At 69.8% G+C, this 88,668-nt stretch carries 65 protein-coding genes and 1 pseudogene; 39 read left to right on the forward strand and 27 right to left on the reverse strand.

The features are described from left to right. The 4 genes and pseudogenes from ACWEPL_RS35395 to ACWEPL_RS35410 form a co-directional block, all read left to right on the forward strand. Positions 1-1,571: pseudogene (locus tag ACWEPL_RS35395) on the forward strand (hypothetical protein); the annotation flags it as partial. Next, positions 1,568-3,211 (forward strand): ABC transporter transmembrane domain-containing protein, encoded by a 1,644-nt coding sequence (locus ACWEPL_RS35400; protein ID WP_452438778.1) that lies wholly within the window; start codon positions 1,568-1,570, stop codon positions 3,209-3,211. The pseudogene ACWEPL_RS35395 and the gene ACWEPL_RS35400, both read left to right, overlap by 4 nt. Beyond that, a complete protein-coding gene (locus ACWEPL_RS35405; protein ID WP_452438779.1) occupies positions 3,204-4,973 on the forward strand; it encodes an ABC transporter ATP-binding protein in 1,770 nt (589 codons plus the stop codon). The genes ACWEPL_RS35400 and ACWEPL_RS35405 overlap by 8 nt, the downstream gene beginning before the upstream one ends. Next, positions 4,966-7,674: a thiopeptide-type bacteriocin biosynthesis protein gene (locus tag ACWEPL_RS35410; RefSeq protein WP_452438780.1), complete on the forward strand. Its 2,709-nt coding sequence runs from the start codon at positions 4,966-4,968 to the stop codon at positions 7,672-7,674. The genes ACWEPL_RS35405 and ACWEPL_RS35410 overlap by 8 nt, the downstream gene beginning before the upstream one ends. 338 nt (positions 7,675-8,012) lie before the next feature. Here ACWEPL_RS35410 and ACWEPL_RS35415 read toward each other — a convergent pair whose 3' ends face one another. The 3 genes from ACWEPL_RS35415 to ACWEPL_RS35425 form a co-directional block, all read right to left on the reverse strand. Continuing rightward, positions 8,013-8,198: a hypothetical protein gene (locus ACWEPL_RS35415; RefSeq protein WP_449892279.1), complete on the reverse strand. Its 186-nt coding sequence runs from the start codon at positions 8,196-8,198 to the stop codon at positions 8,013-8,015. A gap of 228 nt (positions 8,199-8,426) precedes the next feature. Next, a complete protein-coding gene (locus tag ACWEPL_RS35420; RefSeq protein WP_452438781.1) occupies positions 8,427-9,419 on the reverse strand; it encodes an AraC family transcriptional regulator in 993 nt (330 codons plus the stop codon). Positions 9,420-9,870: 451 nt separating this feature from the next. Beyond that, complete coding sequence (locus ACWEPL_RS35425) at positions 9,871-12,159, reverse strand: hypothetical protein (RefSeq protein WP_452438782.1); 2,289 nt, start codon at positions 12,157-12,159, stop codon at positions 9,871-9,873. A 172-nt stretch (positions 12,160-12,331) separates the two neighbouring features. Between ACWEPL_RS35425 and ACWEPL_RS35430 the strand changes: the two genes are divergently transcribed. From ACWEPL_RS35430 to ACWEPL_RS35460, 7 genes are read left to right on the forward strand one after another with little or no spacing between them, the layout of a single operon-like run. Beyond that, positions 12,332-13,696 carry an ABC transporter substrate-binding protein gene (locus ACWEPL_RS35430; RefSeq protein ID WP_452438783.1) on the forward strand — a complete coding sequence of 455 codons (1,365 nt, stop codon included), beginning with the start codon at positions 12,332-12,334 and terminating at the stop codon, positions 13,694-13,696. Further along, on the forward strand, positions 13,693-14,559 hold the full coding sequence (locus ACWEPL_RS35435) for a carbohydrate ABC transporter permease (protein ID WP_452438784.1): 867 nt from the start codon (positions 13,693-13,695) through the stop codon (positions 14,557-14,559). Before ACWEPL_RS35430 ends, ACWEPL_RS35435 begins: the two co-directional genes overlap by 4 nt. 38 nt (positions 14,560-14,597) lie before the next feature. After that, positions 14,598-15,410, forward strand: coding sequence for a carbohydrate ABC transporter permease (locus ACWEPL_RS35440; RefSeq protein WP_452438785.1), 813 nt, complete (start codon positions 14,598-14,600; stop codon positions 15,408-15,410). Further along, entirely contained in the window at positions 15,407-16,255 is an 849-nt protein-coding gene (locus ACWEPL_RS35445; protein ID WP_452438786.1) for an NAD-dependent epimerase/dehydratase family protein, read from the forward strand. Before ACWEPL_RS35440 ends, ACWEPL_RS35445 begins: the two co-directional genes overlap by 4 nt. Continuing rightward, positions 16,252-17,508 (forward strand): enolase C-terminal domain-like protein, encoded by a 1,257-nt coding sequence (locus ACWEPL_RS35450; RefSeq protein ID WP_452438787.1) that lies wholly within the window; start codon positions 16,252-16,254, stop codon positions 17,506-17,508. The genes ACWEPL_RS35445 and ACWEPL_RS35450 overlap by 4 nt, the downstream gene beginning before the upstream one ends. A 25-nt stretch (positions 17,509-17,533) precedes the next feature. Then, positions 17,534-18,559, forward strand: a complete 1,026-nt coding sequence (locus tag ACWEPL_RS35455) for a LacI family DNA-binding transcriptional regulator (RefSeq protein ID WP_350734880.1) — start codon at positions 17,534-17,536, stop codon at positions 18,557-18,559. 21 nt (positions 18,560-18,580) lie between these two features. Beyond that, positions 18,581-20,182 carry an FAD-dependent oxidoreductase gene (locus tag ACWEPL_RS35460; RefSeq protein WP_452438788.1) on the forward strand — a complete coding sequence of 534 codons (1,602 nt, stop codon included), beginning with the start codon at positions 18,581-18,583 and terminating at the stop codon, positions 20,180-20,182. Here ACWEPL_RS35460 and ACWEPL_RS35465 read toward each other — a convergent pair. Then, positions 20,176-20,307, reverse strand: a complete 132-nt coding sequence (locus tag ACWEPL_RS35465; protein ID WP_452438789.1) for a hypothetical protein — start codon at positions 20,305-20,307, stop codon at positions 20,176-20,178. The genes ACWEPL_RS35460 and ACWEPL_RS35465 overlap by 7 nt on opposite strands. Before the next feature lie 466 nt (positions 20,308-20,773). Between ACWEPL_RS35465 and ACWEPL_RS35470 the strand changes: the two genes are divergently transcribed. After that, entirely contained in the window at positions 20,774-22,846 is a 2,073-nt protein-coding gene (locus ACWEPL_RS35470) for a CHAP domain-containing protein (protein ID WP_452438790.1), read from the forward strand. Between the two features lie 169 nt (positions 22,847-23,015). On the opposite strand, the gene ACWEPL_RS35475 is transcribed toward ACWEPL_RS35470, so the two are convergent. Genes ACWEPL_RS35475 through ACWEPL_RS35485 form a run of 3 tightly spaced genes read right to left on the reverse strand, consistent with a single transcriptional unit; the run spans position 23,016 to position 25,771 of the window. After that, positions 23,016-23,783: a phytanoyl-CoA dioxygenase family protein gene (locus ACWEPL_RS35475; protein ID WP_355192541.1), complete on the reverse strand. Its 768-nt coding sequence runs from the start codon at positions 23,781-23,783 to the stop codon at positions 23,016-23,018. Positions 23,784-23,813: 30 nt separating this feature from the next. After that, positions 23,814-24,803: a Gfo/Idh/MocA family protein gene (locus ACWEPL_RS35480; protein WP_452438791.1), complete on the reverse strand. Its 990-nt coding sequence runs from the start codon at positions 24,801-24,803 to the stop codon at positions 23,814-23,816. Then, positions 24,800-25,771 (reverse strand): Gfo/Idh/MocA family protein, encoded by a 972-nt coding sequence (locus tag ACWEPL_RS35485; RefSeq protein WP_452438792.1) that lies wholly within the window; start codon positions 25,769-25,771, stop codon positions 24,800-24,802. The genes ACWEPL_RS35480 and ACWEPL_RS35485 overlap by 4 nt, the downstream gene beginning before the upstream one ends. A gap of 254 nt (positions 25,772-26,025) precedes the next feature. Here ACWEPL_RS35485 and ACWEPL_RS35490 point away from each other — a divergent pair, with 254 nt between their 5' ends. The 6 genes from ACWEPL_RS35490 to ACWEPL_RS35515 all read left to right on the forward strand — a co-directional run bounded on the left by ACWEPL_RS35490 (position 26,026) and on the right by ACWEPL_RS35515 (position 34,520). Next, positions 26,026-28,008: an MGH1-like glycoside hydrolase domain-containing protein gene (locus ACWEPL_RS35490; protein WP_452438793.1), complete on the forward strand. Its 1,983-nt coding sequence runs from the start codon at positions 26,026-26,028 to the stop codon at positions 28,006-28,008. Positions 28,009-28,269: 261 nt separating this feature from the next. Then, positions 28,270-29,292, forward strand: coding sequence for a LacI family DNA-binding transcriptional regulator (locus ACWEPL_RS35495; protein WP_452438794.1), 1,023 nt, complete (start codon positions 28,270-28,272; stop codon positions 29,290-29,292). Between the two features lie 111 nt (positions 29,293-29,403). Next, positions 29,404-31,215, forward strand: a complete 1,812-nt coding sequence (locus ACWEPL_RS35500) for an endo-1,4-beta-xylanase (RefSeq protein WP_363964510.1) — start codon at positions 29,404-29,406, stop codon at positions 31,213-31,215. A 38-nt stretch (positions 31,216-31,253) separates the two neighbouring features. Continuing rightward, entirely contained in the window at positions 31,254-32,714 is a 1,461-nt protein-coding gene (locus ACWEPL_RS35505) for an extracellular solute-binding protein (RefSeq protein ID WP_363964508.1), read from the forward strand. 4 nt (positions 32,715-32,718) lie between these two features. After that, positions 32,719-33,699 carry a carbohydrate ABC transporter permease gene (locus tag ACWEPL_RS35510; protein ID WP_350734863.1) on the forward strand — a complete coding sequence of 327 codons (981 nt, stop codon included), beginning with the start codon at positions 32,719-32,721 and terminating at the stop codon, positions 33,697-33,699. Next, positions 33,696-34,520: a carbohydrate ABC transporter permease gene (locus ACWEPL_RS35515; RefSeq protein WP_452438795.1), complete on the forward strand. Its 825-nt coding sequence runs from the start codon at positions 33,696-33,698 to the stop codon at positions 34,518-34,520. Before ACWEPL_RS35510 ends, ACWEPL_RS35515 begins: the two co-directional genes overlap by 4 nt. A gap of 36 nt (positions 34,521-34,556) precedes the next feature. On the opposite strand, the gene ACWEPL_RS35520 is transcribed toward ACWEPL_RS35515, so the two are convergent. Continuing rightward, positions 34,557-35,375: a phytanoyl-CoA dioxygenase family protein gene (locus tag ACWEPL_RS35520; RefSeq protein WP_363964504.1), complete on the reverse strand. Its 819-nt coding sequence runs from the start codon at positions 35,373-35,375 to the stop codon at positions 34,557-34,559. A gap of 80 nt (positions 35,376-35,455) precedes the next feature. Here ACWEPL_RS35520 and ACWEPL_RS35525 point away from each other — a divergent pair, with 80 nt between their 5' ends. From ACWEPL_RS35525 to ACWEPL_RS35540, 4 genes are all read left to right on the forward strand, one after another. Beyond that, positions 35,456-36,289: an AraC family transcriptional regulator gene (locus ACWEPL_RS35525; RefSeq protein ID WP_363964502.1), complete on the forward strand. Its 834-nt coding sequence runs from the start codon at positions 35,456-35,458 to the stop codon at positions 36,287-36,289. 119 nt (positions 36,290-36,408) lie between these two features. After that, entirely contained in the window at positions 36,409-39,156 is a 2,748-nt protein-coding gene (locus ACWEPL_RS35530) for a helix-turn-helix transcriptional regulator (protein ID WP_452438796.1), read from the forward strand. Positions 39,157-39,218: 62 nt separating this feature from the next. Further along, positions 39,219-39,983, forward strand: coding sequence for an alpha/beta fold hydrolase (locus ACWEPL_RS35535; RefSeq protein ID WP_452438797.1), 765 nt, complete (start codon positions 39,219-39,221; stop codon positions 39,981-39,983). Positions 39,984-40,008: 25 nt separating this feature from the next. After that, the gene (locus ACWEPL_RS35540; protein WP_363964497.1) at positions 40,009-40,809 is read left to right on the forward strand and encodes an alpha/beta hydrolase; all 801 of its coding nucleotides are present in this window, start codon (positions 40,009-40,011) and stop codon (positions 40,807-40,809) included. A 186-nt stretch (positions 40,810-40,995) separates the two neighbouring features. On the opposite strand, the gene ACWEPL_RS35545 is transcribed toward ACWEPL_RS35540, so the two are convergent. After that, positions 40,996-42,168: a hypothetical protein gene (locus ACWEPL_RS35545; RefSeq protein WP_452438798.1), complete on the reverse strand. Its 1,173-nt coding sequence runs from the start codon at positions 42,166-42,168 to the stop codon at positions 40,996-40,998. Between the two features lie 266 nt (positions 42,169-42,434). On the opposite strand from ACWEPL_RS35545, the gene ACWEPL_RS35550 reads away from it, so the two are divergent. Beyond that, positions 42,435-43,460 carry a hypothetical protein gene (locus ACWEPL_RS35550; protein WP_452438799.1) on the forward strand — a complete coding sequence of 342 codons (1,026 nt, stop codon included), beginning with the start codon at positions 42,435-42,437 and terminating at the stop codon, positions 43,458-43,460. 608 nt (positions 43,461-44,068) lie between these two features. Here the strand turns inward: ACWEPL_RS35550 and ACWEPL_RS35555 are convergent. Further along, positions 44,069-44,878, reverse strand: coding sequence for a class I SAM-dependent methyltransferase (locus tag ACWEPL_RS35555; protein ID WP_452438800.1), 810 nt, complete (start codon positions 44,876-44,878; stop codon positions 44,069-44,071). 374 nt (positions 44,879-45,252) lie between these two features. Here ACWEPL_RS35555 and ACWEPL_RS35560 point away from each other — a divergent pair, with 374 nt between their 5' ends. The 5 genes from ACWEPL_RS35560 to ACWEPL_RS35580 are packed head-to-tail and all read left to right on the forward strand — an operon-like array spanning position 45,253 to position 55,856. Continuing rightward, complete coding sequence (locus ACWEPL_RS35560) at positions 45,253-46,698, forward strand: acyltransferase domain-containing protein (protein ID WP_452438801.1); 1,446 nt, start codon at positions 45,253-45,255, stop codon at positions 46,696-46,698. Beyond that, positions 46,695-49,691: an SDR family oxidoreductase gene (locus ACWEPL_RS35565; RefSeq protein WP_452438802.1), complete on the forward strand. Its 2,997-nt coding sequence runs from the start codon at positions 46,695-46,697 to the stop codon at positions 49,689-49,691. Before ACWEPL_RS35560 ends, ACWEPL_RS35565 begins: the two co-directional genes overlap by 4 nt. Further along, positions 49,688-52,219: a KR domain-containing protein gene (locus tag ACWEPL_RS35570; RefSeq protein ID WP_452438803.1), complete on the forward strand. Its 2,532-nt coding sequence runs from the start codon at positions 49,688-49,690 to the stop codon at positions 52,217-52,219. The genes ACWEPL_RS35565 and ACWEPL_RS35570 overlap by 4 nt, the downstream gene beginning before the upstream one ends. Beyond that, on the forward strand, positions 52,216-53,550 hold the full coding sequence (locus ACWEPL_RS35575; RefSeq protein ID WP_452438804.1) for a cytochrome P450: 1,335 nt from the start codon (positions 52,216-52,218) through the stop codon (positions 53,548-53,550). The genes ACWEPL_RS35570 and ACWEPL_RS35575 overlap by 4 nt, the downstream gene beginning before the upstream one ends. Next, a complete protein-coding gene (locus ACWEPL_RS35580; RefSeq protein WP_452438805.1) occupies positions 53,547-55,856 on the forward strand; it encodes an SDR family NAD(P)-dependent oxidoreductase in 2,310 nt (769 codons plus the stop codon). The genes ACWEPL_RS35575 and ACWEPL_RS35580 overlap by 4 nt, the downstream gene beginning before the upstream one ends. Positions 55,857-55,886: 30 nt before the next feature. Here ACWEPL_RS35580 and ACWEPL_RS35585 read toward each other — a convergent pair whose 3' ends face one another. Next, positions 55,887-57,203: a S41 family peptidase gene (locus ACWEPL_RS35585; protein ID WP_452438806.1), complete on the reverse strand. Its 1,317-nt coding sequence runs from the start codon at positions 57,201-57,203 to the stop codon at positions 55,887-55,889. A gap of 87 nt (positions 57,204-57,290) precedes the next feature. Here ACWEPL_RS35585 and ACWEPL_RS35590 point away from each other — a divergent pair, with 87 nt between their 5' ends. Then, entirely contained in the window at positions 57,291-57,944 is a 654-nt protein-coding gene (locus ACWEPL_RS35590; protein ID WP_363964479.1) for a response regulator transcription factor, read from the forward strand. Beyond that, the gene (locus tag ACWEPL_RS35595) at positions 57,941-59,083 is read left to right on the forward strand and encodes a HAMP domain-containing sensor histidine kinase (protein ID WP_452438807.1); all 1,143 of its coding nucleotides are present in this window, start codon (positions 57,941-57,943) and stop codon (positions 59,081-59,083) included. Before ACWEPL_RS35590 ends, ACWEPL_RS35595 begins: the two co-directional genes overlap by 4 nt. 2 nt (positions 59,084-59,085) lie before the next feature. On the opposite strand, the gene ACWEPL_RS35600 is transcribed toward ACWEPL_RS35595, so the two are convergent. The 7 genes from ACWEPL_RS35600 to ACWEPL_RS35630 form a co-directional block, all read right to left on the reverse strand. Continuing rightward, positions 59,086-59,673, reverse strand: a complete 588-nt coding sequence (locus ACWEPL_RS35600) for an isochorismatase family protein (RefSeq protein ID WP_452438808.1) — start codon at positions 59,671-59,673, stop codon at positions 59,086-59,088. A 161-nt stretch (positions 59,674-59,834) separates the two neighbouring features. Further along, positions 59,835-60,842, reverse strand: coding sequence for a 1-aminocyclopropane-1-carboxylate deaminase (locus ACWEPL_RS35605; protein ID WP_452438809.1), 1,008 nt, complete (start codon positions 60,840-60,842; stop codon positions 59,835-59,837). A gap of 10 nt (positions 60,843-60,852) precedes the next feature. Further along, positions 60,853-61,515, reverse strand: a complete 663-nt coding sequence (locus tag ACWEPL_RS35610) for a GntR family transcriptional regulator (protein WP_363964472.1) — start codon at positions 61,513-61,515, stop codon at positions 60,853-60,855. A gap of 69 nt (positions 61,516-61,584) precedes the next feature. Beyond that, the gene (locus tag ACWEPL_RS35615; RefSeq protein WP_363964471.1) at positions 61,585-62,751 is read right to left on the reverse strand and encodes a pyridoxal phosphate-dependent aminotransferase; all 1,167 of its coding nucleotides are present in this window, start codon (positions 62,749-62,751) and stop codon (positions 61,585-61,587) included. A gap of 34 nt (positions 62,752-62,785) precedes the next feature. Then, positions 62,786-63,553, reverse strand: a complete 768-nt coding sequence (locus ACWEPL_RS35620) for an amino acid ABC transporter ATP-binding protein (protein ID WP_452438810.1) — start codon at positions 63,551-63,553, stop codon at positions 62,786-62,788. A gap of 67 nt (positions 63,554-63,620) precedes the next feature. Then, entirely contained in the window at positions 63,621-64,541 is a 921-nt protein-coding gene (locus ACWEPL_RS35625; protein WP_452438811.1) for an amino acid ABC transporter permease, read from the reverse strand. Positions 64,542-64,545: 4 nt separating this feature from the next. Further along, complete coding sequence (locus tag ACWEPL_RS35630; protein WP_452438827.1) at positions 64,546-65,217, reverse strand: ABC transporter substrate-binding protein; 672 nt, start codon at positions 65,215-65,217, stop codon at positions 64,546-64,548. Here ACWEPL_RS35630 and ACWEPL_RS35635 point away from each other — a divergent pair. Further along, positions 65,099-65,416: a DAK2 domain-containing protein gene (locus ACWEPL_RS35635; protein ID WP_452438812.1), complete on the forward strand. Its 318-nt coding sequence runs from the start codon at positions 65,099-65,101 to the stop codon at positions 65,414-65,416. The genes ACWEPL_RS35630 and ACWEPL_RS35635 overlap by 119 nt on opposite strands. 22 nt (positions 65,417-65,438) lie before the next feature. Beyond that, positions 65,439-66,641, forward strand: coding sequence for a cysteine desulfurase-like protein (locus tag ACWEPL_RS35640; RefSeq protein ID WP_452438813.1), 1,203 nt, complete (start codon positions 65,439-65,441; stop codon positions 66,639-66,641). Positions 66,642-66,829: 188 nt separating this feature from the next. On the opposite strand, the gene ACWEPL_RS35645 is transcribed toward ACWEPL_RS35640, so the two are convergent. Next, positions 66,830-67,582, reverse strand: coding sequence for an SDR family oxidoreductase (locus tag ACWEPL_RS35645; RefSeq protein WP_452438814.1), 753 nt, complete (start codon positions 67,580-67,582; stop codon positions 66,830-66,832). Between the two features lie 15 nt (positions 67,583-67,597). After that, entirely contained in the window at positions 67,598-68,209 is a 612-nt protein-coding gene (locus ACWEPL_RS35650) for a carboxymuconolactone decarboxylase family protein (protein ID WP_452438815.1), read from the reverse strand. Positions 68,210-68,303: 94 nt separating this feature from the next. Between ACWEPL_RS35650 and ACWEPL_RS35655 the strand changes: the two genes are divergently transcribed. After that, positions 68,304-69,251: an RNA polymerase sigma-70 factor gene (locus tag ACWEPL_RS35655; RefSeq protein WP_452438816.1), complete on the forward strand. Its 948-nt coding sequence runs from the start codon at positions 68,304-68,306 to the stop codon at positions 69,249-69,251. A gap of 306 nt (positions 69,252-69,557) precedes the next feature. Here the strand turns inward: ACWEPL_RS35655 and ACWEPL_RS35660 are convergent, their stop codons facing one another. After that, positions 69,558-69,968, reverse strand: a complete 411-nt coding sequence (locus ACWEPL_RS35660) for a DUF1801 domain-containing protein (RefSeq protein ID WP_452438817.1) — start codon at positions 69,966-69,968, stop codon at positions 69,558-69,560. Between the two features lie 118 nt (positions 69,969-70,086). Here ACWEPL_RS35660 and ACWEPL_RS35665 point away from each other — a divergent pair, with 118 nt between their 5' ends. The 4 genes from ACWEPL_RS35665 to ACWEPL_RS35680 all read left to right on the forward strand — a co-directional run bounded on the left by ACWEPL_RS35665 (position 70,087) and on the right by ACWEPL_RS35680 (position 75,912). Then, positions 70,087-70,677 carry an NADPH-dependent FMN reductase gene (locus ACWEPL_RS35665; RefSeq protein WP_363964445.1) on the forward strand — a complete coding sequence of 197 codons (591 nt, stop codon included), beginning with the start codon at positions 70,087-70,089 and terminating at the stop codon, positions 70,675-70,677. Between the two features lie 32 nt (positions 70,678-70,709). Beyond that, positions 70,710-71,276: a dihydrofolate reductase family protein gene (locus ACWEPL_RS35670; protein ID WP_363964443.1), complete on the forward strand. Its 567-nt coding sequence runs from the start codon at positions 70,710-70,712 to the stop codon at positions 71,274-71,276. Between the two features lie 109 nt (positions 71,277-71,385). After that, a complete protein-coding gene (locus tag ACWEPL_RS35675) occupies positions 71,386-72,525 on the forward strand; it encodes a serine hydrolase domain-containing protein (RefSeq protein WP_452438818.1) in 1,140 nt (379 codons plus the stop codon). Positions 72,526-72,612: 87 nt separating this feature from the next. Next, a complete protein-coding gene (locus ACWEPL_RS35680; protein WP_452438819.1) occupies positions 72,613-75,912 on the forward strand; it encodes a BTAD domain-containing putative transcriptional regulator in 3,300 nt (1,099 codons plus the stop codon). Here the strand turns inward: ACWEPL_RS35680 and ACWEPL_RS35685 are convergent. The 6 genes from ACWEPL_RS35685 to ACWEPL_RS35710 all read right to left on the reverse strand — a co-directional run bounded on the left by ACWEPL_RS35685 (position 75,873) and on the right by ACWEPL_RS35710 (position 82,751). Beyond that, positions 75,873-76,676: a carbohydrate ABC transporter permease gene (locus tag ACWEPL_RS35685; protein ID WP_452438820.1), complete on the reverse strand. Its 804-nt coding sequence runs from the start codon at positions 76,674-76,676 to the stop codon at positions 75,873-75,875. The two genes, ACWEPL_RS35680 and ACWEPL_RS35685, sit on opposite strands and share 40 nt — an antisense overlap. After that, entirely contained in the window at positions 76,673-77,623 is a 951-nt protein-coding gene (locus tag ACWEPL_RS35690) for a carbohydrate ABC transporter permease (RefSeq protein WP_363964436.1), read from the reverse strand. Before ACWEPL_RS35690 ends, ACWEPL_RS35685 begins: the two co-directional genes overlap by 4 nt. Continuing rightward, positions 77,620-78,987, reverse strand: a complete 1,368-nt coding sequence (locus tag ACWEPL_RS35695) for an ABC transporter substrate-binding protein (protein ID WP_452438821.1) — start codon at positions 78,985-78,987, stop codon at positions 77,620-77,622. The genes ACWEPL_RS35690 and ACWEPL_RS35695 overlap by 4 nt, the downstream gene beginning before the upstream one ends. A 21-nt stretch (positions 78,988-79,008) precedes the next feature. Continuing rightward, entirely contained in the window at positions 79,009-80,034 is a 1,026-nt protein-coding gene (locus tag ACWEPL_RS35700) for a glycoside hydrolase family 99 protein (protein WP_452438822.1), read from the reverse strand. 97 nt (positions 80,035-80,131) lie between these two features. Further along, positions 80,132-81,796, reverse strand: coding sequence for a substrate-binding domain-containing protein (locus ACWEPL_RS35705; RefSeq protein WP_452438823.1), 1,665 nt, complete (start codon positions 81,794-81,796; stop codon positions 80,132-80,134). Positions 81,797-81,899: 103 nt separating this feature from the next. Next, positions 81,900-82,751 carry an NAD-dependent epimerase/dehydratase family protein gene (locus ACWEPL_RS35710; RefSeq protein WP_452438824.1) on the reverse strand — a complete coding sequence of 284 codons (852 nt, stop codon included), beginning with the start codon at positions 82,749-82,751 and terminating at the stop codon, positions 81,900-81,902. Between the two features lie 505 nt (positions 82,752-83,256). Here ACWEPL_RS35710 and ACWEPL_RS35715 point away from each other — a divergent pair. Both ACWEPL_RS35715 and ACWEPL_RS35720 read left to right on the forward strand, forming a co-directional pair. Further along, positions 83,257-86,037 carry a carbohydrate-binding protein gene (locus tag ACWEPL_RS35715; RefSeq protein ID WP_452438825.1) on the forward strand — a complete coding sequence of 927 codons (2,781 nt, stop codon included), beginning with the start codon at positions 83,257-83,259 and terminating at the stop codon, positions 86,035-86,037. A 6-nt stretch (positions 86,038-86,043) separates the two neighbouring features. Further along, complete coding sequence (locus ACWEPL_RS35720) at positions 86,044-88,641, forward strand: ThuA domain-containing protein (RefSeq protein WP_452438826.1); 2,598 nt, start codon at positions 86,044-86,046, stop codon at positions 88,639-88,641. Positions 88,642-88,668 lie beyond the last annotated feature (27 nt).

Below are 88,668 nucleotides of genomic sequence, written 5' to 3' on the forward strand. Positions count from 1 at the left end.
CGGAAGGTGAGCAGAATCAAAATCGCTACGTGCCGAAATCGATGGTTAACTCTTCGCATATAGCACAACATCGAGCAGGATTGATGGATGATTTCTTGGTGGTTGAGCAGAACCTGCTCGCCGAGCTTGTCCGGGAGATAATGGAGCTGCCTTACGAGGATCTGCCGGACTGGCGGTCGCTTCACCACCGGCTCGCGGGCGTCGACGTCACTCGGGGCCTCTTGGCCGAGCACGAGCTCGACCGAGCCGCGGAGACACTCAGGTCGCTATTGCTGAGACGCGCTCACGCGATGAGCGAGCAGAGATTCCGCTCGCCCGACACGATGCTCCGGACGGTACTGCCCAGCGGGTGCGAGCTCGACCACAGCTATGAACGGAACATGACGGCTTCTCACCTGGAGGCACGGCTGGCTGCTGCCGTGGCGGAGCATGTTCCCACCGGATGGGCGCTGGAGAGCGTGGCTTTCTCCAGCGGAATGGCCGCACTCACCCATGTGCTGCAATCGCTCATTCATATGATGCATCCGACCGAGGCACACCCGTTGAAAATCGCATACTGGGGTGACTACTTCGAAACCGATCTCCTCCTGGAGTATCTTGCGTCTTCCGCCGTCTCTCACGAGAAGATCCCGCCGTCGGCGTTGACGGACCCGGCATCGTTTTCCGGCGCCGACGTCCTCCTTGTCGAGCCGGTTCGTTACAGCCGCACTCTGGATGTTCTGCCGCTGCGGCGGTGGCTGCGCGCCTGGGCGGAAGATCCGGCTCGCCCCCGGGTGGTGATCGCGGATACCACGCTGATCTCCCCGGCCTGGCCGATGCGGCAGGTGCTGGAAGCGATGGCGGGTCGTGACGCTGTCACGTTCATCGAGGTGCGCTCGGCGCTCAAACTCGACCAGCAGGGGCTGGAACTGGCCAATCTCGGCGTCGCCAATGTCCTCCATCACCAAGGGATGGTCGGTGGGGTGCCGCGGGCGGGCGAACTGGCGAAGGTGCTGCGGCTGGTACGTGGGGTGACCGGCGCCGGGCCGAGCGCCGCCGATATCGCGGCGCTGGACGCTCCCTTCCTGTTCCGCCCGGCCTGGCATCGACGGCACGCGGGCCAGGTGTACGCCAACAATCGGTATGTCGCCGAGAGGCTGGCAACGGTCAGCGGCGTGTTCAGCTCGGTGGTTCATCCCTCGCTCGCCTCGGAGAACGACATCATCCGCGACGCCCCGTTCGTCATCATCGAATTGGCCGAGGACAGCGCCGAGGACAGCGTCGCCAACCATGGGTTCGTCCTGGGTGTGCTGCGCCACGCGGCCGCCACCCGAGGAATCCGGCTCGTCCACGGCGCGAGCTTCGGTTTCCGATCGCACCGGTTCGACGCGGTCATCCCGCGTGTCAGCCGGCCGCGCGGTCTGCTCAAATTCGCCGCGGGATCACGAAGGGGACCGTTCCTCGACGCCGCAGCCGACATCCTCGCCGAGATCGGCCGCGTCGCTGGAATGGATGCCCTGCGAGCGCTTTATCCGGACGTGAAGGAGATCCCCCTCCTACCCCCTGAGGCGGATGCCGAGGAGCAGCCGTGAACCACCTTGCGCTGTCGGACCCCATTCGGGAGAACAAGAGGACAGTCGGCCTTCTCGTCGGGCTGGCCATGGTGCAGTGGGGCGCGGAAGCGTTGATCCCATGGTCGCTGGGCAGAATTCTCGCGATTCTGATCGACCCGACCTCCGGCCTTGTGGGCTCGATTGCGCTCCTGGCGACGCTGGCGGCGGTCACCATCGCGGCATCGATCACCCGTTATGTCGTGGCGGCCAAGTTGAAGATCCGGGTGTCATTCGACTTGAAGGCCCGTCTGGGCGATCGGGTCACCAGAGGCGTGCAGGGCTCCACGGGCGAGCTGGGCACCTCGGTCAACTCCGACACCGACGCGATCGGAGGCTTCCCGAATGCCATCGCACGGCTGCTCGGTTCGATCGCCGCGATGGCGGTGATCGCCACGTACCTGCTCGCGGAGTCCCCGGCGCTCGGCGGGGCCGTCCTGCTGGGCGTCGTGCTCGTCTCCCTCCTCACCACAAGGATCGCGGTGCCGCTGGAGGGCCGGCAGCGGGCCCACAGGAAACTCCTCGGCACGCTGAACGAGCTGGGGGTCGACCTCGCGGGAGGGCTGCGGGTGCTCCGTGGTCTCGGGGCGCAGGCCACCTTCGAGGAGCACTACCGAGTCGTGTCGAAGCAGACACTCCGAGCGGGCGTCGCGGTGGGAGGCACCCAAGCGCTGTTGTCGGCCTCCGCTGTCTTCCTGCCGAACCTGCTGCTCATCCTGGTCACCTGGGCCGGCGGACGACTGGCGCTGAGCGGCGAGATCGAACCAGGCGCACTGGTCGCGTTCTGTGCCGCGGCGGTGTTCCTGGTCGAGCCCGTTGGATCGGTCGCAGACTTCGTGAGGACCCGGGCCGGGGCATTGGTCGCGACAGAGAATTACAACGCCTGCCTGGGAGGCCCCGACCGGGAGCAGCTTCCCGTAGACGAACCGGGCGTGCTCACGGGTGAACTGACCACACCTCGCACGGGGATCGTGGTCCGACCGGGAGAGCTGGTCGTCGTCGTTCCCGAATCGCCGGCCGACGAGACGCGGATCGCGGAACACCTGGCGGGGCTGCGAGCCGATGATCCCGCCTGGCGAGCCTCGATCGGCGGCACCGCACTGGCCGAAGCCCCTCGCTCCGACGTACGCAAGACGGTGCTCTATCACGGCGCGCAGCCGTTCCTCTTCTCCGGAACCATCCGTGAGGCCGTCGAATCGACCGGCGGTCTCAGTGATGACGAAGTGCTGGAGGCCCTGCGCACAGCCGTCTGCGACGACCTGCTGACCATGAGCTCCGAAGGCCTGGACCTGACGGTGGGACCGCGTGCACGCAATCTGTCGGGCGGTCAGCGCCAACGGCTGGCCCTCGCCTCCGCTCTCGCACGTCAGAGCCCCTATCTGGTCATGGTACGGCCGACAGAGGCGCTGGACAGCGCCACCGAGCAGGAGGTCGCGTCGCGCCTGCGCTCCTTCCGGCAGAAGTCGGGCACCGTGGTGCTGACCCGGAGCCCGGCGTTCCTGGAGCTCGCCGATCGGGTGCTCTACCTGGAACGCGACCTCGTCAGCGGGACCCACCGTCAGCTGCTGACGACCTGCAAGACCTACCGAGCCGTAGTCGCACGGGAGATCCAGGATGTCTGACGCCACCCTGCCGACAGCCGACAACGCGAGGATCCGCGCCGAAGTCCTGCGGCTGCTGAGGTCCAACCCCGGCACCCTGGGCGCCGTCGTCTGCCTCTATCTTGTGGCGGTGGCCGTCGGGCTGGTACCGCCGATGCTCCTTGGCGATGTCGTCGGCAGCATCGCGCACAGGTCGCCAGGATTTCCCCTTGACCTCGCCGTCGCGGGAATCGCGGCGTGTGTCCTGCTCCAGGGCGTCCTGGTGTTCCTCGCCAGGAAGTCGGCCTTCAGGCTGGGCGAGAGAGTGTTCGCCGACCTGCGCGAGACGTTCGTCAGCCGCGTACTGCGGATGCCGTTGCAGCGGGTCGAGAGCGTGGGAACGGGTGAGATCCTCTCCCGGTCCACCAACGACATGGAGGTCATCCATGAGGTCGTGAGATCCGGGTTGCCGGAGACGGTGGCCGCGCTGCTCACGCTGGTGCTCACGGTCACTGCTTCCTTCGTGGCCAACCCTCTCCTGGGCTGGACGGTGCTGGTCGGTGTTCCGATCATCGTGGTGGCGACCCGCAGGTACGCCAAGCGGCTCCGGAAGGCCTACCAGGACGAACTCGCCGCCCAGTCACGGCTGTCGACCCTGGTGCTGGAGACCGCGCAGGGCGCACAGGTGGTAGAGGCGTTCGACCTTGGCGGCCGGCGTGGTCGACTGATCGCTTCCGGCGTGGCCGAGGCCAGGGAAGCTTCTGTCACCCCTGTTGATCTGTCGGCCCGGTGGTTTCCCCTCGTACAGATCGGCTATTTCCTGCCCTTGGTCGTCACCGCCGGCGTCGGGGCGTGGATGGTCGGCATCGGGCTGGCGGACGTCGGTGAGGTGACAACCGTTGTCCTCTACACGCAAGCCCTGATCGGGCCGCTCGACGACCTCGCCGACTGGTTCGACGAGTTTCAGAGCGGCTCAGCCGGGCTGGCCAGAATCGTCGGAGTGCCCGAGACGCCGTGGGAGATCGAGAAGTCCGGCCCCGAACCGGTCGACCGATCGGTAGTGGTGGAAGGCGTGACCTTCGCGTACAAGCCGGGCCATCCCGTGGTCGAAGACGCCCACCTGCACATCGAACACGGCACGAGAACGGCCATCGTGGGCCCGTCGGGGGCAGGCAAAACCACCCTGGCTCTGCTCATGGCCGGAGTCCAGCCCGCGTCACAGGGACGCATACTTGTCGGCGGCACCGACATCGCCAGTTTTCCGCCAAACGTTCTGCGCCGTCACGTCGCGCTGGTCACTCAGGAGGACCACGTCTTCAAACGGAGCGCCGCGGCCAACCTACGCCTGTTCATGCCTGCAGCCACCGACGAGCAGGTGACCGCCGCTTTGGAGGCCACCGGCGCGATGTCCTGGATCTCGCAGTTGGACGGAGGCATCGACGCCGAGCTGGGAGAAGAGGCGTATGTCCCGACTCCAGCGGAGTCGCAGCAACTCGCCTTGGCTCGAATCCTGCTGAATCCCCCGGCGATCCTCATTCTCGACGAGGCCACCTCCGCGCTCCCCAGAACGACGCAGCGGCGGCTGGACGACGTGCTCCGCCGCTCACTTCATGGCCACACGGTCATCCAGATCGCTCACAAGCTGGACACGGCCGCCCAGGCGGACCTGATCATCGCCATGTCGGGCGGCCGTATCGCTGAAGTGGGCTCCCATGACGAGCTGCTCCGCCGCGACGACATTTACGCAAGGCTGTGGCGTGTCTGGGACACCGGCAGCAGCCTGGAGCACACGCCGAATGCCTGAGCGGGAAGCGTGGTCGGCGCTGCCGCTCGTGATGGTCCGCATGCCCGTCCTGCCGTACGACCTGCCGGACCACAGTCACGAGGGGGATCCCATCATCCGGCTGTGGTCGAACGCCGTCCTGGCCGAGGCTGTCTGGGTGGCCAACCCGCGCTTCGCGAGCCGCCTGGATCTCTATGCGTCGGGAGCCTGGCAGCCTGATCCCGAGGCCCGGCAGCGCATGCAGCGGACCTTCCTCAAGTACGTCAACCGTATGAGCCATCGTCCCACGCCCTTCGGTCTGTTCGCCGCCACGGGCTTCACCACCTGGGGCGCGGACCAGGGGGAGATCCGCCCACGCGCCTTCACCAAGAGGGTCAGGTTGGACGCCACCGTGGCGTGCCGTCTCGCTGACAGCACCGCTGCCACGGTCGAGGTGAACCCGAGCCGGCGGGTGACCGCTCGGCGGATCCTGTTCGCACCGCCCGGTAACAACGTGACCATGCGTTCGGTACGACGGCTGCCCGTCGTCGACACGATCTGCGACTTCTGCACCGAGCCACGTGACATCGACTCTGTTGCCGAACTGGTTCACATCACGGACCCGGGGATCCTCGATCCTCGCGCTTTTGTCGGCCGGCTGCGGGAGGCCGGGTTGCTGGTGAGCTCTGCACGTCGACCTGCGCCACATGAGTTGGGCTATCGGGTTCCCCTGCTGCGTCAGCTCGAGCAATATCCTCTCGGGGAGGGGATCGACGCGGTCAAGAAGGCGACTGAGGTCTTTGAGTGGCGGGATGCCCGCGCGTGCCTGGCCATCGATCTGGCCATGTCCGTGGACGGCCGAGCGCCGAACGCCCTGAAGCACGCCCTGCTCGCGGCCATGCCGATCCTCCTGCGATTGGCCATGGCGCAAGAGCCGGACCGGTGGATCGCCGACTTCGCAGAGAGGTTCGAACGACGTTCCGGGCATGAGGAGGTCCCCCTTGAGCGAGTGCTGGACGAGGAACGGCCACCGGCACCAGGCGTGGCCGATTCCCCGCGGCTGACAGCGCTCCGGGCTGCCCTGATCCGGCGTGCGGCAGCGAACAGGGTCTCGATCGTTCCGGAGGACGTCGCCACCCTGCCTGTGCTGAGCCGGGCTGCCGTGTCGTACGACGTCTTCGTCCAACGAACCAAGACTGGCGATCCACGGGACCCGGGCTGGGTGCTGGGGCCACGAGGATTGGCCGGCCCCGGCGGCCGGGCCTTTTCACGCTTCGCCGGACTGGACCCGCGGGTAGAGGAACATGTCGCGGCGGCGGTGCGTCGTGAGGGCTCGGAGGCGCTTTTCCTGGCCATCGACTATTGGCAGGACGCTTTGCGCAACCTCGCCACCGGCTGTTCTCCCTACGAAGGGCTGCTCGCCTGGTCGTCGGCTCCCTCAACCGCGGAACGGCCCGTGACACGACCCGCCGACCTGGCGGTCGGTGTCTCGGATGGCGTGCCGTACCTGCGGTCGCGGACTGACGGGCGCAAGGTCGTCGCACGTACCCACCACCTGGCCAATACCGGCGATGCGCCCCCACTACTGGATTTCGCCCATCGGGTGTCCACCTTCGGCACTGCCGTACCCGGCTGGGACTGGGGCGCCCTGCCCGCGACGAACAGTGCACTGCCGCGGGTGGAGATCGGCGATCTGATCATCTCCCCGGCCAGGTGGCGGATCGACGCAGCGCTCGGCGGTCCGGCGATGCCCAGGTACGTGCATGTCGGGGAAGGCGATACCCGGCTTCTGCTCGACCTTGAAAACCCCCTGCACCGGGACCTCCTCGCGGACGAAAGGCGCCGTGGACGCGAATGGGTCGAGGAGTCCTTTGTCAGCGAGATGGCTGACCGCCCCGTCGAATTCGTCGCCACCATGGTCAACACGGAACATCCCCGCATACCGGCGGACGTCTCCCAGGTGACCGAGCCGGTCGTGCACCTTCCTGGCGACCGGTGGTGGGCCTTCCACATCGTCGCTGATCCCGATGATGAGGACGAGGTGATCCGTGTCCTCGGTAACCATCTTGAGCGCCGGAAGGCGCAGTGGTTCTTCGTCCGGTACGACGATCCCGTCCGGCATCTCCGAATCAGGATCCGGAGCGAAGACACGAATGTCATCGAAATGAGTCAGGTGCTTCGGGTACTGGCCGGAAAGGACCTCGTGACCACCTTCTCCATTGAGCCCTACCGCCCGGAGACCCGCCGATATGGGGGTGCTGAAGGCCTGGCCGCCTGCGAACGCTCCTTCTGCGAAGACAGCAGATCCGCACTCGCCTGCCTCCGGCCGCTCCGGCAGTCACAACAGGACAGGGCCCTGCTGGCGGCCGCCTTGACCCATCTCTATCTCGGCTCTTTGCGCGCTCCTGCTGATGTCGTCACTGAGGTGCTGACCCGTATGAGCGCGGGGCTGCCGGCTCGGAAGGTGTCACGACGACGTGCGCATGAGGCCCGCAAGGCGCTCATGAACTTGCTGACGGAGGGGCAAGCGCCCTGGCTCACGCACATTCGAGGGTTGTACGAAACCCGCACGGCGGACAGCCTCTCAGATTTGGCCGACAATATCGGCGTGGTCCGCAGCCTGACCCATATGCATCTGAACAGACGCGGCATAATGCCGGCCGATGAGCAAGTGGGAGCGCTGTGGCTGCTGGAGACCCAGCGACGGTTTTCGGGCCGCCGATTGCGTTGGGGTCGTCGGTGATGTGCTGGAGGTTCCTCCAGCGGCCCGGACGGCGGCCCCGACGGCGCAAGGCGTGCCAGGCGGCTGAGGTTCCGCAGGCCACCTGGCACCGCAAGAGCCGCCAAAGCCCAGCTCAGGTCCGCCCGGTCAGGGCGCCGAACCGGACCTGTCGTACGCCGCCTTCAACCGTGCCTACTGTGAGCGAGCCCGCAGCGGACGGCTGCGGCACGGCGTGCCGGTACCGCTGACCGAGGCCGGAATCTGGCGGGCTGACCAACTCGAGCTGCGTGAGCGCGGCGAGCCGTGGGGTTCGCCGGCCGTCATCCCTGGTCGGCGACCGGAGCTTCGCTGTTGCCTATTCAGAAATCCCGGTTCCCGACCGAGAAATCGCGGTTCCCGGCTGAGAAGTCGCGGTTCCCGACCGAGAAATCGCGGTTGCCGACTGAGAAGTCGCGGTTCTCGGCGCTCGCCGGAGCGGCAGCGAACGCGAGTCCAGCCCCGGTGAACGCCAAAGTCGCGGCCAGGGCGAGAACGCTCTTGCGCACTTTTCCTCCTGATGCTCGTGTCTCTCGGTCTCCTGCAGTGGATCGTACGGAGAGGTGGAATGCCGGACTATCCGGTAAGCGAACGGCCTGCGGCGCGATCCGGATACCGGACGATCGTCATCGCGCGGAGCCCGCGCGAACAGTGGCGAGCACCAGGACCTCATGGCGGACGACGCCCTCACCCTTCAACCGGTCGGACGCGTCTCGCAGCCTCAAGCGTCGCCTTCACTATCGTCCTCGACGTGTGACGGAGGGCGCGTGACCGTAGGTCTGGCGGTAGAGGGAGGCGAACCGGCTCAGATGCACGAAACCCCAGCGGAGCGCCACCTCTGTAACAGTGGTCTGGCTGCCTGTCGCTGCGATGTGGACAAGATCGGCGTGCGCCCGGGCCAGCCGTACATTGCGCAGATAGGCCATGGGTGTTGTCTGCAGGTGTTCGCGGAAGCCCGCCTGAAGGGTACGGACGCTCACCCTGGCCGCAGTGGCGATGTCTCCTAGAGTGATCGGCTCAGCGGCGTGTTCTTCGCAGAAGTGGCGTGCGCGTCGAAGCGCTGCGGAGGTCGACGGGGCACTGGGCCCGTCGAGGTCGGCAGAGTAGGTATGGGGCTGTGAGCCGAGCATGGTGTGCAGCAAAAACTGCTCGAAATGGTGTTCGGCGAGAGATGAGGCTGCAAAGGGGAACGGCATTCCTGCCGTAGCGGGAAGGGAAAGTGCGGTGAGTGCTCGACCCAGAGGGCTCTCATCGACGACTTGCGGCTCGAAGTGCATATCTTTTTTCGGGGCGTCACCGAGCCGATCCTCAAGGAGGCGATCGACAAGCACCTCAGGAATCTGGATGATCATGACATCGTGATCGACGCTCCAGTTCATGTCGATGCGCTGCCGAGGGCCGATGATGGTAAGTGGTGCGGCAACGTCCTGGCGCCCGACCGTCAATCTTCCACCACCGGTCAACGGCACGTGAATGTTGTAGAAGTCGGGCAGCGCTGGTACTTCGACCCGGATTTCGGCCCCGTACGCCAGTGTGTGCAGGACGATGTTCCCGCGGTGCAGAAGCCTGTACCGGCCACCGTTCGAATGGCTTTTGATGACCTTGAGACCGTGCGGCGAGAAGTTCTGCGAGACCTGCGCTCGCATTTCCTCCACGTCGCCTTTGAATATCAAGGCCGGTGCCGATGGACTCGGGAGGCTTCCCAAGCTCTGTGATCTCAATTCATTCATGGTCTTGATCCCCCAGCTCCCGTGGCTGGACCTACCCAATTGGCCGGACAGAGGTGTGTCAAGCGATCTCGCCCGCAGGAGAGGAGCGACTCGGTCTCAGAGGAACCGCCCGTGTCGCCTCGCTCGGAAGGGCGGGTCCGCCGCGCGGTGGAGACAGCGTGTCCGGCCCTGATCGCGGACGTCGTGCACATCCTGCGTCGATTTCCGCCTCACGGTATGAGGCGCGGATGAGCCTAGCGACGCGCAGCGGCAGGCAATATCCACGTTACGACTGATCCACTGCGCGTTCGGGATGGATTCCGTCCAGTTTCTCGCAGGAGTTCAAGGAAGAAGCCGTCCGCATGGGGCTGGACGGTCGCGTCGGTGGCGCGGGAGTTCGGGATCAACGGCACAGGCGCAGGTCGCGGATGGCCGGCGCTCTCTGCACCCCAGGGCAGGGGAGAGTTCGGCCTCAGGGCAGTTGGTCAGGGGTCGCCGTCAGACCGAAGTAGATACGCGGGGCGCCGTCCAGCCGGACCTTGACCTTGCCTTCGCGGGCGGTGAGCCGTCGTTCCCTGCCGATGCAGTCGAGCTCCCTCACCGAGCTCCCGGCGGCGGCCACCTTCAGGTCCGTCTTGGTCGGCCAGCCGTCCACCCACGGTTCCGGTGCGGCGAACCAGGTGGAGCCCGGCGCGTGGTCGGTGTTGAGCAGGTATCCGTCCTTCCTGCTCCACAGGATCGAGACGGGTCCGTCCGGCGTGCTGAACAGCAGTCCCTTCAGGTCGGGGTCGGCCAGCTCCAACCAGCGTACGAACGTCGCCCTGTCCAGCACCTGCGCGGCCGTGGCGTAGGCGAGCATGGACGGCTTGGCGCTGGTGTCGCGGTTCATGAGCCCGTAGTGGTACTCGGGGTTGGCCGGGTCGGCCATCTGCGGCTTGCCGAGGACGCTGTCGTGCAGCTGGTACCAGTTCACGCAGCGCACCCCCTCGGCCTTGGCCAGCGCCAGGGTGAGCAGGACGTTCTCCGCGGCCTGCCGGTAGGTGTCGTGCCACCAGCTGTTCGGCTTCGTGCAGGCGTAGGCCTCGGTCAGCCACAACTCCTTGTGCCCGTACTCCGCGATCATCTCGCGGGCCTTGCGCAGGCCGCCGAGGAAGTTCCAGTAGGAGCCGTTGCTGCCCTGCGTCCATTCCTCAGGAGGCGGCGCGTAGTCCGGCGTGAAGTTGCCCCTGCCCGGGTGGAAGGCGAACCCGTCGATGAGGTCCCAGCCGCCGGCGTCGTGGAAGTTCTTGGTCCAGACGTGATCCATGCCGGCCAGGCCGGCGTTGAGCACCTTGGTGGGCGCTCCCGCGGCGGTCAGCCGGTCGCGTACCGGGCGCAGTCCGTCCCGCACGTAGGCGGCGGCGGTCTCGCCGCTCATCCAAGGCTTGTTCACCTCGTTGGCGACCTCGAAGTAGCCGGCACCCGACCCGATCGCCTTCTGCGTGTTCGCGTCGGCCCAGGCGGCGACCTCGGCGGCCGTTCCGCCCAGGGGGATCCCGGCGAGCTCGATGTTGTGACTGATCCCCGCCGCGTCGAGGGTGGCGGGCGGGAGACCCGGCCCGCCGTCGTAGGAGATGCGGACACGCTGGATGCCCAGGCGTTGCATCAGTCCCACGACGGCGGCGGTGTCGGGCTTGAGCAGCCAGGGGTAGTTGGCGATGCCGAACATGCTGTCGGCGCCCGCCTGGTAGGTGTGCGGCGGCAGGACGGCGAGGTTGGTGCGGGCGAACGCGCTGTCGGTGCCCGCGGTGGCGCTCACCTCGGTGAACACGATCCCGCGGGGTGGCGAGGTGACGGTGAAGGTCTGTTTCCACGCGGCTCCCGCCGCGACCGTGCCGGTCACGCTGCCGCTGGCCAGCGTCTTGCCGTCGAAGTCGCGCGCCCACCACGACAGCTTGACGTTGCGGGCGGCCTTCCCCCCGTTGGCGACCTCCGCGTGCAGGGCCATCGGCCGGCCGCCGGCGTCCCAGAGGGAGAAGGGCTGGTCCGTCCAGACCTCCACGCCGAGGGGAAGGCCCGCGCCCATGGTGCCGCCAGCCGCGGGCCGCATCGAGCCGAGCACCAGGTCGGCCTCCGTCACGGCCGCGCTCGCGGTCCCGGTGCCCGGCGCGTGGATCCAGGTGGCGTTGGTCCAGGCAGGGGTGGTGGTGGCCAGCCGGAAGTAGGCGCGGGTGTCGGCCCAGGTCTCCTGGTAGACGACCCCGGCATTGCTTTCGTACGGCACTCCTCCCCCGGCGTCGCGGTTCCACGTCGTCAGCGCGGCGAAGGACTCGGGCGCCGAGGGAGAGACGACGGTGCGGCCGAGCATGAAACCGGCAGGGATCAGCGTGGTCGAGCCGCCGACCTCCCAGCGGAGCTTCGCGCGGTGCGGCGCGACGCTGAAGACGCCGCGGACGGTGATTCCGGCGGCCGTGCCGGGGAGCGTGTAGTCGACCTGGATGGCCTGCGTGCCGTCCTGGAGCGTGATGAGCGACGGCGTTCCGCCGGTGGTGCGCTGGATGCCGGTGACGGAGTCCTTGGCCATGAACCCGGTGAGCCTGACCCGCTCGACGCCACCGCCGTCGCGGACGGTGATGCCGCCGTCGGTGGCCGCGGTCAGCGTGATGCCGTCGGCGGAGATCGAAGGGGTGTCGGCCTGGGCTTGTGCCGCGGGAACCAGCGCCCCTGCGAGTCCGGCCGCTACGGCTCCGCCGAGGAAACGGCGTCGGGGAATGTCGGACATGAAGATCTCTTCCCTGTCGACCTAATGCGGATTAGGAAGAGGTGTACTCCGGCCGGAACGAGAGTGTCAAGGGTGATTTGTGTGCATCACGTAATCTGCCGGTAACGCCTTGACACACCCTCCTAATGCGGATTAGATGCCACCTAATCCGCATTAACCCAGAGGAGTAGCCATGGATGTGCCAGCCCCCAGAAGGTGGATGGCGGGGGCGCTCGTGCTCGCCGCCGCGACGGCGGGCTGCTCGTCCGGCTCGTCGGGTGAGGACTCGGGCAAGACCACGATCACCGTGGCGGGCATGCCTCCCACGACCGCCGCGAAGACCCGCACGCAGTTCCTCGACGCGGTCGCCGCGTTCGAGAAGGCCAACCCCACCATCAAGATCAAGCCGACCGACACGCAGTGGGACGCCAGGACGTTCGCGACCAGGCTGGCCGGCGGAAACGCGGAGACGGTGCTGACCGTGCCGCTCACCGAGCCGCCGGGGCTCATCGCCCGGCGCCAGGTCGCCGACCTCAGCGCCGAGATCAAGAGCCTGCCGCACGCGGGAGACTTCGACCCCCGCGCGCTGGCTCCCGCGACCGGCGCGGACGGCAAGGTCTACGGCCTGCCCGTCACCGAGTACGCGCTGGGCCTGGTCTACAACCGCGCCCTGTTCACGAAGGCGGGGCTCGACCCGGACCGGCCACCCGCCACGTGGGACGAGGTCAGGGCGGCGGCCAAGAAGATCGCCGGGACGGGAGCCGCGGGATACACGCAGATGACGGTCAAGAACACCGGCGGCTGGATCCTGACCGCGATGACCTACTCCTTCGGCGGGCGGATGGAGAAGCAGGAGGGCGACAGGTACGTGCCCGCGCTCCTGGACGGCCCGGCGGAGCAGGCGCTCCGGCACCTGTCCACGATGCGGTGGCAGGACGACTCCATGGGCGCCAACCAACTGCGCACCCAGCAGGACGCGGAGCGCGACTTCGCCGCCGGCAAGATCGGCATGATGATCGGCACCGTCAACAGCTACAGCCGCTACACCACCCTCTACTCCGGCAAGCCGGACGACTTCGGCATCGCGGCGCTGCCGCAGCAGGGCGGCGGCAAGGCGACACTGCTGGGCGGGCTGGTCGCGGCCGTCAACGCCAAAGCCACGGCCGCGCAGCGAGCCGCCGCGGTGAAGTGGATCGACTTCTACTACCTCAAACCCAACTACGACCCGGCGGCCGCCGAGCAGCTGGCCGTGGCCAACGCCGCGGACAAACTGGCCGTCGGCCTGCCCACGCTCCCGTTCTACGGCACGTCGGTGTCAGGCCCGGTGAACGCCGCGATCGCCAAGCACGGCAACATCCCGGTGTCGAACTTCGCGCCCTACGTCAAGGACACCGACAAGCTGGAGTACGTCGTCGAACCCCCCGTCGCCGCCCAGGACCTGTACGGCGCACTCGACACCGCCGTGCAGGCCGTTCTGACCCGCGAGGACGCCGACCCGCGCGACGAGCTGACCAAGGCGGCGGCACGGGTCGCGCCGCTGCTTGAGAAAGCCCAGTGACCCGGGGCAAAGGCGTCGCGGCCGCGCTGTTCCTCATCCCGACGGTGCTGGTCTTCGGCCTGTTCTCGTGGTGGCCGATCATCCGCAGCGTGGTGCTCGGATTCCAGCAGACCAACCTGGTCGAGGCGGCGACCTTCGCGGGCCTGGACAATTTCCGCACCCTGCTCGCCGACCCCCTGCTGGGCACGGCGGTGCGCAACACCCTGCTGTTCACCGGCCTGGCCCTGCTGATCGGCTTTCCGCTGCCGATCCTCCTGGCGGTGCTGATGTCGGAGCTGCGGCGCGGCTCCGGGCTGATGCGGGTGCTGGTCTACCTGCCGGTGGTGGTGCCGCCGGTGGTGGCCGTGCTGATGTGGAAGTGGTTCTACGACCCGGACTCCGGCCTGTTCAACCAACTGCTCGGGCTGGTCGGGCTGGGACCGTACCCCTGGTTGCAGTCCACGGGCATGGCGATGCCGAGCCTGATCCTGGAGGCCACCTGGGCGGGCGCCGGCGGCGTCGTGCTCATCTACCTGGCCGCGCTGTCCAGCGTGCCGACCGAGCTGTACGAGGCGGCCGAGCTGGACGGGGCGTCGGTGTGGCGCAGGTTGTGGCATGTGACGCTGCCGCAACTCCGGCCCATCCTGCTGATCATGCTCCTGCTCCAGGTGATCAACACCTTCCAGGTGTTCACCGAGCCGTTCGTGCTGACCGACGGCGGGCCGGAGGACTCGACGGTCACGGTGCTGCTACTGATCTACAGGTACGCGTTCGTCAACGGCGACTACGGCACGGCGGCGGCGTTGAGCGTGAGCCTGGCCGTGGTGCTGGCGGTGCTGTCCGCCGTGTACCTGCGGCTCACCAGAGCTTGGGGGACGAAGTGAGGGGAGTGATCTCCGACACCGAACGGCGTGGGCGCGGGATGCGCCTCGGACTGGGCACCACCCAGGTGCTGCTCATCGTGGCCCTGCTCCTGGAGGGCGCCGGGCCGATCTACTGGATCTTCAAGGGCGCGATCTCCTCCACCCAGGAGTCGCTACGCCGTCCGCTGGCCCTGTGGCCGGCGGACGTGCGATGGTCGAACCTGGCGGAGGCGTGGACGACCCTGGAGGTCGGCCACTACCTGACGAACACCGTCGTACTCGTCGGCGGCTCCTGGTTCACGCAGCTGTTCGTCGCGACGACAGGCGCCTACGCGCTGTCGGTCCTGCGACCCTCCTACGGCAGGTACGTCTACGGCGCGGTCCTGGCGACGCTGTTCCTGCCCGGCACCGTCTCGATGGTCTCGCTGTACCTGACCGTCCTGGACCTGTCCATCGCCAACACCCCGCTGTCGGTGTGGTTGCCCGCCGGGGCGCACGCCTTCAACGTCCTGCTGGTCAAGCAGTTCTTCGACGGCATACCCAAGGAGTTGTTCGAGGCGGCGCGCCTCGACGGCGCGGGACCATGGCGGATCTTCACCCGGGTGGTGCTGCCGATGTCGCGTCCGATCCTGGCCGTGGTATCACTGCTGGCTGTCATGAACGCGTGGAAGGACTTCCTCTGGCCCATGATCGCCATCACCGACACCGAGAGCCAGCCGCTGGCGGTGGCCCTGCCCCGGCTGGCGGACACCTCGGACCAGGCCCTGCTCATCGCCGGGATGCTGATCGCGATCATCCCGCCCGTCCTGGTGTTCCTGCTGTTCCAGCGGCAGATCATCCGGGGCATCGCCTTCACGGGGCTGAAGGGATGAGGGTCCTGGTCACCGGTGCGGCCGGCCGCCTCGGCTCCGCCGTACTGGCAGAGCTCGCGTCGCGGGACATCGCCGTGACCGCGCTCGTCGCGCAGGACCCCGGCCCGCTGGCGGCGGAGCGGGTCGTCGTGGGCGACGCCCGCGACCCGGCCGCCGTCCGCGCGGCACTCGAAGGGGCCGACGCCGTCATTCACACGGCGGCGCTGGCCTCGCCCGAGGTGGCGGCGCCCGAGGTGGTGTTCTCGGCCAACACGCAGGCGACGTTCGTGGTGCTGAACGAGGCGGGAGAGCAGGGGGTACGGCGGGCCGTGATCGCCGGCAGCCTGTCGGTCACCGGCCTGCCGTTCGCCAGGTCGCGGCCGAGCCCGCCGTACCTGCCGCTGGACGAGCGGGTGCCGTTGCAGATCGAGGACCCGTACGCGCTGTCCAAGCAGGTGGACGAGGCGACGGCGGCGATGATGCACCGGCGGCACGGCATGACCGTGGCCGCGCTGCGCTTCCCCTTCCTCGGCGACCAGGCCAGGCTCGCCGCGCGCGCGGAGCGGCTGGCCGGGGATCCCGCGGCCGGGGCCGCGGAGGTGTGGAGCTACCTCGACCTGCGCGACGCCGCGCGTGCCTGCCTGCTCGGGCTGACGGCCCCGCTGCACGGCGCGCCGGTCATCTTCGTCGCCGCGGACGAGACGCTCGTGGAGAGCCCGACCGAGGAGTTGCTCGCGGCGCACCACCCCGGCGTGCCGTGCCGTACGGCATTGCCCGGCAGGACCGTGGCCATCGATCTCGGGCCGGCCAGGCGACTGCTGGGATTCACTGCTCGGCATCCGTTCCCAGAGGAGCGACAATCATGATCATGCCGGAGACGCAGGCGCCGTGGCAGGCCAGGGACGGGCTGCGCATCACCGGTGTGCGCGCGATCGTCACCGCTCCAGGCGGGGTTCCGCTCGTCGTCGTGCGGATCGACACCTCGGAACCCGGGTTGTACGGCCTGGGCTGCGCCACCTTCACCCAGCGCTTCCACGCCGTGGTCGCCGCGATCGAGCGGCACCTCGCTCCCATGGTCATCGGCCGGCACCCGGCCGACATCGAGGACATCGGCCGGATGCTGCACTACTCGTCGTACTGGCGGGGCGGGCCTGTGCACAACAACGCGCTGTCCGGCATCGACCAGGCGTTGTGGGACATCGCGGGCAAACGTTTCGGCGTGCCGGTGTACGAGCTGCTGGGCGGGCGGGTCAGGGCGGCCGCCGCCGTCTACACCGGGGCTCGCGGTGGCGAGGTCGAGGAGTCGATCGAGCGGGCCGCCGCGCTCGCCGAGCAGGGCTACCGTTACGTGCGGCTGCAGGCGGGCGGGCCGGGGCTCGGCACGTACGGCGGCGTCGGCACGCCCGGCGGGTATCCGGGCAGCCCTCATCCCGACGGCTGGGACGTCGGCCACTACCTGCGGAGCACGCCGAAGTTGTTCGAGCGTGCCCGCGAGGTCCTCGGCGAGGAGCTCGGCCTGCTGCACGACGCGCACAACCGGCTCACGCCGAAGGAGGCCGTGGCGCTCGCGCGGTCGCTGGAGCCGTACCGGCTGTTCTTCCTGGAGGACCCGCTCGCACCCGAGCACTTCGACCGGCTGCCCGAGGTGCGGGCGGCCGCGCCGATGCCGATCGCCTCCGGCGAGCTGGTCTCCTCGGTGACCGACGCGGCGCGCCTCATCACCTCCGGCGGCGTCGACTACCTGCGCCTGCACGTCTCGGCCGTCGGCGGGCTGACGCCCGTGCGCAAGCTCGCCGCGCTGTGCGAGCTGACCGGGGTGCGGACGGCCTGGCACGGGCCGCCCGACGTGTCACCGGTGGGCGCGGCGGCCAACGTCACGCTCGACGTCACCAGCCCCGCGTTCGGGATCCAGGAGGCGCATGTCTACCCGGAGACCGTGCACGAGGTGTTCCCGGGAACATTGAGGACGGTGAACGGCTACATCGCCCCCTCTGATCGACCCGGCTGGGGCGTCGACCTCGACGAGAACGCCGCCAGGCGATACCCACCGGAAACGCACCTGCACGAGCGGTGGGCCGCGCGGGTGCGCAGGCCCGACGGCGGGATCGAGGCTCCGTGATCTACTACTTCTTGGGGGATATGCCATGAGACCCAGCGGTCGCCCTCGTCAGGCGGACATCGCTCGACTGGCCGGCGTCTCACAGCCGACCGTGTCCCTGATCCTCGGCGGCGGCGCCGCTGCCATGGGCATCGCCCAGGAGACCCAGCGCAAGGTCATGGAGGCCGCCGAGCAACTCGGGTACGTGCCCGACCCGATCGCCACCCGCCTGGCGGCCGGGCAGAACAACCTGCTCGGCCTCTACACCTTCACCTCGACCTTCCCCAATGAGATATCCCACGCCTACTACCCGTTCCTGGTGGGTATCGAGGAGGAGTCGGCGGCGCAGGGCTACGACCTGCTGATGTTCATCGCCTCCAGCACCACGGGCGAGCGCCCGCACGCCCAGGTGCTCAACCGGGTTCGACTGGCCGACGGCTGCCTGTTCCTGGGCAGGCACCTGCCCGTTCGGGAGATGGACCGCCTGCTGGCCACCGATCTGCCTGTCGTCTACATAGGGCGGCACGACGAATTCGGCGACCGCCTGGCCTACATCGGCGCCGACTACGTGTCCGCCGGCGCCGCCGTGGTGCGGCATCTGGCGGGGCTGGGCCACGAGCGCATCCTGTACGTGCGCGAAGCCGACGAGGCGATCACCTCCGTCGACAGGGAGGCGGGCTTCCGGAGCGGCATGGAAGAGTGCGGGCTGGCAGCCGAGGTGGTGCGCACCGACGGCGCCGACCTGACCCCCGACCGGCTGCGCGCCTGGCGCGACCAGGGCATCACCGCGGTGGTCACCGAGGCCACCGACACCGACGCCGCCCACCGCGCCCTCCTGGCGGCCGCCGAGCGCGCGGGGCTCCGCTTCCCCGACGACCTCTCCCTGGCCACGTTCGGCGACCCCCGCGACCGCGCGGCAGGGCTCACCGGCTTCGCCGTACCCCGTCGCGAGATGGGGGCCGCCGCCGTCCGGTTGCTCACGAAACTCATCGCGGGAGACCGTACGGTCCCCAGGCACCAGCTCCTGACCTGCGAGCTCGAGCCAGGCGAGACCGCGGCGCCTCCCCGCTAGCCCTCTCGAAAGGCATCACCCATGACCGACATCCTCATCGTCGGCGGTGGGCTGGGCGGCGTCGCCGCAGCCCTGGCCGCCTGCCGTGCGGGCCACGACGTCGTCCTCACCGAGGAGACGGACTGGATCGGTGGCCAGCTCACCGCGCAGGCCGTACCCCCCGACGAGCACCCGTGGATCGAGAGCTACGGCTCCACCGCTGCCTATCGTGACGTGCGCGGCTCCATCCGCGACTACTACCGGCGCTGGTACCCCATGACCGGCGGCGCGCAGCGCTGGCGCGAGCTGAACCCCGGCGCCGGATATGTCAGCAAGTTGTGCCACGAACCACGCGTCTCCCTGGCGATCCTGCAGGCCATGCTGGCTCCCCACGTGGCCGCCGGGCGCCTGCGCGTCCTCCTTGAACACCGCCCCGTCGATGTCGAGGTGGACCGTGACCGCGTCAGAGCCGTCACGCTGCTGGACCTCCGCTCCGGCGGCTCACACACCATCGCCGCCGCCTATGTCCTCGACGCGACGGAGACCGGCGATCTGCTGCCGCTGGCGAAGGCGGAGTACGTCACGGGCGCGGAGGCCCGCGGCGAGCACGACGAGCCGCACGCGCCGGACGAGTACCAGCCGCTGAACATGCAGGGCATCACCTACTGCTTCGCCGTCTCCCACCACGACGGTGAGAACCACGTCATCGACCGGCCTTCGGACTACGGATTCTGGCGCGATTACCGGCCCGGCTTCTGGCCCGGGCCGCTGCTCGGCTTCAGCGCACCGGACCCACGCACCCTGGAGCCCGAAGCCCGCTGGTTCGACCCCAACCCGCCCGGTGATCCCCGCGGGGTGCTGGCCGACCAGAGCGCCCAATCGGGGGACAAGGACCTGTGGATGTTCCGCAGGATCCTCGCCCGCGACCTGTTCGAGCCCGGCTTCGCCGCTTCTGACATCACTCTGGTCAACTGGCCGCTGAACGACTACTGGCTGCGCCCGATCATCGAGGTGGACGCCGACACGGCGGCACTGGCGCACAGGGAGGCCAGGCAACTGTCGCTGTCGCTGCTGTACTGGCTCCAGACCGAAGCGCCCCGCCCTGACGGCGGCACCGGCTTTCCCGGGCTCCGGCTCCGCCACGACGTGGTCGGCACCGCGGACGGATTGGCGAAGTCCGCCTACGTCAGGGAGTCGAGGCGCATCCGCGCGGTCACCACCGTCACCGAGCACCATGTCTCCAGGGCCGTCCGCGGCGATCGCGGCACGCTGCGGCACCATGACTCCGTCGGAGTCGGCGCGTACCGCATCGACCTGCACCCGTCGACCGGTGGGGACAACTACATCGACATCGCCAGCGTGCCCTTCGAGATCCCGCTCGGCGCGTTGCTGCCTGTCAGGATGCGCAACCTGCTGCCCGCGGGGAAGAACATCGGCACCACGCACATCTCCAACGGGTGTTTTCGCCTGCATCCTGTGGAATGGAATGTAGGCGAGGTCGCGGGCCAGCTGGCCTCGTACTGCCTGCGCCGGGAGGTGGAACCGCAGGAGGTCAGGGAGAAGGAGACCTTGCTGGAGGAGTTCACCGGGGAACTGGACACGATCGGGATCGAACGCCACTGGCCGGCACCGGCGGGCTACTGACCCTCGGCCCGCGGCATCGGAGGCGCCGAGCTCATGACCAGCCCCTGCCTGGCCGCCATCGCCGAGATCGGCTGATCACCCGCCTCGACCTTGGTGGCCAGGGGGCCCGCTGGGACATCTGACACGCGTGTCGCCAAGCCCTCGGGAGCCGGCGTCGCAGCCCAGCGCGTCGAAGCGCTCACCGACGACGGCGCGGCCGACCCTCAGGCGGGGCCTGTGCCGCCGGAGCCCGCGAAAGGCCCGTTCACGACCGGTACGGGCATGGCGCCTCGCGCCTGTCGCGAAGCCACTCGGCACACGTGAGTCCAACACCACGGGTGAGACCCGCTGACAGGTGCTTGTTAGCGAATTTAGGTAGATCTTTCCATATATCTCCCATCAGGCGACACATCGGACACCGCCTTCTACCTGGGACTTTACCTTCGCCGGAAGCGTTGAACCCTCCTTGGGGCGCACTTGACCTGCGGAAACATCAGGCTACCCTCGCCCTATCGCAGACTTCCGGTTTATTCACATTGGTCACAAGATTACCAATTTTGTCAGGATCAATGTGCATATATCCGGTCTTGTTCAGGAGGTTCCCTCACTTCCATGACGCCAGAGACGCAGAGGTTCATCGAACTGCTCCAGCGCCAGCTCGGCTATGCCGACAAGGGCGCGAGCACCAAGTTCGGCGAATGGTACGGCAGCAACATCGAGTTCGACGCCGACTACAGCTCGGCCCCGTGGTGCGACATGTACATCTCGTGGGCGGCGCACAAGCTCGGCTACCAGGCATGGGTCGGCCAGTTCGCGTGGACGGTTGCACACGCGAAGTGGTTCAAGGAACAGCACGCGTGGGGGAAGGTTCCGACGCCCGGCGCGTTGGTCTTCTTCGACTGGAGCGGCTCCGGCAAGATCGACGACATCGACCACGTCGGCGTCGTGACGAAGGTGCGAGGCGACACGATCTTCACGATCGAGGGCAACACCGACGGCGGCGTCGTGGAGAGCAAAGAGCGCAGCACGAGCAGTGTCGTCGGGTACGGCTATCCGGAACGGGTCAAGGCCAACCTGGACGCGACCAAGTCCGAGCTCCAGCTGGTTCAGGCGCGGCCCGGACCCGAGGCGCCGCAGCAGGCAGCCGGCGACTGGTCCGCCGAAGCACGACCCGGATCCCAGACGCGGCAAGATCAATACGCCGACCAGACGTCTGAGGCATCACGCGACATCCACAAGAACCAGGAACAACCCGGTCACCGGCCCACTGACTCGCGGCCCGACGCGGACACGACCAACGACCAACCCTCCGACCGGGCACCCCGCCAGCCCTCCGGCGATCACACGGGGCAAGAGCAGCCATCCAGCGATCTCACGGGACAAGAGCAGCCGTCCGGCGACAAGACACTCCAAAGCCCCCACGACCAGAACCCTCAGGCCACCGACGACCACGCGGCTCCGTCAGGCGCCCGGCCCGGGGCTGACGACCCGGGCCGGAACACCGCCGACGGACCGGGCACCCACGCCACGGTTGCTCCGGCCCCGAGTTCCTCCGACAACTCGAGCGCCAGTCCGACATCGGACACACCGTCCACCACCCCCACCCCGACATCCGACACCCCGACCGGCACCCCCACTCCGACTTCCGACACTCCGACCGCCACAGTCACCCCGACATCCGACACGCCCTCGGCCACGGCCACCGCCATCCCAACGCCATCCGTCTCCGAGACACCCCCGACAGCCAGCGCGACCCCGACCTCCGACGCGCCCTCTGCCACACCGTCGACCACGCCCTCGACGACGACCTCGGCCACATCCACGGCCACGGCCAGCGCATCGGTGCCGCAGACGGCTTCGGAAACCCCTTCGCCGACCGCCACCACCGCCGAGCCGACCGCTTCTCCCGAACCCGAGCCGACCGCTTCCCCGACGGAGGCGGCGGCCACGTCCCAGTCCGAGCCGACTGCCACCCCCACGCCGACCACCGCCCCCTTCTCGGCCGAGCCGGTCCCCGAGGAGAGCACCCCCGCCGCGCCGAAAGCGGCTGACACCGCGGTCGCGACGGCGTTCCCCACGCACCTCCAGGCCTCGGTCAGCGGCCCGCTGCCCAGCCTGTCCACTCCGGCGTTGGTCACCTCGGCCGTGGTCACCGTCGTGGTTCTGCTCGCGGTGTTCGTGGTGCTCAAGACCCGCGCCGGCGCCCGCTCGGCCGCCACCGCCGCCGCCACCGCCGGGTACGCTCCCCCGAGCCCGCCCGTCCCGGTCGGCCCGCGGCACGGCGTCGCCGAGCCGGACGAGAGCACGGTGTGGAGATGGGAGCTCCTGGAAGCCATCGAGGCTGCCGTAGCCCTCGACACCACCCCACCCGGCGAGCAGGACAGCACCCCCTCCCGGCAGGAGAACCGGCGACCCGACCCCGCTCTCGGCCCTCAGGAGGATGACGCCTTGACCGAGCCGCTGGAGTCGATCGTCAACCCTGGGCCATTGGAGTCGACCGTCGACACCGGGCCCATCGAGCACATCGTCATCCCCGCGGCGACGAGCCCGTTCAACGCCTTCACCCCGGCCGGGTCCACGGACGAGAACGTCCCCGACCCCGCCCGCGATGGGCGCAGCGACCAGCACGCCGGCGACGAGGATGTCACCGGCGGGAAGAAACCCCCGGCCCCCGACGCGCTCTAGCTTGAGCGCCCGCTCCTGACCGTCGGCACACTGCCGCCCGCCGTGCGGGAGATCGTCCGTGCCGCCTACGCCGGGTCGGACAGCGCATCCCGGTCTCGTGCCGTACGGCGGGACCTACGTACCGGCCTGCGGCCGTCGTTGCCGCACGCCGGTACGATCCCGTCTGCTTCTACCGCCGCGTGACCTCCGCCCCCGCGAAACGGTAGTGCCGTGCCGGATCGAAGTCGGGCCATGGCTGATAGGCGTTCACGCCGGGTTCGCCACGCAGGTGGAACGCGCTCGGGTAAGGCTGCTCGTCCGCCGTGATGCGGGTCGAGGTCGGGATGTAGCGGATGGTCAGCCCGCATCGCCGCTCTGGCGAGGTGTTCGCGTTGCTGCCGTGCACGATGTTCGGGTGGTGCACCTCGACGTCGCCCGGCGCCAGCACCATGTCCACGGCCGCCGACTCCTCCACCTCGGCCGCGATCTCTTCGCCGAGCACATTGTCCACCGTCGTGTTGGGGCGCATCGCCTGGATGTCACCGCGGTGGCTGCCGGGGATCAGCCGTACGCAGCCGTTCCCCGGCGTCGAGTGGTCGATGGCCAGCCAGAGCGTGACCACCCGCATCGGCTCCAGCGGCCAGAACGCCGCGTCCTGGTGCCAGAGCACCGGCTGCCCGGAGTACGGCGGCTTGCTGATGTAGTGCGAGGCGAACAGCGCGATGTCCGGGCCGATGAAGGTCTGCGCGATGTCCAGCAGCCGGTCGTCCGAGATCAACCGCAGCCAGAACGGGTCGTCGCGCAGCAGCGTGTGGCCCAGATGTTCGGGCCGCAGGTCCGGGTGGCGGCGCTGCAGCCAGTCGACGTGGCCGGCCGCCTCCCGCACCAGCTCCCGGTCGATGACATCGCGGAAGACGGCGTAGCCGTCGCGGTCGAATCGCTCGAGGACGTCACTCATAAGGCTCTCCCGGAATGCGCAACGGGCCCGTCACAGGGTGATCTCTCGTTTCTCCTGCGCGGACCGGTAGGCCGCGAGAATGACCTTGAGCACGTCCGTGCCCTCTTCGTGGGTGTGCACCGGCCGCGATCCATCACGTATCCGGCGGACGAAGTCGGCGCAGACGGCCGGAATGGAGTCGACGGCCGGAAATTCGAGCGTGGTGGCGGCCCCGCCGCGTGGCTTGTGGCACAGCGTCATGCCGTCGCTCCACAGGCTGCCGAGCTCGCCGACCGCCGAGAACTTCTCGGTGAACGGCGCCGCCTCGTACGCCCAGCTGGTCACCACCTCCCCCACCGCGCCGTCGGCGAAGCGCACCAGCACACGGGCGGAATCCTCGCCCTCCATGAACGCCAGCCGGTGGGTGCTGAGCATCGCCGTCACCGCGGCGGGGCGGGCGGACGCCAGGTACAGCAGCAGGTAGGTGGGGTGGTAGCCGGTGTCGATGAGCTCGCCGCCGCCGCTGGTGGCCGCATGGGCGCGCCAGCCCATCGTCGACGGGTCGAAGTCGTTGAAGAAGCTGTCGGTGGTGCGCAGTTCGTACACCCGGCCCAGCGCGCCGGAGTCGATGAGCTCGCGGGCGTGGGCGACCGCGGGCAAGGTGAGCTGGTTGTGCGCGCACATCAGGGTGACCCCGGCTGTGCCCACCGCGTCGGCGATCCGCTCGGCCTCGGCGATCGTCAGGCACAGCGGCTTCTCGCACAGGATGTGCTTGCCGGCCTTGGCGGCGGCGATGACGGCGTCGGCATGCAGATGGTGGGGCAGACAGATGTCGACGGCGTCGACGGGGGCCTCCTCCAGCATGCGCTCGTAGGAGCGGTACGCCTGGGCGCCACCCGCCTGCTGGGCGCGCTCGGTGGCGGTGTCGAGGTCCACGTCGGCGACGGCGGTGACGACCGCCTCGTCCGGGACGGCGAGATAGCCGCGCAGATGGGAGCGGGAGATGTTCCCGCAGCCGATGAGGCCGATGGAGAGGGTCATATGCGGCTTCCTTCCTCGCGGCTGTCGCGGGTGGCGGCGACCATCAAGCGGGTCAGGTCGAGGCCGAGGGCGAGGTTCTCCTCGTCACGGGTGCCGTCGGCGACATGGCGTACGAACAGCTCGAACGGCGTGCCGGTACGCGGCGGCACGGGCAGTTCGCGCCAGGCGCCGCCGCTGCTGAGCAGCATCCGCGGCTCGGGCGTCCCGTACACCAGGGAGCCTTCGGTGCCGTGCAGCTCGATGGTGAACGGGGAGGCCGGTGCGACGAAGGACGCCTCCACCACGCCAAGCGTGCCGTCCGCGCAGCGCAGCACCGCGACGGCGTTGTCCTCGACGGCGCGCTCCGTCACATGGCCGAAGGACCCGGTCACAGACTCGGGCATGCGGCCGAGGAACAGCCGGGCCAGGTACATGGGGTGGCAGCCGAGGTCGATGAGGGCGCCGCCCGCGGTGGCGGCCGGGTCGTAGAAGTGCTCGGGGAGCCAGCCCTCGCCGACCGAGCCGCCGTGGGCCAGGCGGATCCGGACAAGGGTGAGGCGGCCGAGTTCGCCGTCGGCCAGCACCTTGCGGATGGCCGTCGTGTAGCCGTCGTACAGCCTGGGGAGCGCGAGCATCAGCGCGACGCCGGACTTCTCCGCGGCGGCGGTGATCTCCGCGCACTCGGCCGTGGTCGGGGCCAGGACCTTCTCGGTGAAGATGTGCTTGCCGGCCGCCGCGGCGGCCGTGATGACCTCGCGGTGCGCGGTGGTCGGGCAGGTGACGACCACGGCGTCGACGTCACCGCGCGCGAGTAGTCCGCCGAGGTCGGGATGGAAGTCGGCGCCGAGGTCGTCGGCCCAGGCCCGCCCGCGGGCGGCGTCCTCGTCCCAGACGGCGGTGATCTCGGTGCCGGGGTGCTCGGATGCCTGGCGAGCGTAGTCGGGAGCGTGCACGTGCCAGAAGCTGAGGATGGCGAGGCGCAGGGGCACGAATGATCCTTGCGTTATGGGTGGATTCAGCCTTCGGAGGTGGCCGTACCTTTGTCGAACCGGTCCAAAACCCTACCCGGGACGGTAGCCCTGGACCGGTTCGATGGCAATACTTGAACGAAAAACGGCTGTAATACTGCGGCAACTCTTGCGATGAATAAGGGCCGATGTCAGCATCGGTCACGAGCGCCGGTCGTCCGCGCCCTTCGGAGAGATCTCCCCACCCAGCCACCCGTCAGGCAAGGGATTGACGCATGCCTTACGCAGTTGACGAGTTCGCCTTCGACCTGCGCCAGAGCGTGGCGCCCGGCCACACCTGGGTCACCAGCGGCTGGACCACCGTCCACGCCCCACCGGGCTCGGTGTGCGGGGTCGGCGGGTGGTTCGCGCCACCGTACGCGGCCCCCGACGCCGCGCTGGCCGTCGAACTGGACGTGGACGGGCACCGGATCGCCGACGGCGCGGCGCCCGGCGTGGCCGGAGTGGGCCTGCTCCACGCGGGCGGCACCTGGTGGCCTGGCCGGATCGAGAGGCAGGGCACATACCACCGCCGCCACCACGGCGAACTCGTGTCGTTCGGGGTGCGGAGCACCCTCACCCCGCTGTACGGCCAGGCCGGGTTCGTCCTGGAGGTGGAGATCACCAACCGGTCCGGGCGCGACGTCGCCGTGACCCTGCACCCGCGCGCCGATCCCGGCGGCCCCCGCCGTGTCTCGCTCGGCGAATGGGGCTGGGTCCCGCCCGAACCCGGTCCGGAGGCCACGCGCACGGGACCGTGTACCTGGCAGGCCGGGGACGTCACCGTCGAGCTCTCCCACGAGGGACTCCAGCAGGACGTCCCGGCGGGCGGGAGCGCGGTGTTCACGCTGGCCGTTCGCGCCGGCGCGGGAACGCCGCCCGGGCGGCTGCGGGAGCTGGCCGCCGAGTCCCGCGGCCAGTCGGAGCGCCGGCTGGCCGCGGCGCTGGCGCGGGTGCCGCGGCTGTCCAGCGACATCCCGGGGCTGGAGGCGTACTGGCGCGGCTCTCTGTCCAGCGGGCTGGCCTGTCTCTGGGACAACCCCGGCTTCATCACCTCGCCCTTCGTGGCCACCTCCGGGCTGGACGGCGGGGCGCTGTGCTCCTACGCGTGGGACACCGGCGGGTACGCCCCCCACCTGCTCTCCCTCATGCTCGGCGACGCCACCACCACTGTTCTGGAATCCCTCATGAAGGTGGACCTCACCAGCCACTACGCGATCGCTCCCGACGGCACGGGCCAGGGCGTCCCGTACGCCTACAGCGGCTGGTCCCTGGTCACCCTCGCCACCGCCGTCGCCGCCCACCAGGGCATCTCCCCCGCCCTGGTCACCCAGCTCCACGAGCTGGTCGAGGGGCTGGACGCCCGCTTCACCCCGGCCGGGGCGCTACGCGACTACGGCACCCAGCACAACCTGCTGGAGATGCGCGGCACCGGCTGGGAGCACGTGGTCGCCAGCCCCAACGCCGAACGCGCCTGGTGTCTCGACCGGCTCGCCGAGCTGGCCGAGGTGTCCGGCGCGCGGCTGCCCGTCGATGAGTTGCGCTCCCGCGCCCGTGACATCAGGCACGCGATCGCCCGCGAGCTGTGGGACGAGCGTGAGGGCTGGTTCCGCTGCCGTTACCCCGACGGGCACACCGAGCTCGTCCAGCACGTCCAGGCGTTCGACGCGATGCGGAACGGCGCCTGCACGCCGGAGATGGCCTCGGCCATGCTGAGGCGGCTGCGTGACGGCTCGTTCCTCGCACCGTACGGCGTCAGCGCCGTGGCCGCGGACGACCGGCTGCACTACGAGCTCGGCGACACCGACTGGTCGGGCGGCGGGGCGTACACGGGGGAGGGCCCGCAGCTCGCCCTGACGCTCTGGGAGCACGGCGAGCCGTCCCTCGCCTGGAGTGTCATGCGACGGCTGCTCTGGATGGGGCAGCACTTCCCGTACTACCCCCAGGAGCACTACTGCGACCGCCCAGCGGCACCGCCCGCAGGCCGCCGGGTCAACATCGTCGCCGGGCTGGCCGGCGCGGAGGCGATCCTGACCGGCGCGGCGGGCGTGCGCTTCCGGCTCGACGGCAGCCTGGTCGTCATCCCGGCGGCGCTCCCCGACGGGGACGTGGAGCTGACCGGGCTGGTCCACCGGGGGCGCATCATCGACGTCTCGACCGCCTCAGGCGTCGTCACCGTCGACGGCCGTCCGCGCAAGGCCGGCGAGGTGATCGAGTAACGGCACCACCGGGTTGCACCGGCCAGAGCCGCGGGCGCACGGCGGGGGGCTACGGGTCAGCGCCCAGGTGGCCGGGCCGCTCATGCCGGGCGGCACGACCGCCGAGCCGGCACGCCATCGCCCGTATTCGTCGCAAGAGTTACGGGCGAGTTACTCCTGTTTTTCGTCGAAGTATTGCCATCGAACCGGTCCAGCGCTACCGTCCCAGGAAATGGTGTTGGACCGGTTTGACAAAAGACCGGACGCAGTTGGGGAACGGGCATGGAGAAAATCACGATCCGCGATATAGCACGGCTGGCCGGCGTATCGAAATCCACGGTGTCGCTGGTGATCAACAACAGCCCGCGGGTCGACCCGGCCACCCGGCGGCGCGTGCTGGCGGTCATCACCCGCCACAACTACGTGCCCAGCGCCACCGCGAGCGCGCTGGCGAAGGGGCGGCCGCCGTTCATCGGCATGATCGTGCCCGGGCTGACGTGGCGGATGGTGGCCCCGCTGAACTTCGGGGTCGCCTCCGTCATCGAGCGCACGCCGTACGAGATCATCCTCTACACGAGCACCAACGACCGCGACTACGGGCCGGTCATCGACCGCATGCTCGCCTCGGGGTTGTCGGCCGGGGTCCTGGTGATCAACCAGGACCAGCCCATGAAGCCCCTGCTCGACCTGCACGGGCAGGGCGTGCCCGTGGTCCTCATCAACACCCTCGGCTCCCACTTCGACCTGCCGTCGGTCGAGGCCGACAACTACGAGGGCGCCCGCGGCGCGGTCCGCCACCTGCTGGACCTCGGTCACCGGCGGATCGCGTCGCTGGCCGGGCCGATGACGTACCCGTGCTGCCAGGACCGGCAGCGCGGCTACGAGGACGCGCTGACCGAGGCCGGAGTCCCGATCGACGCCTCGCTCACCGCGCAGAGCGCGTTCGAGCCGCCGCGGGCCCGCGAGCTGGTGCGCGAGCTGCTGGATCGTGCCGACCGGCCGACGGCGGTGTTCGCGCACAACGACGTCACCGCCTACGCCGCCATGGAGGCCGCCGCCGACCGCGGTCTGCGGGTGCCCGAGGACCTGTCAGTGGTCGGATTCGACGACATACCGTCGTCGGCGCACGTCAAGCCCGCCCTCACCACGGTCGGCCAGCCGTTCGAGGCGATGGGCCAGCAGGCGGCCCGGATGCTGCTCGCCATCGTCTCCCCTGGGTCCGGGGAAGACCCGCCACCGCCCACCCGCATCCAACTGCCGACCACTCTCGTCATCCGGGACAGCACGGGCCCCGCTCCCGCCTGAAACGCATCTCACCTCGACTTTCACCTCCACTTTCACATCGACGAAGCGAAGACCGGCGCCCTGGCGGCACCGGTCATGATCCCCCCTGCCCGTCGAAAGAAAGGCCCCCTCATGGGTCGCTTCACCAAGGCGCTGGCGTACGTGATCCCCGGAGCGCTGCTCGCGGCGCTGATGGGACCGGCGGCGCCCGCGACCGCCGCCGCACCGACCGAGGTCATGCCGGCCGACGTCCTCGAATCGTTCACCCAGTTCACGGGTAATCCCGCACCCCAGACGAAGTTAGTCACCGTTCAAGGACAGCCGGACTTCGACCAGGCGCTGCAGGTCACGGTGACCGGGCAGCCGAGCTCGTCCGGCCTGGACGGCGAGTACTCCTTCGGCGTGGGCGTCCCGTCCGCGCAGCCCACGGTCAAGGGCGAGGCGATGCTGGCCACCTTCTGGGCGCGGTCGGTCACGCCGACCCCGTCCGGATCCGGCCTGGCCCACTTCGTGTTCGAGCAGAACGGCGGGAGCTACAGCAAGTCCACCCAGGCGGCGATGAAGTTCGGGGCCGTGTGGCAGCGCTTCCAGCTGCCGTTCCGGATGGCCGCCGACTACGCGGCCGGGCAGGTCCGCGTCAACTTCTGGCTCGGGTACGGGCCGCAGGTGCTGCAGATCGCGGGCGTGTCGGTGCTGCGGTACGGACCGGGGACCCCGGCCGGGTGGCCGCAGGCCACCTACGCCGGTCGCGACGCGGCCGCGTCCTGGCGGGCCGCCGCCGCCGACCGGATCGAACGCGACCGCAAGGGCAACATCTACGTCAAGGTCGTCGACTCCCAGGGCCACCTCGTCCCAGGCGCCACCGTTCAGGCGGAGATGACCAGGCACGCCTTCAAGTTCGGCTCGGCCGCGGACGGTGTGCGGCTGATGACCCAGAACACCGCGGGGCAGAAGTACCGCGACACGCTGCTGGCCAACTTCAACCAGTTCACGCTCGGCAACAACCTCAAGTGGAACCACTGGGAGAACGTGACCGAGCGGAACACGTACACGCTGCCCGCGCTCCAGTGGGGACGCGACAACGGCCTGTTCGTCCGCGGGCACACCCTGATCTGGCCCTCGTGCGGCAACATGCCCGCCGACGTCTGCGGCCTGCGCAACGACCCCGCCGCGCTGCGGAACAGGATCGACACCCACATCACCGACGAGGCGAGCACGCTCGCCGGCAAGATCGACGAGTGGGACGTGGTCAACGAGCCGTACGCCAACCACGACGTGCAGAACGTGCTCGGCGACGGCGAGATCGACCGCTGGTTCCGGCTGACCCGGCAGGCCGACGCGGGCCCCAGGCTCTACCTCAATGACTACGACATCATCGAGGACAACGGCTGGGAGGTCCGCCACCAGGACCAGTTCGCCGCCCTGGCCCGCTCGCTGAAGGACGGCGGGGCACCCATCGGCGGGATCGGCATCCAGGGGCACTTCGCCGGTGAGCAGCTCACCTCGCCGCAGGACCTGGTCACGCTGATCAACAAGTTCGGCGGGATCGGCCTGCCCGTCGCGATCACCGAGTTCGACGTGGGCACCACCGACGAGCAGCTCCAGGCCGACTACACGCGTGACTTCCTCACCGTGATGTTCAGCATGCCGCAGGTCACCGGGGTCAGCACGTTCGGGTTCTGGGAGGGCGACACCTGGGATCCCAAGCGGGCCCTGTTCCGGACCGACTACACGCCCAAGCCGAACGCCGTGGCCTGGCGCGACCTCATCTACGGCAAGTGGTGGACCAGGGCGACGGCCACGACCGGGGCGACCGGATCGACCACGGTGCGCGGCTTCCTCGGCGACTACACCGTCAAGGTCACGGCCGGCGGCGTCACCAAGGAGGTCGCCGTCTCGATGCCGACCATCGCCGGCAAGGCGATCACAGTGGTCGTCGGCTGACGTCAGCACATCGAGTCGGCTCATCGAAAGGAAAGTCCATGTCAGCCATTCAGCTCAGCCGCCGGCAACTCCTGGGGGCCGCCGTCGCCACCGGCGGCGCCGCGTTCCTCGCCGGCTGCGGCGACTCCCGGCAGAACGCCGCCCCGGCGCAGGGCACCACGCTGGCGTACTGGGACTGGTACGTCAGCCAGGCGCCGTGGGTGGACAACGAGATCAAGCTCTTCCAGCAGGCCAACGGCAAGACCACGATCAAGAAGACCACCCAGGTCACCGACAAGTACCTCGACCTCGTGGCGCTGGCCTTCCGCAGCGGCACCGCCCCCGACGTCCTCCTGCTGCCCACCAAGCCGAAACTGGAGACGCACGTCGGCGAGGGCTGGCTGATGCCCCTGGACAAGTGGGCCACCCCCGAGTGGCGGTCGAGGTTCCCCGCCAACAGTTTCGTCGAGGGCGTCAACATCTTCGGTGGCAAGGTCTACTCCGCCCCCTTCAGCGGCCTGGCGCCGGCGCTGCAGCTCTACATCCACAACGGGGTCTTCAAGGAGGCCGGCCTGACCAACCCCGACGGGTCGGTGCTCATCCCGAAGACGTGGGACGACATCACCCGCGCCGCCGAGGCGATCACGAGCAAGAGTGGCGGCAAGGTCTTCGGGCTCGGCTTCGGCAACGCGCAGAAGGGGGCCCTGCCGTGGCTGATCGAGCTGTTCTGCCGCGGCGCCGGGTCGCCCGGGGGCACCCAGTCGGTCGACTACCGCACCGGGAAATGGACGTACGGGACCGACCGCAACTACGCCGACTTCCTCGCTCTCCTCCTCGACTGGAAGAGCCGCGGCTTCATCTACCCGAACTCGATGAGCATCTCGGACGAGCAGGCCAGGGCGTTCTTCTCGAAGGGCCGGTTCGGCATGATCGTCGGCGGCGTGTGGAACCAGGCGCCCTGGGAGGAGGCCGGTTTCAAGGACTACAGCCTCATGACGCTCCCGTCGCCGACCGGCACCCCGCAGGGCTTCTTCTACGGGGCCCCGGGCAGCTACCTGATGGGCATCTCGGCCAAGGCGAGGAACCCCGACCAGGCGTGGGCCTGGCTCGACTGGTTCTACAGCCCCGCCGCCGGCAAGCGCTGGGTGCAGGGCGGCTACGGCCTGTCGGTCTACCCCGAGAACAACGACCCGGCGGGGGTGACCTCGCCGACCTTCAAGCAGTACGTGGCCATGGCGAACACGGCCCTCGTCGGCCCGGTGCCCGCCATCCGCAACCCGGAGATCGCCAAGGTGGAGGTGGCGCCGGTCCAGCCGGACCTCCCGGACGTCGCGGCCGGCATCTACACCGGCCAGCTCAAGGACACGCCCAAGGCGCTCAAGGAACTCGAGGACCGCCTCAACGGCGCCCTGGGCGAGGCCGTGTCGAAGGCCCGCGGGCAGGGGCTCAAGGTCAGCATGGACGACTACGTGTTCGCCGACTGGGACATCGCCAAGCCGTACACCACCAAGCGCGGATGAGCTGATGACGGACATCCAACTGGTCGGCCGGCCCCGCGCGCTGATCGCGGGCAGGGCCTCCCGCCTGCGACGGCGGATCGCCGCGGCGCGCTGGTCCTACCTGTACGTCCTGCCGATGCTGGTGCTGCTGCTGGCGTTCGTGATCTACCCGATCATCGCGTCGCTCGGCTACACCTTCTACCGGTGGGACGGGATCGGCGAGCCCGGCGACTTCGTCGGGCTCGCCAACTTCGCCCGGGTGATGACGGACTCCATCTTCTGGGGAGCCCTGCGCAACACGTTCTTCTACGTGCTGCTCGTGGTGCCCGTCCAGCTCGTTCTCGCGCTCGCGCTCGCCCTCGTGCTGAACAACCGCCGGCTGCGCGGGAGGACTCTGTACCGGACGCTCTTCTTCCTTCCGGTGGTGACGTCGGCCGCGGTCGTCGGCGTGGTCGTCCAGCTGCTCTTCTCCAATTTCGGCGACGTGGTCAACGACGTGCTGATGTCGATCGGCCTCACGGACGAATACGTGGACTGGCTCGGCGACCCGAGTTTCGCGATGATCATCATCATCGGGGTCGGGATCTGGCACACGCTGGGCTACAACCTCGTCTATTTCCTGGCCGGTCTGCAAACGATCCCCGACGAGCTGTACGAGGCGGCGCGGCTCGACGGCGCGGGCGCCCTCGCGAGCTTCCGCTACATCACCGTCCCCATGCTCAGGTCGGTGGGGGTCGTCATCGTCCTGCTGTCGGTCATCGGCTCGTTCCAGGTCTTCGACCTCGTGCAGGTGCTCACCAACGGCGGGCCGTACTTCGCCACCGAGGTCGTGAACACCTACGTCTACCACCTGGCGTTCGGCGGGTTCGGCGGCACCGGCGTCGAGCGGGACGTCGGCCTGGCCTCGGCGGCGTCGTTCTTCTACGGGATGCTGCTCATCGTCTTCGCCGTGGCCCAGGCGCTCTTCCTGCGGGTGCTGGTCAAGCGCAGGGGAGGTCGCGCATGACCCGGCGCGCGCCGTGGCTGACACACGCGTTCCTGCTCCTCGGCGGGATCGCCTGGCTGTACCCGTTCCTGTGGACGCTGGGCAGCTCGCTGAAGAGCACCGACGAGTTCTTCGGCCGCGGCCTGAACCCGCTGCCCGGCACGCCGCTGTGGGCCAACTACGGGCAGGCCTGGCAGGGAGCGTCCTTCGGCCAGTACTTCCTCAACACCCTCACCATCACCGTCACCACGGTGGTCATCACCCTGCTCGTCACCGCCATGGCCGGCTACACGCTGGCCCGCACCGAGTTCCCCGGCAAGGGGCTCGTCCTGGTCGTGGTCGCGGGGACGGTCTTCCTCCCCCACGGCTACACCATCATCCCGATCTTCGACATCATGGACGCGCTCGGCCTGCTCAACAGCCTCTGGTCGATCATCATCGTGCAGTCCGCGGGCGGGATCGTCTTCGGCACCTTCCTGTTCATGGGCTACTTCCGGGCCATCGACCACTCGCTGGAGGACGCCGCCCGGGTGGACGGGGCCGGCTTCCACCAGGTCTTCTGGCGGATCATGCTCCCGTTGTCGGGTCCGATGCTGGCCACGGTCGGCCTGTTCACCGCCATCTCGGCGTGGAACAGCTTCTTCATCCCGCTCGTGTTCACCCTCGCCCGTCCCGAGCTGCGCACCCTGGGTGTCGGGATGTACGCCTTCATCGGCGAGAACTCCACCGACTGGACGCTGCTGTGCGCCGGGTCCGTCATCACGCTCGCCCCCATCATCGCGATCTTCCTGGTGCTGCAGCGGTTCTTCGTGAACGGACTCGCCGGCGCCGTCAAGCAGTGACAGAAGGGTTTCCGTGTCCCATCCCCGGGGAGCCGGTCACCCTCTCCGGTGCAGAACAGGATTGAGCGGGGTGTCCGGGACGGCTCCCACCTCGGCTCCGGGCAGCCACGCACGCAGGTCGTGCCGCTGGTTGTCGTTGACCGGCCGGGAGACCGTGATGTCGGCGTCCATGTAGATCACGGTCATGACCCGGCGCGGGAGGTCCGAGCGGTTCGGCGCGGCGTGGTGGAACGTCCACCCGAGGTGGTAGCTCACCTCGCCGAGCCGGTACGGCGTCCCGACCGACGGGAAGTCCCGCTCGGCCAGCGCCCGCTGCAGCTCCCGCTCGGACTCGTCACTGATGGGCAGGTCACGGCCGTACTCGAAGCGGTGGCTGCCGGCGGCGAAGGCCAGCGGCCCCATCTCGGCCGGCGTCTCCTGCAGGGGGATCCAGACCGTCACGGTCCGGTCGCCGGCCAGCGGCCAGTAGTACTGGTCGGCGTGCCACGGGGTGAACCCGCCGCCCGGCTCCTTGTACAGCGCCTGGTCGTGATAGAGCCGGACGCCGTCCACGCCGAGCAGCTCGGCCGCGATGCGGGCCAGGCGCGGGGAGAAGACGAACTCGCGGACGAGGTCGCTGTGCCGCCACAGGTTGGTGACCTGGAGGAACGCCTTGCCGTACGTGTCGCGTTCGGCGAGGGGGAGGTGCTGGGTGTTCAGGTCGATGACCTTCGCGGTGATCTCGGGTTCGTACGCCGCGATCGTCCCCGCGTCCAGCACGCCGGGCAGTTTCACGAAGCCGTTGTCGTCGAAATGCCGCAGCGCGGCGGCGTCGAGGTCGTACCGGGACTCGAGATCGTGGGGTGTGATCGTCATGCGACCAGCCTCGCCGCACCCTGGTGTTCGAGCCACGCGACGGATGACCGATTCCGATACTTTCATGACGACGGAGCACTATGCGCGCGTTCTACGAGCACATCGAGGCCAGCTCCCAGCTCTCTTGGACGCTGTACGTCCGCCAGGCGACGCACTTCCGCTTCGCCTGGCACTTCCACCGCGAATACGAACTGACCCTGATCACCCAAGGCACCGGCACCCGGTTCGTGGGCGACTGCGTCGAGGAGTACGGTCCCGGCGACCTGACCCTGATCGGCCCTCAGCTGCCGCACACGTACCAGTCGGTGCCCGGTCACGGCAGGCACGAGGCGATCGTCGCCCAGTTCCGCCGGGACTTCCTGGGACGGGACTTCTTCGACCGCCCCGAGTTCGCCGACGTGGCCGCGCTGCTTGAACGCTCGGCTCGGGGGCTGAGCTTTCCCCCGTACGCCGTGGACCTCGGCGACCTCGACGCGATGCCGCCGCCCGAGCGGACCCTTGCGCTGATCGACGCGCTCGTCCGGCTGTCGCGTCGCGCCGACACGCGCCCGCTGGCCGGCGACCGGTACGTCCCCTCCCTCAACGGGGCCACTCGCGACCGCATCGACGCGATCGTCCGGCTGCTCAACGAGGAGTACGCCGGGCCGGTCACGCTCGAAGCCGTCGCCCGCGCCGCCCACCTGGCCCCGGCCTCGGCCAGCCGGTTCTTCCGCCGCACCACCGGCGCCACGATCACCGGCTACCTCACCATGCTGCGGGTCAACGCCGCCTGCCGGTTGCTGAGGGAGACCGACCGCACCGTCTCCGGCATCTCCGCCGACTGCGGCTTCTCCAACCTGTCCAACTTCAACCGCCGTTTCCGGGAGCTGAGAGGCATGTCGCCACGCGAGTACCGGGCGCTCTGGCGGACCTGACAACGGGACCACGGCTGCCGGCTCCGTCGGCGATGCCTTGACCCCGGCTCACCGGTCCGGTCCTACCCGGAGGCCACGTTGCTGGACGGGAGCCCGAGCGCACGCGACCATGGCTTCATATGCCAGCAAACCAGCTAGGAATAGCACTCTTCGGACGGCAGTCCGAACAGCGGCGTCTCGGCGATTTCGTGGACGGCGTCCGCAAGAGCGGCGGGGCGATGCTGGTGCGCGGCGAGGCCGGGATCGGGAAGTCGGCCCTGCTGCTGGACACGGCGGGGGTCGCGGCCGCGCGTGGCATGCGCATCTTGCGGACGGCCGGTGTGGAATCAGAGACGCACATGCCCTTCGCCGGTCTGCATCAGCTGTTGCTCCCGCTGCGTACCGAGATCGGGGAACTGCCCGCCCCGCAGCGCGACGCGCTGGGAGCGGCGTTCGGGTTGACCGACGCCCGGGTGCCGGACCCGTTCCTCATCGCCCTGGCGGCGCTGAACCTCCTGGGCGAGGCCGCCGCCCGCTCGCCCGTCCTGCTCCTCGTCGAGGACGCTCACCGGCTGGACCGCGCGAGCGCCGACGTGCTCGCGTTCGTCGCGCGGCGGCTGGACTCCGAACCGATCGTGCTGCTGGCCGCGATACGCGACGGTTTCCAGAGTCCCCTTGACGGGGCAGGGCTGCCGGAGTTGCTCCTCGATCGGCTCGATGACACCGCCGCGACCGCCTTGCTGGACTCCTGCAGCCCCACCCTGACGCCGGCGGTGCGCACACGGGTGCTGCGGGAGGCTGCGGGAAACCCCTTGGCCCTCGTCGAGCTGCCGATCGCCGCGCGGGACAGGAAAGGGCCCCTGCCGCCGGGGTGGCTCCCGCTGACCACCCGGCTGGAACAGACCTTCACCGCCCGCATGTCGGGGTTGCCGTCGACCCTTCGGACCGTGCTGCTGGTGGCCGCGCTCAACGACAGCACCGCCCTTTCCGAGACCCTCGACGCCACCGCGCTGATCACCGGTGTACCGATCACGGCAGAAGATCTGGCTCCCGCCGTCACCGCACGGCTGGTCGACGTGCACGAAGCCGCGGTGTCGTTCCGGCACCCGCTCATGCGCTCGGCGATCTACCAGGGAGCGAGCATCTCCCAGAGGCACGCGGCGCACGCCGCCTTGGCCGACGTCCTCACCGGCCGGCCGGACCGTCGCCTCTGGCACCGCGCGGCATCCACCCCCAGGCCGGATGAGAGCATCGCCGTCGAGCTGGAGACCACGGCCAAGAGCGTGCGACGTCGGGGCGACCTGTTGTCGGCCGTCGCGGCCCTGGAGCACGCGGTCAGGCTCAGCGAGAATCCCGCTCACCGGTGTGAACGGCTGGTGCGAGCTGCCGAGTACGCGGCCGAGATGGGACGGCGCGACATCGTCATGCGACTGCTGGGAGAAGACGAGCAGCTACAGCTGTCGGCCCAGCAGCAGGCCCGTATCGTGTGGATCCGCGAGAGCTTCCAGGACGGCATCCGGGACGACAGCGCGGCAGCGCACTCTCTGGCCGATCTCGCCGAGACGATGGCGGCGCAGGGGGACGTCGATCTCGCGCTGAAACTCCTGTCCAGTGCGTCCCTGCGATGTTTCTGGGCTCATGCTGACGAGCGGTCGCGGCAACGCGTCGTCACCGTGGCCGAGGGCCTGCCCGTCGACGATCTGGACGGACGACTGCTGACGGTCCTGGCGTTCGCGGCTCCGATCGAGCGTGGCAAGGTCGTGATCGAGCGGTTACGCCATCTGGCCACCCACCCGACCGGCGGGCGACCGGCGGCCCGCCTGCTCGGCAGTTCGGCGTTGATGGTGGGGGCGTTCGACCTGTCGGAGGAGTTCTGCGCCGCGTCGCTGCCGGCCCTGCGCGCGCAGGGCCGGCTCAGCCTTCTGACACGAGACCTCGGGGCACAGGCGTGGAGCGCGGCCCGGCTGGCCGACCTGAGCGTGGCCATCCCCGCGGCCGAGGAGGCCGCCCGTCTGGCGCACGAGACGTCCCAGCCGCTGATGCACGCCATCGCTCAGGCCTCGGGCGCGGTGCTCGCCGCGCTGCGCGGCGAGCAGGATCGCGTGGAGAGCCTCGCGGTGGCGGCCGAGCAGGTGGCCCTGCCCATCGGAGCCCGCCCCGTGCTGGCCACGGTGCAGCTCGCGCGTGGGCTCGCCGCGCTGGGCGAGGGACGTTACGCCGACGCCTTCGACCATCTGCGGCGGATGCACGACCCCGCCGATCCGGCCTTCCACCTGGCGCTGCGCTGCTTTTCCCTGGCCGAACTCGCAGATGCGGCCGTGCACAGCGGTCAAGGTCGCGCGGTGGCCGGCATCATCGAGGAACTGGAGGCGGTGGCGCTCACCACGCCGTCGCCGTCCTTGCACGCCGACCTGCGCTACGCCCGGGCCGTTCTGGCCGATGAGGCGGCAGCAGAGCCCTTCTTCGATGCCGCGCTCGGGGCCGACCTGCGGCGATGGCCCTTCGTACGGGCTCGGGTGCAGCTGGCGTACGGTGAATGGCTGCGGCGCCAGCGGCGTACGGCCGAGTCGCGCGCGCCCTTGCGTACGGCTCGCGAGACGTTCGACGCCTTGGGGGTGATCCCCTGGAGCGAGCGAGCGCGCCAGGAGTTGCGGGCCTCCGGCGAGAGCAGCCGCGGGCGCAGCAGCGAAGCGCGCGACGTGCTGACCGCGCAGGAACTCCAGATCGCCCAGATGGCGGCCGACGGCCTGACGAACCGGGAGATCGGCGAGAAGCTCTATCTGTCTCATCGAACCGTCAGCTCCCACCTCTACAGGATCTTCCCCAAGCTGGGGGTCACCTCGCGATCGGCGTTGAGCTCGGCGTTGAGCACGGCCCTGCGCGTGTGACGCTCGGTGACGCAGTCATGTGACGCTCGCGAGGCGCGCAAGGGGCTTCCTACGGTGAGGCCATGACCACAGGGAGATCCTTCAGAAACGGCAGCACGCCGACCGTCGTACTGGTTCACGGCGCCTTCACGGACGCGTCGAGCTGGGCGGGCGTGATCGCCGAGCTCCAGGCTTCCGGGATCCCCGTGACCGCGGTGGCCAACCCGCTGCGCGGACCGGCCACCGACGCCGCCTACCTCGCCGGCGTCGTCGCCGCGATCGACGGTCCGGTCCTGCTGGTGGGTCACTCCTACGGCGGTGTGGTCATCACCCGGGCAGGAGCCCAGCCGGGCAACGTGATCGGGCTGGTCTACGTGACCGCTTTCGCCCTGGAGGAAGGGGAGAGCGTGCTGGACGTCACGGGCCGCTTCCCCGACAGCCTGCTGGGCCCGGCGCTGCGGCCGGCCGTCTTCCGCACGGGCGATGGAGAGGAGGCCGTGGAGCTGTATCTCAAGGACGACCAGTTTCCCGCGGTGTTCGCCGCCGACCTGCCCCGGCGCCTCACCTCGGTGGCGGCCGCCGCGCAGCGCCCCATCGCGGCCGTGGCGTTCGAGGAGAGCTCTCCCGCCGCGAGCTGGAAGACCCTGCCGTCCTGGTACGTCGTGGCGACCGCCGACCAGGCGATCCATCCCGCCGCACAGCGTTTCATGGCCCAACGCGCCGGGGCCGACACCATCGAGGTCGACGCGTCACACGCGATCGCGCTGTCGCAACCGGCAGCCGTGGCCGGCCACATCCGCGCCGCCGCCACCGCAACCCAGGCCGTCCAGCACATCCATCCGGCATGACAGCCGTGTTCCTGAGGAGCCACCGATGACCGCACCGACCATTCCCGTCATCTTCATCCACGGCCTGTGGCTACACGCCACCTCCTGGTCCTCCTGGACCGAGCTGTTCACGACCGCCGGCTACGACGCGACGGCCCCCGGCTGGCCGGGGGACAGCGAAACCGTCGAACTGTCCAGAAAGGACCCCGACAGCATCGCCGACCACGGCATCGACGACGTCGTCGCCCACTACACGGAGATCATCAACGCTCTGGACGTCAAGCCGATCCTGATCGGCCACTCCTTCGGCGGCATGATCGCCGAGAAGCTGCTCGGGCAGGACCTGGCCAGGGCCGCGATCGCGATCGACGCCGCACAGATCAAGGGAGTGCTGCCGCTGCCGCTGTCGGCGCTGCGCTCGACCCTGCCGGTGTTCAAGAACCCGGCCAACAAGCACCGGGCCGTCTCCCTCACCCTCGACCAGTTCACCTACGCGTTCGGCAACGCCATCCCGGCTGAGGAGGCCGCCGAACTGTACGAACGCTGGACCATCCCCGCGCCGGGCAAGCCGCTGTTCGAGGCCGCCGCCGCCAACTTCTCCCCCCACTCGCCCGCCAAGGTCGACACCGGCAACAACGCCCGGGGGCCGCTGCTCCTGATCGCCGGCGGCAAGGACCACACTGTCCCCGAGACCGTCACCAAGGCGACCCTCAAGCAGTACCGGGACTCCACCGCGATCACCGACTTCCAGGAGTTCCCCGACCGCGGCCACTCCCTGACCATCGACCACGGCTGGCGTGAGGTCGCCGACGCCTGCCTGACCTGGCTCACCAGGAACGACCTTTAGACGAAAGCGTTGATCGCCGTCACCGGTCAACGCCGCGGATCGTGCCTCGGCAGGGCAGGATCGCGGTGGTGACCGGTGACGGCAAGGGAATGCCTGCTGCACCGGTCGGGTACGTCCTGGCATTCGTCCGGCCGAAACGGAGCCGACTCCCCGAGGAGCCGGCTCCCTCTTCCATGGGGCCTTTGATCACTGTTGACCGTCTGGATCGAGCCACGTCGCCTCAGAGCACAGGACGCGTGCGGCCTCGTGCGGCTCCGCGTCTCGCACGACGTACCAGTTCGCCCGGCCGTTGTACCGTTCGGGGCGGAGAATCGTGACGATGCCCGACGCGTAGATCTGCCGGGTGTAGGGGTCGCGGGCATGAACCTGCCGGCCGACCACGAGGCTCTCGTCGAACGGCAGGCCGTCGATGATCTCGTCTTCCCATCGCCAGAGGCGCCGGGTGCTCCCGGGTTGGAGGCTCTCGACTCCGCGCTGGTGGTAGGGCATGGAGAACTCGCGGGCGCGTCGGGGGTTCAGGTCCTTGGCGATGCGTTCGTCGTCGGCGAGTTCGCGCAGGCGCTCCTCCTGGACGTGCGGTTCCCAGCCGTCGAAGCCGTGCGGCAGCCCGAACATCTGCCCAGTCCGGTCGAAGTAGCGATCGACGTAGGGATCGCGGAAGCGTCCCGGCCGGTCCTTGAGGCCGTCGAAGACGTCCTCGGTGATGGGCGTGTCGTCGGAGACGTCGGCGCCCTGCTCCCGAAGCCAGTCGTGGACCGTGACGCCCGTCTCGGCGAGCCGTTCCTCCAACCGCCGAAGCCGGTCACCGAACTCCCCGGGCTGCATGGCGGCCCACTCCTGCGCCGTGGAAACGGGGACGAGTGCTTGGCGGGGCTCCAGCGGCGGAGGCAGCATCTCGGGCGGGAGTGGCAACGGCACGTACTCCTTGGGCATCCGGATGAAGCGCTCCATCGCCCGCATATGAATGAGAGGGTCGAAAACATCGCGGATGGGCCAGAACCGCAACAGCCATCGCAGGTCGGGGGCGTCCTCACCCCGCGCGTCGACCGCTCGCACGTGCGCGGTCAGTCCGTACTGGAAGTACGGCGGGCCGATGAGGAAGTCGTGGCCTCGCCCGTCCATCATGGAAACCAGGTGGGTCACTCCGCTGTCAGCCACGAATGTCGGCTGATCGACTTGCGTCCATGAGTCATCGACGCCTGGTGGCTCGGCGTCCCATGCCTCCATGCGGACGGCGGCGATGTAGTGGTAATCCTCCGGGTCTGGGCTGCTGATCGCGGGAAGATCGATGTCCGCGAGACCGAGTTCTCCGTACTCCACGTATAACTCGTCCTCGATGCTACGGAGCAGTCGCGCCATGGTGCCCTTCCATCGTCCAAGCGGCAGTTGATGATCAAGGACAGCATGCCGTACAGGTATGACAAGCTCGGCCGCCGGCTCCTCGCTGATGCGCGGATAACCCCACGAGGGGTTTCCCGGGCCAGGCGCCGATGACATTAGCGGCGGGAGCAGACCCACGAGCCCTGCAGGAAGGAGGGTGCAAATAAGGGTCATGACCGGAAGTCAAGGAGAGGCTATTCTCTGCCTCAAGAGAGCATTTCGGACTTGGCCGAAATCTGGAGCCCATGATGCGATTCCTTGCCGTCGTCCTGCTGCTGTTACCGCTGCTCCCGGCCCCTGCCTACGCCACCGACCTCCCCGGCGGCAAGGCCAACTACGTCGTCACCCTGGGCCGGCTGCGCGCCGACGTCCGGGACAACTGGGTGCGTCTGGGCACGTACCAGTTCGCGACCGACGGCACCGTCACGGCGCGCACGTACCTGTGGCGGCAGACCGCCCCCGCCGCCCGCGAGGGTACCGGCACCACACCCGACCTCGACAGTTGCTCGACCGTCAGCGGCGCGGTCGGCCACACCCGCGCCCGCCACTGCGAGGTTCTGACGGCGGGCGGGTTCATGAGCTCCCCGCCCGAGTCGCGCACCGGGACCTTCGGCGTCGCCGGCGATGTCCTGAACATCACGTGGAACTTCGCCCAGGACTGGTCCGAACAGTGGTACCTGCGGCCCAACAGCGACGGCACGCTCGTCCGGCTGGAAAACAAGTACAACACCTTCGCCACCCACGCCTACGGCTACGGCAGCAACGCGGCGCTGTCCACGCGCCGGGCGATGAGCACCGTGCAAGCCTTCCCCGGGACGCTCAAGCAGGATCTCGCGTCCTGGACGAAGGAGAACGTGACCACCTCGACCGGGCAGGTGTTCACCAACACGGCCTATCGCACGTGCGCGACGACGACCTGGTGCCTGACCTACGCCCAGCCGTCGTCGGCGAGCGCGTGCCAGGCGAGCGGCGGCTGCCCCAACTACGGCGGCGGCACGGCCACCAATGACAGCTCGATCCAGTACTACCTGGTCAAGGTCTCCAGCGACGACCGGCGCGACACGCTCTGGCACTGGTGTACGTGCCTGGCCAGGGAGCGCGGCGAGTTCTGCTACACCGGCAACTCCCACGTCAAGCCGCTGCTGCAGATCCTCGACGACGACGGCGGCTTCCACGGCTGGGTGGGCGCCGAGGCGTCCTTCTACCCTTCGGGCAGCGATCCGCGCTACTCCGACATGCTCGGCGTCTTGCGCCTCACCGACACCCGGTAGCCGCGGAAGACGCCGAACAGCAGGATCATGGCGCCGTTGCCTGATCCCCGAAGAAGGGGACTCCGTGCCCCTCGCAAGGAGGGGAACATCCAGCGCCGCTGGATGGTTACATCTGTCGTGGCCGGTGTGCCCAGTGTCCCCGGGCCTCACCTATTGCCTTCGCGGACTACCGTTCGGCTGGAGCCGCGTTGCGCCTTTCGCCGAGAGGCGACACGCACACCGGTACGCATACATTCACCGTGGGCTCGCCGGCATCAGCCGGCGGGCCCATGGTGTGTTCTCGGGCAGGCCGCCTCGCGAGGCCCTGAACGGTGCGAGGGCCGGTCGAGGAAACGAGGGGCCGGCCGTCTTCGACGACGTTGCCGCCCGTACCGGCGACGTCGCAGCCTTCGCTCGTCGTGCGCCGTCCCCGGTCGCGCGGATTCCGTGCCGCAGACGCGAAGCCCTCCGGCGACGTTTCCTCCCTGGCGATCGGCCCGAGGGCGGTCCTCCGCCCGCTCGGGGACGCCGACGGCAAGTTCCTCGGGGCGTCGCCCTCACCCCGAACGGGGCCACCGCGTACGTCATCAACAGCGACTCGGACACGCTCACTCTTTCGGCGCGGTCAGCTAGCCGTCCGAGCCGGCATCCGACGGCGGTGCCTCGACGACGAAGACCAGGAAGGCAAGCTTGTCCGCGAAGTCCTGGAAGTCGTCCGGGAACAGCTCACGGGCGGCCGGGTCGGGCTGCGGCTCGCTGATGACGGCAAGGCGGAAGCCGGCGGCGGTGAAGGCGTCGGTCATCGCGTGCAACGGCCTGCGCCAGAAGGTCATCGGGAAGGACTTCCCGTCGAACGTCCACTCGTCGGTATGGCTGGTGGTCGCGAAATAGCTGCGCCGAGGAGGAGTCTGGCTCACGTGCTCCACGAAAGGGTGGTTCACCGACGCGATCAGCCGGCCGCCGGGCCTGAGCACTCGCCGTATCTCGGCCAGTGCCGGCCCCCAGTCCTCCAGGTAGTGCAGCACCAGCGACGCGACCACGTCGTCGAACGCGCCGTCGGCGAACGGCAGGGGATCGCTCAGGTCGGCCACCTGCAGGTTCGCGTCGTCACCGAGCCGCTGCCGAGCCAACGCCAGCATCCCGGCGCTGGAGTCGATGGCGGTGACGACGGCACCGCGGTCGCGCAGCGCGGCGGACAGGGGTCCTGAGCCGCAGCCGGCGTCCAGGATCCGGCGACCGGCCACGTCTCCGACGAGGGCCAGGATCGAGTACCGCGCCCAGTACTCGTTCAGGATGTTGTTCTCGGTTTCCGCCGAGTACGCCTCGGCGAAACCGTCGTAGTCGTTCACCTGGTCGGGATCCGCAGGCTGGGTTGCGGGCGAAACCCAGGAAGGATGCCCTATGGCGCCATTCTCGGGCACGTCGGTTACTCGTTCCATCGTCGCAGCCTAGCGATGATCGCCTGACGCGTGATCCTTGGCAATTCCTCAAGGATCACCAACAACCCCTCCCCCACCGCCCTGCTCCGTGACAGATCCTCAGGCCGGGCAAGGCCGACATCAAGATCCGCCCCATCGGCCAGGAGACGGCCACCGCAGTCGTGCGGGCCGCCCCAAACCCGCAGGTTGGCTCTTCGTGGGCCCGAGGTCCATTTCTCGGCTTTGCGATCACCCCTGACTTCACACTTGCTTTAGGGGTGTCCGCGATGCATGTGACGCGGTTACCTTGGCTTCATCGAGCTCGCACGCGGAATATTCAACGCGAATCCCAGGAATGGGAATTTTGCCGACACCGTGCTCTGAGGGGGACCGGAATGCTGAGCTCCGTCGAAATTGTTGTGGGTCTTTTCCCGGGTCAGGGAGCCTATCTGCCGGGCGCTCTGCCACGGCTACGCGCACATGATCCCGGCACCGCCAAGGTGATCGAAACCATTGACACGGTGGCCGACGGCATTCTCGGAAAAGGCCTGAGCCGGGCCTTTTCCGATGATTCCGTCGATCAATTGGTCGAAGCGGCGCCGGACGTGCTCCAGCTGGCTGTTTTCGCCACTTCGGTCGCCGCCTTTCGTGCGCTCTCCGATCAGGGAGCGCGGTTCAGCGTGCTCGTCGGGCACAGTCTCGGCGAAATCGCGGCGCTGGTCGCCGGTGGCGCGCTGGACGTCGCCGAGGGCGCGGAGATCCTCTGCCACCGGATCACCGTGCTGCGCGAGCACGACACCAGCGGCGGCGGGCTGCTGGCGCTGGGCTGCGAGCCCGACCGGGCCCAGCAGATCCTCGACCTGCTGCCGACCTCCGGCGCCGTGATCGCGGTGGACAACGGGCCGGCGCAGACGGTGGTCTCGGGGCGGGCGGACGCGCTGCGCCGCACGGCGACGATCGCCACCGCGATCGGGCTGCCGTCGACCACACTGCACTCGCCGCATCCGTTCCACAGCCCGCTGCTCGCCCAGGCGCGGCAGGAGCTCGCCCGCCGGCTCAGCGGATACGGCCGGAGGGGCCTGCGCATTCCCGTCTTCTCCCCTGTTCTCGGCCGCTACTACCGTGATTCCGACGACCTCGGCGAACTGCTCGCCTCCCACCTCGTCACGCCGGTGCGGTTCGGACCCGCCGTGGAGCGGCTGCATCGCTCGGGCGCCGGCGTGTGGGTGGAGGTGGGCGCGGGACGCGCGCTGACGTCCCGGGTCCGCTCGATCGAGTCGTCCGCCTCCGTGCACACGCCGCTGCTGCCGGACCTGGACACGCTCCGCGAGACCGGCCAGTTCCTGGCTCCCGCCGCCGAGCCACGAACGGTCCGGCACACCGGCACGACCATGGCGTACCCGCCCGCGCCCGCCGCCGTGGCACCGGAGCCGAGCATGCCTCCCGCAGTGGCACCGGAGCCGAGCATGCCTCCCGCAGTGACACCGGAGCCGGGCACGTCTCCCGCCCCGGTCCCGCCGCAGGACACGAGCGCGCCCTCTGCGCCGATGCCGCCGGCGGAGACACCCGCAGGGCCCACGTCGAGGGAGACGGTCGCCGTACGGGTGCGTGACCTCTACGCCACCACGCTGGAGTACCCGGAGGAGGTCTTCGAGGACGGCGCCGAGTTGGAGGCCGACCTCGGCGTCGACTCGGTCAAGCGGGTGGAGCTGATGGGCAGGCTCGGCGTGCTGTTCGAGCTGGGCCCGCCGCCTGACGACATGCGGATGGCCGATTACCGGACGTTCGGCCAGGTGGTGGACTTCGTCCTCGACTCGCTGGCCAGGGCGGGCACGACATGACGGGCTTCCAGGGCCGCGTCGCCCTCGTCACCGGCGGCGCGGGCAGCGTGGGCGCGCGCATCGTACGCTCGCTCGCCGAGTCCGGCGCCAGGGTGATCATCAACTGCTTCCACTCCTACGACGAGGCCAGGACCCTCGCGGCCGAGCTGGGCGACGGCGTCGAGGTGATCAGGGCGTCAGTGGCCAAGCCGGATCAGGTACGGCGCATGTTCGACCAGGTCGGCGCCACCCACGGACGGCTGGACCTGCTGGTGAACAACGCCGCGGGCGGGACGTTCACCGCCTGGGACGAGCTCGCGGAGGAGCACCTGGACCAGGCGTTCGAGGTCAACGTCAAGGGCGCGCTCTGGTGCGCAAGGGCGGCCCGCCCGCTGCTGGCCCGATCCGGCGCGGGCTGCATCGTCAACGTCTCCTCGCTCGGCGCGTCTTACGCCCCGGCCAACTACCTGCCGATCGGGCTGTCCAAGGCGGCTCTGGAGGCGCTGACCCGCTACCTGGCGGCGGAGTTCGCCCCGGACGGCATCCGGGTGAACACCGCCTCCGTCGCGCTCATGGACAATCCGGTCGGCCGCATGTTCCCGGGGTTCGAGTCGGTGAGCGCCAACCTGGTGGCGGCCACCCCGCTGGGGCGGCTGGCCACCCCGGACGACCTGGCCGACCTGGTCCTGCTGCTGGCCTCTCCCGGCGCGGGATGGATCACCGGGCAGACCGTGGTGGCGGACGGCGGCATGTCGTTGCAGCGCCGCGCCACGTCCCCAGACCCGGAGCAGAAACCAGAGCCGGCGCCGCAACCAGTACCGGCGCCACAACCAGAACCGGCGCCGCAACCAGAACCGGAGCCACAACCAGAACCGGCGCCGCAACCAGAACCGGAGCCTGAGCCAGAGCTGGAGACGTATTCCGATCATGACGTGGATCCTGTCGCGGTGGTCGGCATGGGGCTGGCCGTTCCGGGGGCCAGCGATCCGGACGGCTTCTGGTCGCTGCTCATGGAGGGCGCGGAGCTGTTCGTCGACGTCCCGGCGGATCGCTGGTCGATGGCGGGCTTCCACGACGACGACCCGAGCGCCGCCGACAAGACCTACCAGCGCCGCTCGGGCTTCATGACCGGCTTCACGCCGCACCCCAAGCTGGCCGCCGAGCGGCCGGACGACGGGCTCGACTTCACCACGGTGTGGCTGCGGCACAGCGTGCACCAGGCGCTGGAGGGCGTGGCCAGGCGGGACGGGGACACGTACACCGCCTGTTTCGGCTTCACCCCCGACGGCAGCCAGCACCTGCAGGAAGCGCTCATCCGCGAGGAGCTGGGCGAGGTCCCCGACTCCGTGCTGTGGCACGGTGACGCCACCCGATCGCAGCCGTTCCCGCACCGGATCGGCGCCAGCGCCATCGAGGGCCTGTTGCCGGCGGACACCCGGCTGCTCATGGTGGACACCGCGTGCTCGTCCTCGTTGTACGCGATCGACCTGGGACTGCGTGACCTGTTGTCCGGCCGGGCCGACGTCGCCGTGTGCGGCGGGGCGTTCGCGCTGGTCCCCAGCGGGTCGGTGCTGTTCTCCAAGCTGTACGGGTTGTCCAGGAGCGGAGAGGTGCGCGCGCTCGACAGGACCGCCGACGGCGTGCTGTTCTCCGACGGAGCCGGCGCCGTGGTGCTGAAGCGGCTGTCCAGGGCGCTCGCCGACGGTGACACCGTGTACGGCCTGGTCGCCGGGGTCGGCCTGTCCGCGGACGGCAAGGGCAAGGCCATCTACGCGCCGTCCAGCGCGGGCCAGGAGCTGGCCGTCGCCCGCGCGCTGGACAAGTCGCGCGTGGAAGCCGGCGAGGTCGACTGGGTGATCGCGCACGCCACCGGAACCCCGGCGGGCGACGAGGCCGAGTTCCTGAGCCTGCGCGCGGCCTACGCCGGGACGCATCCGGTCCAGGTGACCTCGAACAAGTCCCTGATCGGCCACACGGGCTGGGCGGCCGGGGTGGTGTCGGTCATCCACGCTCTGCTGGGGCTGCGGCACGAGGTCATTCCCGCTCAGCACCGCTTCTCGGCGGCCCCGGACAGCTTCGGCCTGGAGTCGTGCAATCTGGAGATCCCCGAGCGACCCGTGCCCTGGCCGGCGCGGCCGGACCGGCCGCGCACCGTGGCCGTGTCCGGCTTCGGTTTCGGCGGCACCAACGCGCACCTGCTGATCCAGGAGTTCCGGCCGGGCCGCCGCGGCAAGGCCGGCTACGGAGCCAGGACAGGCGAGCCCATGGTGATCGTCGGCTGGTCGGCGCACGTGCCCGGCGCCGAGAGCAACGCGCAGGTCGCGGAGTGGGCGCAGGGCAGGCACATCCTGCCGAACTCCTTCGGCGACGGCTACCCGAGCCCGCCGTTCGCCCGGCTGCGCCTGCCGGCCTCCACGATCCGGGCGACCGACCGCACCCAGCTCATGATCATCGAGTGCATGCACCGGATGGACCCCCGGATCCGCGAATTCTGCCAACGGCACAGCCGTACCACCGGAGTGGTGGTGGGCCACACCGGGCCCACCAGGAACGCGGTCCTGTACGCGATCCGCGCCCACCTCGACGAGCTCGACCGCCAGGCCGTCCCCAAGGCGCAGGAGCTGCGCGAGCGCGTGACCGGACTGATCGCCGCGCCGGACGAGGACTCCTTCCCCGGCGAGATGCCCAACGTCATCCCCGCCCGGCTGTGCAGCTACTTCGACCTGCGTGGGCTCAACATCGCCGTGGACGGCGGCGGAGCCTCGCTCGCCGACGCCTTCGAGGTGGCCGAGTGCTACCTGGACTTCGGCGACGTGGACGCGGTCCTGGTCGCCGCGAGCAACGGCAACAGTCTCACGTCCTGGGGCCGCCTGCTGGGCTGCGGGGAGATCGGCGAGGGGACGTTCCTGTTCGCGATCACCAGGAAGTCGCTGGCGCTGGCCGAGGGCCTGCCGGTGCTCGCCGAGGTGTCCGTGGAGTCCACCGTGGAAGAGATGCTGGAGGCCATCGCATGACCCGCGCGAACTTCCTGGGCGCGCAGGGCGGGCGCGAGCTGATCGCCTTCCTGAGCGGCGCGCAGAGCCGGACGGCGGTCGAGCTCAGGGCCGACCGGCAGGCGAGCCCGCGGGTGATCCGGCTGAGCAGGCAGCCGAAGGCGGCCAATCTGCTGGACCGCCACGTGATCGAGCTGGCGCCCGCGCCACGCCGGCCCATCCGCTCCGCCCCGCCCGCGATCCCGGCGGACTCCGTCGTGCTCACCAACTCCGCCGCGTTCCGCACCGCGCTGGCCCACCAGGACCGCCAGGCACCCCGGCACGTACGGGTGCTGGTGGACGCCACCGATCCCGGCCTGCGCGAGGCCCGCTGGTCGGACCCGGTCCGCGACCTGCTCGCGCTGCACGAGCGCACGTTCATGACGGCCAAAGAGTGCGCGCCACGCCTGGCGGGCGGCTCGTTCGTGGTGAGCGTGGTGGGCGGCGTCACCGAGGCGGGGGTGCCGCTGCCCGTCACCGGGTTGTTCACGGGCCTGGTCAAGAGCCTGGCGCTGGAGCTGCCCGACACGAACGTGCTCGCCACCGTGCATGCGGCGGCGCCGCTGGAGGAGGTGCTGGCCACGGTGAGCGCCGAGCTGGGCGCCGGCCAGCTCCTCCCGGTCACCTATCACGTCGGCGGGCGCCGGCTCACCCCGCGAGCGGTGCCCGCCGAGGCGGTGCAGGCCGGGATGCCGGCGCTGGGCCAGGACTCCTTGGTGGTGGCCGCGGGCGGGGCGCGCGGCATCGGCGCGCCGATCCTCACGGCGCTGGCCGGACGCTACCGCCCGCGCATCGTGATCCTGGGCAGCTCCCGGTTGCCCGACGACTCCGGGGAACTGCCCGAGCGCAGCACGTTCATCAGGGCCCAGCTCAACGGGCCGGACCGGGTCAGCGTGGCCGAGGCGAACGCCAGGTTCGACCGGCTGCGCGAGCAGCGGCAGGTCCGGGACACGCTCACCGAGCTGGAGCGGCTGTCCGGGCCCGGGCGGGTCCGGTACCTGCGCTGCGACCTCCGGGACCCGGACGCGGTCAGGCTCGCCGTCGACTCCGTGGACGGCCCCATCGACCTCCTGCTCAACATCGCCGGCACCAACCGGGCCTCCGACGTCACCGCGAAGTCCGTCGGCGACTTCCGCACGGTGCGTGACCTCAAGGTGCACACGTACCTGAACCTCAAGGAGGCGCTGCGCGGGCGGGAGCCGCGCCGCTGGTGCAACTTCGGCTCGTTCATCGGGCTGACCGGCCAGCGCGGCGAGACCGACTACGCCGCGGCCAACGACTTCCTCAACATGGCCGCGATGAGCGCGGAGAACGAGTTCACCATCGGCTGGACGCTCTGGCGCGACGTCGGGCTCGGCGCCACCCCGCTGATGCGCGCCTTCCTCGCCGAGATCGACGCGTACACCCCGATGCCGACCGAGGAAGGCGTCGACCATTTCCTCACCGAGCTGACCGCCGTGCGGGACGCGCCGGCCACGGTGTTCCTGGGCGACAAGGAACGGGAGCTCGTCAGGGGCATCCGGCCGGAGTTCCTGGACTTCTGCATGGGCGAGGCGCGCGCGCTGCCGTACATCGACACGGTGCTGCGCCGCAACGCCACGGAGCTGGTCGCGGAGCGCACGTTCACCCTGGACAGGGACGGTTATCTGGAGTTTCACCAGGTACGCGGCTATCCGACCCTGCCCGGCACGTTCGTGCCCGAGCTGGCCGCGCAAGCCGCGGTCTCGCTGGTGCCGAACCGGGTCCCGGTCGTCTTCGAGGACCTGCGGCTGGAGTCGTTCCTGCGGATCTACCGGAAGGACCGGCCCGAGGTCAAACGGCTCACCGCCACGCTGCTGCGCACCGACGAGCGCGAGTCGGTGGTCGCCGTCCGCGTGCTGGGCGACGTGGTGGCGCCGAACGGCGTGACCATCGCCCGCGACAAGCTGCACTTCTCGGTCACCGTACGGCTGCGCGACGCTCCCGTGCCCGGCCCGAGGTGGACGCACTGGGACGAGCACGGCAGCAGGCCCCTCCGTGACCCCTACCACGCGCCCGGGTCGGACGTGCTCCTGCGCGAGGTGTTCCGGTCGACCACCGGCACCCGGGAGCATCCGCTGGGACGGCGAGGCCGGCTCGCGCTCGACGCGCCAGCGCTGCGACGCTGGTTCCCCGACCTGCTGGTCCCCTCCGTCACGCTCGACGGTCTGGTGCGCGTGGCCGTCCTCCACACCGTCGCGGACCGCTGGACGCCCGTCGCGATCCCGCGCACGGTCCGCCGGATCGACCTGTACGGCGGCCACACCGACCTGACGCTCGCCGCGCTGACCGAACCGGTCGAGCTCTACGTCACCCCCGTCGACCTCGACCTGGAGGATCCCGAGCCGGAGAACCGGGCGATCGCGGTGGCCGCCGACGGCGAAGTGCTGCTCCAGGTGAAGGACATCACGGGCGCCATCGTCGGCTACGTGGACCAGGAGACCGGCCAATACCTCGACAGGGAACGATTCGACCGCCAGGAGCGCTCATGACCCGCCAAGGAACCTGCCCTGTCGCCCACGGCCCGGCCGGGCTGCCGGTGATCGGTGACGCCATCCCCTACTTCAAGGACCCGCTGGCCTACACCCTGCGCATGCAGGAACGCGACTCGCTGGTGTCGGTCAAGCTGCCCATCCCGTTCGTGCAGGTCACCGAGCCGGAGGCGATCGAGCGGGTGCTGCGTACCAACCCGGACAACTACGTACGGGGCAAGCTCTACCGCGGATTCTCCGGCGTCATGGGCTCCGGCCTGCTGACGCTCGACACCGACCAGTGGCGCGCGCCGCGCAAGGCCGTCCAGCCCGCGTTCAGCCTGCAGCTCGTGCGGAGCAACGCGCGCGAGGCCGTCGGCGCCACCGAGGAGGTCGTCCGCCGTTGGACGGCGCACGCGAAGTCCGGCGACGTCGTGGACGTGGCACCCGACCTGATGGACATCGCCGCCAGGGTCCTGGGCATGGCGCTGATCAGCCAGGACCTGTCGGGCACCGACTACGCGCGAGCCGCCGCGATCGCCAACAAGGTCATCTTCACCCGCACGATCATGGGCCTGCCCGCCATGATCCCCTCCTTCGTGCCGACCCGGTATCACCGCGACCGGAAGTGGGCGGACCGGGTGCTCGACGGCATCATCCACCGGGTGATCAGCTCGCGCCGCGCCAGCGGCGAGTACGGCTCCGACGCCGCCGGGCAGCTGCTCGGCGCCGGCCTTTCCGAGGCGGAGGTGTCGGACAACCTCCGCACCCTGCTGCTGGCCGGCTCCGACACCACCGGCCAGGCGCTCGCCTGGACCATGTACGAACTGGCCAGGCACCCGCAGGCCCGCCGCGCCGTCGAGCGCGAGGTCGACGAGGTGCTCGCGGGCCAGGCGCCCGCACCCGACCAGCTGGGCGAACTGGTGCAGACCACGGCCGCGATCAACGAGGCACTCCGGCTGCACCCGCCGGTCTGGCAGTTCCCGCGCGACGCCGTCGAGCCGGACTGCCTGGCCGGCCGCACGGTGCCGGCGGGGACGACGGTCCTGCTCAGCGTGTACGGCACGCACCGCTCACCGGAGCACTGGTCCGACCCGGAGGCCTACGATCCCCGGCGTTTCCTCGACGACACCCAGGGCAAGCGGCACAAGTACGCCTTCCTGCCGTTCGGCGGCGGGCGGCGCATGTGCATCGGCAAGGGGCTGGCGATGGCCACGCTGGTGACCGCGGTGGCCATCCTGTCGCAGCGCTACCGGCTGCGGCTGTCGGGTGCGCACACGGTGCGCAGCGGGCACTACGTGACTCTGTTCCCCAGCGGCGGGATCCCCGCGGTCGTGCAGGAGCGGACATGACGGCCGCCGCGCCGGTCCGCCCGCACCTGGTGTCCTTCGACACCACCTCCTTCGTCCGGCCGGTCCGTCGCATGATCTGGGAGCCCGTACCGCACCCGCTTCCGCCTCCCTCCCCTGTGGCGCGGCGGCTGCTGGTCATCGGCTCCGACGCGGAGCTGGCCGCGGAGGTGGCGCGCGCGCTCGGCGCGGACCTCTGCGTGCCCGGCCGCGAACCCGAGCGGGACGACTGGGACGGGATCATCGACCTGAACGTCGTGGGCGTCCCCTACCGGTTCGACGGCGGGGAATGGCGGGACGCACTGGCCAGGACGACCCGGATGGTGCAGCGCAGATACGGTGCCTGGGGAGCCGACCCCCGCGCCGACCGGTACTGCTACGTCGCCGTCACCGCCATGGGCGGGCTGATGGGTTACCACGACGGGGCGATCGACTCCCCGCTGGGCGGAATCTGGGCCGGCTTCGCCAAGTGCCTGCCCCGCGAGCTGCCCAACCTCGCGGTGAAAGTCCTGGACGTCGACGCCGTAGACCCGGCCCGCCTGGCCGAGCTGCTGACGGCCGAGCTGGCGGCCTGGGACCTGTTCGAGATCGGCTACCGGCAGGGAGTCCGCCACGCCTTGAACGCGCGGCCGAGCCCGGAATCGCCGCCCCGCGTCGAGCTCGGGTCCGACGACGTGGTGCTGATCTCGGGGGGCGCCCGTGGCGTCGGCTTCGCCCTGGCCCGCGGGCTCGCCAAGGAGGCCGGCTGCCAGGTCGTGGTGACCGGCCGCGACGAGCTTCCGGCCGACGCCGGCTGGCTGACCATGGACGACGCGGACTACTCCGAGCACTGCCGGGCCAGAGTGCGGTCCGCCCGCACCGCCAGGGAACTCCGGAATGTACGCGCCGCGCTCAAACGCGAGGCCGAGCTGCGGCAGGTCGGCGCGAACCTGGCAGCGGCCCGGCGGGACGGCCTGCGCATCACGTACGAGCCGTGCGACTGCGTGCGGCCGGAACAGGTCGACGCGCTGTTCGCCCGCATCCCCGATCCCAGCGTGATCGTCCACAACGCGGGCATCGACGTGCCGACCAGGCTCGACAACAAGACCCCGGAAGACGTGGTGCGAACGGTCGACGTGAAGGTGACGGGCTTCGCCAACCTCACCCGCGCGGTGCTCCACACTCCCGGGAGGCGGGACACGCTCAAGGTGTTCTGCAACGTCGGCTCGCTGGCCGGACGCATGGGCGGCATGATCGGGCAGATCGACTACGCGGCGGGCAACGAGGCTCTGTCCAGACTCGGGTTCTGGGCGCGCAACACGCTCGGGCTGCCCGCGCAGACGTTGTGCTGGCCGACCTGGGAGCGGCTCGGGGTCATCGCCAACTACGACGCGGCGGTCCGCTACGTGTCCACCATCGATCCGGCCGAGGGAGTCCGGCGATGGATCCGCGAGCTGCGCTCCGGCCACACCGGGGAGGTCATGTTCATCGGCCAGGTGGGCAGCATGCTGGTGCCCACTCAGCTACGCGGCTTCCGGCTCTTCACCGGGCATCCGGATCTGCCCAGGTTGCACGGGCTCGCGCATTTCCTGGGCTCCGTCGAGCTGTTCGAACCGTCTCGCCGGCTACGCAGCAGCGTGATCCACACGCCGGGCTCTCATCCGTGCCTGAACGAGTTCACCGTGGACGGGCGTGCCGCGTTGCCGATCTCGGTGCTGATCGAGCAGGCGTGCTCGGTCGCCGACTGGGTCGTGCCGCCGGACCGGCCGCCGCAGCACCTGGTCGAGGTGCGGGACGTGCAGGTCCGGCTGTCCGCGCTGGTCCTGGCCCCGGACGGGAGCCGGTTCACCACCCGGGCGCTGGGCGAGACCCTGGAGGAAGGCTGGAGCGTCCAGGTCACGATCACGGCCGAGACCGGGGAGACGGCCGGGTCGATGCGACTGCTCTACCGGTCGTCGCCGCCGGCGCCTCCGCCGTCCGTGCCGCCATCGGTCACGCGCGGCGTGGCTGCTTCTGGCGGGCGGCTGGCCTGGTCGGGGCTGGTGCTCGGCGCGGGAGACCGGCTGCCCGCCGTGACCGCCGCCGATCTGTGGACGTCGCCGTTCCCGCCGCAGCACGGGATCGCCCCCGCCGCGCTCGACGCCGTGGTGCGCCGAGCGGGGCCGGTGGCGGGCGATGTCGTCGAGATCGCCCGTGTCGTTCCGTATCCAGGGGCGCAGCAGGTCGACGAGCTCCGGCCGGTCGCCGGCGGCTGGGCCGGGCTGAGATCAGGCCGCCAGGTCCTGTCCATCGAGGGGGTGTCAGCCGGGCCCGCCCTGCCCGCTCCCTGAGCCCGCCCGAGGGCCGTTGCGGCGGGCGCGTCAAAGAAGCGTCAGTGCCTTGGCCACGCCCGGGTCGCGCCCGGTGGCCAGGTCCAGGGCGGTCATGGGGGCGTAGTGGTCGACCGGGACGCCGATCGTGTCGATGATCTCGCGGGCGGGCCCGAGGTGCCGGACCTTGGGCAGGAGCAGGATGCTGCCGTCGTCGAGAAGGTATCCGTCGCTGGGGCCGGAGACGGCCCCGGCGGTGCGGGTCCCGATGAGAGTACCCAGGTCGTTGTCCTTGACGGCCCCGCTGAAGTCCTCGCAGGCCGAGGCGCATCCGCGGTCGGTGAGGACGACCAGGCGCGAGCCGAGCAGCGGGATGCTGTCGTCGGTCCGGTTGGGCACGCAGTCGCCCTTGAGCGGGCAGAAGTAGCTGGTGACCTTGCCGTGCGCGAACGCGCCGAGCAGCCGCGTCACCTCGCGAGGCGACCCGCCGCCGTTGCCGCGCAGATCGAGGACCACCGCCTTCGGCTTGTCCTTCAGCTTGGCGATGACCTGGTCGGCGGCGCCTTCGTAGAATCCGGGCAGTTGGACGTACGTGACGCCGTCGGCGAGCTTCTTCGACGTCACCGCCGGAGGCTGCTGCGTGACGGGGCCCTCTCTGAGCTCGACGGTGCGGGTCCGTCCCGTCGTGGGGCGCTTGAGCGTGAGCGTCACCGTGCCGGCGGCGAAGGCTTGGACGATGCTCTGGTTCACGGTGTCCCCGATGAACGGCGGTATGCCGTTGGCCTTGACGATGATGTCGCCGGGCCTGATGTCGGCCTTGGCGGCGGGGCTGCCGGGCAGGACGCGGGTGATGAACAACGGCGGCTTGGCCGCCGGGTCGAGTTGCGGGCCCTGCTGGGCCGACACACCCACGATGCCCGTCCCGACCGGCCCGCCTTCCGGCGGAGGAGTCGGCCTGACCGCGCGGGCGTGGTTGTCGTGCAGTCCGGCGACCATGCCGGTGATCGCGGCGCGCAGGGCGGCGGGGTCGCCGTCGCCGAGGGCTTTCGCGAAGGCGGCCCAGTCGGTGTCGCGGTTCCCGGTCAGTTCGGGCAGCTGGAGGTCGGGCCGATCGGCGCCGCGCCGCATCAGGTCCTGGGTGTAGGCGGCGAAGGCGCTCTTCAGCAGCGCCTTCGCATCCATGGCCGGACCGCTGTAATAGTTGTCCAGCACGCAGAAGTACGCCTGCCGGAGCGTGTTCACCGAGGTCGGCGGCGCCGACTCCGGCGGTGGCCCGGTGAGGGCGGTGCAGCCCTCGGCAGGCGCGGAGGCGGGTGCGGACAGGGAGCAGGCCGCCATCAGGATGGCGGCGCAGAGGGATTTGATCATGCCGCCAGCGTGGCCGGAAGCGGGTTGCTCGGCTGTGAACGGATCCGTTAACGCCGCTGTTACCCCGATTCGGGTACGAACATCGCTATGCGGGTTCTGGTGGCCGAAGACGAACGAGACCTGGCCGATCTCGTGGCGGTGGGGTTGCGCCGCCACGCCATGGCCGTCGACGTGGTGTACGACGGGCTCGCCGCGTCGGAGCGGCTGGCGGTGAGCGACTACGACGTTCTCGTACTGGACCGGGACCTGCCCGAGATGCACGGCGACCTCGTGTGCCGTGAGCTGGTGGCGCGCGGGAGCCGTACGCGGATCCTGATGATGACGGCGGCCGCGGCGGTGCCGGAGCGGGTGGCCGGCCTCGGGATGGGGGCCGACGACTACCTGCCCAAGCCGTTCGACTACGCCGAGCTGGTCGCACGGGTGCAGGCGCTGGGGCGGCGCAGCCAGGCGCAGGTGCCGCCGGTGCTGACGCGGCACGGGATCGTGCTCGACACCCACCGGCTGCAGGCGTCGCGGGACGGGCGGCACCTGCATCTGTCGCTCAAGGAGTTCGCCGTCCTTGAGGTGCTGATGAGGGCGGACGGCGCGGTCGTAAGCTCCGAACGGCTGCTCGAAGAGGCATGGGACGAGAACGTCGACCCGTTCACGACGGTGGTGCGGGTCGTGGTCAGCCGCTTACGCGCGAAGCTGGGAGATCCGCCCTGCATCCAGACGGTTCCCGGCGCGGGATACGTGCTGTGACGACGGTCCGGGTACGGCTCACCCTGATCTACTCCGGATTGTTCCTGCTGACCTCGACCGTGCTGCTGGTCACGGTCAACCTGCTGCTGCGCCACGCGCTGGACAGGAGGATCGGGCGGATCGGGCCGGTCCCGGTGGCGCCGGCGGCGCCGGACCTCGCGGACCATCAGCTGCCGACGCTGCCCGATCTGGTGGACGAGGTGATCGACTACCAGTGGGGGGTGACCGTGGCGACGGTCGGAATCCTGACACTGGTATCAGTGATCGTCGGCTGGCTGGTCGCCGGGCGGATCCTGCGGCCCGTCCACCGGATCACCGCCACGGCGCAGCGGCTGTCCATGTCGACCCTGCACGAACGCATCGCGCTCAGCGGGCCCAAGGACGAACTGAAGGAACTGGCCGATACGTTCGACGCGATGCTCGACCGCCTCCAACGCTCCGTCGAGGGGCAGCGGCGGTTCATCGCGAACGCGTCCCACGAGCTGCGGACCCCCTTGGCCGTCCAGCGAGCGGCGATCGAGATCGGCCTTCCTGAAGACGTCGGTGAGATCCGCGACAAGCTCCTGTTCCACAACCACCGCACCGAGAGCCTCATCGACGCCCTGCTGGTCCTGGCCCAGGCGGAGCACGGCCTTGAGAAGAGGACACCGGTGGCCCTGGACGAGGTGGTGCTGCTCGTCCTGGCCGAAGGCGGCTCGGACGAGGTCACCGTGACGACGCGGATCGAACCGTTGGTCGTCGACGGGGATCCGATCCTGCTGAGCCGGCTCGTCACGAACCTCGTCGACAACGCGGTTCGCTACAACCATCCCGGCGGAACCGTCGAGGTGACGCTCTCCCGTGGAGTCTTGACGGTCCGGAACACCGGCCCGCACGTGCCCCAGGAACGCTTCGGCGATCTCTTCGAGCCCTTCCGGCGGCTGCAGACGACCCGTGGACAGGGCGCCGGGCTCGGGTTGTCGATCGTCGCGTCGATCGCGAAGGCTCACGGAGCCGACGTGCGAGCGAACCCCAACCCGGGGGGCGGGTTGGAGCTCGTCGTGATCTTCGCGGAATCCGAGGATGCGGTGCCTGCCGCGGACGACCGCAGCCAGTGCCGGCCCCCGAACGTGGAGCCTGATGGTGGGCGTGGCGCCTGAGTTCAGGCGACGACAGGTTCGCCGGTCAGGGCGACACCGGCCCGGCGCATTTCGTCCAGTGCGGTACGCGTGGTGTCGGCGGCGACGCCGGCCGTGTAGTCGAGCAGGACCCGCACCGTGAAGCCCGCGCGCGCTCCGTCGAGTGCCGTGGCCTTCACGCAGTGATCGGTCGCGATGCCGACGACGTCGAGTTCGGCGATGTCACGGGCCTTCAGCCAGGCGGACAGTGTCGTACCGTCCTGGGCCGAGCCCTCGAAACCGCTCTTGGAGGCGGAGTGAGCGCCCTTGTAGAAGACCTCGTCGACGTGCCCGGAGTCGACGGCGGGCGCGAAATTCGGATGGAACTCGCCTCCCTCACTACCGACGACGCAATGCACGGGGAATGAGTGCTGGAAGTCGGGGTTGTCGGAGAAGTGGGCGCCCGGATCGATGTGGTGGTCACGGGTGGCGAGGACGAAGGCATACTGCCCATCGGCGCTCCGGACCAGCTCGGCGATGGCGGCGGCTCGATCCGCGCCGCCCTTCACCGGAATGCTGCCGCCCTCGCAGAAGTCCTTCTGCACATCGACGATGATCAGTGCACGACTCACGGAAATCCCCTTTCCTCCAATTGTGACATTGAGTGCAACCAATCTCACTATACGTGTTCATGTTCGGGGGCAGAAGGGAGCGCGCCGCTCGTTCGCCCGTCTCCCGCGCGGGCCGCAACCTGCCGTTCGAGCAGCCGATGACGTTCGGCTCGGCCCAACGCTCAGCGGAAGACGCCGCTGTAGGCGTTGAGGGCGGGCTGGCCGCCGAGGTGGGCGTACAGGACGTTGGAGTCCTGGGGAATCTCGCCGCTGCGGACCAGGTCGATGAGCCCGGCCATCGACTTGCCCTCGTAGACAGGGTCGATGATCATGCCTTCCAGCCGTCCGGTTAGCCTGATGGCGTCGAGGGTGGACTGCACGGGGATGCCGTACCTGTCGCCGGCCCAGCCTTCCAGCACCGTGATCTCCTCCTCGTGCAGGTCCCGGCCCAGGCCGATGAGCTCGGCCGTGGCGCGGGCGATCTTCGCCACCTGGGCACGCGTCTCGGCGAGCTTGGCCGAGCCGTCGATGCCCAGCACGCGCCGGGGACGATCCTGGCCCGCGAAGCCGGCGATCATGCCTGCCTGGGTGCTCCCGGTGACGCTGCACACCACGACGGTGTCGAAGAAGACGCCGAGCTCGCGTTCCTGCCGCTGCACTTCGTACGCCCAGTTGACGAAGCCGAGACCGCCCAGCGGATGGTCGGACGCTCCGGCGGGGATCGCGTACGGGCGGCCACCGGCGGCCGTGACCCCCTCCATGGCTTCGTGCCAGCTGTCCTTGAGCCCGATCCCGAAATCGGCCTGGACCAGGCGGACGTCCGCGCCCATGATGCGCGACAGCAGGATGTTGCCGACCTTGTCGTTGACCGCGTCCGGCCAGTCCACCCAGCTCTCCTGCACGAGTACGGCCTTCAGCCCGACCTTGGCGGCGACCGCGGCCACCTGCCGGGTGTGGTTGGACTGCACTCCCCCGATGCTGACCAGGGTGTCCGCGCCCTGGGCGAGGGCGTCGGGGATCAGGTACTCCAGCTTGCGGGTCTTGTTCCCGCCGAACGCCAGCCCGCTGTTGCAGTCCTCCCGCTTGGCCCAGACGCGGGCTCCGCCGAGGTGGTCGCTGAGCCGGTCGAGGCGGTGGACGGGGCTGGGACCGAAGAGCAGCGGATAGCGCTCGAAATCGTCGATGGACATGTACGGCTCCTCAGATTGAAGGCTCGTTCTCGGAAGCGGCGGGCATGGCATCGAGGAGCGGGACCAGGGTCCCCCAGTTGGCACGCACGGCGAGCGCCGCCCCCTCCACGTCTCCGGCCGCGCACAACGCGATGATCCGTTCGTGTTGCGCGACCGACCCCCGGCCGCTCAGGGAGGAGAACCGCATCCGCTCCACGCGCCGCAGCACCGGCGTGAACTGGTCGAGAACAGCACGTATCGCATGATTCGCGGACGCGATCACCGGGATGCCGTGGAAGGCGTCATCGGCGGCGAGCGCCGCGTCCGCGTCGTCGCGGCGCAAGGCATCGGCGAAACGCGCGTTGGCCTCGCGCATGGCGTCGAGTTCGCCGGCGGACAGATTCGGCAGCGCCTCCCGTACGGCGAGCTCGTGCATGGCGGCCGTCACCGACTGGGCGGCGCGCACGGACCGGACGTCCACCGTGCTGACGATGGTGTAACGGCCGGGCTTGGTCCGCACCAGCCCGGCCTGCTCCAGACGCGTCAGCGCCTCCCGGACGGGAGTGCGGCTCACGCCCAGCCACTGTGCCAGATCGCCGTCGTTGAGACGTTCGCCCGGGGCGAGCGTGCCGTCGACGATGGCGTCTCGGATGGCGCGATAGGCGTTCTCCCGGAGAAGCGACCTGGCGACCACTCCTCGGCTCTGTGGAACCGGCATGCAATATATTGCATGACGCATGTCGCGAGGAGTCAAGCCCCCGTCTCAGGAACGCCCGGCGGGGTGAAGGAGGCCGCTGGCGCAGATGCGGCGGATGCCTTCACGCAGGTCGTCGGCGGAGGCCGCGAGCGACAGGCGGATGTACTCGCCCGAGCGTTCGCCGAAGGCCGGGCCGGGGCCGACCGCGACGCCGTGCTCGGTGATCAGTCTCTTGGCGATCTCCATGCCGTCGAGATCCCGGTTGCCGGTGCGCATCCACAGGTAGAAGGCGCCCTGCGGCCGGTAGACGTCGAAGCCGTGGGCGGCGAACTCCCCGACGGCGAGGTCGCGGTTGGCCCGATAGGTCTCGACCATCGCGCGCTGCTCGTCTTGCGGCCCGGTGAGCGCGGCCAGTGCCGCGTACTGACCCGGTGTGCTGATGCAGGAGACCATCGGCTCCTGCAACCGCGTGATGATCTCCGCGAGCGACGGCGGCGCCGCCAGGTAGCCGATGCGCCAGCCGGTCATCGCGTACGTCTTGGAGAAGGTGAACACCGAGATCGTCCGCTCCGCGCCGCCGACGGCCGCCGTGGAGGCGAAGGTGTCGTCGAACACGACCTGGTCGTAGCACTCGTCGGAGACGATCCACAGGTCGTTCCGCTCGGCGAAGGCGATCAGCTCCGCGAGGGTCCCGGCCGGGAACACCGACCCCACGGGGTTGGACGGCGAGTTCAGCATCAGCACCTTGGTGCGCGGCGTCACGAGCCGTTCCAGCTCGGCGAGGTCGGGGAGGAACCCGGTCTCGGGCGCCAGGGAGTAGGCCGTGGTGGAGGCGCCGAGGATCTTCCCGAACGCGATGTAGTTGGGCCAGGCCGGGTCCGGGATCAGGATGTCGTCGCCCGGCTCGACCAGCGCGGTGAGCGTGGCGAACAGCGCCTGCACCCCGCCGGCCGTGACCACGATGTCCTCGGGGCGGGCGTCGAACCCGTTGACCCGCTTGATCTTGTCGCTGAGCGCCGCCCGCAGTTCGGGGATCCCGGCGTTGGCCGTGTACTTGGTCCGCCCCGCCGCCGCGGCCTCGTCGGCCGCGCGCACCACGTGCGCGGGCGTCGGGAAGCCGGGCTCGCCGATCTCCAGCCGGATCAGGTCCGGGCGGGTGCCGGACATCGCCAGATCCATGATCGTACGGATGCCGTTGTGCTTCATGCCTGCGACGGCGGGGGCAGCGCGCATGCTTGGCTCTTTCCTGGAGGACCGCGTCCGGCGGTCAGTGAATGCTGCGGAGGAACTGCTTGGTGCGCTCATGCCGGGGGTGGTCGAAGAACTCCTCCGGCGAGGCCGACTCGACGATGCACCCCTGGTGCATGAACACGACCCTGTCGGCGGCCTGGCGGGCGAACCCCATCTCGTGCGTCACGACGACCATGGTCATGCCGCCCCTGGCGAGGTCGGTCATCACCTTGAGCACCTCGCCGACCAGCTCGGGGTCGAGCGCCGACGTGGGCTCGTCGAACAGCATCACCTTGGGGTCCATGGCCAGCGCGCGGGCGATCGCCACGCGCTGCTGCTGCCCGCCGGAGAGCTGCGCCGGATAGTGGCCCGCCTTGTCGGACAGGCCGACGCTGTCCAGCAACTCGGCGGCACGCCGCTTCGCCTCGGCCTTGGGGCGGCCGAGCACGCCGCGCGGCGCCTCGATGATGTTCTGCAGCACGGTCAGGTGAGCGAACAGGTTGAACCGCTGGAACACCATGCCGATCGGCACCCGCTGCCTGGCGACCTGCTTGGGGGTCATCTCCCGGTAGTGGTCGCCGCGCGGCTCGTACCCGATGAGCTGCTCCCCCACCCAGATCTGACCGCCGTCGATGGTCTCCAGCCGGTTGATCGCGCGCAGGAACGTGCTCTTGCCGGCGCCGGAGGCGCCGAGCAGGCACACCACCTCGCCGCGGTTCACCTCCAGGTCGATGCCGGACAGGACCTCGAGCGGGCCGAACGACTTGCGCACGCCGACGGCCTTGATGATCGGATCGTCACTCATGCGCCCTCCTGCGTCGGTCGCATGAGCGACAGACGGCCGTGTTCATTTGGTCGCTCGCTTCGCTCGCTCATGCCTTGGACCTCCTCATCGGGGGCCGCAGGATCGTACGCAGGATCGAGGCGCTCGCCGACCTCGCGCCCGGTGCCGACACGTCGTAGGCCCGCTCCAGGTAGTACTGGCCGACGCTGGTGACGCTGACCACGACCATGTACCAGAAGCCCGCGGCGAACAGCGTCTCCATGACCTGGAGGTTGCGGCTGGAGATGTTCTGCGCGGCGCGCAGCAGCTCCTCGTACGTGATGACCGAGGCGAGCGACGTGGTCTTCAGCATGTTGATGAAGTCGTTGCCGGTCGGCGGGATGATGACCCGCATCGCCTGGGGCAGCACGATCTTCCACATGGTGCGGGCCGGCGACATGCCGAGCGCGCCGGCCGCCTCGACCTGGCCGTGGTCCACGCTCTTGATGCCGCCGCGGATGATCTCCGCCATGTAGGCGGACTCGTTCAGGGCCAGGCCGAGCAGCGCCGCCATGAACGGCGTCATCAGATCGTTGGTGGTGGTGCTGTAGAGCGCGCCACCGAACGGGCTGGGAATCGTGATCCGGTCCACGACCATCGACAGGTTGTACCAGATGAGGATCTGCAGCAGCACCGGCACGCCGCGGAACAGCCAGATGTAGACCCAGGCCGCCTTGTTCGCCACCGGGTTGGCCGAGATGCGCAACACGGCCACGATCACGCCCAGCACGACCGCGATGACCTGGGAGATCACCGCGAGCAGCACCGTCTTCCAGACCGCCTGGAGCATGTTCGGCGAGACGATGTAGTTCGCGACGTCCGGCCAGATGATCTTCGCCTGGGCCATGGCGTAGACGATCCCGGCGACCAGGGCGACGATCAGGACTCCCGCCACCCAGCGCAGCGGGTGGCTGCGTTTGCGCATCACCGGGCCGGCGAGGTCGGGGCGGGCGGTGGTTGGTGTGGACATGGGGTTACTTCCCGCCGTTGACGACCGTCTTCGCGATCGCCCCGTTCGAAACGTTCCAGGCCTTGAGAATCTTGCCGTACGTGCCGTCGTCGATCAGCTCCTGCAGTGCGTCGCGGACCGCGTCACGCAGCTCTGAGGTGTCCTTGTGGAGGCCGATGCCGTACGGCGTGGCGAGGATCGGCTTGCCGGGAACGGCCTCGAAGTCCTGGCCCTTGCCGGAGTTGGTGGTCGCGTAGCTCACGTACGGGAGGTCGTTGACCTCGGTGTCGTTGCGTCCCGACTTCAGGTCGTTGAGCCGCTGCTGGTCCAGATTGCTGGTGACGATCTGGATCGCGGGCTTGCCCTTGGCCTGGCACATCGACGGGCCGACCTTCTCCATCCACTCCTCCTGCGAGGAGCCGGGGGCGGTGCTGGCCTTCTTGCCGCACAGATCCTCGGGGCTCTTGATCCCTGACGGGTTGCCCTTCTTGACCATCAGCGTGATGCCGGAGTTGAAGTAGTCGACGAAGTCGATCTTCTGCTGCCGGGTCGCGTTGTCGTTCATCGACGAGATGGTCATGCTGACCCGCTTGCTCTGCAGGCTGGTGATCAGCGTGTCGAACGGCAGGTTCTGGATCTGGGTCTCCAGGCCCAGCTTCTTGTTGATCGCGGTGATCAGGTCGATCTCGAAGCCGATCGAGGCCGGCGACGCCGGGCTGCACGAGCTGCTGGCCGCGGCCGCGCGCGCCGCCACCGCCGGAGCCGAGGCGACCGCCGCGATCCGTGCCCGCCGGGGCCGGGCCAGCTACGTCGGCGAGCGCGCCGTCGGCGTGGTCGATCCGGGCGCGCGGACCGTGGCCTACTTCTTCCAGGCCGGCGCCGACACCACCCGCTGATCCCCCTAGGAATGAACCGATCATGACCTACTCCCTTCAGGCCCTTCGCGCGCACTTCCCCGCCCTGGCGCAGGGGGCGGCGCACTTCGACGGCCCCGGCGGCTCGCAGACACCCACCGCCGTCGCCGACGCCGTACACCGCACGCTCACCGCCGCCATCGCCAACCGCGGCCTGGTCACCGAGGCCGAGAGGTTCGCCGATGAGGTGACGCTCGCCGCCCGGGCGGCGATGGCCGACTTCGTCGGCGGCGACCCGCGCGGCATCGTGTTCGGACGCAGCATGACCCAGCTGACCTTCGACTTCGCGCGCACCCTGGCCACGACCTGGCGGCCGGGCGACGAGGTCGTCGTGTCGCGGCTGGACCACGACTCCAACATCCGGCCGTGGGTGATCGCCGCCGGGGCGGCGGGCGCCACGGTGCGCTGGATCGACTTCGACCCCAAGTCGGGAGAGGTCACCCTCGACGCGGTCGAGGCGGTGCTGTCGGAACGCACGCGGCTGGTCGCGATCACCGCCGCTTCCAACCTGATCGGCACCCGCCCGCCGATCGCCGAGATCTCCCGGCTGGCGCACGCCCGCGGCGCTCTGTTCTACGTCGACGGCGTGCACTACAGCGCGCACGTCCCGGTCGACCTGGCCGCGCTCGGCGCCGACTTCTTCGCCTGCTCGCCGTACAAGTTCCTCGGCCCGCACCTCGGCGTGGTGGCCGCCGCGCCCGAGACGCTGGAGTCGCTGCGGCCGGACAAGCTGCTCCCGGCCACCGACGTGGTGCCGGAGCGCTTCGAGCTCGGCACGCTGCCGTACGAACTGCTCGCCGGGACGACCGCCGCCGTCGACTTCCTCGCCGGCATCCTGCCCGGCACCGGTTCCCGGCGTGAGCGGCTGCTCGCGTCCATGGCCGCCGTCGAGAAGAACGAGGACGGTCTGCGCGAGGGCCTGGAGACGGAGCTGGACGGCCTGCCTCAGGTGATCTCGCACTCGCTCGCCGCCAGCCGTACCCCCACGCTGCTGCTCACCTTCGACGGACACCCGGCCACCGCCGTACGCGACTTCCTCGCCGACCGGAAGATCAACACGACGGTCAGCAACTACTACGCGATCGAAGCGTCGCGCTGGATGGGCCTCGGCGACGAGGGCGGGCTGCGCGTCGGTCTGGCTCCCTACAACGACCAGAACGACATCGACCGCCTCACCACCGCGCTACGCGACTTCTTCTCCCGCTGAGCACCGGCCGACCGGCCGGGCTCGGGCCGGAGTTGCGATGCGGGCCCCACCACCTCCGAGCCGGAGTAAGCCCTTTTCTGTGGATGTCGTCCGAAGAGGCAGCCACTGGATCTCCGAGGGTGAGGCTCGGGGAGCCCTTGTTCTCGAGGCCCCGGGTGGTGGAGTTCCGGGAACAAGGGCAGGCCGGCTCAGGGCTGGGTGTTGAGCCACTCCTGGAAGGTGGGTCCGGCGAGCTTGGCATGCGAGCTGGGCAGGAAGGCGCCGTTGGCGGCGATCTCGGCATCGGGCATGCCGGAGCCGTCGACGCCGACGACCTTGATGCCCCGGCGGGCGCCGAGAAGTTGGGCCGCCTCGGCCATGGTCTCCTTGCGAGGTCCGGCGATCTCGGGGATCGGTGTTCCTGGGGCGGCGGGGGCGGTGGCCAGGTCGACCAGTTCCTCGGCCACGGTGCGGCAGGCGACGAGCTGGGTGGGCAGGGCCGGGATGTAGGCGACGTCGCTCTGCTGCCAGTCCAGGAGCTGGCCGACGAACTCGTGGAACTGCGCGGCCCGCAGGATGCGGACGGGGATCGGGCCGGACAGGAGGAGTTCCTCGTGCGCTTTCTTGGCGGCGAGGAAACCGGCGGTGGCCTTGTCGGCGCCGATGATGGACGCCATGGTGATCTGGGCGACCCCCGCCTTCTGGCCGGCCTCGTGCAGATTGCGGGCCGACGTACGGAAGAACTCCGTCGCCGCCTCCTGGTCGGAGGAGTGCCACGAGGCGACGTCGATGATGGCCTCGGCCCCGGTGAGGGCCTCGGCGAGGCCCTCACCGGTGATGACGTCCACACCGGTGGCGCGGGACATCGGCACGACCCGGCGTCCCCTCTCGGTCAGGACGTCGACGACGTGGCGGCCCAGCCGCCCGGTCGCTCCCGCCACCGCGAACGTGGTGATGCTCATGCTGTCGTGCCTTTCTTACGCGCTGTAGTTCTGGCCGGGGGGCATGCCGGGGATCGGCTTGGCGATGAGAGCGGCGGGGGTGAAGAAGCCGATGTGGGCGATCGCCATGATGAGCGACCACATCGCCTTGTCGTCGTAGTGCGCGGACGCCCTGGCGTACAGCTCGTCGGGGACGCGCTCCCCGGACGGGTTCGGGGTGAGGACCGCCTCCACGAGCTCCAGCGCGACCCGTTCGGCGTCGGTGAAGTAGGTGGCATCCCGCCAGGTGGCCACGGCGGTGATGCGCTCCTCCGATTCCCCCAACCGGCGGAGGTTGCCGGTCTCCCGGATGGTGAAGTACGTGCTGCCGAGGATCTGCCCGGCGCGCAGCTGCAGCAGGCCGATGGTGGCCGGGGGAATCGCGCCGTTCTGCAGGGCTTTGTGCAGACCTGTGCCGACCTCCGCCATCTCGGGGAGGAAGGGGAGGGGGTTGGGCATGCGCGACCGCTGGTCGGTCGTCGTGGGCGTGGACATGGGGAAGACTTCCCTTCTCACTCTCAACTCGTCGTAGTGCCGTACGGATCGTTCGCGCGGCGTCCTGACGACCACGAGACGTCGGCGCCCCGATCCCTGTAACAGCTCGGCCATGTGACATAGGCCACCTACGTGGGTGTTACAAAGCGGTGGGGACCGGCGTCTTGTGCGTGTGGCAGTGCGGAGAACGAACGAGCAGGAGCCGGGCATGACCGAGCGCAGCGAACGAAGTGCGGACCCAGCCGAGCCGCTCGATCGTGCCGACCACGTCGGCTCTGCGGACTCCGCCACCGAGGCGTTCGTCGCCCACCGCAACCTGCTGTTCACCGTCGCCTACGAGATGCTCGGCTCGGCCGCCGACGCCGAAGACGTCCTGCAGGAGACCTGGCTGCGATGGGTGGGCGTCGACCTCGGCACCGTGCGGGAGGAGCGCGCCTACCTGGTGCGGATCGTCACCCGGCAGGCGCTGGACCGGCTACGCGCGCTCGCCCGGCGCAAGGAGTCCTACGTCGGGCCGTGGCTGCCCGAGCCCTTGCTCACCGCGCCTGATGTGGCCGAGGACGTCGAGCTCGCCGAGAGCGTCTCGATGGCGATGCTGCTGGTGCTGGAGATGCTTCAGCCGACCGAACGGGCGGTGTTCGTACTGCGCGAGGTGTTCGATCTGGACTATGACGAGATCGCCGAAGCCGTCGGCAAGAGCCCGAACGCGGTCCGCCAGATCGCCTACCGGGCGCGGGCACGCGTCGCCGCCCGCCGCCCCCGCGGCATCGCCTCCTCGGCCGAGACCCAAGCCGCGCTCCAAGCCTTCCAGCGAGCGGTCGAAACCGGCGAGCTGCAGAGCCTGCTCGACGTCCTCGCGCCGGACGTCGTCGCCCTGAGCGACGGCGGTGGAATCAAACATGCCCTGCCGCGGCCCGTCGTGGGGATCGACAACGTGGCCCGCTTGCTGGCCGTCGGCTGGTGGAAGCGCGACGCGGAACGGTCGGTCGAGCTGGTTCAGATCAATGGCGGCCCCGGGCTGCTCGTACGGGTCGACGGGGAGATCGACGGAGTGGTGGCGGTGCGCATGGAGAACGGCTACGTCACCGGCGCCTACCACGTGCGTAATCCCGAGAAGTTGTCGCGTGTGGAGCGGGAGACCGCCGTGACCCGCTGAGCTTCGCGAGACCGGCAGCGCCGGCGAAGAAGCCGCCATGCTGGGCGATGAGGAAGATGAACGGGAAGCATCCGACGCCACCGCGCACCGTCGAGCACGCGGCAACGTGAAGTTCTCGCCGATTCGTCGCGGATGACGTTGAGCGTCAGACGCCCGACGGCGCGCCCGGCCGGATCGCCCATGGCCCTGAACCGCCAGGTCCCGCCGTCGAAGCCGGGCGCGAGGGGGCCGGGGGTGTCCTCCTGGACGCTGCCATCGAGCCCCAGGTTGACCAGCTCCACTCCGCCCGGGCGCCGAGCCCGAGGACTATTCCTGATCGAGCGCGACCGCCTGCCGGATGTAGCCACGCAATGCGTCATGGTTGAGGGCGTCCGGGCTCTTGAGCTTGACGTGCCTGGTGGTCTTCCCCACACCCTCCAGCAGGCCGTGGTCGTCGTCGAACTCCGCGCCTCGAGCGAACGCGAACGTGATGTGCGTCTTGCTGTGACTGATGATCGCGAGGATGGTGCGACCCTTCCACGCGGGGGACCCGCGGCTGATCACCTCCGATGCGTCCGGCGCACCCTCGGCCATGAGCTCTCGCAGGATACGGACGATGGTCTGGTGCTGTGGCGGCAGCTTGGTCCGAACGAACTCATCTACGTCGGCACTGGACATGGCACGGCCCTTCTCGGCTACGGGTGCTTCGATGCGCCGCCCATGATGCGAGGTGGTCATTACGGTTTGTTTACGCTCACCGCGGCATCCCGGTCCGCTGGAGGGCGAAAGAGCGTAAACAGACCGAAGGCGCCTTCGCGCAGGGTTGAGCACGACACGAACCCGAGGGAGGCCCGAGATGCCGGACACCACACCACTGCGGCTGGTGATCATCATCGGCAGCATCCGCCGCGGGCGGTTCGGCCCGACCGCGGCTTCCTGGTTCGTCGCCCAGGCCCGCAAGCGCCGGGAACTGAACATCGATCTCGTCGACCTGGCCACGGCAGGTCTGCCCGACACCCTCACCGACCAGGACGAGCTCGTCCCGGAGCCGGTACGGGCCCTTGCTCCCAGGCTGGCCGCCGCCGACGCGTTCGTGGTGGTCACACCGGAGTACAACCGGAGTTTCCCCGCTCCGCTCAAGACCGCCATCGACTGGTTCTACGAGGAGTGGCAGGCCAAGCCCGTCGCCTTCGTCTCCTACGGGAGGGAATCGGGCGGCCTGCACGCCGTGGCCCAGTTGCGTGAGGTGTTCGGCGAACTGCACGCCGTCGCCATCCGCACCCTGGTCAGTCTGCCCTGCTACTGGGAGTTGTTCGCCGCCGACGGCAGCTGGCCCAAACCCACCGCGACGTGCAACAACACGGTCAAGACGACGCTGGACGAGCTGACTTGGTGGGCGTACGCGCTGCGCGAGGCGCGTGCCGTGCGCCCCTACACCTACCGATGATCGCAACCCCGTTACGGCCCCAGGAGCATGCCATGCGCAAAGTGATCGTTTCGGTCTTCGCGACGATGGACGGCGTCCAGCAGGACCCGCACGAGTGGTCCCTCGAGTACGCGACCGCGGAATATGAGGCCTACGCCCGCGACCAGTTGTTCGCCGCGGACGCCCTGCTGATGGGACGGGTCACCTACCAGGGCTTCGCTGAGTCCTGGCCGTCGATGAGCGAGGACGGGCCCGCGTCCGACGATTTCACCCACCGGATCAACACCATGCCGAAGTACGTCGTGTCGACCACACTCGACGACGTCAGCTGGACCAACTCGGCCCTGCTCAAGGGCGATGTCGTCGAGGCGGTGCGCGAGCTCAGGCGGCAACCCGGCAGGGACATCCTGATGTTCGGTTGCGGCGGGCTGGCCCGGACGCTGACTCGGCACGACCTCGTCGACGAGATCCGGGTCTGGATTCATCCCGTCGTCCTGGGGCGCGGAGAGAGCCTGTTCACCGGCTGGAGCGAGACACGGTTCCGCCTGACCGGCACGAAGACGTTCGCATCGGGAGTCGTCGTCCTGGCCCACGAGCCGGTAGCCGCTGCCGAGAAGTAGGAGCCGCTGACGCTGGAGCAGCAGTGGCTTGAGCCCCGCCCACAGCCCGTCGCTGACCTCCCACGGCTTCAGCGACAGATCAAAGCGCAACGAAAGAGGAAACATCACCATGACCGACATTCAGCAGCAGACGCAGGACACCATCGACCAGCTGGTCGAGTCCGGCGTCGAACGGGGCTTGCAGGTCGCCGTCTACCACTGCGGAGAGCTGGTGATCGACGCCGTCGCCGGCCAGGCCGACCCGGTGACCGGCCGGCCGGTCACGCAGGACACGCCGTTCCACGTCACCTCGACCGGCAAGGGGGTGACCTCCACCGTCGTGCACGTGCTCGTGGAACAGGGCCTTGTCACCTACGACACCCCGATCGCGGAGCTTTGGCCGGAGTTCGGCGCGCATGGCAAAGAGCGTGCCACCCTGCGCCACGTGCTCAACCACTCAGTCGGCGTGCCCGGCCTCCCACGGGACACGACACCTGAGGATCTGACCGACTGGGACAGGATGTGCGCGGCGATCGCCGACGCGACACCGTGGTGGGAACCCGGCACCAGGACGGGGTACCACCCGCAGTCGTTCGGCTACATCGCCGGCGAGATCGTGCGCCGGGCCACCGGCCGGCCGATCTCCCAGGTGCTCCGCGATGAGGTGGCCGGGCCTCTGGGCGTGGCGGACGAGCTGTTCTTCGGCGTACCCGCCTCCGAGCTCGGCCGGCAGGCCCGCCTGGAGGAGCCGGCGGGCGGCGTGGAGCTGACTCCCGACATGATCGCCGCCATGGCCGGGCAGGTGCCGTTCTTCAGAGTCGTGAACGGTTGGACGGCGGCGCCCCCGGCGGCCCTGCCGAGCGCGGCCTTCTGCAACCGCGAGGACGTGCTCGCCGCCGACATCCCCGCGGGCGGCGTCATGACCGCCCGAGCCGTGGCACGCATGTACGCCGCCCTGATGGACGAGGTCGGCGGCGTGCGGCTCATCTCCCCCGAGCGTCTCCGAGAGGTCACCACGGTGACGATCAGCGGGGTCGACGAGGTCACCGGGGCCCCGGCCGCCCGGGGGCTGGGGTACGACATCGGCTTCCCCGGACCGCTCGACAGCCTCACCCTGTTCGGCATGGCCGGAAGCGGGGGGACCGCGGCGTACGCCGACACCGCTACCGGCATGGTCATCGCCGTGGCCAAGAACCGCGTGAGCGCCGGCGACTACAGTACGTTCCACCACATCGGCACGCTCGTCGCCAAGGCCCTCGGCCCGCGCTGACCGGCATGCGGCCCCGCACCGCCCGCCCAGGGCCGCAGGGTACGGCAGCCGGCGAAATTGTCGCCGGCCCGCGTTATGGTGACGGTCATGCGCTTCGGGGTGCTGGGGCCGCTCGCGGTGTGGCGGGACGACGGCGGCGCCGTCGCGGTGCCGGGTCTGAAGGTCCGGGCCCTGCTGGCGGCCCTGCTGACGCACCACGGGCGGCCGGTGCCCGCCGACCTGCTCATCGATCACCTGTGGGGCGACGATCCGCCGGGCAACGCGCCGGGCGCGTTGTCGGCGAAGGCCTCCTACCTACGCCGGGCCTTGGAGGAGGCCGAGCCGGGTGGGCGGGCGCTCGTCGTGTCCCCACCGCCGGGTTATCTGCTCCGCGTCGACGCCGACGCGGTGGACGCCCACCGGTTCGAGAGCCTCACCGCCGAGGCCCGCGAGACGGCCGACCCGCGGGCCAAGGCCGACCTGCTGTCCGGCGCGCTGGCCCTCTGGCGGGGCCCGGCCTACATCGACTTCGCCGACGAGGCGTTCGCACGCACCACGATCGCGCGCCTGGAGGAGCAGCGTCTCACCGCCATGGAGGACCTGGCCGAGGCCCGGCTCACGCTCGGCATGCACGCCGCGGTCGCGGGCGAGCTCGGCGAGTTGCTGGCCCGCCACCCGCTGCGGGAGCGGCCTCGCGCCCTGCACATGCTCGCCCTCTACCGGGCCGGGCGACAGGGCGAGGCCCTGAGCAGCTACGAGGAGTCGCGGGCCCATCTTGCCGAGGAGCTCGGCGTGGACCCAGGTCCCGCCCTGGCCGGGCTGCACCGTTCGATCCTGGCTCATGACCCAGGGCTCCACGCGCCGCTCGGCCCCGCGCCGGCGACCAACCTGCCCAATGCCATCACCGACCTGATCGGCCGCGACGACGCGGTCGCCGAGGTGCGCGCGCTGCTGCGACAACACCGGCTGGTGACGCTCACCGGTTCGGGTGGGGTGGGCAAGACCCGGCTCTCGATCGACGTCGCCGCCCCGATGGCCGAGACGATGGCCGACGGCGCGTGGCTCGTCGAGCTGGGCGCGTTGCGGCCCGGCCTGCCTGATGCGATGGGGTCGCTCGCCGACCTGGTGATGGCGGTCCTGGACATCCACGACGGCGGCGCCGGACCGCAGGAAGCTCCCGCCGACCGGCTCGCCCGAGCCCTGCGCGCCAGGCGGCTGCTGCTGGTGCTGGACAACTGCGAGCACGTGATCGAGCCGGTCGCGGAGCTCGCCGGCCTCCTGCTGCGCGCCGTGCCCGGACTGCGTGTCCTGGCGACCAGCCGGGAGCCGCTCGGCCTGGCGGGTGAGGTGGTCTGGCCCGTGCCGGCGCTGGAGGTGCCCGGCCCCGGCGACGACACCGACCCGGCGACGTTGGGGCGGTTCAGCGCCGTGCGGCTGTTCGTGGCGCGTACGGCCGCCGCAGCGCACGGGTTCGCCCTCGCCCCGGACAACGCGGAGGCCGTCGCGGTGCTGTGCCGCAGGCTGGACGGCATCCCCCTGGCATTGGAGCTGGCCGCCACCCGTGTGCGCACGCTGGGGATGCACGGCCTGCTTGCCAGGCTCGACGATCGGTTCCGGCTGCTGACGACGGGACACCGAGGTGCTCCGCCACGACAGCAGACACTCATGGCGATGATCGACTGGAGCTGGCAGTTGCTCACCGAGGCCGAGCGCACGGTGCTGCGCCGCCTGGCCGTCCACGCCGACGGGTGCACCATGGAGGCCGCCCAGGCGGTCTGCGCGGACGACGGCGTGCGCCCCGACGAGGTGCTCGACATCCTGGCGCGACTGGTGGACCGGTCGCTCGTGGTCGTGTCCGACCGCCGCCACGACGATCCCCGCTACCGGCTCCTGGAGTCGGTGGCCGTCTACTGCACCGAACGCATGCACGAGGCCGGCGAGCTCCAGCAGATCAGGCGGCGCCACCGCACCCACTACACCCAGCTGGCCGAGCTGGCCGAACCCCATCTCTACGGCCCCGATCAGCGGCGCTGGCTGCAGCGGCTGGACGCCGAGGCAGCCAACCTGCACGACGCGCTCGACGACGCGGCCCGGCAGGGCGAGGCCGACCTCGCGCTGCGCCTGGCCAACGCGCTGGCCTGGTACTGGTTCCTGCGCGGCCGCCTGGCAGAAGCAGGGCGGTCGTTCCAGGCGGCGCTGGACGCCCGGGGTGAGGCGCCCCGGGCCGCCCGGGCCAGGGCCATGGCCTGGCACACCGGCATGTCGTTCCTGCGGGGTGAGATCGCCGGCTGGCCGGCCCGGCACGAGGCGGTGTTGAATGCCTTCGAAGGGGTGGCGGACGAGCCGGGGCAGGCCAGGGCCGAGTGGTTCCTCGCGTTCGCCGAGGTCGACCTCGGCGATGTGGCTGCCACCGGGGAGTTGATCGACCGGGCTCTGACCACGTTCCGCGCCGTCGACGATCAGTGGGGAGTGGCGGCCGCGCTCAGCCTGCGGGCCAAACACGCGCACGTGAAAAGCGACTCCGCCGCGCTCGAGCGTGACGGCGCGCGGAGCGCGGCGCTGTTCCGCCGGCTCGGTGACCGGTGGGGGCTGCTGCAGGCCACCGAGTGGCTCGGCGCCCACGCCGTTCTGATCGGCGACTACGAGCGGGCGACCCGCCTGCACCGAGACGGGCTGCGCATGGCCGGAGAGCTCGGGCTCTGGCCCGAGTTCTCCGGGCGCCTGTCCTGGCTGGGCTGGATCGCCATGGAATGTGGCGACTATCCGTCGGCGCGTGAGCACTGCGAGCGGGGGCTTCGGCTCGCCACGGAGCAGGGCTCCCCCCTCGGCGCCGTGTTCGCGGAGATGGGGCTCGCCTTCTCCGCTCGCCGGGAGGGCGACCTGGACGCGGCCGAGGCCCACTTGCTGCACCTGATGGACGCCGCCCGGCACCACACCGGACCAGGACGTCCTCTGTATGCGCCGAGCGTCCTTGTCGAACTCGGCTATGTCGAGGAGCTGCGCGGCAACACCGCAGGCGCCATGGCTCGGCACATGGAAGCGTTCGCCATCGCACGAGACCTGAGCGCGGGAGCGGACATCGCACAGGCGCTGTCCGGCCTCGCGGGCGCCTGCGCACTCGACGGCCATCCCCACGAGGCCGCCCAACTGCTCGGAGCAGCCGCCGCGGCCCGCGAGTCGATCCCGAAGGCGGTCACGCCTGCCCAACAGGGCGACCTGGACAGGATCGCCTTCGCGGCCCGTGCCGCACTCGGCGAGGAGGCGTACACCGCCGCGTTCGCGCACGGCCGCATGCTCCGCCCCGACGAGGCCCGCGCCCTCCTTGATCGACCCGGACGATTCGTGACAGCTTCGCCACCCCCTGGGGGTCAGCCCTTGATCGCCCCTACCAGCCCGTTGACGAAGTAGCGCTGCAGAAGCAGGAAGAGCGCGATCACCGGGAGCACCGTGATCAGGGAGGCGGCCATGACCTCGTTGTAGCGCGGCACCTCGCTGGAGATGAGCGACTCCAGCCCCAGCGGCAGCGTGAACCGCGACCGGTCCGAGAGTGACACCCGCGTCAGCACGTATTCGTTCCACGTCGGCACCGCCGTCAGCACGGCAACGGTGATGTGCGCCGGCTTGGCGAGCGGCAGATACACCGACCAGAAGATCCGCGCCTCTCCCGCGCCGTCCGACCTGGCGGCCTCGCGCAGCTCGCGTGGGATGGAACCGTAGCTGCTGGTCAGCAGCAGCACCGTCAGCGGCGCGGTGCCGTTGACGAAGGGGAGCACCAGCCCCAGGTGGGTGCCCAGCAGGCCGAGGTTCTTCTCCAGGATCACCACCGGCAGCAGCACCGTGATGCCGGGCACGAACAGGAGCGCCACGAAGAACCAGTACAGGAAGCGGCGGCCGGGGAAATCCAGGACGGCGAAGGCGTAGGAGGCCAGGCTGTAGACCACCAGCACGCCGATCACGGTCATCGCCGTGACCTGGAGGCTGTTGAGGAAGTAGTCCAGGAAGTGCAGCCGGCCCCACGTGGCGATGAGGGTGTCCAGCGTGGGCTCGCGCGGCAGCAGGTTGTGTTCGAGGACCTCGCCGCGGGTCTTGAAGGCGCCCGACACCATCCACAGGAACGGATACATGCTGATCAGCGCATAGACGATCAGCCCGGCACAGGCGAAACGCTTCACTGGGCCCTCCGGAGCAGGCGCGCGTTGGCCAGGGTCAGCAGGACGGCTCCCGCGAACAGCAGCCAGCCCAGCGCGCTCGCGTGGCCGAGCGAGGGCGCCAGGCCCTTCATGAAGGCCAGCCGGTACGCCATCAGCCCCAGCACGTCGGTGTGCCCGCCCGGCCCGCCGTTGGTCGCGATCAGGAAGATCTGGAAACCGTGCAGCGTGTCGCGGACGCCCAGCAGCACGATGGCCATGGTGATGGGCCTCAGCAGCGGCCAGATGACGCGCCGCAGCACGTGCCAGGAGCCGGCGCCGTCGATCTGAGCCGCCTCGACGAGGCTGCGGTCGATGGCCTGCAGCCCGCTGAGGTAGAGCAGCGTGGCCACCGGCACGCTCGACCACACCAGGATGACGATCAACGTCGGCAGGGCGGTGTCCGGGTTGCCGAGGAAGCCCTGCGGCTGCCGCAGGCTGCCCAGGCCCAGCGAGCCGAGCAGCAGGTTGAGCGCGCCGTCGGGCTCCAGTACGTAACGCCAGGCGAAGTAGACGGCGATACCGCTGGTCACGTACGGCAGGAAGTAGACGGAGCGGAGAACGCCGCGCAGGCGGGTGATGGAGTTCAGCATCACCGCGAGCGGGAGGGAGACGGCCACGGTCAGCAGCGGCACGGCGACCATGACCTGCGCCGTGTTCCCCGCGGCCCGGCGCAGGTCCCCGGTGAGCGACGGGTCCGCGTACAGAAGGTCGGCGTAGTTCCCCAGCCCGGCCCAGCGCCACTCGGGGGTGAAGCCGTTCCATTTGGCGAAGCTCAGCAGGAACCCGCTGACGATCGTGTAGGCGCCCATCAGCAGGAACAACGCGACAGCGGGCGCTACGAAGGCCCATCCGATCAGCCGGCGCCGCCACCGCGCGGGGGGCTGCTCGCGCAGCCGCCGCGCGGGGAGCTCGACGGAGGTCGTGCTCACTTGGTGGACTTCCACATCGACGCCATGATCTTGTCCAGCTCAGTGCCCGCCTGCTGTGGGCCGACCTCCCCCAGCGGCGTCAGCCGTACGGTCAGGTCACCCGGCTTGACCTGGTCCCAGTCGGAGGGGAAGAAGCTGTCGTCGGCCGCCTCGTAGCTGCTTTCCGGCGGCCCGGTGAAGTACTTCTGGAGCGCGGCCAGGTCCTTGCCGAGCAGCGACTCCGCCTGCGTGCCCAGGTCCGTGGAGGGCAGGTCGAGAGACTCCTTGGCCACCATGCCCGCACCCTCGGGCGAGGTCACCCAGTCGATCCACTTGACGGCGGCCTCGCGGTTGCGCGTCGTGGCCGTCACGCCGAGCCCGGTCAGCGCCAGCGGCGCCATCGAGATCTGCTTGTGCGTGCCCTCGGCCGACGCCGGGATGGGGAAGGCGAGCACCTTGTCGGGGCTCATCCCGTTCTGCGCGAGGAAGGCCAGCGTGAACGTGCCGCCCACGTCGAAGGCCGACTTGCCTTGCGCGAAGGCGATGTCGGCCTCGTCGATGCCGAGCGTCGTGGCGCCGGGCATCCAGTACGGCGTCAGCCTGGCATACGTCTCCAGCGTCCTGACGCCGTCCGGCGAGGCGAAGCCCTGTGTGGTGCCCTTGCCGAACAGCGCCTGGAAACGCTCCTTGCCGAGGTAGGCGAAGGCCAGCGGCTGATAGATCCAGTTGAAGCCGGTCTGGGAGATCTTCAGCCCCAGCGACAGTCCGCCCTGGCTCTTACCGGTCGTGGCCTCCAGCGCCTTCAGGAACTCCTCCCACGACTTCGGCGGGGTGTCCGGATCGAGCCCGGCCGCCCGGAGCTTGTCCTTGTTGGCGTAGACGATGCCGAAGGCGCCCGCCGTGAACGGCACGGAGAAGCGCTGACCGGCCTTGCCGTTCTTGATGGGCGAGTCGGCGGCCACCGAGTCGATCTTCTTCTGCGTCAGCACGCCGCTCTCACGCGTGGAGGGCAGCAGGCGCTGCTTCCACCCGTCGGTGACATCGGCCGCCAGGTCCTGCAGCAAGCCCGACGAGCCCATCTCGAAGTCCTCGCCGGACGCATGCACCTCCAGCACGTCCGGCAGGCCGTTGGTCTGCGCGGCGCTCTGGACCTTGCTGACGAACACGTCGTCGGGGGTCACCGCCTCGACCGTGACGCTGATGCCCGTCTTGGCCTTGAACTGCGCCGCCGCCTTGTTCAACGCGTCGGCGTGCGACTTCTTGAACGTCCACATCCGCAGCGACTGCCCGGCTTGCCCCTGCCCGCCGCCGCCGCTCGAGCAGGCGGCGAGTCCCATCACGAGCGCCACGGCCAGACCGAGCGCGCGCTTGCCCACCGTTGTCATCGGTCTTCCCTTCCCGTACGGCTAGCGCACGCTCTCGAACTTCTCGACCCAGTACCGCGTGCGGTCCAGGTAGGCCGTCTCGGCGGCCCTGCCCTGCTTGCCGTAGGCGCCCTGGAAGGTCTGGTAGCCGTGACCGGGCGGCGGGGTGCGGTCGGCGGGCTCGATGACCGAGCCCTCGTGCCACTCGTTGAAGGAGGTGACCGACACCCAGGTCGGCGAGCCACCGATGGCCGGGTCCAGGGCGTTGGTCCACTGCCGGTCATAAGCGGCGCCGTTGTCGCGGGCGACCGTCGGCGTGGTGTTGCCGGGTACGGCGCGGTCGTCGACGTAGCCGGGGGCCACCGAGGGCGCCCAGATCAGCCCGTGCGCCTTGGCGTACTCGCCGGCCTGCTTCCAGCCGGGTGCGGTGGCCCCCGCGATGCCGTCGTAGGTGTACATGCCGTCGAAGTGCGCGATCTTGGTGGTGTCGGTGGTCTGAGCGAGGATGATGTCGTCCTGGTCGACCTCGTCCAGCGCGGACCAGTCGGCGACCTGAAGGCTCCAGAACACGTAGAAGACGTTGTCGAAGGCCGGGTGCGAGCCGTACTGCCGGTGCAGGTAGCGGATGTCCTCGACGGTGGAGGCGGCCGTGCGGCCCTCGTACGGCTCCAGGTGCCAGGCGACCTTGACGCCCCGCCTGGCCGCGGCGTCCATGACGCGTCGGGCCAGGCCGTCCTCGTAACTGCCCTGGCCCCACCAGCTGTAGACGATCACTCCGGCGCCGGTCCGCGCGATCCACTTCATGTGCTGGGCCAGGACCCGGGAGTCGCCGGAGTCATAGGCGCCCAGGGCGGGGTAGAGGTCGGCGCCGACATCCTCCGGCGGGGTGTGGCCGCCCTGCTGCCAGTGACGCCACTCGCCGCTTCCGGCGGGCGTGCCGTACCAGGGGTAGTAGAACAGGTGCACGTTGCTCGACAGGTTCGCTGCGGCGGCCGGCGCCACCTGCGGCGACCAGGCCAGGGCCGCCAGGATGAGGACAAGGGCGAGATTCCGACGTTTTGCGATCACGGCGTCCTTTCGGGGGGAGAAGGATGCTCCAGGCGCGCGCAAATCGTTAAGATCTCTCGAAATCTACACGTAACGATTGCGGTGTCAAGAGTTCGCCTCAGGCGGATTGACGCCGTACGAGGCGCGCGGGCACGACCAGCTCGGTGGACGGCTCGTCGATGGCCTCGCGCAGCCGTTCCAGCAGCCGCACGGCCGTGGCCTGGCCTATCTCGCGGGCCGGGTTGGCCATGGTGGTCAGGCCGGGTGAGACCATGCCGGCGGCGTCGATGTCGTCGAAGCCCATCACGGCCAGGTCTTCGGGGACGCGCAGGCCCCGTCGAGCCGCCTCGTCCAGGGCCCCGATCGCCATGACGTCGTTCGCGCACAGGAGGGCGTCGGGCGGCTCGGCCAGCTCCAGCAGCCGCGCCACGCCCTCGGCGCCGCCCGCGCGGCTGAAGTGGGTGTGGGCCACGAGGGCCTGGTCGGCCGGCGCGCCGGCCTCGGCGAGGGCCGCGCGGTAACCGGCCACGCGCTCGGCCGCCGGGCCTTCGGCGGCCGGGCCGCACACGAAGGCGATCCTGCGGTAGCCACAGCCGAGCAGGTAGCGGGTGGCCTCGGCCCCGCCCCCCTCGTCGTCGCTGTGCACCAGGTCCACTCCGTGCTGGACGAGCCTGCCGCCCAGCCGGACCACCGGGATGCCGGCCTCGATGACCGGCAGCAGGTCCTCGGCGTGGGTGTGGAACACGGCGAAGGCCAGCCCGTCGACCTGGCGGGCGATCATGTGCTCGATCGCGGCCTGCTCGGTGCGCCGGACGCCGTCGGTGTTGCTGATGATCTGGTCGTAGCCCTCCGGGCCGAGGACGTCCTGAAGGCCGCGGGCCAGCGCCGGGTAGAAGGGGTTGGTGATGTCGGGAATGATCAGCCCGATGGTCTGGCTGCGGCTGGTGCGCAGTCCTCTGGCCAGGACGTTGGGCCGGTAACCGAGCTCCTCGATGGCTTGGAGCACGCGCTGCCGCGTCTCCTCCGCCACCGGGCGGCGGCGGTTGAGCGTGTGGGACACGGTCGTCGCGCTCACCCCCGCCAGCTCGGCGACCCGCCGGATGCTCGGCCGCTCACCTCGGAGCGCGCGCGAGTGCTCCTCGGGGACCGGCGGAGCGGGGTGTGCCGCCGGGGCCCGATGGTGCAGGAGGCCCTCGAACGCGCCGCCCAGGACCGCGTACGTCTCCTCCAGCATGCGCACGCCGCGCGCGACGGCCTCGGCGGGTGGCACCCGTTCGGCCGCCTCCAGCAGGATCGACTCCCACACCTGCCGCAGGGGCCCGAGCGCGGCGACGGCCAGGATCCGCGGCCTGAGGTCGCCGCCCGCCTCTTCCACCAGGGCCTCAGCCAGCGCGCGCTCGCGCGCCGCGAACAGCTCCCGGCCGTAGGCGCGCAGCGTCTCGCTGTCGCGGTGGATCCGGCCGAACAGCGCCAGGTCACCGGCCGGCTCGGCACGCAGCAGCCGGCTCAGCGCGACCAGCACCCGCCCGCCGGGCGGGCGCTGCCGCACGACCTCGGCGGGGTCGCCGGCCAGCAGCGGCTCGTGCTCGAAGAACAGCTGCTCCTTGGTGGGGAAGTGGTTGAACACGGTCTTGGCCGACACGTCGGCGGCCTCCGCGACCTCGTTGACCGTGACCGCGTCGAACCCCCGCAGGGCGAACAGGCGCAGCGCCGCCTCCGCCATGGCGCGCCGGGTCTCGGCCTTCTTCCGCTCACGGCGGCCCTGCGGCTGCTGGATCAGCATGCGGTGATATTACATCGGCATAATCCTTTCAGTCGCTGAACGTTTACGCCAGAGCGCATCCAGCCCTCCGTCGAGCCGGCCCGGGTCTCCTCCATCGAGCTCGTCACGGCAGCACGTGCCTCGCGGTGAAGCCCAGCACCCGCTCGGCGGCGCGCAGGTCGACCGGAACGGCGCGGCCGGGCAGCGGCGCCCGCCGCTCGCTGCCGGGGTGGAACGCGGCCAGCAGTTCCTCGGTCGGCTCGGACATCAGCGTGTCGGGCGCGGCGACGGCGAGCACGTGGTGGCCCTCGATCGGGCGCGTGACCGCCAGCCAGGCCGCCCGCGCGGCGTCCCGGACGTCCAGGTAGCACCACAACTCCCTGGCTCCGGCGGCCCGGTCGGCGGCCCACTCCTCCGCCGTGCGCCGGAGCTTGTCCTCCGGCCCGCCCAGCCGGGGGAAGCGCAGCGCGACGGTCGTCATCCCATGCCGGCGGCTCATCATGGCCGCCGTGAGCTCGTCCGTCTGCTTGGACAGCCCGTACGGGTCCTCGACCTGCAACGGGATGTCCTCGTCGACGGGCACGTAGGCCGGGTGCAGCACTCGGTCCGCCCAGGCCAGCCCCAGGGCCGACATGCTGCTGGCGATGGCGGCACGCCGCACGCCCGCCCGACCGGCCTCCTCCAGCACCACGAACGTGGCCCTGGTGTTACCGCAGAACACCTCCTCCGGCGTGCCCAGCACGGGCGCGGGGAGCGCGGCGAGGTGGATCACGGCGTCCACGTCGTCCAGCGCCTTCCGCACGATCTCCGGATCGCCCGCGCTGCCCACCACCATGCGATCGAGCGGCAGGCCGCCGGGACCGCGCAGGTCCAGGCCCGTCACCGCCACCTGATGGCGCGCGAGGAGATCGAGGGTGGCCCGGCCGACGTGTCCTGCCGCCCCCGTCACCAGCACCCGCCGTGGAAAGTCGGTCATGTACTCCCCAACGTGCAAACCGATTTGTGAGACGCAGCATGACGGACGAGGCCAGGAGCGTCAAGGTGGGTATAGCGACTGTAAGTTTCGCGTCAAGGAAGCGGATTCCGCCCGCCTGGCCCGAGGACAGCACCCAGTGCGGCGACTCCGAAGTCGGCGGTAAGGAGGCCCGCCGCAACTCTCCGTTCGGCGGCCAGGCGGACGTGGGGACGATTTAATGCCACGGAGCCGACCGGCGCAAGACGGTGGAGCGCTCCAGGCTCAAAGTTGCGGATAACTGTTGATTTTTTACGGGTCTTCATCGCAATCAACCATTCATTGACGGAAATGACAGCTCCTTGACAGGCACATTACGGCGAGGTAAGCATCTCTATTAAGCCCACTTGTCGGAAAATCTCACTGCCAAAACGTCAAGCGCAACCTGGGGCAGCACCCCCAGCCCTACCAGCAAAGCGCGGTCGGCGCGCGCCTTGCCTGACGTCCCCCCGGTCAGGAAAGGAAGCCCATGTCTGCGTGGTCGAGGCTGCTCGTCGCGGCGTCGCTGGTGCTCACCAGCGCGGCGGCGATGGACATCCCTCCCGGCGACTATCAGCAGGTCCAGCTGGCCCTCGGGCCGGCCGAGCTAGGCGAGGCCATGTCGCTCGCGGTCCTGCCCGACAGGTCGGTCCTGCACACCGCCCGCGACGGCACGGTCCGCCACACCGATGCCTCCGGCGCCACCAAGGTGGCGGGCAAGCTCGATGTCTACACCCACGACGAGGAGGGGTTACAGGGCATCGCCGTCGATCCCGGCTTCGCCACCAACCGCCTCGTCTACCTGTACTACTCCCCCAAGCTGAGCACTCCCGCCGGGGACGCCCCCGTGACCGGCACCGAGGCCGACTTCGCGCCCTGGAAGGGCCACCTCAACCTGTCGCGCTTCACCCTCAAGGCCGACAACACCCTCGACCTGGCCGGCGAGAAGGTCGTGCTCGAGGTGCCCAACGACCGAGGCCAGTGCTGCCACGTCGGCGGCGACATCGACTTCGACGGCGCCGGCAACCTCTACCTCACCACCGGCGACGACACCAACCCCTTCGAGTCCAGCGGCTACTCCCCGCTCGACGAGCGCACCGACCGCAACCCGCAGTTCGACGCGCAGCGCTCCTCGGGCAACACCAACGACCTGCGCGGCAAGCTGCTGCGCATCAAGCCGCAGCCGGACGGGACCTACACCATCCCGGCGGGCAACCTCTTCCCGCCCGGCACCGCCAGGACCCGGCCCGAGATCTACGCCATGGGGTTCCGCAACCCCTTCCGCATGTCGGTGGACAAGCCGACGGGCACGGTCTACCTGGGCGACTACGGCCCGGACGCGGGCGCCGCCGACTCCAACCGGGGCCCCGGCGGCCAGGTGGAGTTCGACCGCATCACCGCCCCGGGCAATTACGGCTGGCCGTACTGCACCGGGACGAACACCACCGCCGAGACCTACAACGAGTACACCTTCCCCAGCGGCCCGGCCGGCGCCAGGTACAACTGCGCGGGCGGGCCCGCGAACAACTCCTTCCGCAACACCGGGCTCGCCACGCTGCCGGCGGCCAGTCCGAGCTGGATCAAGTACGGCGACGCCGGCGCGCCGCCCGAGTTCGGCGGCGGCTCCGAGTCGCCCATGGGCGGCGACGTCTACCGCTACGACGCGAGCTCGACCTCGACGGTCAAGTTCCCGCAGTCCCTCGACGGCCGCTACTTCGCCATGGAGTTCGGCCGCCAGTGGATCAAGGCGATCGAGGTCAAGAGCGACGGCACACCCGGCGTGATCGAGGACTTCCCCTGGGACGGCACGCAGATCATCGACTCGGAGTTCGGCCCGGACGGCGCCCTGTACGTGCTGGACTACGGCACCGGCGGCGGCAACCAGGCGCTGTACCGGATCGAGTACCTCGCCGGCGCCAACCGCAACCCCGTCGCCAAGGCCGCGGCCGACAAGACCTCCGGGCAGGCGCCGCTGACCGTGGCCTTCTCCTCGGCCGGCAGTTCCGACCCCGAGGGCGGCGCGCTCACCTATTCGTGGAACTTCGGCGACGGCGCCACCTCCACGCAGGCCAATCCGACCCACGCCTACAGCGCCAACGGCACCTTCCGGCCGACCCTGACCGTACGTGACCCGCAGGGCCTGAGCGGGACCGCCAGCCTGGTGATCACGGTCGGCAACACCGCGCCCACCGTGACGTTGACCACCCCGGTCGACGGCCAGCTCTTCTCCTACGGCCAGGCCGTGCCCTTCAAGGTCACCGTCACCGACCCCGAGGACGGCACCGTGGACTGCGCCGGCGTCAAGGTGACGTACCTGGTGGGCCACGACAGCCACACCCATGCGATCACCTCCAGGAACGGCTGCGAGGGATCGATCACCATCCCGGCGGACGGCGAGCACGACGCGGCGGCCAACCTCTACGGCGTCTTCGACGCCGAGTACACCGACAAGGGCGGGCTGACCGGCCACGGCCTCCGCACGCTGCAGCCGGTGCACCGGCAGGCCGAGCACTTCGGCGCCCAGCAGGGCATCCAGGTCGCCAACCACGGCGGGGCCGAGGGCGGCGCGACCGTCGGCTTCACCGACAACGGCGACTGGATCTCCTTCGAGCCCTACCTGCTGGCCGGGGCCACCAGGGTGACCGCCCGGGTCTCCTCCGGCGGCCCCGGCGGCACGGTCGAGGTGCGGGCGGGCTCCTCGACCGGGACGCTGCTGGGCACCCTCACCGTGTCCAACACCGGAGGCTGGGACTCCTTCACCGACGTCTCCGCCGCTCTGAGCAACGCCCCCAGCGGCACGACAAAGCTGTTCCTGGTCTTCAAGGGCGTGTCGGGGCAGGGCAACCTGTTCGATGTGGACGCCTTCACCTTCACCACCGGAGCGCCGCCCGGCACCACGGTCGAGGGCGAGTCGTACACCTCCGGCTCCGGGGTGCAGATCGCCGGCCACACGCCGGCCAGCGGCGGCCAGACACTCGGCTACATCGAGAACGGCGACTGGGCAGGCTACTCCGGCGTCACCACCACAGGCGCCAAGACCTTCTCCGCCCGCGTCTCCTCCGCCGGAGCAGGCGGCACCATCCAGATCCGCTCGGGATCGGCCACCGGCACCCTGCTCGGCTCGGTCACCGTACCCACCACCGGAGGCTGGGAGACCTTCCAGAACGTCTCCACCACCCTGACCGGCACCGCCACCGGACCACTCTTCCTGGCCTTCACCGGCGGCAGCGGCTTCCTCTTCGACATCGACACCTTCACGATCACCAGGTAGGCGGCGATGATTCACAAACTCCTCGGCCTCGTACTCGTCGCGGCGAGCCTCACCGCCGCCCCCTCGGACCCGGCCTACCAGGTGCTGGTCTTCTCCAAGACCGCCGGCTTCCGCCATGACGCGATCCCGGCGGGCATCCAGGCCATCCGCGATCTCGGCGGCGGCAACAACTTCACCGTGACCGCCACCGAGGACGGCGGAGCCTTCACCGGCGCCAACCTCGCGGGTTACAAGGCCGTCGTCTTCCTCAACACCACCGGCGACGTGCTCAACGACACCCAGCAGGCCGCCTTCCAGTCCTACGTCGACTCCGGCGGCGGATACGTGGGCGTGCACGCCGCCGCCGACACCGAGTACGACTGGCCGTACTACGAGAAGCTGGCCGGCGCCTACTTCAAGAGCCACCCCGCCATCCAGCAGGCCACCGTACGCACCGAGAACCGCGCGCACCCGGCGACCGCCCACCTCGGCCCCACCTGGACGCGTACCGACGAGTGGTACAACTACCGCACCAACCCGCGCTCCTCCGTACGCGTGCTGCAGAACCTCAACGAGAGCACCTACAGCGGCGGCGACATGGGCGACCACCCCATCACGTGGTGCCACCCGCAGGGCCAGGGGCGCGCCTTCTACACCGGGCTCGGCCACACCATGGAGTCGTACGCCGATCCCGCCTTCCGTAACGTGCTCCTCGGCGGCATCCGGTACGCGGCCGGGGTCGCCAAGGCCGACTGCCGGCCGGAGACCGGCTACACCACGCTGTACGACGGCTCCACCAGCGGCTGGTCCCAGGCCGGCCCGGGCAGCTTCGCCAACGCCGACGCCACCCTGACCTCGCAGGGCGGGATGGGGCTGCTGTGGCACAGCGCCAAGGAGTTCGGCTCGTACTCGCTGAAGCTGGACTGGAAGCTGACCGGCGACGGCAACTCCGGGATCTTCGTCGGTTTCCCCGCCTCGTCCGATCCGCAGTCGGCCATCGACAACGGCTACGAGGTGCAGATCGACGCCACCGACACCCCGGACCGCACGACCGGGGCGATCTACGGCTTCAAGGCCGCCGACCAGGCCGCCCGCGACGCCGCGCTGAACCCGCCCGGCGAGTGGAACACCTACGAGCTGCTGGTGGAGGGCGAGCGGCTGCAGGTCCTCCTGAACGGCGTGAAGATCAACGACTTCACCAACACCGACCCGCGGCGCTCGCTGCTCCAGGGGTACGTCGGCATCCAGAACCACAGCGCCTCTGACCAGGTGGCCTTCCGCAACATCCGGATCAAGGAGCTGGGCGGGAGCGGCGTCACGGTCGAGGGCGAGTCGTACACCTCCGGCTCCGGGGTGCAGATCGCGAACCACACCCCTGCCAGCGGCGGCCAGACCCTCGGCTACATCGAGAACGGCGACTGGGCAGGCTACTCCGGCGTCACCACCACAGGCGCCAAGACCTTCTCCGCCCGCGTCTCCTCCGCCGGGGCAGGCGGCACCATCCAGATCCGCTCAGGATCGGCCACCGGCACCCTGCTCGGCTCGGTCACCGTACCCACCACCGGAGGCTGGGAGACCTTCCAGAACGTCTCCACCACCCTGACCGGCACCGCCACCGGACCACTCTTCCTGGCCTTCACCGGCGGCAGCGGCTTCCTCTTCGACGTCGACACCTTCACCCTGACGAGCTCGACGAACGGCGGCACGGCGCTGTCGGACAAGGTGCACATCTTCTACTACCCCTGGTACGGCTCGCCGCAGGTCAGCGGCAGCTGGCGGCACTGGCCGCAGGGCGGGCACACCCCGCCCGACGACGTCGGCGCGGACCTGTACCCCGCTTTGAGCGCCTACGACTCCGGCGACTTCGCCGGCGCGGTGCCCCAGCACATGAAGTGGATCAAACAGGCCGGCGTCGGTGTGCTGGTGCTCAGCTGGTGGGGCCGCGGCAGCTATGAGGACAACCTCGCCAGAGGCGTCATGGACGCCGCGGCGAAGGAAGGGCTCAAGGTGGCCTGGCACCTGGAGCCCTACTCCGGCCGCACCGCCGCCTCCACCGTGGAGGACATCCGCTACATCAACCAGACCTACGGCTCGCATCCGGCCTTCCGCAACGCCTTCTACGTCTTCGAGAGCCTGCGCATCACCGACTGGTCGGCCCTGAGCCAGGTCAACCAGAGCAACGTCATCCTCGCCCAGACCACCGACACCACGAAGATCGCGAACTTCAACGGCATGTACACCTACGACGCGATCGCCGGCGCCACGGCGCCCGGCTGGCAGCAGGCCGCGGACTACGCACGCCAGCGCGGGCTGGTGTGGGCTCCGTCGGTGGGCCCTGGCTACATCGACGACCGCGCGGTGCCCGGCAACACCACGCCCACCCTCTCCAGGGACAACGGAGCCACCTACGACAAGGAGTGGTCCAACGCCCTCCAGACCAACCCCACCTGGGTGTCGATCACGTCCTTCAACGAGTGGCACGAGGGCAGCGTGATCGAGCCGGCGGTCGTGCGGACGGGGTACCAGAGCTTCGAGGGCGCCTACGGGCGCACCGGCGCCTCGGCTCAGACCGCCTATCTGGACCGCACGGCCTACTGGGTCAACCTGTTCGCGAACGCCGGCTGACGACCGGACCCCGCCCGCCGACCGGCC

Source organism: Nonomuraea sp. NPDC004186 (genome assembly GCF_053603495.1).

Bases quoted from the DNA above. Each gene is read 5' to 3' on its own strand.
- ACWEPL_RS35405 (WP_452438779.1), top strand. From the start codon at position 3,204: ATGTCTGACGCCACCCTGCCGACAGCCGACAACGCGAGGATCCGCGCC.
- ACWEPL_RS35410 (WP_452438780.1), top strand. From the start codon at position 4,966: ATGCCTGAGCGGGAAGCGTGGTCGGCGCTGCCGCTCGTGATGGTCCGC.
- ACWEPL_RS35420 (WP_452438781.1), bottom strand. From the start codon at position 9,419: ATGAATGAATTGAGATCACAGAGCTTGGGAAGCCTCCCGAGTCCATCG.
- ACWEPL_RS35425 (WP_452438782.1), bottom strand. From the start codon at position 12,159: ATGTCCGACATTCCCCGACGCCGTTTCCTCGGCGGAGCCGTAGCGGCC.
- ACWEPL_RS35430 (WP_452438783.1), top strand. From the start codon at position 12,332: ATGGATGTGCCAGCCCCCAGAAGGTGGATGGCGGGGGCGCTCGTGCTC.
- ACWEPL_RS35440 (WP_452438785.1), top strand. From the start codon at position 14,598: ATGCGCCTCGGACTGGGCACCACCCAGGTGCTGCTCATCGTGGCCCTG.
- ACWEPL_RS35445 (WP_452438786.1), top strand. From the start codon at position 15,407: ATGAGGGTCCTGGTCACCGGTGCGGCCGGCCGCCTCGGCTCCGCCGTA.
- ACWEPL_RS35450 (WP_452438787.1), top strand. From the start codon at position 16,252: ATGATCATGCCGGAGACGCAGGCGCCGTGGCAGGCCAGGGACGGGCTG.
- ACWEPL_RS35455 (WP_350734880.1), top strand. From the start codon at position 17,534: ATGAGACCCAGCGGTCGCCCTCGTCAGGCGGACATCGCTCGACTGGCC.
- ACWEPL_RS35460 (WP_452438788.1), top strand. From the start codon at position 18,581: ATGACCGACATCCTCATCGTCGGCGGTGGGCTGGGCGGCGTCGCCGCA.
- ACWEPL_RS35470 (WP_452438790.1), top strand. From the start codon at position 20,774: ATGACGCCAGAGACGCAGAGGTTCATCGAACTGCTCCAGCGCCAGCTC.
- ACWEPL_RS35475 (WP_355192541.1), bottom strand. From the start codon at position 23,783: ATGAGTGACGTCCTCGAGCGATTCGACCGCGACGGCTACGCCGTCTTC.
- ACWEPL_RS35480 (WP_452438791.1), bottom strand. From the start codon at position 24,803: ATGACCCTCTCCATCGGCCTCATCGGCTGCGGGAACATCTCCCGCTCC.
- ACWEPL_RS35490 (WP_452438793.1), top strand. From the start codon at position 26,026: ATGCCTTACGCAGTTGACGAGTTCGCCTTCGACCTGCGCCAGAGCGTG.
- ACWEPL_RS35495 (WP_452438794.1), top strand. From the start codon at position 28,270: ATGGAGAAAATCACGATCCGCGATATAGCACGGCTGGCCGGCGTATCG.
- ACWEPL_RS35500 (WP_363964510.1), top strand. From the start codon at position 29,404: ATGGGTCGCTTCACCAAGGCGCTGGCGTACGTGATCCCCGGAGCGCTG.
- ACWEPL_RS35505 (WP_363964508.1), top strand. From the start codon at position 31,254: ATGTCAGCCATTCAGCTCAGCCGCCGGCAACTCCTGGGGGCCGCCGTC.
- ACWEPL_RS35510 (WP_350734863.1), top strand. From the start codon at position 32,719: ATGACGGACATCCAACTGGTCGGCCGGCCCCGCGCGCTGATCGCGGGC.
- ACWEPL_RS35515 (WP_452438795.1), top strand. From the start codon at position 33,696: ATGACCCGGCGCGCGCCGTGGCTGACACACGCGTTCCTGCTCCTCGGC.
- ACWEPL_RS35520 (WP_363964504.1), bottom strand. From the start codon at position 35,375: ATGACGATCACACCCCACGATCTCGAGTCCCGGTACGACCTCGACGCC.
- ACWEPL_RS35525 (WP_363964502.1), top strand. From the start codon at position 35,456: ATGCGCGCGTTCTACGAGCACATCGAGGCCAGCTCCCAGCTCTCTTGG.
- ACWEPL_RS35530 (WP_452438796.1), top strand. From the start codon at position 36,409: ATGCCAGCAAACCAGCTAGGAATAGCACTCTTCGGACGGCAGTCCGAA.
- ACWEPL_RS35535 (WP_452438797.1), top strand. From the start codon at position 39,219: ATGACCACAGGGAGATCCTTCAGAAACGGCAGCACGCCGACCGTCGTA.
- ACWEPL_RS35540 (WP_363964497.1), top strand. From the start codon at position 40,009: ATGACCGCACCGACCATTCCCGTCATCTTCATCCACGGCCTGTGGCTA.
- ACWEPL_RS35545 (WP_452438798.1), bottom strand. From the start codon at position 42,168: ATGGCGCGACTGCTCCGTAGCATCGAGGACGAGTTATACGTGGAGTAC.
- ACWEPL_RS35550 (WP_452438799.1), top strand. From the start codon at position 42,435: ATGATGCGATTCCTTGCCGTCGTCCTGCTGCTGTTACCGCTGCTCCCG.
- ACWEPL_RS35555 (WP_452438800.1), bottom strand. From the start codon at position 44,878: ATGGAACGAGTAACCGACGTGCCCGAGAATGGCGCCATAGGGCATCCT.
- ACWEPL_RS35560 (WP_452438801.1), top strand. From the start codon at position 45,253: ATGCTGAGCTCCGTCGAAATTGTTGTGGGTCTTTTCCCGGGTCAGGGA.
- ACWEPL_RS35565 (WP_452438802.1), top strand. From the start codon at position 46,695: ATGACGGGCTTCCAGGGCCGCGTCGCCCTCGTCACCGGCGGCGCGGGC.
- ACWEPL_RS35570 (WP_452438803.1), top strand. From the start codon at position 49,688: ATGACCCGCGCGAACTTCCTGGGCGCGCAGGGCGGGCGCGAGCTGATC.
- ACWEPL_RS35575 (WP_452438804.1), top strand. From the start codon at position 52,216: ATGACCCGCCAAGGAACCTGCCCTGTCGCCCACGGCCCGGCCGGGCTG.
- ACWEPL_RS35580 (WP_452438805.1), top strand. From the start codon at position 53,547: ATGACGGCCGCCGCGCCGGTCCGCCCGCACCTGGTGTCCTTCGACACC.
- ACWEPL_RS35585 (WP_452438806.1), bottom strand. From the start codon at position 57,203: ATGATCAAATCCCTCTGCGCCGCCATCCTGATGGCGGCCTGCTCCCTG.
- ACWEPL_RS35590 (WP_363964479.1), top strand. From the start codon at position 57,291: ATGCGGGTTCTGGTGGCCGAAGACGAACGAGACCTGGCCGATCTCGTG.
- ACWEPL_RS35605 (WP_452438809.1), bottom strand. From the start codon at position 60,842: ATGTCCATCGACGATTTCGAGCGCTATCCGCTGCTCTTCGGTCCCAGC.
- ACWEPL_RS35615 (WP_363964471.1), bottom strand. From the start codon at position 62,751: ATGCGCGCTGCCCCCGCCGTCGCAGGCATGAAGCACAACGGCATCCGT.
- ACWEPL_RS35620 (WP_452438810.1), bottom strand. From the start codon at position 63,553: ATGAGTGACGATCCGATCATCAAGGCCGTCGGCGTGCGCAAGTCGTTC.
- ACWEPL_RS35625 (WP_452438811.1), bottom strand. From the start codon at position 64,541: ATGTCCACACCAACCACCGCCCGCCCCGACCTCGCCGGCCCGGTGATG.
- ACWEPL_RS35635 (WP_452438812.1), top strand. From the start codon at position 65,099: ATGCTGACCCGCTTGCTCTGCAGGCTGGTGATCAGCGTGTCGAACGGC.
- ACWEPL_RS35640 (WP_452438813.1), top strand. From the start codon at position 65,439: ATGACCTACTCCCTTCAGGCCCTTCGCGCGCACTTCCCCGCCCTGGCG.
- ACWEPL_RS35645 (WP_452438814.1), bottom strand. From the start codon at position 67,582: ATGAGCATCACCACGTTCGCGGTGGCGGGAGCGACCGGGCGGCTGGGC.
- ACWEPL_RS35650 (WP_452438815.1), bottom strand. From the start codon at position 68,209: ATGGCCGAGCTGTTACAGGGATCGGGGCGCCGACGTCTCGTGGTCGTC.
- ACWEPL_RS35655 (WP_452438816.1), top strand. From the start codon at position 68,304: ATGACCGAGCGCAGCGAACGAAGTGCGGACCCAGCCGAGCCGCTCGAT.
- ACWEPL_RS35660 (WP_452438817.1), bottom strand. From the start codon at position 69,968: ATGACCACCTCGCATCATGGGCGGCGCATCGAAGCACCCGTAGCCGAG.
- ACWEPL_RS35665 (WP_363964445.1), top strand. From the start codon at position 70,087: ATGCCGGACACCACACCACTGCGGCTGGTGATCATCATCGGCAGCATC.
- ACWEPL_RS35670 (WP_363964443.1), top strand. From the start codon at position 70,710: ATGCGCAAAGTGATCGTTTCGGTCTTCGCGACGATGGACGGCGTCCAG.
- ACWEPL_RS35675 (WP_452438818.1), top strand. From the start codon at position 71,386: ATGACCGACATTCAGCAGCAGACGCAGGACACCATCGACCAGCTGGTC.
- ACWEPL_RS35680 (WP_452438819.1), top strand. From the start codon at position 72,613: ATGCGCTTCGGGGTGCTGGGGCCGCTCGCGGTGTGGCGGGACGACGGC.
- ACWEPL_RS35695 (WP_452438821.1), bottom strand. From the start codon at position 78,987: ATGACAACGGTGGGCAAGCGCGCGCTCGGTCTGGCCGTGGCGCTCGTG.
- ACWEPL_RS35705 (WP_452438823.1), bottom strand. From the start codon at position 81,796: ATGCTGATCCAGCAGCCGCAGGGCCGCCGTGAGCGGAAGAAGGCCGAG.
- ACWEPL_RS35710 (WP_452438824.1), bottom strand. From the start codon at position 82,751: ATGACCGACTTTCCACGGCGGGTGCTGGTGACGGGGGCGGCAGGACAC.
- ACWEPL_RS35715 (WP_452438825.1), top strand. From the start codon at position 83,257: ATGTCTGCGTGGTCGAGGCTGCTCGTCGCGGCGTCGCTGGTGCTCACC.
- ACWEPL_RS35720 (WP_452438826.1), top strand. From the start codon at position 86,044: ATGATTCACAAACTCCTCGGCCTCGTACTCGTCGCGGCGAGCCTCACC.